Below are 115343 nucleotides of genomic sequence, written 5' to 3'. Positions count from 1 at the left end.
AAGCTCGTTAGATTCAGTTGCTTTAGAAGCCGAAACGCTCGGTAAAAAAGTCAATGAGGTCGCTTTGAAGCCCACTAAACGTGCTTTATTTGACTCGGTTCAAAATTTTGTTTCAACCTTGTTGCCTTATGCCACAGAAGCGGCAAAAAAACTGTCAGTTGATCCAAAGGTGCTGCTAGCACAGGCTGCGCTGGAAACTGGCTGGGGAAAATATGTTATGCATGATGAACAAGGCGTGCCAGGGCATAATCTCTTCGGAATTAAAGCTGGCAAACAATGGGAAGGTGAGGTGATTAATATTGATACTTTGGAAGTGACGCAGCAACAGTTTAAAAAAGTTAATGCCAGTTTCCGAAAATATGAAAATTTTGCCGAATCATTTCAAGATTATGTGAATTTTGTTACGCAAAGCCCGCGTTATCAAAAAGCATTGGAAGTAAGTGAAAATCCCGAACAATATTTAAATGCGCTGCAAAATTCAGGTTATGCAACGGATCCGCAATATGCGCAAAAAATTATGCGAATTTATCAAGGACAAACTGAACTGAATGTTGAGTCAATTGACAGTGAGTCAGAATAACAAAGGTAATTGATCATGAGTAATATATTTGATATCAGTGTGTCAGGGTTGCTAACCAATCAAGCGTCAATCGCAACAACTTCACACAATATAGCTAACGCCAACGTCGACGGTTATTCCCGTCAACGAGTTGATCAAACTGCGCGAATACCTCAATTTATTGGTGGCAATTATGTAGGGACTGGCGTAGAAGCTGGGGTAATCAAACGCATATTTATCCAGTCTCAGCAATTAGAGGTGCAGTCGGCAACGGCCAACTTTAATAATTATGAGAGCTATTTGACTCAAGCAAAAAGGGTTGATGGTTTGCTTGCTGATAGTGATAGCGGTATCAATAATGCGATTCAGAATTTTTTTACAGCGCTACAAGGCGTGGTCAATGATCCTGCTTCAATTCCGGCTCGACAAGTATTAAAAAGTGAATCTGAAATGATGGTTGCTCGGTTTGATTTGGTGCATGCACAATTAGAAACTCAAATTTCAGAAATCAATGGTAGTATTGATTCGATTGCCAAAGAAATTTCAACATTAGCCAGTTCGATAGCCAATTTAAATAATCAGATTGCCGGCTCTCCTGGAAATTTTCCACCAGATTTATTAGATCAGCGAGATCGTCAAATTGTTCGCTTAAGTGAACTGGTTGCGGTACAAACACTACAACAATCTGATGGTAGCGTAAATGTGTTTATTGGGACCGGGCAAGCATTAGTGGTGGGCAGTTTGGCTAACGAACTCACATCGGTAGTTGATCCGTTAGATCCCCGTAGTCGCAAATTAAATATTACTTCAGGATCATCAAGCATTGATATAACCCGAAATGTAAAAGGGGGAGAAATTGGTGGATTACTCGACACGGTTAATGAAATTATAGAACCCGCCTTTTATACCTTGGGCCGTGTTGCGATGGGGATTTCTAGTACCTTTAATGCACAACATCAACTGGGAATGGATCTGAATAATGAATTGGGGGGTAACTTTTTTACCGATATTAATGAATCAAGTTTAGAGCTTTCTCGCGTAATTAGTGGTAGAAATAATACTGGCAATGCGGCAGTCAGTTTAACCATTGATGATCCTTCGCTACTTCGTGATGCTAACTATCAACTTTATTTTTCTGGTGGTAATTATCAATTAATCGATCAAACTACTGAAACTACTTTAGCTACATTTGCCCCGCCAGCGGTATTACCAGATTCAGTTCAAATTGCGGCAGAAGGTTTTACGATTAATTTTTTATCAGGCGTGCCGAATAATGCCGATGCTTTCGAGTTGCAACCCGCCCGAAATTTTGCGCGTGATTTTGATGTATTAATTTCCAATGCGGAGCAAATTGCCGCCGCGTCGCCAATACGCGGTGAACAAGCAATTAGTAACATCGGCTCCGGTGCAATTAAATCAATTAATGTAACTGACACAACAACGGCTCAGTTTACGACAACGCCAGGAAATTTAGCTCCGCCCATTCGCATTGAATTTGATGCAACGCCGGGTGAATTTTCAGTTTATGATATGACAACGGGATCTCCGGTGTTAATTGCTGGTGGTTTAACGGGGTTTGTTGCAAATCAGGAAAATAATATGTTGGCACTAGCTGGCGCACCATTTAATACTTATGGCTATGAAATAACATTGGATGGGGCTCCGCAGCCTGGCGATACCTTTGATATTAATTACAATACTAATGGCAGTGGTAACAATGACAATATTACCCGACTGGGCGACTTACAGTTTGCCAATACATTAGATAACGGCAATGCCAATTTTCAACAGGCATTTGGGCGAATTGTCGCGAGCGTTGGGGTGAAAACTCAGTCAGCACAAATTAAGCGAGATGCCGCAGAAAGTTTATTGTTTCAGGCTAATGAGCGTAAAGAAAGTGTTTCGGGTGTTAACCTAGATGAAGAAGCGGCCGATCTGATTAAGTTTCAACAAGCTTATGAAGCTTCGGCACAAGTCATTAATGTTGCTAGAACTTTATTTCAAACGGTATTAGATTCAGTGCGCTGATGAGTGTGAAACATCGAAAAAATAATGCATTAAAGCACTGTCAGTCGCGTATCAAAGATAAAAGCTTTACTGATTAATACTTGGCAAGTTGAGTGCGTTTTTAGCGTGGTTAACTGAATTGATTTTAATGGTAAATAGTTTAGCGCAATGAGCAAAACGCAATAAGCAGAACGTAATGAGCAAAATGTAATGAGAATCTCAACTACCCAAATGACCAATGCTGGTGTCAGAGAAATGCTGTTGCGCCAGGCTGAGCTTCAATATACCCAATTACAGTTAGCGACGCAAAAACGGGTGCTGACACCGTCGGATGATCCGGTTGCTGCGACTTCGATTAGCTTTTTACAAACTGAAATTTCTCAACTGGAACAATTTAATGTCAATGGTGATGCGGCTAAAGCGAGTAACGAATTAGAGGAAAGCGTTTTAACGGGGACTACGGATATTTTATTTCGTATTCGTAGTTTAATGGTGAATATGGGGAATGGTACCTATGGCAAGGAGGAAATTGGCAGTATTGCTGTCGAAATTAATGAGCGCCTTGGGCAACTATTTGGTTTGGCTAATACACAAAATTCTAACGGAGACTATTTGTTTGCAGGCAGTAAAGTCAAGTCACAGCCTTTTGTGCGCGATGCCAATAACAATGTTATTTATAACGGGGATCAAAATCAGCGTGTGATTCGAGTCAGTAGTGGTGTTATAACGCCGGTTTCTGATCCCGGGTTTGATGTTTTTATGAATATCAAAAATGGTAACGGTAAATTTGTCACCGGTTCAAATGCAGCAAATACTGGAACAGGATTAATGAATACCGGCAGCTATCAGGCGCCACCCGCATTTTTAGCAGAGCCTTACACGATTACTTTTGGGGTGAATGCCAGTGGTGTCAAAACTTATACTGTCACTGGAGATACCTCAGGGAGCACCATTATTGCTGCAACACCCTGGCAAGAAGGCGATGCGATTAGTTTTAACGGTATTACCACCAGTATTTCTGGTCAACCAGAGGCTGGTGATACATTTAGTATAACGCCAAGTTCAGCCGAAGACTTATTTAGTACGATTCAATCGGTTATTGATGCAGCGGAAGCATTTGTCGATACGCCAGCAGCACGCGCGCATTTTGCCAACGTGATTAATTCTGCGCAGGAAACACTCGATCAGCAAATGGAAAATATTGATGTCGTGCGCGGTAAAATCGGGAGCCGACTAAATGCGATTGAATCTGAAAATAACAGTAACTTATCGTTGCTTGTTACCAGCAAGTCGGCGCTTTCCGATGTGCAGGATTTAGATGTGGTTGAAGCCTCGACACGATTTTCACAACAACTGGTTATTTTAGAAGCCGCCCAAGCTTCTTTTGTACGCGTACAAGGATTAAATCTGTTTAACTTTTTATAAGAATTATTTGATATTTTTTCTATTTTAAGTGCGCAATTATTAATCGATGGGGCTATACGAGGGGTTAAAAAAACAAATTCATTGCGGTATAGTGGATGTTATGATTAATTAACTTTGAGAATTGAATGCCTGTTTCTTACCGTCAGTTACAATCGTTTGATGCGCCTAAGTATCGTGAAATCCGTTTACAAAGCTTGCGAGAAAATCCCGACGTGTTCGAGGCCGATTACTATTTTGAATCGCAGCAACCACAACTGACCTTTGAAAAGCGTTTAATTGAGAAAGATACCGACTCATTTATTGTTGGCGCTTGGCTACATGATCAACTGATTGGCATTTGTACTTTTGTTAATAAAAATAATGAAGCAATTCATGGCGCGGGTACATTAATTCAAATGTTTGTGAAATCAGCATTTCGTCGCCAGGGAATTGGTTTGGCACTGGTCAATTATTTTGTCCAGCAAGTGATTGACGATGGACGCAATCAACAAATAATACTGGCTGTAAGCCCTGATAACTATTTAGCAAAACAACTATATCATAAGGCGGGTTTTCGCTTATTACGTCAACAAGCCGTACCTCGGCTCGATATTTTTTACCGAAAAATCGACGATAAACAATAGCTGATTATGGTGGGCTTTTTGATAAGTGTTGATTACCGCTGTTTAATTTAATTGGTTGCTGAAAATAACTTACGTGCACTGATAGCGCACGGGGCAAAGCCCATTGATGACCAAAATTGATGTGCCATTTGATTATTGGCGGTATAAGTACACTCGGCATATTCAATCCCTATTTCCTGAAAACAGGCAATGACCTGATTAACTAAATTGCGAGCATGTTGTTGGTGGCGATATGCGGGGTCGACCCATAGTAATTGAATGATACCTTTCAATTGGAGTTTGAGTAGACCGTTATCGTTAATGGTGCTTGATGCCAATATGAAGCCGACGGGTTTATCGATATTTTGTGCGACTAGAAACAGGGAGTTAGGGTTGGCAAATTCATTTTCCAGCCAGCGCTGAATATTTAATTGAAAATGTTCATGGAGCACCAGTTCGCCACTGTCTTCATGTTGCTGCAGAGCGATTGTCCATTGGGTAATTTGTTGTAAGTCAGTTAAGTTTGCTTGTCTGATTGAATGCATACATCAGCTAACATTTGATGATGAGGGATGATGGTTATTATAAGCTTTAATGGCGTTGTGTGCCTTATGTAAATTGATACTGGCTTTAATTGATCCCGATTTTTCTTTAATTATGGCTGCTCTGACTTTTTGATCCGTCTCATCGATGGACTTTTTTATTGATAACATATCATTAATGTTGTTTACACCAGCGTTATTGGTATCATTGGCCGATTGATTAAAAAAATTCTCTAGTACTTGTTGGCGAATAACCGTTTTTTCTGCCACATTGTCCCAGTTGGCATTTTCAACTTCACCCAATATTTGCTGATTCAGGGTGAATATTTGCTGGCAGAAGTGATTCATCAATAAGTTATCTCTTTATTTAATAGGTTGAGCTTTATTTATTTAACTCTTCAAGTGCTTGCTCTCGAATTCCATCCCAGGCTTCTTTGACTTGTTGCATAATTTTAAGCACGTCATTGAGCTTATTCTCATCATTTTCAATATTTGCCGCTACTAAAGTTACGGTGCAATAATCATAAAGTGCGTCGAGATTACTGGCAATTTCGCCACCTTTTTCATGATCGAGGCTGCCACGCAACCCTCCAATAATTGAGATTGCCCAACTGATATGTTGACCTTTTTCTGCGACTTTATTATTTTTCAGAAAAAATTTCGCCCGATTAATTTTTTCAATCGCACCGTCTATCAACATTTGAATCAAGCGGTGAGGGTCAGCATTTTCGACCCCGGTAGTTGCACTCATCGATGTATATGCTGATGCACCTGTTAGTCCCATTTTTCAACCTCATCTATATTATTTGAGAATTAACCATCATTCATGTAACGACGTTAATCGTGTTAATTACTCTTTTTTACCGGAAAATCCGGGTAAATTTGCAAACTGTTGTGCGATATAACTCTGTGTACTGTTCATTTGCGCCACGATTGCATCCATGGTGGCAAACTGCTTCGTTAGGCGCAGCTCTAGTTGTTCAATTCTGACGGCCAGACTGATTCGTTCTTCGGCAATTTTATCGATTTGCTCATTCAATGCTGCTTCGCGGGTGGTGATGATGCCATCAATCCCCGTATAATTGTCGATTAAATCTCTAAGTTGGGTAGCAAATCCGTCATCGCCAGCAAACAGTTCATCCAGCTTTTCAAAGTCACTGTTAACGACTGAATCGAGTGTATCGCTGTCAATTTCCAGTTGGCCACTTTGCGTTGTTGAAATACCAATCGATGATAAAGTATTAAATGAACTGGTGGCCGAATTGATCTTTGTAGACAGCAAGTTACGTATTTGAGAATCTGCCTGGCGCAGCGTGTAATCACCAACCAGCAATCCAGGTTGATCCGTATTGGCAGAACCTAATTGTTTGGTGACTTCAATAAAAGCATTAAATGCATCGACAAATCCAGTGATGAGAGATTTGGTCCCATCGGTATCCAGTTTGATATCCAGAGTTTCAGTTGTACCAACGGCATTGGCCTTGCTAACATCAATAGTGACGTCTTGAATGATATCGGTAAATTTGTTGGTTTTACTGGTTGCGGTTAAGCCGTCTATTTTAATCGATGCATCATCGGCGGGGCGTGTAGCGACTCCTGGTGCTAAATCGGCTAGTGCGGCATCACCAGTGTAACTGATAACCAAATCATTACCGGCACCAGTGGTTGATGAATTAAACGTTAATACACTGCCGGTATCGATACCGTCAGAAACATTATTCAGTAAGTTAACGGAGACTAAATTATCATTACCGGTCGCATCGTTAATTTTGTCACGAATGGCTTCCAAATCATCCGTCGCTGAAACGTCTACATCAAAGGTATTGACACCAACAGTAAAGGTCAATTTGCCACCTGTACCAAATGTGGTGGTTGCACCACCCGTAAAAATAGAGGTTTCATGCTTGCTGCCAACGGCCAGTTTTTCGACTTCTATGGCATATGAGCCGGGTGTAGCCGTTGATGAAGCGGTTGCTTGAAAATAGCTGCTATCGGAGATGGTAACTTTTCGCTGTGCATAATTAGAACTCAAACTTAAACTGAGTGCGGCTGATTTTAATTCATCTAAAGCAGAATTAAGCGAGCCCAGACCACTTAACGTCAGCGTGACATCAGTTTCCAGCCTATCAAGACTGTTCTTTTTGGGCGTTTCTTCGGCAGTGACCAAAGCATCAACGATGCTTCTCACATCGAGCCCCGATCCTAGTCCGCCAATGCTGATTAATCCCATGATGTTTACCTGCTGGTTAATCGTTAATGTCAGAAAGATGATAGTCTTTTTTTAAAACTGTCTTTCTAACGCTTGTGTCGTTAAAAATTACTTGAAACATAATTTTTACAAATGGGCAGCAGATTTAAGATATAGCTGTCCCTTTAGCTCAATTCGCGTGAGCTAAAAAAATCATGTTTGAACCAATTTTTAAAGCAACTTTTTATAGCAACTTCTAAAATAACGTCTTAAAGTAAAAGCAATTACTGCGCCAAAATAGCTGGTTTAAATTAGAGGAGGCAGACCTCCTCAATTTAAACCTTCTCCTGAAGTAAAATTCCGCTATTACCAAAATCTTCTTCATTGAGTTCCTTCAACCGTTTCGATAAGTTGATTAACTCTTCAGGCGGAAACTGTCTGATTAACTCATCGGTTTCTCGATCAATAACCCTAACAATGGTTACTCCCAGTTCATCATCAACTTTAAATTGCAAGCTTCGATCAATACTTTGAGTGAATTGTTGAAATTCCTCTATTTGTGATTGAACTGAATCTGTCAATTTTACTGTCTTTTCCTCTTTTGCTACTTTTTGATTATCCACGTTGAGCGGTGTTACATTATCACTGCGAGAAACTTCCTGTACTTCAACTTTGGATAATTCACTACTTTTAGAAGGCGCAATATTGCTCGATTGCGGCAAACCTCTGCCACTATCCACCTGAGGCGGTTGAAAGTTGCCTGACAAATTATAAATAGCCATAGCAATTTACCTTTTTAGAGCAAATGAGAAAGTCAGCCAAAGCCAACTTTCTCGCCAAACGTTAATCATTCGATAAACGCCTACCATTAACTTACTGTAGTAGTGACAGTACTGACTGACTTGAAGCGTTTGCCTGTGCCAATACTGATAACCCAGCTTGTTGCAGTACCTGATTTTTAGACAGGTTTGCTGTTTCAGACGCAAAGTCTGTATCACGGATACGTGAACGTGCAGCCGAAGTATTTTCGATAATGCTACCCAGGTTAGCGATTGTTGAACCTAGTCGGTTTTGGATCGCACCAAGATTAGCCCGCTGAGAATCGATTTTTTGAATCGCAGCATCAACGACTGCTAATGCTGATTGCGCACCAGAATACGTTGAAATATCGACACTTTGGATTGAGCTGAAGCTACTGGTTGAAGAAGCTGCAGCAAAAACCTCAGTACTGGCTGTTGCCGTGGTGATTTGACCTTTAGAACTTGATAAAGAAATTGTTCCAACGGTATTACCAATGATAGTACCACCTTCAGTCAGAGTATCTGTTCCAATGGTGATCGAATCATTACCGGCTGTTGCGTTGGCAAAAGCTGAAAGCGCGATATCTCGGCCGTCAGTTGTTGACAAAGTTAAACTGGAAAGATTGTTTGGATCAGAAAATGAAGCCGTAACTCCAGATGAAGATGATGAACCGTTGATAGCAGCAGCAATCGCGGTCAAATCATTCGCATTGGTAACAGTGGCGGCAATCGCACTACCGTTTAATGTGAAGCTGACATTTCCCGCGGCAGTCAATCCAGATAATGTGGTCGAGTTACTGGCGGTTGCAGTAATTCCAATTCCACTGGCTGCGGTATTGATTGCAGTGGCAATATCTGCCGCACTGGCATTGGCTGCATAACTGATATTGGCTACTGTACCACCTTCAAGTGTAGTTAATGACAAATCAGTTTCGGCCGCGATACCATTAGCAACGGTAGAAACAGTGGTTCCTAAAATTGAGCCACCAGCACTGGTTAACACGTTACTACCTAAAGCAGTTGCTTTGGCACTGGCAACGGTAACCGAAATGGTTTCATTGGCTTGTGCACCGACCTGAATATTTTTGGCTGAGAAAGTACCGTCTAGTAATTTGGTACTACCAAAACTGGTAGTATCAGCGATACGACCCAGCTCGGTTACCAGCGCAGTAACCTCAGATTGAAGTGCCGCACGCTCTGAAGTACCGTTAACATCTGATGCTGACTGGATAGACAGGTCACGAATACGTTGCAGAATGTTGGTCGATTCCTGCAATGCACCCTCAGCAGTTTGCGCTAAAGAGATACCATCATTTGCGTTTCGAATTGCCACGCCCAGACCATTAATCTGAGAAGTTAAGCTATTTGAAATCTGCAAACCCGCAGCATCATCACGTGCACTGTTGATACGTAAACCAGTAGACAGTCGTTGAAAAGTTGTTTGAAGTGCTTCGTTTGTTTTTGATAAAGATCGTTGTGCGCCAATAGACGACACATTAGTTTGAATAACATTACCCATGATAAATCTCCTAAACCTTTGATATTCAATAAATTTGAAATTACAAAGTGCTTAAAAAATAGATAGCTTTCGCCATCCGCGTCTTGTGTGAAAAGCAAGCCTGAGAAACCTGTTTTTCCAGGACAGATTAAGGTTTCAAAAGAGGTGAAGTCTGAGAAAAATCATCGCCTGAGAAACAATCATTTGTCCGACCGCATATTGCTGAGAACAATTTGCGTTCACAGATTGTATCGGCGCTGAAAATGGCGACTTTATTTTTTCGACAAAAAATTTCTGAAAAGTTTTATTCAAAAACTTAATGTATTGATTTTTAAGGCATAAACAAGGGGCTGTAAATTACAGACCCTTGTCAGATGCGCCTAAAGTTGTCGTACGGTAGGGGCTCTATTAGCGGTCATGGTTCTACCCTTGGAGTAGAGATAATACAGATTGACTGGAAGCATTGGCTTGCGACAGGATTGAGAGTCCTGCTTGTTGCAATACCTGGCTTTTTGATAACTCGGCAGTTTCCGCCGCATAGTCCGTGTCTCTGATCCGTGAACGGGCTGCTGAGGCGTTTTCGATAATACTACCCAGATTTGATATCGTGCTGGAGAAGCGATTTTGTACCGCACCCAAATCAGCTCGCTGAGAATCGATTTTCTGAAGTGAGGCATCCAATACCGCTAAGGCAGACTGCGCACCGGCATAAGTTGAAATATCAATACTCTCGACCGAACTAAAACTACTGGTCGAGGTAGCATTAGGGAAAGCCTCTGTACTGGCAGTGGCCGTAGTAATCTGGCCTTTAGAACTTTCCAGTGAAACAGTTCCCACTACATTACCAATAATCGTTCCCCCTTCAGTCAGGGTGTTGCCGCCAATGGTGATCGAGTCATTACCGGCGGTTGCATTGGCAAAGGCTGATAAGGCAATATCACGACCGTCAGTGGTTCTTAAGGTAAGAGTCGACAGGTTATTAGGGTTGGCAAAAGTGGCAGTGACACCGGTTGCCGTTGATGAGCCATTAATTGCCGCTGCAATTGCCGTTAAGTCATTGGCATTAGTGATGGTTGCCGCGATAGCACTCCCATTGAGTGTAAAGGTCACATCACCTGCCGCCGTTAAACCTGTCAGCGTTGTTGAGTTAGAAGCAGTTGCGGTAATACCGATTCCGTTAGCGGCGTTGTTAATTGCCGTCGCAATATCCGCAGCACTGGCATTAGCCGGATAACTGATATTAGATACTGTACCCCCTTCGGCGGTGGTTAAGGCTAAATCAGTCTCTGCGGCTACCCCGTTAGCAACAGTTGAAACCGTTGTGCCCAGGATTGAGCCTGAAGCAACTAGTATATTGCTGCCAAGCGCGGTTGCACGGGCATCCGAGATGCTCACCGAAATGGTTTCGTTGGCTTGGGCACCAACCTGAATATTTCGCGCACTGAAAGTGCCATCAAGTAATTGGGTGCTACCAAATCGAGTCGTTTCAGCGATTCGTCCTAATTCTTGAATTAATTGAGTCACTTCTGATTGTAAGGCTGCCCGTTCTCTGGGGCCATTAACATCAGAAGCCGACTGGATCGACAAATTACGGATACGTTGCAGAATGTTGGTTGATTCCTGCAAAGCCCCTTCAGCAACCTGAGCCAGAGAAATACCGTCATTGGCATTACGTGAGGCAACGGTTAAACCATTAATTTGCGAGGTTAAGCCATTAGAAATTTGCAATCCGGCTGCATCGTCTTTGGCACTGTTAATTCTAAGGCCAGAAGAAAGACGCTGAAAGGTTGTCGCCAGATTACCGTTAACATTAATTAAATTACGCTGGGCATTCAGTGAAGAAACATTTGTTGATAATACGTTTCCCATTTTATTAACTCCTAATCTATTGACTCAGAAACAACATGCGGTCAGAGGTAAAAATGCTGTTCGTGAGTAAAAAATTAAATAAAAAATAATTGGGAAAGAAGAACTGAGAATAATTCTTTCGGTAACCATCTACCTGAGAAATAGAGATTGGCTTTAGACGCTTACTGAGATAACCGGCTAAAGACGAGGCGGGTGAGAAATCCGCTTCAAACCTTGTATCGGCGTCAAAAAATCCGACTTTAATTAGCGTTGAAATTTTTTTAATATTTTTTTATGCCGGTGATCACCATGAAAGATTGGGTACTTATTGGAAATGCACCAACATTAACAAAAATAAGATAATTTGAGTTTGATTAAAAAAACTGGCACACGCATTGCTTAATGTAAATCAGCTAAAGACAATATTGATGAAGAAAGTTCATTACCCATGATAAATCTCCGCTTTATTGTTTTAGGCTGAGTTCTTCGGAACACTTTAGCTTTAGTCTGAGTCTTAAGTTGCTGAGAACAGCTTAAAATAAGGGCTTTAGCGCGAAGCATAAAAGCAAGTGGTTGCTGAGAACAGCCGCAAAGCGTTTATCTTCAGTCGTACGGTAAGGGGTCGCTAGACGACCCCTTTTCTTTGCCCGTAAAAAAGTCATGACAAAATAGCGGCAATTTCGCTCTCAAGAGGCAAAACCTTGCCTGCCAACTTGCCGAAAGGTCAATAAATAACCGCTTTTGACTTGATTTTGCTCAATTCGATACGATTTATCATTTCCTCGTCAAAAAATCACCGAAATTAATAAGAGCCGAAATTGGAAAGGCGTTATCCTGTAGCTAAAACGGCATTTCATTATTCATATAATCAATTAGAGTGTTGTAATTGCAATTGTATTAGTATTGGTAGCGTTTCTCTTAACGGCACTAATTGGCTCTCTGGAAAGCACTTGATATTCTGCTAGATATCCCGCTTAATGCAACACTTTCAGAATACTCAATATGCAATAAAGTATTATTAGTTGAATAAGATTTGAGAAAATAAGGTTTGAGACATCCAATGAATTTAAATCAAGTTACTTTGCCCGTTACCGACATGCAATGTGCCACCGAGTTTTACCGCCGCATGGGATTTTTACAGATTGTCGATACCCCGCATTACGCCCGCTTTGAATGCCCCGAAGGTGATGCCACTTTTTCATTATCGTTAACCGAACATGTCACACCGAACCAATCGGTCATCTACTTTGAAACCGAAAAATTAGATAGTTGGGTTGAACAACTTCAAGCAAAAGGATTTGAGTTTATTCAAGCACCGCAAGATCAATCGTACTTGTGGCGAGAAGCTGTGTTACTGGATCCGAGTGGTAATCGATTAAAATTATATTGGGCGGGGGATAATCGTAAAAATCCCCCCTGGCGAGTTGAACGGCGTGACTAAGTTTGACAATATGACGACAGGATCAATTGATTAGAAAAGTGAATGCTGATTCAATATGATATTCACTCAATCAACCAAAAATTATCTTACACTAAAGCAGTATTTGCCATTTTAAAAATAAAAAATACGGTGCTTAATTTCACAATAATGAATCAATCATTAAACGATTTAAAGCGCCCATCAGCAACTTTATTAATGTCGGTATAAAAAAGTAATAAAACTCAAAATATCAGCTTGATTTAAGTGAGGCGAATATGCTTTAGTCGAAACCGTTTTAAAATGATAACAAGGAATTTAGTGGTATCCATTGGTTGCTGGTTTAAATCAATTCATTTAAATCAGTTAATTAAACTAAAACGAATTCCCCAAACCTCGACTTCGATACGATTAACATATTCAATATTTATTCAACATCTATACTAAAATCATATAATCGAAAAGTCTTTAATCAATATTGGTTATTAAGATATATAGTTAATCAAACAGAGTTCTATATACTCAGACTGATTGATTGTTAAATGAACAATTCAAAATTCACAGAAATTGTATAAGTTTTGACACAAACAAATAAACACTGACAAAACTTTGACAAAAAGCGGTAATTTTACTAGAAATATAGCTAAGTAAACCGATTAGTTCTCTTTTTGATTAATTCATAAGCGATTGTTGTAATCTTCTGGACGAAATAATAATGATAGAAAGTAAGAAGTTGTTAATCATTGATGATGATAAGGAACGCTGCCACGACTTAAAAACCATATTTGATTTTGTTGGCGAATCCTGCCAAGAAGCAAATAGTGAAAACTGGCAAAGTCATTTTCAAAACTCAGAACTATTGATTGGCGTATTGTTGGGTGAACTGACCAGTTACTCTGAGGTTTCCAGCCTGATACGCGAAATTCATGCGCAAGATGAAACCATGCCCATTTTGATGCTCGATGATGTCCCCATGTCGGGCGGTATTTCTAGTCAATTATCGCGACAAATCGTTGGGCGTATTAGTTGGCCGCTAAAACACAACGAAGTACTCGAAGCCATTCATTCATGCCAGTACTGCCGCGATAATCAACATGCATTTACCGAAGATAATAAATCACTCGAACTTTTCCGCAGTATGGTGGGGCAGAGCGATGCTATGCAAAACATTCGTCACTTGATTGAACAAGTCGCTAAAACCGATGCCAGTGTATTGATTTTAGGTGAGTCTGGTACCGGTAAAGAAGTGGCTGCACGTAACCTGCATTATTTATCTGAGCGCTCTGAAAAACCATTTGTGCCGATAAATTGCGGTGCGATTCCGGCGGAGTTGTTAGAAAGCGAATTATTTGGTCACGAAAAAGGGGCTTTTACTGGTGCGCTTACGGCGCGACAAGGACGATTTGAACTGGCACAAGGCGGGACAATTTTTCTCGATGAAATTGGCGATATGCCATTACCGATGCAAGTTAAATTATTGCGCGTATTACAAGAGCGCACTTTCGAACGAGTTGGTAGTAACCAATCTATTCAGGCTGATGTACGCATTATTGCCGCAACTCACCGTGATTTGGAAAATGAAGTCAGTGAAAATCGATTTCGAGAAGATCTGTATTATCGGCTAAATGTTTTTCCTATAGAAATGCCCGCACTGCGCCAGCGTGTTGATGACTTGCCGCTATTAATCAATGAACTGGTTGCTCGCTTAGAAAACGATAAACGCGGATCAGTCCGTTTAAGTCCTAATGCGGTGCTGTCTTTGATGCAATGTCAGTGGCCGGGTAATGTACGTGAACTGGCCAATTTGATTGAACGTTTATGTATTCTTTATCCTTATGGCGTTGTGGATGTCAAAGACTTACCGAGCGAATATCAAAGAACGGAGGGGCTTGCCAGTTACCCAACACCAGAGCTGGCTGATCGCAGAGCGATGGTCACTGAAAAAGAAAAACTAAAAGTTCCGGTCGATCCACAAGCGCCATTGGCACATTTGCCTGAAAATGGTGTTAACTTAAAAGAGTTTGTTGCTAAACTTGAAATCTCCTATATTGAACAAGCACTTGCCGAAGAAGACTGGGTTGTTGCCCGCGCAGCAAAACGGTTAGGTATGCGACGAACAACACTGGTTGAAAAAATGCGAAAATATCATTTACAAAAAGCCAGTTAATTGACACCTCACTGTTAGTTTAATGAATTAATCTTTCTAACTCTTTGAAACATAATAAAAATTAAAATCGGCACGGTAATTGCTCTAAGTAAATTAAATTTCGTCATTAAGTAATTTTATTGACACCGTTTAAAACTTTGGAGCAATGATCAATGCCACAAGCCAACCAGACTTCAGCAGCCCAAAATTATTTTCCAGAAATACCAACTCAGGGCGAAGTAACATTGGAAAATGGTATTCAACTTGACTCGGTAATGTCCGAATTAAACCGCTTGTCAAAATCATTTGTTAATTCTTATCAAACACTGGAATCCCAGGTAAAAAAGCTGAACGGTCAATTAAAAAATGAAGCCGAAGAAAAACAATCTGCCATGCAAGAAAATCAACAGCTACTGGTAGAAAAGGCCGCCCTTTCTGATCGATTACAAAATCTTTTATCCATTATGCCTGCCGGTGTTGTTGTTATTGATAGTCAGGGAAAAGTTAAAGATTGCAATGCTGTTGCAACAGAAATATTAGGACGACCGCTGCTCGGTCAACTTTGGGTTGATATTATTCGTCGTGCATTTGACCCGCAAGATGATGATGGACATCAAATTTCTTTAAAGGACGGACGTAAAATCCATATTGAAACTAAAGCGCTCGATGCTGAACCCGGTCAAATTGTTGTCTTAACTGATTTGACAAAAACGCGTCAACTACAGGCCGAACTAAGTCAGCAACAAAAGCTTTCGAGCATGGGTAAAATGATTGCTTCGTTAGCTCATCAAATTCGAACACCTTTATCGGCAGCTATTTTATATGGTTCACACTTAACCGATGAAAAATTGGCGGCACAATTGAAGCATGAGTTTTCGCAAAGTTTAATGGAGCGCTTACATTATATGGAGCGTCAGATAACCGACATGTTGAACTTTGTAAAAGGTGAGCGCAAAACTAAATCCATTATTTCTGTTAAAAGCTTTTACCAAAAATTAATGGCCCATCAAGCCGAGTTTTTACTGCCGGTCACTTTTGTTAGTCATATTCCGCAAAATTCTGCCGCCGTCATTCATGGTGACCAAGATGCATTACTTGGCGCGGTTATGAACTTAATTGAGAATGCTGTTGATGCGTGCAAAAATATTAAACACCCTCAAATTAAAGTAAAAATACAAGTCGCTAAAACATTATTGATTGAAGTCAGTGACAATGGCTGTGGTATTGAAAAATCGGTGCAACAGAAAATTTTTGAACCCTTTTATACCAGTAAAAATAACGGAAACGGATTGGGACTTGCTATTGTTCATGGTGTGGTTATTGAGCATCAGGGAAATATTCAGGTTAATTCAAGTTCGGCACAAGGTACTTGTTTCAGAGTCAATATTCCTTTGTCGGTTACTGCTGAAAATTTAACAAGTCTTAATTCTATCAATCCTAGCCCTAACAATCAGGCTACCAGCAAGCAGGAGAAAATTTATGAGTTCTAGTGTTCTCGTTGTTGAAGATGATTCTGCGTTAAGAGAAGCATTGACATCCAGTTTAAAAATATCAGGCTACAATACTCTGTCGGCTGATTGTGCAGAGTCTGCCATGAACTTGCTGAGTGAAGATAACTTACCGGATATGGTTGTGACCGATATGCAAATGGGGCAAATGAGTGGGATTGATTTACTCAAAAATGTGCGCCGTAAAAGTGCGCAACTCCCCGTAATTTTAATGACGGCTTATGGTGATATCAGCGATGCCGTTGAAGCTATGCGGTTAGGTGCTTGTGATTATTTGCAAAAACCATTTGAAGCACACCGCTTAACCAGCCTGATTGAAAACTATTTACCTAAAAAATTGGCAGGCGATATTGTAGTTGAAGATCCTGCCAGCAAAAAACTTTACGATTATGCCCATAAAATTGCTCAGTCCGATGCTAATGTTTTATTGTCTGGGCCAAGTGGGGCAGGTAAAGAGGTGATGGCGCGATTTATTCATCAAAATTCAGCACGTAATGAACAACCTTTTGTCGCAATAAATTGTGCCGCTATTCCAGAAAATATGCTTGAAGCAACATTGTTTGGCTACGAAAAAGGGGCTTTTACCGGCGCACATCAATCTAATATGGGAAAATTTGAACAAGCTCAAAAAGGTACCTTGTTACTCGATGAAATTTCCGAAATGGATTTAGCGTTGCAGGCAAAAATTTTGCGTGTAATTCAAGAAAAAGAAGTTGAGCGATTAGGTGGAAAAAAGTCAATTAAACTCGATGTTAGAATTATTGCAACGACTAACCGCGATTTAAAACAAGAAGTTGCCGATAAAAACTTCCGTGAAGATTTATACTACCGATTAAACGTTTTTCCCATTCAATGTCTGGCGTTGAAAGATCGTCCTAAAGATATCATTCCGTTAGTCGAATCGCTACTTGCTAAAAATGAGTTTGTACACAGTCGTGGTGGACTGACCCTGGCCAATGATGCCAAAGCAAAACTGGTTGCTTATCCGTGGCCTGGTAATGTTCGTGAGCTGGATAATCTGGTGCAAAGAATTGCCGTGCTGGCAAGTGATAAACAAGTGACCGCCGATGAGATTCAATTTGAAAATGAGTGGCTGACAACTAGCCCTGATGATAAAGCAAACGATGGTCAACAAGCCAGTCGACTTGGTTCAGATATGCTCCACCATGAATTTCAACTAATCATTGAAGCGATGGAAAAATATCGCTGTAAGAAAAAAGATGTCGCAGAAGGATTAGGTATCAGTCCTCGTACCCTTCGCTACAAACTCGCCAAAATGCGTGAGTTAGGTTACGACATTCCCAGTAAAGGAGATCTGTCATGAAAACATCGATTGATCAAAGCTTAATTCAGGCGCAAATGCAGCGCTTGAGTCGTATGGCGAAAGCGGGTGGTGATGCGGCAATTACAAATCCTGCCGAAGTTAATCAAACGCCACAAAATAATTTTGGCAATGTACTGAGCAGTGCGATTAATAAAGTGAACCACTACCAGCAACAATCGGCTATGGCGGCAACTCAGGTTGAAGCTGGTGATGGCGGGGCTAGTCTGGTGAAAGCCGTGATTGCATCACAAAAAGCCAGTGTGGCTTTTCAGGCAACCTTACAAGTGAGAAATAAAGTGGTGTCGGCTTATCAAGATATTATGAACATGCCGATTTAAATGGATAACCGCGGTAAATTGTCAACAAAGTGAATTGTCAATGGCGTGAATTAAATTAACAGAATCGCTCTAAACGTTTACTCAAAAAGTGATTAAAAAAAGCATTCAGAGGTCAAAGTGGCAGAAGCAGCATCGACAGATTTGGTAGAAGTGGATTCCGGTTCTTCTCCGGGGATTTTACCCGGCATGACAAGTCTGGCACCACTAAAACAGGTGGGCATCCTGATTGCCATTGCCGCCAGTATCGCACTGGGTGTTTTTATTGCGTTGTGGTCTAACGAACCGCCAATGAGACCACTGGAAAATTTGCCACCTGAAGCCTCAATGGATGTGATTAATTACCTTGAGCAACAGCAGATTCCTTACCGCATTGATACTACTGGTAGAGTGCTGGTTCCACAGAGTCGCTACAAACGTATTCAAATAGAATTAGGCGCACAAGGTATTGCCGTAGGACAAAATGAAGAAGATCCTTATTTGAAAAAGGACTCAGGGTTTGGTGTGTCACAGCGAATGGAAAAAGCACGCTTACTGCGTAATCAAGAACTAAGGCTGACATCAACTCTACAACAATTTAACGGGGTGAAAGCCGTTAAAGTCCACTTGGCTATTCCTAAAGAATCGTCTTTTATTAAAAATAGAAAAAAGCCCAGTGCATCGGTGTTACTGAATTTATATTCACGCGGTGCATTGTCCGAAGAGCAAGTTGGGGCAATGGTTGATTTGGTTTCTAGCAGTATTCCCAACCTCGAACGTGAACGAGTGACGATTACCGATCAATTTGGGCGACTGTATCATTCGGGAAGCATGACGCATTCACAAAATGAATCAAATCGCGAACTTAAAATTATGCGTGAACGACAAGAAGATATTAAAAGTAGAGTCGAGGAAATTCTCACGCCTTTGGTTGGTATTGGTGCCTACACCGTTCAAGTCAATGTTGATATGGACTTCACTAAAAAAGAACAAACACTACAGTCATTCAATCCTGATTTACCTGCGGTGCGCAGTGAACGCACGATTGATGATTCACGCAACGGGGGCAATGCCGAAGGCGTTCCTGGAGCGTTAAGTAACCAGCCTCCAGGTGCGGCACAAATACCCGCACAGGCAAATAACAATCAAGGACAGCAGGCCGCAACCAGTAACACAAACAAGCGGTTGGAAGCTGAGCGAAACTATGAATTAGATACTACAATTAGTCATATCTTGCCGCAAGTCGGAATTATCAAACGTATCAGCGTATCGATTGGACTGGATCATATCAATGACCCAGCCAACGAAGGGCAAAAAATACCACGCTCTGCTGCCGAGCTGGCACAAATCAGTCGGCTGGTGCAAGCTGCTATTGGTTATAGTGTGCAACGAGGTGATTTAGTGAGTGTAGAATCGTTTCCCTTTATGACGGGTGAAACATTACCTGAGCCTTTGCCGCCAGCCTTTTATGAAACTGAATTATTTCAATCACTGCTTAAGCCGGTTATCGGTCTGATTCTTGGTCTGTTATTGATTTTTGGCGTACTTAAACCAACCTTGAAAAAGCTCTCCAGTGTGCCTGCTAAAGAGGTCAGCTTAAGTGACAACGATGAGCTTGATATGGGCGGGCTGGATGATGCTGGTTCTCTGGGTGGGCTGGCTGATGATCATGTCGTGCTGTCGGGTAATGATAATCTCGAATTACCTCCGCCTACTGTGGGTGAAGTGAAAAAGTTAGAACAGGCTAAAGGTGTGGTGAATAACAACCCTACACTGGTGGCGCAACTTGTGAAAAACTGGATTGACGATAATGGCTGATGAACCCAAAAAATCCAAATTAAGCGGCATTGATAAAGCGGCAATTTTGCTGTTGTCATTAGGTGAAAATACCGCGGCTGAGGTTCTCAAGCATATGGGACCTAAAGAAGTTCAGGTGCTGGGTATGCAAATGGCTTCGTTAAAAAATATTGGTAAGGGTGCGGTTGAAGAAGTCGTCGATGAGTTTTTAGAAAAGGTTGAAGAACAAACGGGTATTGGTATTGGTACCGAAGATTATATTCGTAGCACGTTAAAGTCAGCATTGGGTGAAGATAAAGCGGGAGCGTTAATTGACAGAATTTTGGCGGGGGCCAACACAAAAGGACTCGACACACTCAAGTGGATGGATGCTCGCTCGGTGGCTGATGTCATTCGATTCGAACACCCACAAATTCAATCGATAGTTTTATCTTACCTCGATCCTGATCAATCGGCAGAAGTACTTCAATTATTACCAGATAAAGTCAGAGTCGATTTAGCATTGCGCATTTCGGCATTAGAAGCCGTACAGCCCGATGCATTACAAGAACTGAATGACATTATGGAAAAACAATTTACCGGCAGTGGTTCCACCCAATCTCGTCAAATTGGCGGTGTGAAAACTGTAGCCGAAATTATGAACTTTATGGATGGCGCGAACGAAGCATTAATTATGGATTCCATTAAAGAAGTCGATGAAGATTTAGCCCAACAAATTGAAGACTTGATGTTTGTATTTGATAATCTGGTCGATGTCGATGATCGCGGTATCCAAGCATTACTTCGTGAAATTTCAACCGATACATTAATCATCGCATTGAAAGCCTGTGAAGATGATATTCGAGAAAAAATCTTTAAAAATATGTCGAAACGAGCAGCAGAATTAATGCGTGATGATTTAGAAGCTATGGGTCCGGTCAAACTCAGTGAAGTTGAAGCCGCACAAAAAGAAATACTAACAGTTGCACGTCGTATGGCTGACTCTGGAGAAATCGTACTCGGTGGTAGTGGCGAAGAAATGGTTTAGTCTGGCGACGTAAAGCTGAATTGATTATTGAGTAAATTCAAGCACAGTTATATGACTTAATATTCGTTTATATAAGTTCATATTAATAAATTCATATTAATAAATTCATATACATTTATATGCGTTCAAATAAGGTATAACAATGGTACTCAAAGGTAAATCCGAAGAGCCAATAAAACTGATCAAAAATGCGACTCAGTTTTCTGCCTGGAAAGCGCCAGAGCTTGATTTTGGTAATGCGCCCGGATTTAGACAGCCGGTTGAAGAAGAGGAGATAGAAGAAGAAATCAGTGAGGAAGAAGCCCTGCAAATAAAAGCGCAAGAATTACAAGCCATTCGTGATGCCGCCTATCAGGAAGGATTTAACCAAGGTAAAGATGAAGGTTTGCAAAATGGTCAGGCACTGATTCAGCAACAAAGTCAGTTATTGCAACAAGTCATTACCCAACTGGCCAATCCCGTTGAACAATGCGGCGAAAAAACACAGCAGCAACTGGTACAACTGGCATTTGCTATCGCACGACAAATTGTCCGGCGTGAATTACAACAAGATCCCGCTCAGCTTATTGCAATTATTCGAGAAGCACTGCGCTTATTACCCGTTGGTTCGCAAAACATTGTCATTGCCTTGCATCCTGAAGATGCCACAATTGTCAGTCAGGCGCTCAATATTGATGATCAAGATGAGTCGGCTAATTGGCAAATCAAAACGGATCCATCGGTCGAAAAAGGCAGCGCTCAGGTTACCACTGAAAATTCAAAAGTAGATGCCTCAATCGATAAACAAATTGCAGTTTTATTTAGTCGGGTTGCTGGCGGACAACGTGCCGGAGAAGCTGATGCTGAATGATGAAGTGTTTGCGCGATATCTTAGCCAAATCACTCCAAAAGTTAAACAACAATCTGGTATAGTGGTTGAAGGTCGGCTGACAAGAATGGTTGGTATGACTCTTGAAGCGGTGGGGTGTGCGGTAAATATTGGCGAGCGCTGTTTTATTGAAACCATTCACGGCAAACTAGAAGAGGCTGAAGTTGTCGGCTTTACCCTCGATAAAATATACCTCATGCCAATTGGCAGTATTCAGGGGTTGGGTCCTGGCGCACGAGTAATCCCAACCCATAAGGCAGCAGAAATTCCGGTGGGTGAAAACTTGCTTGGTAGAGTGCTTGATGGGCAAGGTAAACCGATTGATGGAAAAGGTCCAATACACTGTCATCAAACTCGCCCATTGGCATCGCAGCCAATTAATCCACTCAACCGTAAACCGGTAACTGAACCACTCGATGTGGGCGTTCGCTGCATCAATTCAGTGTTAACGGTTGGCCGTGGACAGCGCATGGGATTATTGGCCGGTAGTGGTGTGGGTAAAAGTGTTTTACTGGGAATGATGACTCGATTTACTGAAGCCGACATCATTGTCGTAGGATTAATTGGTGAACGGGGACGAGAGGTTAAAGAGTTTATTGAGCAGATCTTAGGTGAAACGGGGACTAAGCGTTCAGTCGTTGTTGCCGTCCCTGCCGATAACTCACCATTAATGCGTTTGCAAGGCGCAATGTCGGCAACCACTATTGCTGAGTATTTTCGAGATCAGGGAATGAATGTTTTATTGTTAATGGATTCGCTCACACGTTTTTGTCAGGCACAGCGTGAAGTCGCACTGGCTATTGGCGAGCCGCCTGCAACCAAAGGTTATCCGCCATCGGTTTTTGCCATGCTGCCGCAATTGGTTGAGCGCGCGGGTAACGGTGCACAAGGTGGTGGTTCAATTACCGCTTTTTATACCGTATTGGCAGAAGGTGATGATCAACAAGATCCTATTGTTGATGCAGCCAGAGCAATTCTTGATGGCCATTTGGTGCTGACTCGTGAACTGGCTGATTCGGGTCATTATCCGGCTATCGATATTGAAGGATCGGTGAGTCGGGTGATGAATCAGATCACAAAAGATGAGCATCAAACTGCCATTCGTCATTTAAAATATTTATATTCAACCTATCAGCAAAATAAAGATTTGATTACCGTGGGTGCCTATCAAATTGGTAGTGATCCGGTAATCGATGAAGCGATTGAAATGATGCCCATGATACGAGATTTTCTTTGTCAGAAAATAAATGAAAAAGTTGAAATGCAAGAGAGCATTGATTTGCTCCAGCAAATGATGCAATAAAAGACTATACTTTAGTCTAAGTAAAAGAATAGTGATTGTGAAAAAAGCCAGCAATCTGGTGAGTAAATAAGTTTTATTTAGAATTTTATAAATAAAATTGATTAAAAAAAATGCATTAAGAATAAATGATTATCTGAATAGATGCTCATTGATGCCAACAAGTTTAAATTAAAATAAATCTATTTATTTTAAGAAGCCAAATGACTAAACGCGGAGTTTAAATGGTACGTTCAAAGCGCTTAAAGCCAATACAGGAAATGGCTCAAAATAAGGAAAAAGCTGCCGCCAAAGAAATGGGTGAGTCATTACATAATCGTCAGCTGCAAGAACAAAAGCTTGAACAATTAAAAACATATCGACAAGAATACCTGTTTGAAATGGAACAACAAACCAAAATAGGTGTTAGTGGTTCGCGTCTGCAACAATATCATCAGTTTTTAGCCAAACTTGACTTGGCTATTAGCCAACAAAAAGAAACCATTGAGCGCTGCAATCAACAACTGGATGCCAGTAAAGGTCGGTGGACAAATCAGCGCAATAAAACTAAAACCATCACGCAAGTGATGCAAAAGTTACAGCATAAAGAAATGCAAAACCAGAACAAAAAAGAAGCCAATCGTATTGATGAAATGTCAACTCAGGCATTTATTCGACAACACGCCAAGTAACTCTTTCTTTTATCAAGCAATCTATATTAGCAAGATAGGCCGAAGGTATCGGTTTTAAAACTGATACCGAAACGGCAACTTTTTGAATCCATTCAGCCCTTTGCGATAGTATGCATTTTTAGTGATAAACATAATTTCTATCATTCATTTTATTCTTGTTTAAAATTTTTATTGGTCGAATAAATTACTAAAATTATTCAGATAAAGGGGTAAGTTCTTAAAAATCTGCTATACCTAATGAAAGGAACTAATGGTAAAAAGAATGGTATTTTAAAAAAATCCCTAAAAGGAGATATTTTTGAATAAGAAAGCTACTGTCAGTCTCGGTAACGCGCTCGACATTGCCCATGCGGCTAATTTAAAAGGCCGATTAGAAACAGCATTACACAAACAACTGCCCGTGGTATTAGTCGCCAGTAATATCGAGCGAGCAGATACCGCTGGGTTGCAATTAGTCTATGCTTTTATAGAGGCAGTTCAACACCAAGGCGGTAGTGTTACCTGGCAAAAGCCAACGGACGTGCTGATTCAAGCCAGTGAGATTTTGGGAATGAGTAAAGCGCTAAATTTAGCATATGAGTAAATTCGGAGATAGATGAATGACAAAAATACTGGCCGTAGATGATTCTGCATCTATGCGACAAATGGTCACTTTTACTTTAAAAAGTGCAGGGTTTGAAGTTGCTGAAGCAACTGATGGGGTAGAAGCCTTAAATGCCGCAAAGTCACAAAGTTTTGATGTTGTTATTTCAGATGTCAACATGCCAAATATGGATGGACTGACCCTTGTGAAAGAGTTGCGTAATATGGACAAATATAAGTTTACCCCAATTCTGATGCTTACAACGGAATCATCGGGTGATAAAAAACAAGCGGGGAGAGCTGCTGGTGCAACCGGCTGGATTGTAAAACCGTTTAATCCTGATCAACTGTTAGCTACAGTCAATAAAGTTTTAGGATGATTAAAGTGTTTACAGGCTTAATACATTAAGCTGACTGTTTTTCAGTTAGTTGAAATATTAGTCATAATGAACAAGCCGATACTGATTTGGCAAAAGTTTGGGTGCAATAAAAGGCGCTTTTGTAGGCTGAGTCAATAAATCAATTTTACTAAAAGGTCATGTTTTTAAGTTGAAATAATTGCTTTAAATAGTACCGCGCCATTTGAAGTAAGACGAAGTATTTCTGGTGTTGTTTGATTTTAAAGCTTATGTTTTTTAATCAATCAACAGGCAAAACAATCGGCATGTAAATAAAGCCATTGTGATGTCGCTTAGCTTTGAATCAGGTTAATTTAATGTTAGTGAAATAAAAAAATATTGGTTTTTTATCGGTTTTAGCGCAAGTGATCAAGTTTGCAAAAAAACTAACTTTACAAAGAGAAGTCCTTTAAGAATAAGGAAGGTTTAGAAAAGGAGGTTTTTCAAAAAAGGAAAATTTAACAAAGAAACATCGAAACAAGCCAATTTTAAATTAAACAGTCTTGAATTAGCAACACTCATCTTAAATTAAAAGGTATAACAATGGAAATCGATTTAAGTCAGTTTCACCAGGTGTTTTTTGAGGAAAGTCTCGAAGGTCTGGATACAATGGAAGAAAAACTGCTTAATCTTGAAGCTGATTCTGATTTGGAAATCATCAATACTATCTTTCGTGCTGCCCATTCCATAAAAGGTGGTAGTGCAACTTTCAACTTTAAAGAGGTCGCAGAATTTACCCATGTTATGGAAACTTTACTGGACGAAATGCGCTCGGCAGAGCGTGAGGTAACGCGCGAACTCATTGATTTATTATTGCGCTCAGTTGATTGTTTGCGAGGTATGTTAAACCGTATTCAGCAAAATGAAGCGGTCGGTGAATCACATACTGAACTGGTCAATCAATTTCATGAATTGTTAGGTGAAGATTCCGATTCAACAGCACCATCGACCAAACAAACATCTCAATCATCCGAACATTCAACTGCTGATAAACAACAAGTCACCATAGCCAATGATGAAAGTGAACTGCATCCAATCTGGCAAATTGATTTCAAGCCCAAACCCTATATTCTTGAAACAGGGAATGAACCATTACGTATGTTTCGTGAATTAAAATCATTAGGCCATTTGGAATCAACTGTTGTTCTCACAGATGTGCCCGAATTTAATACATTGAAAGCTGAGTCTTGTTATGTTGCTTGGCGCTTATTACTTGATGCTCACATTGAAGAAAATGACATACGTGAAGTCTTTGAATGGGTTGAAGATGACTGTGATTTAAGCATTACGCAAGTTGACTCGTCAGCCTTGAGTTCACATGAGGTTAAAACCGCAAAGTCAGAGCCGCCTAAAACGAGTTCGAGCAAAGCCAAAACAGAAAATGTAACGGCTAAAACGGTGCAGGCTTCCCCCGGTGCTATTCGACCTTCTAAAGCGGCAGGTTCAAAAAACATGGTGCACTTAAAGCGTGCCCAGCAAGCCGAAACAGCAGCGACTGCCAATAAACCCAATATTTCAACGTCCATTCGAGTTGGTACTGATAAAGTCGACAAGTTGATTGATTTGGTTGGTGAACTGGTCATTACTCAATCCATGTTAAGTGAGTTGGGTGAAAACTTTAATATGGGCAAACTGAACCAGCTAATTGCAGGGTTGGTTGAGCTTGAACAAAATACTCGAGAACTACAAGAAAGTGTCATGCGTATTCGCATGTTACCGATTGGATTTATTTTTAATCGACTACCAAGAATGGTCAGAGATTTATCTTCACAACTGGGTAAAAAAGTTAATCTGCAAATTAGCGGAGAATCTACCGAACTAGATAAAACTGTCATGGAGCAAATTGGCGACCCATTAACACATTTAGTGAGAAATGCATTAGACCACGGATTAGAAAACAGTGAAAAACGTTTACAGGCTGGTAAATCAGAAGAAGGTAATTTAAATATTACCGCATATCATCAAGGTGGCAATATCGTCATAGAAGTGGCCGATGATGGTGGTGGGATTGATCCCGATGTGATCTACCAAAAAGCAGTTGATAAAGGCCTTATTGTTGATGGCAGCGAATTGTCTCACGATCAGATTCTATCGCTGATTATGGAACCTGGGTTTTCAACGGCTGCGGTGGTGAGTGATGTTTCGGGGCGCGGTGTTGGTATGGATGTTGTAAAACGAAACATCAACAACTTGGGCGGGAGTGTCGAAATAGAATCTGAACTTGGCAGCGGTACAACATTTATTATTCGTTTGCCATTAACATTGGCCATTTTAGATGGACAACTCATCAAAGTTGCCAGCGAAGTTTATGTTTTACCGCTGGTTTCTATCATTGAGTCGGTGCCACTGGCAATGGCTGAAGTTTCTCGAATAGCAGGTGATATGCCGGTATACAAACTCGATGGTGACTATATTCCTGTTATTAATTTACGCAAAGAATTTGAAATAGAAGCTAGCGAAGAAGGAACTTCTGAAGGACTGCTTGCTATTGTTGAAGGAGAAAACAAAAAAATTGCACTGTTAATTGATGAGTTGCTAGGTCAACAGCAAGTGGTTATTAAAAGTCTTGAGTCACATTACAAAACAATTATTGGTGTGTCGGGAGCAACCATCCTGGGTGATGGTCGAGTGAGTCTGATCCTGGATATTGTTGGTATGGCTAAACGTGCTGCTGATCGCGCCAAAGTTTTACAAAAAAATGTTGCTTAATAAAAAATACGAATTGATAAAAAGTGAAATAATTAAAAGTGAATTGCCATGTCTGAAATGATGCAGGTTATCGAAAGTCAGGAAGTCGACCCGGCTAATGCCGAGGTTTTAGAGCATGAAACAGGCTCGCAGTATTTAAGCTTTATTGTTGGTGATGAAGTTTTTGCTGTTGATATTCTTAGTGTACAAGAGATTAGAGCTTGGGAACATCCAACTTATTTGCCTAATTCTCCGCGATATGTCAAAGGCGTATTAAATTTACGTGGGACGATTGTACCCGTTATTGATTTACGTGTCCGCTTTGATTTTAAACGTCATGAATATTCTGAAACTACGGTTATTATTATTTTGAAAAATTCCGCAGGTGGCCGAGATCGACTTATGGGATGTGTGGTTGATGGGGTGTCAGATGTATTTAATATTGATGAAGAAAAAATTCGCGAACTGCCGGGAAATACCAGCAATATCGATAATTATTTTACCGAAGGAGTTGCCACTGTTAATGATGTGGCCGTTACCTTACTCAACTTGCGTAATTTACTTTCGCTGGATTTAATTGAACATCCATTTACAGGTCGAGGATAATTTTAATGGAACAGACCGCAATTGATAGTGAAGCAAAAAACAGCCAAGAGACTGATGCTAAAAGCAGAAAATCTGATAAAGCCGCTGATAATCAGCAAGCAGTTAAAAAGCAGTATTTAACTTTTAAAATGGGTGATGATGAATTTGGTGTTGATATTTTGTCGGTACAGGAAATACATGGGTGGATAGAGCCTCGACCAATGCCTGACACACCGCCTTATATTAGAGGTGTTATCGACTGGCGTGAAACGGTTGTTCCCATTATTGATTTGCGTATTCGCTTTGCTTACGACAGCGTGACTTATGATAAGTCTACTGTTGTGATTATTTTAAAATCAGAATTACAAGGCGTTGATCATCCTTTCATTTTGGGTATTGTTGTTGATGCCGTTTCGGATGTGCACGATGTTGAGAAAAAATCGATGCGCGAAGCGCCTCGACTTGGCGGTAAAATTGACACCAAATATATTAAAGGTATTGCAAAAGTGCATGGCGAGATGATTATTTTACTAGAATTAAATAAGTTGTTTAAGCTGGAAGAGTTTGAGTAGTAAGGGTTGGTAAATTTTATAATAGATAAGTAGTAAAAATTTAAAACATTCCGTTCGATTACAATCTAAGCATTACATTAGAGTTCAATGGAGAGGTTTATGATCAATAAGTGGCTTGGTAATTTAAAATTAACTTATAAGTTTGGACTGGCATTTTGTATGCTAATCCTGCCGCTCATCCTCACGGTTTACTTATTAGCGAGTGATTCATTTCATGAAGTGGATATTTTAAAAAAGGAAATTAAAGGGGTTGACTCGTTAAAACCTCTACATACATTATCGCAAAAGATTGCTTTACATCGAGGAACTTCTGCTGGTGCAATTAGTGGCGATGAAAATATGCGTTCGCGCCTGAAAACAATCGAAGGTGAAGTTAAAAATGGATTTGTACAAGTTTATAACAATCTAAATGAAAGCTTTGGTGCTGAGCTTTCGGCTGAGGCAAAATCTCTTGAACAGCGATGGAATCAGTTGGTCAATGATAATTTACGATTGTCATTGGCAGAGTCGGTCAGACGTCATTCTGACATTATTCATGATGTTAATATACTGATTAAAAATATGGCGAATGATTCTAATCTGGTGTTAGATGAGCGATTAGATACTTACCATATGATTAGTGCGGTGGTTGATGAGACCCCTTCAATGGCTAACCAATTGGGGTTAATTCGAGCCGTTGGAACTAATGTATTAGTCAGTAACAGTATCGATAGTAAGCAGCGGTTAACGATTACACGCTTGATTGTTAGTGTTTTTTCATCTTATGAAAAGCTTAAACGCAACCGGGAGATTATTTTTGAAGCAAATCCCAGTTTAGCTGGCAGTTTATCTAATTCTTACAACGAACTTATAGAAGCGCTTGAAAAAGCAGATAGATTGGTTGAAGAAAAAATACTTCAACCAGAAATGTTAAGTTATTCTTCAATCGAATATTTTGATGAGATGACTGCAATTACTCAAAAAATATTTGCATTTAATGATGCGATATTACCGAACTTAAAAGCAGAAATAGAAAGTAGGGCTTCTGCTGAAGAAAATGCCACATTGGCGCAAATGTTTCTGGTTTTATTGATTGTTGCGCTAGGATTAGCGATGGCTATTATCATCGTGCGCCAGTCTATTAAAAAAGTTCATGTGGCGGTAGATGTTTTTGAAGAAATTGGTAAAGGCAAGTTAAATAATGAAATAGATGACACCGATAAAGATGAGTTCGGTCAATTGTTTACTGCATTAACTGATATGCAAACAGGACTGCGTAATAAAGAAGAAGAAATCGGCCGCCTGGTTTGTGCCATTGAGGGTATGACTACCAACATGATGATGGCTGACCCCGATGGCGTAATTAATTATCTGAATCCTTCAGTAGAAAAAATGCTACGCTCACGCGAGAAAGAAATTCAAAAGACCTTGCCTAACTTTGCGATTGATACACTAATTGGGACCAGCTTCGATGCCTTCCATAAAAATCCAGCCCATCAACGCAATATGCTAAAACCCGAGAATTTACCTTATAAAGCCAGTATTCAAGTGGGCAAATTATCCTTTGATTTAACTGCTGTGGCATTAAAAAATACCAAAGGTGAGTATTTAGGTACGGCCGTAGAGTGGCTGGATACCACCAGCGAACAAGAAAACAAACAGGAAATTGGCCGCTTGGTAAGCGCTATAGAAGGGATGACCACCAATTTGATGATGGCAGATCCCAATGGCGTGATTAACTACATTAACCCATCAATTAAAAAGATGTTGAGTTCGCGTGAAAAAGAAATTCAAAAAGTTTTACCTAATTTTTCGATTGACACCTTAATTGGTACGAGCTTCGATGCCTTTCATAAAAATCCAGCCCATCAACGCAATGTCTTAAAACCCGAGAATTTACCTTATAAAGCCAATATTCAAGTGGGTAACTTACATTTTGAGTTAACCGCGGTTGCGCTGCACAGTACCGATGGCGAATATTTGGGAACTGCGGTTGAATGGGTGGATACCACTAATCAGCAAGAAAGTAAACGCGAAATTGGTCGACTGGTTTCGGCAACTCAAGGTATGACGACTAATTTAATGATGGCTGATACTGATGGTGTAATCAACTACATGAATCCCGCGGTTAAAAGAATGCTTAAGCGCCGTGAAAAAGAACTACAAAAATCGTTACCGAATTTTGCGGTTGATAAAGTGATCGGCTCAAGCTTTGATGAGTTCCACAAAAATCCGGCGCATCAACGTAATGTATTAAAACCCGAAAACCTGCCCTATAAAGCTAGTATAAAAGTGGGGCCGTTAACTTTTGAACTAACAGCCGTTGCTTTAGCTGATAGCGATGGTAATTACTTGGGTACGGCGGTTGAATGGATTGATATGACCGATATTACCAGTGCACAAGAAATGATTGAGTCATTAATTAGTGAAGCGTCTCGCGGTAATTTGAGCAGTCGATTGGAAGCTGACAGTTATGAGGGCTTTATGCGCAATCTGGCGTTAGGTATTAACAGCATGCTCGATACCGTTGTTGAGCCAATTGAATCTTGTAAAGATGTTTTAGAGAGCATGGCTGCCGGAAATTTACAAGATAGTATGGATGGCACATACCACGGTTTGTTTAACCAATTACAAACTTCGATTAATACCAGTATTGATAATTTAAGAAATATGGTCGGTGAAATTATGGAAACTTCTAGCCATGTATCTACCTCTGCCAAAGAAATTTCGCAAGGCAATACCGATTTGAGTCAGCGTACCGAAGAGCAAGCATCAAGTCTAGAAGAAACCGCATCAAGTATGGAAGAGCTAACCGGCACGGTAAAAGAAAATGCCGAAGCGGCTAATAACGCTAATCAACTATCGATTGACACTATGAAGTTGGCAGAAAGTGGCGGTAAAGTGGTTACTGAAGCGATTGATGCAATGAAAGAAATTAACAGCGCTTCTAAAGAAATCTCTGACATTATTGTGGTTATTGATGAAATTGCTTTCCAGACGAATCTGTTAGCGCTTAATGCCGCAGTCGAAGCGGCCAGAGCGGGCGACCAGGGGCGTGGTTTTGCTGTGGTTGCTGCCGAAGTTCGTAACCTTGCTCAGCGCAGTGCGAGCGCTGCAAAAGATATTAAATCATTAATTAATAACAGCGTGAGTAAAGTCGAACAAGGTAGTCAGTTGGTAAATGACTCAGGTAAGAAACTCACCGATATTGTTGATTCGGTGCGCCGGGTAACTCAGTTGGTGAAAGAAATATCTAATGCCAGTGAAGAGCAGTCATCTGGTATTGAACAAATTAATCAAGCCATTGCACAAATGGATAATATGACCCAACAAAATTCTGCGTTGGTTGAAGAAGCGGCAGCATCGGCTGAATCTCTAAGTGAACAGGCTGGTAATTTAATGGAACTGATGAGCTTCTTTAAAACTGGTGAAGAAAGTGGGCGACGTAGTGAAGAAATTGTATCACCAGTCAAGCGAAAATTAGCTCATAAAGATGAGCCAATGGAAAAAACTGCTATGCAGACGGACCAGGAATGGGAGGAATTCTAATCATAAACTAGTCATGAGTGAATCATTCATTAATTGAGAATCAATTGTTAATCAGTCGGAGTTTGAGCGCTAATTAATCATATGAATATGTTGTTCGAAAGAAAAAGAGAATTCAATTTTACACCCGATAATTTTCAGCGGGTAGTTGAGTTGATAAACCATAAGTCAGGTATTTTTTTATCGGATAGAAAGTCGGATATGGTGTATTCTCGATTGGCGCGACAAATTCGACGATTAGGCTTGACCAATTTTGATGTGTATTTGGATTTAGTCGAACAAGATGCTGCAGAAAGTATGCACTTTATTAATGCTTTAACTACAAATCTGACACATTTTTTTCGAGAAAAACATCACTTTGATTATTTAGTTAAAATTTACTTTAAAGAGCTATTTGCCAAGGGTCAGCGTAGAATTCGCGTCTGGTCTGCTGGTTGTTCAACCGGCGAAGAACCTTATACGCTGGCGATGGTATGGCATGGTATGACGAACAAGCCCAGCAATGTAGATTTTAAAATTTTAGCCACGGATCTGGATACTAAAGTACTCGACGCTTGTCGTCAGGGAATTTATGCTGAAGATAAACTTGATTCAATCGAACAGCCTTATTTGAAGTGGTTTAAGCAGACTGAACGTTGTCGCAGTGACCAATGGGAAGTTAGTGAAAAATTGAAGCAGCTTATATTTTTTAAGCACCTAAATTTGATGGAAGAGTGGCCCATGAAAGGACCGCTGGATTTGATTATTTGTCGCAACGTTTTAATTTATTTTGATAAACCAACTCAAGTGAAACTGGTTGAACGATTCGGTGAACTTTTATCCAAAAATGGTTGTTTAATTTTGGGGCATTCTGAAAATTTAAGTGCCAATAAGTCGACTTTTCATTCGATTGGCAAGACCATATTCAGGAAGCAATAACGATGGCTGTTGGATATATTCGAGAAAATTTACCTTCCTGTTGGCAAGAATTTAATCATATCAATCGCTACTGGGATAAAACAACTGGTTTGCCCACAGCAAAAATTTTACCTGGCGAATACTATGTGACTTCACATAACGAAGTGATTACGACCGTTTTAGGTTCGTGTATTTCAGCTTGTGTGCGCGACAAAACTGTAAATATTGGTGGTATGAATCATTTTATGTTACCAATTTCAAACACCAACTCCGATGACTTTAAAAATGGTAGTGCTGAGCGATATGGTAACTTTGCAATGGAAAAAATGATTAACGACATTTTGCGAAATGGTGGGCGACGAGAAAATCTGGAAATAAAAGTTTTTGGTGGTGGCCGGGTAATGCATGGCATGACTGATGTTGGCAAACGTAATATACAATTTATTCAAGAGTACATTCAATTGGAAGGATTGAAGTTATTATCGGAAGATGTGGGTGGCATTTATCCGCGCAAAGTGATGTATATGCCCCGTTCGGGAAAAGTTTTAATTAAAAAACTATACAGCAAACATAATGCAACCATTGAGCAGCGTGATGAAACTTACTTTACGCAAATTACTAAAGATGATGTTAAGGGTGAGATCGAATTGTTTGACTAAAGAGCGTTTTCTGCTGAATATCATTAAACTTTGAATAAAGACCAGTCAGACTATCAATGTAAAGAGAGAGTATTTTGGAGCAGCAAATTAAATCGATAAAAGTATTAGTTGTTGATGATTCTGCTTTCATCAGAATGCTGTTGACACAAATTCTGGAGCAGGATCCGCTAATTAAGGTGGTGGCGACGGCTGTTGATCCGTTTGATGCACGCGAGAAAATTAAGAAGTATCAACCTGATGTGATAACCCTTGATGTAGAAATGCCCAAGATGGATGGTCTGACCTTTTTGAAAAATATTATGCGCTTAAGACCGATGCCTGTAATTATGGTTTCGACCTTAACACAAGCCGGGGCAGAAATTACTTTGCAAGCACTTAATCTAGGCGCATTTGATTTTGTTGGTAAACCATCAACTGATGTAAAAGATAGTATTCTAATGCTGGCTGATGAACTGATTGAAAAAGTGAAAGCCGCGGCAAAATGTAATACCGCCGCACTTGAATCATCAAAGCGCTCGCGTAAGCGTCTAATTCGAGATAATCAAAATGGCGAATGTGAATTGATTGCTATTGGTGCATCGACTGGCGGTACCGAAGCGATTCATTCAATCATTACTCAGTTGCCGGTTAATATGCCACCAATTGTCATTGTGCAGCATATTCCCGATGTTTTTTCGACATCATATGCTCGGCGGTTGGACAATGAATCGCATATGATAGTGACCGAAGTCAGACAGCCAACGCGCTTAATGCCAGGCAATGCCTACTTAGCGCCTGGTCATATGCACATGGAAGTTAAGCGTAAGCGTGACGATGAATTGTGGGCTGTGTTACAAGATTCTCCCAGAGTGAATCGACATAAACCTTCGGTTGAAGTTTTGTTTCACTCTCTGATTGATAGTGTTCGCCAAAATTGTGTTGCTGTTTTATTAACCGGAATGGGCAGTGATGGCTCTCAAGCGCTACTTGATGTTAGGAATATGGGCGCGTTGACGATTGCACAAAATGAAGAGTCGAGTGTGGTTTGGGGAATGCCTGGTAAGGCTGTCGAACTCGGTGCTGCCAGACAAATTCTTTCGCTAGATAAGATTCCCCATTTTCTGGTATCTCAAGTGTGAACAAAATTCATAAATGGAGAAAAAATATTAGTCAAAATCGCAAGATTGCACTATTCTTAAGGCTAGGATGTTGTTTAAATAAAGCCTTCAAGAACAAGGATTTATTAAATATTAGCCACAAAAGGGGTAAAGCATGTCAGTAGGTTCTAGCCTTTCGCCTGATGGAAAAGTACTTACTATAACTATCAATGGGCGTTTTGATTTTAGTGCGCATCAATCTTTTCGAGATTCATACGAAAAGTTGTCGCCAACGCCTTCTGAAATTGTTATTGATATGATGGAAACCACTTATCTCGACAGTTCAGCTTTAGGTATGCTTTTGCTGCTCAGAGATCATGCGGGTGGAGATTCATCAAAAATTACTTTGAAAAATTGTAACGATGATATTCGTAAAATATTAACGATTTCTAATTTCGAGCAACTATTCAAAATATAATTCCATTGAAGATTTTAATTGCAGATGATAATCAGGTTGAACGCCTCATACTCTCGCGTGTATTAATACAAGAAGGTCATGAGGTTATTCAGGCTGAAACCGGAAAACAGGCAATCGATCTGTTTTTTGAACATTCTCCATCATTGGTTTTTCTCGATGTATTAATGCCTGAACTTGATGGTTACGATGTTGCTTACAAAATAAAGAATAATCAGCAGAATTTATGGGTGCCAATTATTTTTCTTACCTCACTTACCGATGCTTATGATTTAGCCAAGTGTATTGAATGTGGTGGTGATGATTTTGTATCTAAACCTGTCGATCGTATTATTATTAAAGCTAAGGTTAATGCTTTTTCACGCATTTCTAACCTTTATGAAACGATTGATAATCAACGCAATCAGATTCAATATCACAATGACCATTTAATTCAGGAACAAGAAGCCGCAAAAAAAATATTCAATAATATTGCACATCGCGGTTGTCTGGCATCGGAAAATATTAATTATCATTTATCACCAATGTCAATCTTTAATGGTGATTTATTGCTCGCAGCAGAAACGCCGATGGGAGGAATGCGTTTGATGCTCGCAGACTTTACTGGTCATGGATTACCTGCTGCGATTGGTGCGATGCCAACCTCTGAAATATTTTATGGCATGACCAAAAAGGGATTTGCAATTCCTGATGTCATGACCGAAATGAATGCGCGTTTATATTCAGTCCTACCGCGTGGAATTTTTTGCTGTGTGATTATTGCAGATATTGATGCCATTGATGAGCGTATTACGATTTGGAATGCGGGGGCACCACAAGCGTATATTATTGACCAGTCAACCAGTGAGGTAGAGCAGGTCCAATCTCGACATCTACCCATTGGCGTACAAACGCCACAAAGGTTTAAAGTTGAACCTTTGGTTTCTCGTTTTTCTAAACAGCATAAACTATTGGCAATTACCGACGGTATCATTGAGTCAGTCAATCAAGAATCAGAAATGTATGGTGATGAGCGTATGCTCGAATACATTCAGGCACATATTAATGAAGATAATTTATGTCAGGGATTGATTGATCAAATTATTGAATTTACAGGAGATGCTGAACAAGGTGATGATTTAAGCCTGATTGAGGTGAAGTTTCCTCATCATCATGTGACACAAGTTAACACTACCGAAAATCAATCTCATGCGCAGACTGGTACACTCGACTCAAATATCAGCTTGTGCTTGCGAGGTAAATCTTTGGGTAAATTTGATCCTATTCCAATGTTGTTGCAAACCCTGCTCGAATGCCGAGAGCTTACGCCTCATCGCTCACGAATTTTTACCATTTTATCTGAGTTATATAATAACGCCGTCGAGCATGGGGTATTGGGACTTGATTCAAAAATTAAATCCGGTAGTGAAGGGTTTGCTAATTATTATCGTATGCGCACCGAGGGATTATTAAAACTCACTGAAGGATTTGTTGCGGTTGAAATTGATCATACGCCATTAAATAATGGTGGCAAAATTATTTTTGATTTTAAAGACAGCGGCATAGGATTCGATTGTGAAAAAGTGATTAAGGCCGGAGAGAAACACTATAGTGGACGCGGTATTCCGCTATTATTTAATTTGTGTGAATCACTTGAGTACTTTGATAAAGGTCGGCATGTACGCGCCGTTTATCGTTGGTATGCGGATGAGCCAGAGTCGACTTGAAATAAATTTTAATTTAAAAATTTATACGATAATGCCATCAACTAAAATAGTTATTTTTTCAATAATCCTATCACCGTAAACCTGCATAAATATTCGATGTAGCTATTATATACAGCTATTATATACCGTTATTATATGGGCTAATTATATATCGTTATTCTATACCGTCGTCAGATACAGCGATAAATTAAAATTATTATCTACAATTAACAGACAACATTAAACGTATCATTAAGTATAAAGTCGAGCATAAACTTGATATTTAGACGGATGAAAATATTGATTAACAAATCGATATATCAATCGATAAACAAAGGTGCTGTTTATGAGCCAATATCTTGACCAAAATATCATTGCTGAGTTGAAAGAAATTATGGCTGATGACTTACCAATGCTATTTGAAGCATATTTGGAAGACAGCAGCAGAAATTTGAATAGTCTGGCGCAGGCAATTGATACGCAAGATGCTGATCAAGTAAGACGTATTGCGCATAGTATTAAAGGGAGCAGCCGCAACGTTGGCGCTACAGATTTAGCCTTGCAGTGTGAACAATTAGAAAACGCCGCCAAAGATAAAATACTCGATAATAGTCAACAGGCTCTCCAAAATATTAACCAGATATTTCAACAAACCAGTGAAGAAATAAAGCAGACTTACTTAAATTAGTGTTAACCTGGAACCCGATTAGTTTGAGGCGGCTTTCTTTTTCTTTGTTTCTTATGGTCTTGTCTCATTTGGCATCAAACCTGCTAAGTTACCTATGAAGTTTATTTGACTGAATGTGAGATTGCCAAGATGCTCAATACCGGACCAGGTTCATTACAGCAATTGCTGTCACTGCAAAAAAGTGCGACCAACTCAGAAAACTCTAACCAAATCAAAGGGTTTGTTATTAGTCCTCAAGCTAGCACTATGCGTGCAAATCATTCGCCTCACTATTTATTTGGCCAACAGCTAGCGCAACTGATGCAGCCAACATCATCTAATGGCACAAATGAAGGCGGGAATAAGCCACTATTAGCCTCAGCCATTGCCCAATTTAACGGCAATAATTTTCCGCATTTAGATGCCGATAAAATTGACTTCAATGAGCAGATGGCCTTTAACTTACGTTTTCATCAGGAATCGTGTCAGACTTTAACTGCGCAAGCACAGGCATTGATACACCCACAAAATAGTGAAGATTTATATTTGTCTGATGAAAATACTGAAGGCGCTACAGATAAATTTGGTACGAATGGCATTATGTTTACCTCGGCTCAATATGGTCAGCAATTCAACTCCCTTGTCGCAGCGGGTAGCGATGATAAAAGTGCAACTATTCACGCTGCAACTGTCTTGGCAGAAAAGTCTGCTGTGCCTAAAAGTGGCGATAACGAGCTTGTGCAACAGTCCTTGGGTGACAATTCATTGCTGGGTAGTAGTTCATCTTTAGATAACAGTCTATCGGAAAAAATAGATGATAGTGCTATTGAGGCGTTGACGCTTAGTCATCGCACAAAAAATCCGAGTTTAAAGGGCTCTGGTCAATTGCTTGATAATGTAGCTGGCGAGCGGTCTTTGGGAAAAATACAAAATGACAAATTACAAATTGATAAAGCTATACAGGCAAATCAGTTGCTTCAAAATCAATCATTAAATGCTAAGAATGCGCAGAGTATAACGGATGATACGACCGTTTTATCTGCTACTCGAAATGTCGAGAAAAATATTGCTGCAATGCTGGTCGAGGGCAAAAATCCACAAGACCGTGTAAATAATTATTTACACCGAGGGATGGGAAATGTGCTGCAAGCAAGTGGAGAACAAAAGTTTACTGAGAAAAATCTGTTAAATAAAACTGACTTACTGGGGCGAGCACTTAACAATCAGTCTGGAGTTGATGGCGACACGGGTAAAGAGGGCATCGCAAAATTTAATGCAGGCTATACCGCTCGACTGATGACAATGAGTGAAGGAAAAAAATTATTCATGGAGAAAAGTGATTTTTTTATTCAGCAGGTAGCACAGCAGAGCAGCTTGCTAAGCGGACAGGCCTCACAAGCGCCAGCTAATATTTTGGCTGTGGCATCGGCTTTAACGCCGAGTGCCACTAGTCGTAGTCAAGAACGAGCGACTGAAGCGGGAGTATTGTTATCGCCAGTTGGTGCAACCTTAGCGACAGATAGTCAAACACCAGCGCCGATGCGGTTATCACCTGAGTCTTCTTTTACTCATCCGTTATTTGCACGACAAGATTTTTCACCGAACCTGGCGCTTAGAGTGCAATGGATGCTCAACCAGGGATTGTCGAGTGCAGAAATTATGATGGATCCGCCCGAAATGGGACCGTTAAGTGTGAAGATTCAACAAACTAATGGTGAAACGCATATCGTTTTTCAGGTGAATAATCCCGCCACTAAAGAACTGCTTGAAGAAAACATGCAAAAGTTAAAAAACATGTTAGCAGAGTCGGGTATTAATCTTGGGGATACGGAAGTTAATCAGCAGCAGCGTGATCTTTTTGCGCAGTCGAATGATACTGACAATACTGATAGCCAGTCGGGATCATTAAACTCACAAGGTGAGTCAACAGATGAGGATTTGTCACAACAGCGCTCATCTGTAGTTATAACGAGTGACCAATTGCTTGATGTGTATAGTTAACCTCAACTCTGGATAAGGAAAATCATCAGCCCCATTATTTTGGTGACTCTTGGCGTAGGTCCGTTCTCAAAAAAATGTCTTAAAGTGTTGGGCGTTTTTACTTTTTAATTGGCACAAAAAAAGCGCATTTGAATAGACGCTTTTTTTGTGCTAGTTAACCAAGTCGGTAAGCTAAAATTATTTTAGATTCACTAAAAATGTTTTTAACGCATCGAAATTGGCAGCCATTGAATGGGCTAAGTCAGTTTTTTCTGCACAGCTGGCTAATTCTGGCGGGAGCGGTAACTCGATATTTAAGATTTCTTCTACCGTCGATTTAAATTTTGCTGGATGAGCTGTTCCTAAAAAGATACCTGTTTCTTCCGGCTGTAGCGATTGATGTAACCCTTCATAGGCAATTGCTGCATGGGGCTCACTTAAGTAACCTTGTGCATAAAGCTGCTTAACAGTTTCTGCGGTTTGGGCTTCGTCAATAGCACCGCCAGTCAGTGCATCGCGCGCAAACTGTTCGGTATCCATTAAATATTCGATACGTGGCCAATTGTTAGGTTTGCTTACATCCATTGCATTTGACATGGTTGCAATAGTGGCTTTAGGTAGCCAGTCGCCGGTTTGCAAATATCGAGGTACGGTGTCGTTTAAATTGGTTGAAGCAATAAAGCGTTTAATAGGTAATCCGAGCAATTTGGCAATAATTCCAGCACATAGGTTGCCAAAGTTTCCGCTGGGAACTGCGACTACCAGTTCATTGCGCTGTGCTTTTGGCAGCTGTGCTACGGCATCAAAGTAATAGCAGACTTGAGCTAGCAGGCGACTGATATTGATCGAGTTAGCGGAGTTAAGCCCGACCTGTTGTACCAGTTCTTGATGATCGAAACTTTGTTTGACCAATTGCTGGCAATCATCGAAACTGCCATCGATTGCAATGGTATGAATGTTGTCACCAAGAGTAGTGAACATTTTTTGTTGGAGTTCTGATATTTTTCCCTTAGGAAATAAGATAACTACCTGAATATTCGTCAGACCATGAAAGGCGTGTGCAACGGCTGCGCCCGTATCTCCAGAGGTTGCAGTTAAAATTGTGATAGGTTTATCATCGGCAAAATTTTGCAAACAATTAGCCATAAAATTTGCACCGAAATCTTTAAAGGCGAGCGTGGGACCGTGAAAAAGCTCGAGGCAATATTCTTTGTCATTGACCGCTTGTAATTTGGCTGGAAAACTAAACGTTGTGCGAATAATTTCGGCTAAATCCTGATCGTTGATACTTTCCTTAACAAAAGGTTTTAAAATTGCAAAATTACGCTCATGAACTGGTGCATCCAGCAGTTGGGTAATGTTGTTCAAGGCTTCAATTTTTTTTGGAAAGAAAAGTCCTTGATTTCTACCCAGTCCGGTTTTTACGGCGGTTTCAAAACTGACAACCTGTGACTCATCTTTCAAATTATAAAATTTCACTATCCCGCTCTCTTTTCGTCGTTAGTGGATTGATTGATTCGTTTAAATTAAATTTTTCGCGCACCTTGATGATCAACCTGACAAATGTGTACAAAGCCTTCTGGTGTTTGTAGGTAATTGTCGTTTAACCATTGTTGGAATGCCTCGGCTTTTTGTCGATCGTCGGTTACCGCAAACAGTGTCGGTCCTGACCCCGAAATACCAACTGCTAATGCGCCAGAGGCTAATAAGTGTGCCTTGGTATCAGCGAAGTTAGGTAGCAGTTGGGCGCGATAAGGTTCGGCTACAATGTCGGTTAAATAACGGAAAGCCTGTTGTTTGTTTTGACGATGGCTGGCATCGATAAAGCCTGCCAAATTTTGTCCAAAAGTTATTAGCGTCGCACGTGAATAATTTTGTGGCAGAATTTCACGCGCGGCTTTAGTACTGACTTCAACATCGGGATAAGCAATCACCCAGTAACAATCATCAAAGGTCGGGATTGGTTGGGTAACTTGTTGTTCATCGTTAAGCATTAATTGCAATCCACCCAGATAGCAAGGCGCAACATTGTCATAATGCACACTGCCACTAATTTCGCCTTCTAACTCTCCCATCATGAGCAGCAATTCGTGCTCACTAAACGGCGTGTTATAAAAGGTATTTAATGCGGCGAATGCAGCAACAACTGAACAGGCGCTTGAGCCAAGCCCACTGCTGACCGGAATATTTTTATGTAGGGTGATTTTGATTGCTTGAGCGTCGACTTGTTTTTGTGACAAGGCTTTTTCAAACGCCTGATAGCAACGCCACACAATATTTTTTTCGGCACCTGCGGGTAATCGCGAAGCATGGGTTCCTGCGAGCACAAACTCACTTGATAAAGCGTTTTCGGTGTTGTTGGATTGCTGTTTGACGGATGACTGGTCGAATGCTTCAACGGTGACAATATCGCCAACCAGTGAGCCATCAACCGGGGTGAGTGCTAACCCTAAAGTATCAAACCCGACACTGACATTGCCGACGGATATTGGCGCAAAAACTGACACTGACATAATATTTTCCTAAACGACACAAACTTAAATTGTGCTGCCGTTAATTCGGCAGCCTGTATGAGTAAATTGATGATTTAAAAATTAATGTTCTTGCTCCCAAGCAAGCGTTCTTAAAATATCACCAAATAATCCTGCTGCGGTAACTGCAGCACCTGCGCCATAACCTCGAATAACAACCGGTCTAGGTTGGTAATAATGCGTATTGATTGCCAGCGCATTTTCACCATCGGTTACACTGTAAAGCGGGTGAGAGGCATCGACCGCCTGAATTTTAACATGGCATTGACCATCTTTAATTTGCGCAATGTAACGCAGCACTTGTTGATTGTTCTCGGCAGCATCAATTTGTGGCTGAAAGGTTGCATCAAAGGCTGGTAGTTTTTCCATAAATTCAGCAGCATCAGTAATTTCAGCTAATGCTTGAGGAACCACCGGCTCCAGATTGATATCTTCCAGCTCCAGTTTTAATCCGGCTTCGCGGGCAATGACCAAAACTTTTCTGGCTACGTCAAGACCACTTAAATCTTCGGCCGGGTTGGGTTCGGTAAAACCTAGCTCTTTGGCCTTAAGTGTCGCCTGAGATAGTGACAACCCTTTGTGTAATTCACCAAAAATAAATGACAGAGAACCTGATAATATGCCTTCAAACTGGATTAACTCATCACCAGCTCTGAGTAATCCTTGTAAGTTGTCGATGACCGGTAGACCCGCACCAACATTCGTTTCATAAAGAAAGCGACGATGTTTTTTCTCAGCCATTGCGCGAATTTTCGCATAGTAATCATAGTTTTCGGTATTGGCTTTTTTATTTGCAGTAACAACATGATAGCCATTCGCCAGAAAATCAACGTATTGCATGGCAATAACATTACTGCTGGTACAGTCAACGATTACCGGATTGGTCAAGTGAGCTTCGGAAACAAATTGATTTAATCTTTCTAATGAAAGAGATTCACTCGAATTTTGTAAATCTTGTTGCCAGTTATTTGAAATATTAATGCCGGATTTATTCAATAATAATTGACGACTATTAGCAATTGCGACCAGTTTTAAAATAATATTTTTATCACTTAACCACTGTTGTTGCTTTTGTATTTGGGCGATTAATTCTTTACCCACTGTTCCACAGCCAATCACAATAGCGTCGATGGTTGGCTTTTTCAAAAATAAATTTTGATGACACACTTTGACTGCATCATCGGTGCGTTCATCACGAATTACCGCGGAAATACTGCGTTCAGATGAATCTTGCGCGATTGCAATAATGTTAACTCTCGCTTGCGATAGTGCTCTGAAAAACTTAGCGGCAATGCCTTTTTGTTGTTGCATATGATCGCCAACTAAAGTAACAACGGCCAGCTCTTTTTTAACCGAAATAGGTTCAAGTAATTCGCTTTTTAATTCTAACTCAAAGGCTTCATTTAAACATTCGCGAGCGGCTTCTGCTTCATTGCCTGGTACGCAAAAACTAATCGAATATTCTGCCGAAGACTGGCTAATCATAATGACCGATATATTGGCAAGACTGATTGCTGAAAATACACGACTTGCCATGCCTACCATACCTTTCATGCCTGGGCCAGAAACATTAATCATGGCAACATCGGATAAATTGGATATCGCTTTTACAACTTCACCGCTGCCTGATTCATCTGAAATCAGCGTGCCGGGCTCTTGTGGTTGATGTGTATTTTTAATTAAGCAGGGAATTTGGTGCAGTGATAATGGCGAAATCGTTTTAGGATGTAAAACTTTTGCGCCAAAATAAGAAAGTTCCATAGCTTCATGATAAGACATTTTATCGATGAGTTGAGCGTGGGTAACCAGTCTGGGGTCAGCATTGTAAACACCGTTGACGTCTGTCCAGATAACGCAAGCATCAGCTTTAATACAAACTGCCAAAATAGCTGCCGAATAATCTGAACCGTTGCGGCCCAATGTGGCTAAATCTCCTGATGATTTCACCCCAAAAAAACCGGGCATCAAGCTGACTTTTCCAGGAGCAGGGTAGTTTTCTGCAAATCGAGATTTAGAAATTTCCAGGTTTGCAATTGGCTCAACGGATTTATCATCGATGGTTAAAAAGTTTTCGGGCTCAATGGTTGCTACCTGATGGTTAAAAGCTGTTAAAAAGCCTTTTAACAATAGCACACTGAATTTTTCGCCGGTACTAAGTATTTGTGCCTGAGTCGCCTCTGGACAACGACCTAACAGTCCTGCACCTTCAATCAGATTTTGTAATTGAGCGATGAGTGCTTGATAGGCTTCGTTAATCGCAGGAAGCTGGATATTGGGGTAGTCGCTTTGGGTTTGATCCAAAATACCCTGAAAGTGTTGCTGGATTTGCTGATTAATCGTGGCGGTTTGTAAGTTGTCGGCTGAAGGTGTTTCTAAACTTTCAATCAGGGCTACCAGGCGATTGGTGATCCCTTGAGGCGCTGACACTACGGTAGCAATCGAGTCTTGTTGAGTGTACTGATTGATGATACCAGCGACCTGGTTAAAGCAGTTGGCATCTGCCAGTGAAGAACCACCAAATTTTAATACTTGCATTTTTTCTCTCAGCTAAAAAAAAGCCCGTGAGTCTTGTTAGAGTCACGGGCTTTTGCGGATTATTTCTTATTTACATCAGCCTATGACCATGCGACTAATAATTGTCGTGGTACCGGTAATGGTGCCAATAATAATCATGGTGCAAATTACTTGTGTCATTAGGCTTTGTATCGTGTGTTAAAATTAATCTGGTTAAATGATTTTAAAATTTACGCTGGTTAGTCCAGTGTAAATAAAACAACCATGTAACAAAAAATGTTTCCCGATGAATGATTTATTCATTCTATTCAATAATCTTGACAGTTAAATGACGACTGTCATCAGCGGTAAAATTATATCATTCAACATCACCAATCGGGTTATGATTAAATCAAATAATGATAAATTTGATTACCTTGATTGATTTTGTTGATTGCTCAACATTAAGCAGTAATAACTATGAATAAAAACGAGTTTTTTCAATGAGAGCACTTAACCGCTACTCGCGCTTAAATTAATTTAATTAGCTTGTATTTACCAGTGCAAATCAATATTAAAAATCTCAAACGCAGGTCTGGCTTATTCACCAGACTCGGCTGAGGTTACCGAAGTTCGTAAGGATAACCAAATAGCTTGTAGTTATATATTCTGACGATTCTAGATAATATTAAATTGCTTTAAGGGTAAATCACGATATCGTTGCCCGCTTGCAGCAAATATGGCATTGCATAACGCGGGTGAGAATGGCGGTACGCCGGGTTCTCCAATACCGGTTGGCAGAGCGTCACTTTTCACAATATAAGTATGTATTTCAGGTATGTCTGACATTCTGGCAATCGGATAATCGTGAAAATTACTCTGCTCAATTACGCCCTGTTTAGCGGTAATTTCACCATAAAGCGCTAAACTGCTGGCAAATATGGCTGCGCCTTCCATTTGCGAGCGAATACGATCAGGATTAAGGGCTTTACCAATATCGACTGCGCTATGAATCGCTTCAATTTTGAGCTTGCCGTTTTTCATGGAAACTTCAACAATTGTTGCAACATAGCTTAAAAAACTGCGATGTGCGGCAATCCCCATTCCCTGTCCTTTGGGTAATTTTTTACCCCAACCGGCTTTATCGGCAACTAATCGAATTACACCTTTGAGGCGAGAAGTATCTGCGGGATATTGATTAATTGGTTCGCCATAGTTGCCGTATTGGTAGTTATCTTTAGCAAAGTCGACCATTTGGTCGGGGCCAATTAATGATAATAAAAATTCTTTCGGATCTTGGCCTGCGGCATGTGCTAGTTCATCGGCGAACGAACAGGCTGCAAATGCATTATTAATATTGGTCACTGAACGTAACCATCCAATGCGCATAAAGGTTTCTGTATCACCTAAATCGATTTTGATATTCGGAATGTTATATAAAATATCGCCTTGTCCTAAATCGGCACTGCCAGCGGTTTTTGCATTTGGATCAAAGGTTGAACCAATTGGATGGTTGACCATACTATGATGCCAGCCTGTGACTTGGTTGTTTTTATTTAATGTGCCAGTGAGTTTTTGCAAACTGGGTGAATGATAGTATCCGTGTTTAATTTCATCTTCCCGTGTCCAAATGACTTTAACGGTTAAGCCCGTATTTTTGGCCAGATAAGCCGCTTCAGCAACAAAGTCAGGTTTCGATTTTCGTCCAAATCCACCACCTAGCAAGGTGACATTCACCTTAATGGTATCAGCCTTGTCTTGTGGTATACCTAAGGTGCGCATAATGTTGCCTTGTGCTGACTGCGGGGCCTGAGTACAAGCCCATACTTCAAGACCTTGTTCGGTGACTTTTGCGGTTGCCGACGGTGGTTCCATCGTCGCGTGGGCAAGTCCCGCCACTTTATATTGCGCAGTGATAGTCTTTGCCGCATCTTTCTCTGCCTGCGCAAAATCACCACGGTTTCTGACAACTTGGGTTGGTGATTTAAGCGATTGTTCAAACTGCGTGAAGTGTTGTTGGGTATCGTATTTGGCATTGGCCGCGGCTTTGCCTGTGTATTCCCATTGTATATTGAGTTTTTCTCGGCCTTGCAGAGCCGCCCAGGTGTTATCGGCAATGACTGCGACACCGCCGAGCATATTAAAAGCTGCTGGCGGATTAGGGTCGGGGAGCTTAACGACTCGAATAACGCCTTTGACACTTAGCGCTGCTTTTTCATCAAAAGATTTTACGCGGCCAAATACCACTGGTGGACGGGCGATAACGGCAATTTTCATATCGGGTAATTGAACATCTACGCCGTACACCGTATTTCCGGTAACGATTTTCATGCCATCGAGTAAATCCATATTTTCTTTGCCAATATACTTTTGTTCGGCTTCGGTTTTTAGCTTTAATTGGCTTCGATCGGGAACGGGTAAACCGGCTGCAATTTCTACCAGATCGGCAAAATCCAGTATTTGTGGTGTGCCCTTTAAACGCGCTTTATGGTGGCTGATTTTGACCGCAGCAGGTGAAACTTGCCAGATTTTAGCGGCCGCTTGTTGCAGCATGGTTTTTGCAATTGCGCCGGCTTCCTTTAATTTTTGATAGTTTTTACGTACGCTGCGTGAGCCATCTGTGTTTTGACTACCATATTTTTTATCGGCAAGGGCTTGATCGACAGTCACTCGTTCCCAGTCAGCTTCCATTTCATCAGCAACTAATAAAGGTAGTGTGCTACGTACCCCTTGACCCATTTCTGAACGATGACAAATGATGGTGACTTGTCCATCACGGGCAATAGAAACAAATACATCGGGTGAAAAAACAGCCCCTTCTGCGGTTTGATTGATCGCGGCAGCAGCAAGGTTCGCTGAAAATTGAACGCCCAATACCAGCGCACCGCCACTAATGCCAAGTTTTTTTAAAAAGTCACGACGACTGACATTTTCGATAATTGCGTGATTGGTTTTCATTTTATTTGACCTCGCGCGCCAGTTTAGCTGCCTGATGAATGGCGGCTTTTATTCTTGGATAAGTGCCACAACGACATAAGTTGCCAGACATAGCGTTAACAATTTCTTCATCGGATGGATTGGGGTTTTGTTGTAATAATGCTGCAGCCGACATGATTTGTCCTGATTGACAATAACCACACTGTGGGACTTTTATATTGAGCCAGGCTTGTTGTAACGGATGATCGCCGTTGGCAGATAATCCTTCGATAGTTGTGATGTTTTTACCTGCAACGGCGGAAACAGGCGTGGTACATGAGCGAATAGCATTGCCATCCAAATGCACGGTACAAGCACCGCATAGTCCTTGGCCGCAGCCGTACTTGCTACCGGTGAGTTGAATGATATCGCGTATCACCCACAGCAGCGGCATTTGGGGATCGACGTCAAGCTGTTTTGCTTCGCCATTGATGGTGAACTTAATCATGTTGCTGACCCTCTTTGGTATTTTTTAATAAATTTTTTGATGTCTGGCAATATCAGTTTGCTAAATTCTGTTTTTATATTTCTGGCTTTATGTTATTGCTGGATAATGCTGTTGTTCATAAATTTTTAGTTGTTTAAAATCTTCGGCTAAGTCGATGTCAAATGCTGCATTTTCAATAGGTACTGCGATGACATCTTGCGGATTTTTCTTTAATAAAAACCTTGCGCCCGTTTGTGTTAGTGCTGCTAGCTGCGAAAAATATTGAACTGGAAAAATAACCGGAGCTCCTTGTATCAGTTCACTTGATTTATGTTCATAATATTCACTGGCAATAATTTTATGTGGATTATTTTGCCAAGTGGTTATTAAGTGTTGTAAATCTGATTGAGTCAATCGCCATTGATCGCACAGAAGAATCATTGCGCCCTTAATGGATCCTGTGTTTACGGTTTGTTGTTCTTTTAGTAAAGACTTTTGTGAGGATTGAGCCAATTGTGTTAGCGCAACGACCTGTTCAATCCCACAGGCAATTGAAGTTCCCATGCCTTGCTGCCAATGAGTATTAAAAACCGGCATAATATTTTCTTGAGAGATCAGTGGTTGCATTTTGTTGGCTTCATATCCCAATATGACGAATACTCGCGCAGAGCATGACAACGCCAGCTGACAACTGCGTTCTAACAAGGTTTTTCCGGCAAAGTTAATCAGTTGTTTGGGATGTCCCAAGCGGGAAGAATTGCCTGCCGCAATCAGAATAATCGCCAGAGATTGATTCATAAGGTTATGACCTTGCTGGATGCCAAACTTAATGGCTGATTTGCTGAGCGTTGACTTAAAACCGATTGAATTTCAGCAACAATTGCCAGCGCAATACTTTCGGGCGAGGTTGCACCAATGGGTAAGCCAACCGGGCCATAAATACGTTGTTGCTGCTGATGTATATTCGTAGCGCAGGCTTTAAGAAGTTTATCTCGGCGCTGCGCCGGTCCTAATAAACCAATATAAGGTATTGGCGTATTTAATAAACGGTGCAAATAAGCTTTATCTTGTTCGTAGTGATGACTCATAATGACTACTGAATCAACCGTGGTTAAATCATAGTTTTTCCATTGACTGCGTTTAACCAGGTTAACCTGATGGGCTGCCGGAAAATTTTGTGGTTGTGCATAACTGGGGCGATGATCAATCACGCTGACTTTCCAACCCAGTTGCTTGGCAATTGCAGTGACAGGCGTGACATCTGGTGTGGCACCACAAATTAATAAATGATGTGGTGGCGTTAATGGAATTTGTAATAGTTGTTGATTGTTTTGACGTAAAAGTTGTGGTTGAACATTCGCTTTATGCGAGTTGCTAAATGTGATAGTGAAAATATTGTCTGACTTTAAATTGATAGCGTTTTGATAATCACTTGGCTCTTCCTTGTCACTTATGTTTTTTTTACCTTCTTGCAGTGTAGGGTTGGGTATGAGAAATGAACCGCTCGTTTTTATTTGCATTTGGTAGGCTTCGCCATCAGCAACCTTTTGTAGAATGTGAAAAAAATGATAATGATCATGTTGCGCAGGTAAAAATTTTAGCAATAAGTTGAGCGCGCCTTCGCAGCCTAGTCCCATTCCCCAAACCAAATCATCTTCGCTACGCAAATCATAGACAAGTTGTTGATCGACTTGCTGGCTAAATACTTGTTGACAATGGTAGTGTAAGTCAGCTTCAAGGCATCCACCGGTTAGCAATCCCCAATAATTATAGTTGCTATCGATAATCATCATGGCACCGGCTTTCTGATACGTTGAGCCTTGGGTGTCGGTAATTACCGCCAGAATATAATCTTGTTGGTTATTAAAACTGCTGAGTGCTTGAAATAAATTTTTCAATGATTAATCCTTATGCGCTTGAGTCTGCTCATTGGTGATTGACTCTATCATTGTTTGCCAGGGGAGCAGTGCGCAATTGATGCGACTGGGATACTGGCGAACCCCGCCTAAACATAACAAACTGGTATCGGTGAGCAAATTGTTCAATTCTGACTCGTTTGGTGCATTAAGTGCTGTTTTTAGGCGTTCGGTCATGGCTTGTAAATGCTTCAGCGACTTGTTAGCTGCAAATTCACACAGCAAAGAGGCGGATGCGACACAAATTGTACAGGCATCGGCGGTAAAGCCAATTTGGCTGATATGATAATGGTCAGCTTGATTATTTGCGACTACTGCTAATGCGTCTGGTTTATTGTTGGGTATTTTAAGTTGGGGGGAGGCACATTCAAGTTCTTCAAATTCAAGTGCTTCTAGTTTAATTTCTTCAAGTTTAAGCAGTAAGGTGATTTCATCGCCACAGGTCGGGTTATATCCATCAAACTGGTGGGTAGGCTGAAATGTTGGTGATAGACCTACTGGCGCATTTGCGTGTTGTTTGATTTGTTGCTGGTAGAGTTGATTGAGTGCCATAAGTTTAATTATTATTTATAACTATTCAATGTTTAGTTAATAAAAGCCTAACTTTCAAATGAATATGCTGTTAACAAAACATATTGATTATTTATCAATGTCGTTTAGACCATTTTACAGTGTATTGAAATTTTTTATTTTCCACAGCCCACTCTCGATAAAGCGATTGATATCTAAGTTTAAAGATGCCGAGTAAACACTTTTTTACTGGCCAGACAAAAAATTAACTTCAAGTGAACAGTCAATAGATTCATTTAACGACAATGTTCTATTGTTGTCATTGGTTTATTTGCGATAAATGTTACCAATTATGAATCAATTTTAGATTTTAAGATGAGAAAATCAATAAATTGTCTTGTCATTATTACGATTTATATAAAGCGTATAGTGAATAATTATTGAGATAATAGACAATGATTATTCAATGAAATGATCTTTTATGTGACATAAAGCAATTGATTTCACGCAATAAAAAGACAAATAGGTGAGAATATCCTATAACAGTAGTTTAATTATCTCACACTATCGGTTAGACTACTGAAAATGACATTGGTTATTTGTTATTAAGAAATAATAAGTAAAATACATTACTTAATATTATTTTCTTTCATTTATACATTATATATTTTTGTGCATGATATTTTTTGTCTATGATATATCTTAATGTAACTTAAAAACGATTTGAATAGGATTCAATATTAATCACTTGGTTTAAGTTTGAAGGGCATCGACCCGAGTGAAAATATTTGCATGATGTACTGTTCGATTTCAGCATTGATAATGTTCAAAGATTTAAAGCAATTACTAACTTTAAATATTAATCAATTTCTAATATTAATCATTAATTAATACAGCTTAAAAATTAGTTAATCCATCAAAATAATTAGATTTAATACTGCTATTCGCAGTTGAAATACATTTTTAATTCATTGTATTGATTTCTGCGTGCTGCTTAATCAGTGGTTACAATGTCTGATAGCAATGATTAGTCATATTACTTTAAATAGATAAAGTGGGAGTAACATGTTTAAACGACACAGAATACAATTTCCTAAATCCGGGGTAGAAGGACTTAATCAAGATGAGGCTTATTTTTATTTGCATGAAAATGAAGTTCCTCAAAAATTACGCTTTCATGATTATGATAAAATTTATGAAGTTCAAGGATTGTATGAACAGTTATTTTATGATCGTTTAAAATGTGTTTCGCCAGCTAAAGTGGCAGATATTCTGGCATCATCGGTTTTACAGTCCAGAGAACAATTTTCCGAGTTGAGAGTGCTTGATTTTGGGGCTGGCAACGGAATGATGGGAGAAGAATTAAAAAAGCATGGTGTTTCGCGCTTAGTAGGCGTGGATATTATTCCTGAAGCCTTTAATGCAACTATTCGTGATCGTCCTGAAGTTTATGATGCTTATTACGTGGCCGACTTTACCCAGTTATATGATGAACAAAAAGAAGAAATTGCTTCGTGGCAGTGTGACTGCATGGTCACTGTCGCTGCATTAGGCTTTGGTGATATTCCAACGAAAGCATTTATTGAAGCTTTTAATATGATTAAAAATCAAGGGTGGATTGCATTTAATATTAAAGAAACCTTTTTCGATAATTCTGATGAATCAGGTTTTTCTAAAATGATACGGGAACTAATATTTTCTGAATATTTAGAAGTTTATCATATTGAACGTTATAAACACCGTCTTTCTGTTGATGGAGAGCCATTATATTATTTCGCGATAGTAGGGCGAAAAAATGTGAATGTCCCCGATAGTTTTCTAACAAAGTTTGAAGGATAAATTATCGAGCAAATGATAGAGTTAATTTGAATATCGATTTTTTAACCTGCTTGATATAATTAACAGAAGATAATTGCGCATTCAGTTATTTTTATCTTTTCTACAAAAGATATTCCGCATTCGTAGTATTGACCTTTAATTCTGGTCAATACTATGCTCAACCTTTATCAATTTACCGCTAGTCAATGAGTTGAAATATTCAGCGCTGATATGCTTGAATGGTATTCTCTGTTCGAACTGCTCATTGGTTAAGCGACTTTCAATAAAAGAGTTATCTATGCAGTTAGTGCTGTTAATAATGGTAGCTATAGTGATGCTTAATGGTTGTTTGATTTCTGATAATCGACATTTTAATACTGCCGATGTACAAATGCAGCCTACATTTTCAATAGTTAATTATGCGATTAATGAGAATATTTCGCTTAATATTTATCTTCCTTCCAGCCTGACTGCTGAGACAAACAGAACAACAGATAAACATTACCCTGTATTATATGTTATGGATGGACAGCACTATATGTTTCATGCCATTGGTTATCAGCATGCATTAACCCAGGGAATCAGCAAGGTTAATATTAGCCCTGAGTTTATTGTGGTGGGAATTAATACTCGGCAGCTTGCTATTAAAGATCGTCGTAGCGAATATTTATTTTCAAATGCCGCCGCAATGACTGATTTGTTGACTCAACAAATCATTCCTTATGTTGAGCAAAACTTTCCGGTTAATTTGCGCAGACTTTATTTTGGCTGGCAATTTGCGGCAGGCTTTGGCATGCATCTGTTTACTGTTAATCCCAATCTTTTTGATGCTTATTTTTTAGCAAGTGCCAATACGCTTACGCCTGATATTCTTGAAAATACAAGACAAACGTTTGAAAAACTTAATCATTCAAATCACGCCTTTTATTTATCATTAGGAAAAATGGAAACCCATGCCATTACCAGTCATCAAAAACTGGTTGCCTTATTTGAGCATTTTGCTGACAAGGGCGTTAAGTGGAAGTATCAATATTTTGACCGGTTTTCACCACGTTATGATCATCATACAACGCCGCTGGAAAGTTTGACTCATGGACTTGAATGGTTTTTTTCTGACCACCCTGATTTAACCTTTTATTCTTTGGCCGATGTGCGGCAATTTGGTGGAGTTGAAGCGGTGATTGCTTACTATCGAAAACGGGCTGAGCGATATCAAGTGTCGCCTCAACTAAGCGAGCAGACTTTATTTAGTTTATTCCGCCATGCGGCTCAAGAAAACGACTGGATAGAATTTCAATATTTTGAAAAGCGAGTGGGGGAATATCAAGTCAATGCATGGTTTGAACTCTTTGGTGAGTTTTTTATACAAAATAAAATTTATCATCGAGCGGAGAAAGTTTATATCACTGCGTTAGAAAATGAGCCAGACAATATTGAATATTGGTCAGCATTGGCGAAAGTCTATGAATTGCAACAAAGCTTTACTAAAGCCAAGGCGGCTTATCGACAGGCACTTTATATTACTCAGCTTCAAATTGCTCAAGCGCAAAGCAATCAAGATCAAGATGCAGATGTACAGTTTTTTCTAGATAAAATTGAAAAGCTTAAAGTCAAGCACTGAGAGCAATCTGATCATTGTATTAATTGATGAAGGTGTAAAATTTAAATCAAGTCAAAGCAGACTCAATCATCATCACCTAATAAGATATCTGGTTAATGAGAAATTACCCATTGATGTCTGCCGTTAGCTTTAGCCTGATAAAGGTTTTTATCTGCTTGCTTAAGAATATCTTCCAGAGATGAAAAGGCCTTTGTGTTGACAATGCCCATTGAAAAAGTGATAGGTTTTTCCATTTGAATTTGTTTTTGTATTATTTTATTTAATACATTCGTAATGCGTTCAAATATCGGTTGAATGCTGTCTTCGTTTAGATCGACTAATGTCAGTAACCATTCTTCACCGCCCAGACGACCCACACGATCGCCAACATTGATTGAATGACTTGCTGCCTGATAAAATGCCTTGAGAACTTTATCACCAACATCATGTCCATAAATATCATTGATCTTTTTAAAATAATCCAGGTCAATAATTGCAACAAAAATATTGTTAACCCTATCGGGATGTTTTAACAGCATTTTGGTAAAAGCCAGTATGCTACGCCGATTGGGAGCTTTAGTCAGTTCATCTGTCATGGCCAATCGCCTGAACCGTTTTTTAATTTGTATTTGCTTAAATAACATATAACCAATGCAAATAATTGAGACAATTGATAAAATACTTAGTACCAGCCAGATATTTTTTTGTTGGCGTTCATTATCTAAAATAATACCTTGCATTACATTTTTTTGAGCAAGTAACTTGTTTTGAGCTTCTTTTGATTGCAGATCGAACTGAACCTTAAGTAAATTTAACGTATTGAGCTGGTTTTGCAGAAACTGCTTTTCTTTAACAGCCATAAACTGTTGTGTTGTTAATAGCGCTTCTTCAAATTTTCCCTTTGCTTGTGCCAATTGAGCGGTGACCTCTAATAACTTAAGTTCTTCATTAAGTTCTGGAGATTCTTTAAATATTGTTTGCGCTTTTTCTAAATGAACGCTTGCTTGCTCAATATTTTTATGATGAATTAATGCTGAAGACAGTACCAGTTGAGTCAATCCCACCATTCTGGAATCTCGATTTTTCTCAAATATTTTGAGTGCATTTTCTGCATATTTAATGGCGGATAAATAGTCCTGTTTGAATATATGAATATCGGCTATTTCGACTTCTGCATAAGCGATACCTAATTCATCTTGAAGTTGTTTCGAGAGTGCTAATGCATCGAGCAAATACTGATGTTTTTTTTCATACTGCTTGAGTTTTCCGTAAGCTAAAGCAATATTGTAATAAGTAATTGAAAGATGAAACGGTTGGTTTTTTTTATCGATATATGCCAATGACTCAAGATAATATTCAATGCTTTTATGGTGCTCTCCAGTTAAATCATAAACGGCCGCAATAGCTAAAAGTGTGGATGAGATTAAAGATGAATTGGTATCATTTTTAAGCATGTTGTAAGCATTTAAGAAACTGAGAAATGCGGGTTCTAGCTTTTTCTGACTGAGTAATATGTGACCTTTGGTTAAATAATCTTGTCCGATTGCTCGAGCATAATTTAGCAAAAGATGAATGGCTAGTGCTTGCTCAATATCGATTAACGCTTGATCATATTGATGAGCATTTTTAAGTATAGTCGCCTTAAGGGAAAGCAGTGCCGCTTTATAAATAACATGTTCAAGTTCAGTTGCTTTTTGTAAGGCCGCTTGAATACGCTGAATTGCCTGATTGGAATGATCTTGATTCACGAGAATTGATATGTAAACCATTTCGACAAACATTGCTTTATTCTTATCTGTGAGCGTTGTTCGTGCTTTTTCTTCATTAAATTCAACTAAGGACTGTTTCGGATCGGCGGTAGATTTTTGAACAATGCTTTCCCATTTTAGATAGAATGCTTCAGGCACACCATATAACGTAGCTTTTTCTACCGATGCAGACGCGACATTAACGTAGCAAATACAAAAAATATAAAGCAGTAGTTGTCGCATGAAATATTTAGGATTGAGTTAAAGGTTAAAATATTTTTAGGTTAAGGAATTTTCAATTCCCTATAATCCTAGCTTAATCATAGCCTATTTTTAACTCACTGAGAGATAAATTAATATTGAGAATAGACTTTCATTTTGCAAAGCATGGCAAATTCACCCTGAAAAGTAAATTGAGAAAATCAGACTTGGTTAAAGAAAGTGGCGACTGGTTACTATTTTCAAAATTAGATTTTCGTGATATCGATTGATTGGTTATGAAGTACTCTCTGTAAAAGTAGCAAAGGTGATAAGTGTTGATAAGTGAGTTGAAATGAAGATAAATGGTTTAATTCGTAAGAATTAACAAAATGAATATTGCGTATGTCACTCAATAGTGATTGACTGACATACGCCGGTTGGAATTATCAGCTTTGTAACTAATTAACGCCGTGCATCATTCGTTTTAAGAATGGACTTAAGAAAAAGTAAACAATTGCTGCCCCAAAACCCAGTTCAGCAGAGAGGATGAACAAGTCTTGGTATTTGCTTAATGCTTCAGCAACATTACTTACCGTTCCACCATGAGTGTTTATGGCCGATAATTTACTCAGTTCTGCTGCGAGAATTTCAGCATAGGAAGTTCCTAAAAACCAGGCGCCCATCATGACGCCCATTACTCGTTTAACCGATAATTGAGTCACTGCTGATAAACATATGGGTGACAGGCAGAGTTCACCCAGTTCGAGAACGAAATAGGCGAGTACTAAATACCAGATACTGACTAATCCTTGTTCATTCGGATTTTGTGTTGCCCACACAAGAACTAAAAATGACAGGCCAGCAAAACATAAGCCAAAAACCATTTTTAAAGGTTTACTTGGATTCATATTAATGCGAGATAAAGTCGGCCAAAGCCAGGCATAAAAAGGTGTCAGTACCAGAATGAAAAATGCACCCATAAAGGTTAACTGACCTGCGCCCCATTCAAAGCCAAACATATGGCGGTCCATAACTCGATCAGAAAATGCAACCCAGCTACTATAGGTTTGTTCATACAAGCCAAAAAATAACAATCCTGCAAGAATAAACAGTAGTAAGACAGTCATTTGCTGGCGTTCGATACGATCACACTGGGTAAATAAAAACCAGAAAATACCGCCAAATAAAACAAGCGCAATGGAATGTAGCACCCAGATTACCGGACTGACGGACGGGAGTAGACTGATGAGTGAAACAACAACTGAGTGTGTTTGCACGAGTCCCCAAATAATGAATAATCCTCCGCAGGCACCCAGATATATCCAGTGTTCGATAGAGAGCCCTGCTTTTTTCGCACGTAATTTCTTTTCACAAGGTGGCTCGCCATGACCTTGCAGGTGTTTTTGTCCAAATATGAATACCAGCAATCCGCCGACCATACCAACTCCTGCCAGACCAAACCCCCAGCCCCAACCATAAGTTTCACCAAGATAGGCACATATCAGTGGCGCTAATGTCGCACCTAGATTGATACCGGCATAAAAAATGGTAAATCCAGAATCTCTGCGTGGATCATTATCGGGATAAAGTTTGCCAACAATGGTAGAAATACTTGGCTTTAAAAAGCCGACCCCCATAATGATTAGTGCCAGTGAAAAATAGAAAATTTGCAATGCAAATTCGTCACGTTCGGCCACACCGTTAACCATAGTCGCTTGATGGCCTTCAAATGCCATACCTATATGACCTAGAACCAGTAAAACTGCACCAAATATTACAGCCTTACGCATGCCAAGATAACGATCCGCGAGTAATCCACCAATAACCGGAATGGCATAGACTAGCGCACCGTATGCGCCGAGCAGGTTGTAGCCGTGTTCATCAGTAAATAAGTGATATTTGATAAGATACAGGAGTAGCAGTGCTTTCATCCCGTAGAAGGAAAATCTTTCCCACATTTCGGTGAAAAAGCAAACAAATAGGCCCTTTGGATGACCCATGAACTCATCGGATGAAGAGAGCGTGTTATCCGGTCGATTTGGTGCGGTGACCGTTTGGTTCATACTATTTTTCTCCTGATTTTCTTTTTATAATGATAGCTCAAGCCACTTTATATTGCTGATTAATTGAGATATTTTGGTTAAGGCTAAATATTATCTGACAGGCTGCTATACTGCCTGATAAAATGCTATTTAAGCCGATTTAATATAAGCAAGTTCAATTTAAGCAAAATCTAAACAAGCAATTTCAAAACAAGCAAGGTCTGACTTCAGATTTGGCGATATCCAAAATTCAGCGGATTAGCATTCACGCTCAATTGCAAAATGCGAACAAGTGCCCGATCAGTTTTTGGATAGTAACGTTTATAGTTATGGAATGGAACAGCAACTGATTCAAGCATACCAATTAGCGCAATATGTTGTGCGAATTGGACATATAGCCTATCACTTTAAGGTTAATCAAAATAGTGAAGTTTTAGCAAAGTTACTCAAGCTTTACCAAACCCAACACGCTATTTTTATTACGGCTTTTAATCCGGCAAGTCAGCAACTGCCGCTGGATATTAATTTACAGCAACACCAGCTTTTAAAAGCGAAACTACAGCAACAGTTGTGGTCATTTTTGCCTGGATATGGCGGGTGTGAAAATAATTTATGGCCAAAAGAACTGAGTTGGTTGGTTTTTGGTGTCGAAAGACAACAGGCATATCAACTGGCTTATAGTTTTAAACAAAATGCATTTTTGTGGATTACTCAAGATCAACCGGTTAAGTTGCTGGTTTATAACCAATCATCAGTTAAATAATTTTTTTTAAAATGTGATTAACTTAAAAATGGCGTTGGTTGACAAAACGAGTTAGTTAGGTGGCGTAATAAAGGTACACAAAAAAATGAGTTGAGCGACTTCCTGTGTTGCCCAACTCATCAATTATCAGGACTGGAAACCCTTCTAATTTAAACATAGTCTTTTTTTGTGAAGATTAAAAATTATTCTATTACTTAAGTACAAATTTTATGCAATCAATAGGTTTAAATGGTCGATATGTTTATTTAATCAATATTTCTGCCACAAGCTGATTACTTAACGTTATTCATTTAATATTCACTAGTGACACCTATCATTACAGTCAAATAAGTGCTTTACTGTCGACGCTCATCATTTCTAATCGATTCTAATCGATAGTTCTGAGTTAAAATCAAATTCAATCGAGATTCATGCCTTAATTTAATTCTGATTTTGTAATGTCTGAGTTTTACTTGCATGATTATTTGATTGCCCATTACTATTTGATGTCACTGATTTTTTGCCAGTTTGCCGTATCAGTAAAGTTCCGACTACAGCCGAGAGTAATGATCCAATGAGTACGCCGATTTTTACCTGTGTCTGATAGGCTAATCCCTGATCTTCAAAGGCTAATGAGCCAATAAATAAACTCATGGTGAAACCAATACCACATAGTAAACTGACACCGTAAAGCTGCGTCCAAGTAACGGATTGCGGCAGCTGACAAAGTTTGAGTTTTACCGCCAGCCAGCAGGCTGAAAATATACCAATTTGCTTACCAATAAATAAGCCACCAATAATGCCCAGTGATATTGGAGTAATTAGTTTTGTGTCGCCAGTACTAACCAGTGTGACACCTGCGTTGGCAAAGGCAAATAATGGAAGAACAAAAAAGCCAATCCAGGGGTGGAGTTTATGTTCCATGTGATGCGACATGGATTGTGATTCATCTTTGCGCATGGGAATAAACCAGGCAACCGCAAAACCGGCTAATGTTGCATGTACACCTGACTTTAATACTGCAGCCCAAACGATAAAGGCGACTATAATATATGGTATCTGACTGGTGACTTTGCTGCGATTAAGAATAAACATGACCACTAAACCCACAGCAGCAACTATCAATGATAAGGTTGACAAATCTTGAGAGTAAAACAACGCGATAATAATCACTGCGCCAATATCATCAATGATTGCAACTGACAGTAAGAAGAGTTTGAGACTGGCAGGTAAGTGTTTTCCGAATAAAATAAATATGCCTAGTGCAAAAGCAATATCAGTTGCTGACGGAATTGCCCAGCCATTAATTGCGATTGGGTCATCGTAGTTGAGCGCGGTGTAAATTAGTGCGGGAAATACAATACCTGCAATGGCCGCAACAAAAGGAAGGACAATTTGCTCTTTATCTGACAGTTGACCATAAAAAATTTCCCGCTTGATTTCTAACCCGACTACAAAAAAGAACAACGCCATTAAACCATCGTTAATCCATAATACTAAAGGTTTGGCGATTTCAAAATTACCAATTTTAATGGCGACGGGAATTTCTAAAAAATAGTAATAAGCCGAAATCATCGACGTGTTGGCTAACACTAGTGCCAATAAAGCAGACAACACCAGAATGATTCCGGAACTTGCATCATTATTAATAAATTGTTTCCAACGAAGCGTTAAACTCATATAGGAATATTAGGTCCTGTTATTAATGGTGAAGTTATTTATACGCGAAATCTTTAATCTGATAAAGTCGTATTAATCTTAGATTATATTCGAAAAAAGTTGATAAGAGGATTTTCTGACTATAAGATGAGTGCTGGCAAAGGCTTTTACCAAGTGCTTTGATTACTCTTTCGTTACAAAATACATATCTTGCGTGAGTAGCGAGTTCCTTTTGTCAAAGTCTATGGTTTTTTTGAAAGCGTATTGTTTTTTTCAATGCTTATAATTGAATAGTGTAATAACTTGTTGCCTAGGCTGTATACAGCCAATGTTTTTGTTTATTAATGATTGAATAAAAGCATTGAGAAAAAACGGTACATAAACCAATGTATTGGCTTATCAACTTAACAAAAATGGATAAATCAATGTCAAAGCTTAATTATCACCATTTATTGTATTTTTATACTATCGCCAAAACAGGCAGTATTGCCCGTGCTTCAGATATTTTACATATCACGCCGCAAACGCTAAGTGCGCAACTGACCCGTTTGGAAGAGCGACTTGGCACTTTGCTGTTTGAGAGAAAAGGTAAACGGTTAGTTTTAAATGATATTGGTCATGTCACTTACAGTTATGCTGATGAAATCTTTAACCTAGGTGATGAGCTGGTGAATACGTTAAATAACCATTCGCTGGACTTTACTTATCGATTCTCTATTGGCGTCACTGATGTTGTGGCAAAAGTGCTTTCGTTTAATTTTTTGAAAGAAATTTATACGATGGAACAAACTATCAAGTTAATCTGTAAAGAAACCCGGTTGGAAATTTTATTAGCAGATTTGGCGACAAATAAATTGGATGCCATTTTTAGCGATACCCCGCTGCCTGCGGGAGCACCATTAAAAGCTTATAACCACCTGCTGGGGCGTTGTGGTGTTACCTTTTTTGCAGATAAAAAGCTGGCTCGAAAATTAAAAACTTCTTTTCCTGAATCGCTAAATGGTCAGGCCTTTTTTATTGCTGGAGAAGGAACCAATCAAAAAATGAGTTTGCTTTCATGGTTTAAAGAAATGAATATTAACCCGGTTATTATTGGTGAGTTTGATGATTCTGCGTTGGCCAAATACTTTGCCCAAGCGGGCTATGGCGTGTTTTGTGCGCCATCGATTATTACTGCTCACTTACTTAAACAATATAATGTGGCCGTTATTGGAGAGACTCGAGAAATTACCGAAAGTTTTTATTTGATTTCGCCCGAACGAAAAGTCAAACATCCTGCGGTTCAGCATTTGCTGGAGCGAGGTAAGGCGCTATTTTAATTTGATGAAGTGTCATTCACTTATCGTTGTGCCTTTAAAATGCTTTTGGTTAAACGGCAAGGTGCTTAACAAGGTCGTTATTATTTATTTTCGTCGTCAAACCCAGGGTGCTTGATAAACTCGTTTGGTGTCATGAGCAAAACTTTCTATATTGATATAGCCATCTGAAATAATACTCGCATTAGAAAGATCTATAAAATCAAAGGTGTTTATTTTTATCAGTAAATTATGTGTGCCACCATTAAATACAATGGTGTTTAGCTGCACCAGCTCTTTAGCAACGTAAACATCCATACCATATAAACGACCAAAAGGAGGCATCGCTCCCGGTTCACATTCTGGAAACTTCCCAGCAAATTCAGCTTCGGGAATAATGGCAAGGTTCGTGCGGTTTAACATTCTGGCAAGGCGATTGAGCATTAGTCGATGATTAGCTGGAATAACAACCATAAATAGTGAAAAGTCATTGCCAAGTACGGTCACTTTACCCAGATTGCTGCCTTTAATATGTACCGACTTAGCCGTTTCTTGAGAGGTAAAAGTGGTAGAGTGTGGAATGATTGAATAGTCAACCAGTAATGAATCTAAATACTCCAGTGGTGATATTGATTGCATGGCTTTCCCCTTGATGATTGAGGTCAATTTTTAGCGCACAGTCTATTGAGCATACTGGAAAATAAGTGAGAATTCTCGCTAAGTTGCTATTTAAAGGGTTTAAATAACAACTTGATTTGATAAGCTTTAGGGTTAGCCAGTTTAGTTATTATTTACTGTTGATTATTGTTTTATGTTAATAAACAAAGAGTATTAGATTTAATTTACATTTTCTCCTGACATTTTTAAAGCATGATTTGCTGTAAATGGAAGCACTGCTGAGGTGTTATCGACAGATGCTTTGGTTTCTTGCCAAAGTCTTTTGCTTAAGTTTTTTAGTGACTCTTTTTCTGAATTGACTAACCATTTCGCCACTTCTAAGGCGACGTTTGGGTAATTCACAGGTTGATGTATAGGTTGCTGTAGCCATTTTTCTAATTCCTGATTGGAAAATTGATTAATTAGGGTTGCACGCTGCATTTGCTTTAGTGCGAGTGCATTTGATAATTGTTCCATTTGTCGAGCTAATGGAATTAATAGCAGTTTTTGTCCAATTTGTAATGCTTCACTACAAAGTGCAAAGCCTGCGGCGGTAATAACTCCCGCACATTGAGTTTGTAATTTTTGAAAGTTTTTTCGAGAAAAGTGATACAACTTAATATGTTCGTATCCGGTATCGGTATTTTCACCATGAAAAATATGGAACTGATAATTTTTAAAAGGAGCGAACCAGTCAATTAATTTTTCTGCTGCGCAAAATGGGTAATACACTTGAATATGATGCTCGCTTAATCGTGTTTTCTCGGTATATGGGGCAATTATTGGTGGTAGTACATTATCATCGAAATGGTCCCAGTGTAAGCCGATCCCTGTGGTGGTTGGTGCAAAGTATTTTAGTATGGTTTCTGCTAACAGATTAGAACCTGCTCGTGGAATATTGGCAGAAAATGAGTTTTGATGAGACAGTCCAATTACCTTACGGCCTTGACGCTTGGCCGACCAGGCAGTGATAGGTTCGAAGTCATTAATAATAAGATCATAGCGATGAGTATCAAAATGGTAAACATCGCGAATAAACTGAGCAATATTATTTTTAAAAGCAGTTTTAAAATAGTTAAGGCTTCCATTGTCAATCGCTAGTGTTAATCCTGGAAATAATTGATAGTCTTCAAATATTTCCATATCAAACATGTCTTTTTTATCTCGCCCCGAAAATACCCAATCCACTTCAATATTTAATTGCTGAAATGCCTCGGCCATCATTCTGGCTCGAGTGGTGTGTCCATTTCCGGTTGCCTGTACGCCGTATAATATTTTCATAGGTCAAGTTTAACTGAGAGATTGGTTAATCAATTAAAAATACAAAATTATTAAATCAAATAGTAAATTTCGCCTGCCAGTAAAGCAGATAGAATACCTAAAGACATGCCCGCTAAAATATCACCAGGAAAGTGTACTCCTAGCAGTACTCGCGATAAACCAATACTCAGCGCCCAACAAATTGCCAAGATACCAAACACCGGAAAATAAATAATTAACTGGGTTGCCATAACAAAAGCGGCTGCCGTATGACCTGATGGAAAACTAAACTGATCAGAAGGCTTAATTCTCGCCTTAAAAGTACTAAAAAATGCTTGTGGGCGATTTCTTTTAAATTTATGTTTTAATAAAAAATACAGTTGTAATTCGATTGCATAAGCGACGATTGAGGAATAGATAAAATCCTGATTATTTTCTGCGTCATGGAGCAATGCACCCGCAGCAATCATCAAATAAAACCAGCCATCGCCAGTGAATGAAATAAATTTGGAGAGTGGCAAATGTTGACTGTGGCAAACTTTCTGTTGCACCCATAAAAATGCATTATTATCGAGCTGCTGAAATTGTGCTTTTAACATGCCCATAAGTTACTCACTGCCAAATTATTGAGACTTCATGCAAATCAATCATAATTACTCACTATCAATAGAATTATCGTTAATCAGTGTGACTAAAAAATGACCTTTTGATGACCCACGAGTGACAACTGTAAGCTGAATCTATTAATTGTCGAGAATGAATATTGATACCTTTAAGACTGATCTTTAGATATGACAAGCGCATGATATTCCATTGAATTTTGTGAAAATGAGACGCTCTTGGCAAGCGTCAAAACCGTTTCTTGTTGTTTACTTTAACCTGTACCTGGTTTGTGATAAGTCGCAATTTACATAAATTTATTTTGGCTTATTGGGCTGTTTTGTAGATAATAGCCGACCTTTGTTAAAAATATTTATTTACAGGTTGATAGCTTCGTATGTGGTTTCGAAATTTACACCTTTATCGTTTATCAAAATCTTTTGAATTAAGCGCTGATGAATTAGCAGAAAAATTAGACGATAAGCGTTTTCAACCTTGTGGTCGACAGGCGGAAGAAAGTGTTGGCTGGATTTCACCCATTCATCGTGAGCGTGACTATTTAATTCATGCCGGTGGCGGTGCTGTGTTGATTTGTATGCGGCGTGAACAAAAGGTCATACCAGCAAGTGCAGTGAAAGAAGCGGTGGAAGAAAAAGTTAAAGCGGTCGGTGAATCTATGGGACGTAAGGTTTATTCGAAAGAAAAGCAATCTATCAAAGAAGATATTATCAGCCAGATGTTGCCTAAAGCATTTGTAAGATCAACACATATCTGGGCTTACATTGATATAAAACGAAATTATTTAGTTTTAAATGCCGGGAGTGCTTCGGTAGCGGATAAGTTTTTTGAATTGCTGGTTGAAACGATTGGTTCATTTGGAGCAATTAAATTAGTCAGCGAAGAAAATCCAGCACTTATTCTCAATCATTGGCTCGAAGAAGGATTACCTGATGGTTGGGAATTGACGGGAGATTATGAATTAAAAGATCCGCAAGATGAACGGGTTGCCAAATTTAAAGATAACGAATCAGAAAATGGGGTGTTGGGAGATTTATTAGCGGATGGCTATTGGGTAAATAAATTAGGTATACGTTACAAAGGCTTATTAAAAGCCGTTATTCAACCTGATTTACAAATTAAAAATATTAAATTTATGGATGAGTTATTGGCAGAAAATGATCATGTTGATGGTGAAGATGAAATGGTTAAGTTTGATGCTGATTTTGTTTTAATGACACAAACTTTAGGTGAGTTTATCGGCGAAATTATTCATTTATTTAAAGTTTCCGATAGTTAATCGATATGTTTTTATTCAATACTTTTATGATTTGTTTATTACTATTTTCTTGCCAATTGATTCGCAAAATTAAAAACTAAACCTTATTTTGTTGATTTTTTATTGATACAAAATGGTGAATACTTAAAATTGTTTTGCTGGTTGGCTAAAGCCATTAACATTATCATTGATTGTTGATTGAGATTCGATCATAATCTCTTAAAATAATAAAAATTTAGATTAGTACTTTAGGGGGCATTTACAATGAACGCGGATAGATACGGTTCTTTGATAAAGTTCCTTGAAAAACAGTCACAGACTTATCCAGCCTGGTATAAGTTTAAAGTGCTCGCACTCTCGATGGTTGGGTTTTTATTTATTCTTTCGATGCTGGTGCTGGTAATTGGATTGGGCATCGGTATTTTTGCATTCGCACTGTTCACTAAAAATATTGTCGTTTTAAAATTGCTTGCCAAGTTTTTTTGGTTGCCGCTGGTTATAGCGTTTTATATTTTTAAAGCGCTGTTGGTCAAAATAGAAAAGCCTCAAGGGGTTGAATTAACAGCCAGTGAATTGCCCGAATTATTTTCTACAATTGACGAAATAAAAGATCGTCTCGGTACGCAAAAGATACATCATGTCATTTTAAATGACGAAATGAATGCCGCTGTCGTCACTATTCCAAAGTTGGGTTTGCTTGGATGGCGTATTAATTATTTGGTAATCGGTTTGCCATTAATGCAACTTTTGTCACCAGAAGAATTTAATTCGGTGCTCGCTCACGAACTTGGACATATTTCAAACCGCCACACAAGATTTAGCAATTGGGTCTATCGTGTGCGTATGACCTGGTTTCAACTTTTGGTTTCACTAGAGAAAAAACGCTCCTTTGTGACAAATATTTTTATTCGCTTTTTTAATTGGTATGCGCCTTTTTTCGATAATTATACTTTTGTGTTGGCACGTCAAAATGAGTATGAAGCCGATTCAGATGCCGCAAGAGTGACCTGTGGTAACGTTGCGGCTAGTGCGCTTATTCGAGTACATGCTTTTGGTCAGTTGGTCGAACAGGATTTTTGGCAATCTGTTTGGGATAAAGCCAAAGTAACTGCGATTCCTCCTGAGGATGTGTATTTTGATTTAAACAAAACAATTAATCAGGTAAAACAAGATGATGTTGAGCAAATGGTGGCCAAGGCGCTTGAGATAAAAACTGATACTCAAGATACCCATCCCTGTTTGTCTGATCGACTGAGTGCTTTACAATCTAAAAAGCAATTAATCTTAAAACAACAAAGCGCTAGTGAAGTTTATTTATCTTCACAATATTCTAAACTTGTTAATATTTTTAATCAGCAATGGCGTGAACTTGCTAAAGAGCATTGGCAGGAAATGTATGATTATTACCAGCAAGCCCGCAATAATTTGTTAAAGTTTGAGCATAAAGTTAATTCAAATGAAATTGAAGTTGATGAGATTGTTAAATATGCGCAAGCGGTAGAGGCGCTTCACTCTGCTGAAAACGCGATTGTTTATTATCGGCAGGCTTTGAAAATTGATCGAGATCATCCGACAGCAAATTATGGATTAGGATTTATTTTGCTCAATCAAAATGATGATAGTGGAGAAAAGTACTTAAGAAAAGCGATGCTTGTTAACCTATCGATGAAAGCAGAGCTCGCAGAAACATTGTATAACTATTTTCATTACCATCAAAATGTGGCAAAAGCCACTGAGTATGAAGCTTTATATGCAGAAGTTTGCCAGCAACAACAAGCAATGGAAAATAAGCTTGGCGAAGTTAATCGAAAGTCAGTGTTAATTGAACTTAAACTGGATAAAAAACTCAAACGAAAAATTACTCAGCAGTTGGGGGAGATATCAAATATTGGTAAAGTATGGTGTGCAGAAAAAATTACGCCTGATTATCCAGACACCCCTTGTATTGTGTTGGTGATTAAATTGAAAGGGTTTTGGATTAACGAACAAGATAAAATGTCAGAAGTGTTAAATAAAATACAGCTCCCTTGTTTTGCTTATGTGGCGACGACCGGGTTACATCGCTGGTTGAATCGAAAAATTAAGCAAGTACCAAATTCGCTATTATTTGATAGCCGATCAAGTTATCTTCCTTAGATTTTATTGAAGTTTGCTATTATTTGAACGTAGAAATAAAAAATTCTACTAAAAAAATTCTTATAAATTTCATTTTGAAATTGACGGTTCTTAAATATTTTAAGATCATCTATAATTCGTTTGGTCTCTTAATCATTGATATAAAACTATTTGAGATATTCCATGAACGAGGAACGAAGATTACACCAACGCTATCGCAAACGTGAGTGTATTACTGTCGATCTACTAGATGATGAAAAATTTAATGTCCCCATCGTACTTGATTGTCACTCACAAGATATTTCACCAACAGGATTAAAAGTATACGCTGATTATGCCTTGCCGCTGAATAAAGATATTGAACTGGTGATTAATATTCATGTAACGCGCCAAGAGTATGTGTTAGTAGGGCGAGGGCGCTGGCTCGAAACCTGGCAGGATAAAAATGAAAGACAAAAATATCTGGTCGGTATCGAATTGTCGGATAATCCTGAATCCGACATTCGAAAGTGGCAAAATTATTTTGATTTATTGTTTTGGTCAAATTAAAAACATAAAAAATTTCGGGTTAGTTATAAACTTTAATTGAGTTAGTTTGTAGGGCAAACCAGCTGAATATCCATTCAGTTTAATTTGCCGAGATATGTGGTTTTCACCTGAATTAATTTTGATGCACCGAAATATGTCCGTTCACATTTTCTAAATTCACTGCCATTGATGCATCGCCAGTCGTGCCTCGCATTTTTTCACCAATATAGCGATTCTTGATAATTTCTATATCGAAGTCATTGTCTAAAGAGCCACTAACAGTGCTCGCTTTAAGTAACATACCAGATGTTTTCGGTAAATATAAATCAATATCACCATTGACTGAATTTAATTGTATGGATTGGATTTTACTGGTATCCGCAACATAAATTTTTATATTGCCGTTTACCATTTTTACTTGCGTTGTATTGCCGAGGTCATTAGCAATCAGATTACCGTTAACCATATCTGCAAATAGTTTGCCTTTAACGCCTTTTATGGCCAGATTCCCATTCACCAGCTCAATATCAGCCAGATTGACATTTTGGGGAACTTTTAGCTGATAGTTGACTTCGACATAACCAGAATGATGATGTTGATTTTTCTGATATTGGGTTTTAATTTTTAGTGTATTCGTGTCGGCTTGAATATCGATATTGACTCGCTCTTTATGTGAATCATCTGAGGCGTTGATATGTGCATCCAGTGAAACTTGATCACATTGGCATGTAGTAATTTCAACATCGCCGTTGATATTTTCTAAATAAATTGAGCCTGTTGACTTGAGCGCAATGGTTTTGCTAATAGTTTCGGTCACTTTGGCTTGCGCATTTATTGCGATTATGCCAAATATCGAACTAACAAAAAGTATACCTAAAGTTGAAAGTCGAGACTGAATGGTGCTGGTTGGTTGATTAGTCCGCATAGTTGCTCCTCGTATTGGCTGATAAAGTTGAAGGTTAATTAATATCTTTAGCTAACTTGACGAGAGGCATAGGGAATTCGTTTAAAGCGCAAATGTAACAAATTATGAGTTTGCTTAAAGCAATTGCGTGACGTTGCGAGAAAGATTGGAGTGCAAATTAGAATTGACCTATTCTCGGCTTGGTTAACTGGGAATAGGCTGATTTTGTGTATTGATTTAAGCCTCGGTCAGATGTTGAATAACCCATTGCTGTAATTGAGGCAGTGGAAATGCACCGGATGTTCGGGCTAACTCTTCTCCATCACGATAAAGTGCCAATGTTGGAATTGAGCGAATATTAAAGTCCATTGCCGTTTGTTGATTATCTTGCGTATCAACTTTGAGTAAACGTAACTGATTACCAACAATTTTTGCCATTTCTTTAAATGTCGGCGCAAATGATAAACAGGGTCCACACCAGGGGGCCCAAAAATCAATCAGAACCGGAATACCTGAATTTTCAATGTGCCGAATCAGATTGGTGCTATTAACATTAATTGGTTCTCCACTGAATAAGTGACTTTTGCATTGGGCACAGATAGGTGTATCGTCCAGCCTTTCAGCGGGAAACTGATTGATGGTATGGCATTCGCCGCATACCAGACGAATTTTTTGCGTATTCAAGAGCGCTCGTCCTGTGTTGTTAAGTAAATAATGTTGTTAAGTAAATAATAAAGTAAATGATGTTTTGTTAGCTTCAGAGCATTATCCGACTAGTATTCTGCTTGTTGTAACATAATTAATGTACAGTGGGTAACCACTTGAATACCTGCAGCAGAGAGTTTTTCTATTGCTAAAGTTGATTCGGTTCCTGGATTAAATATGACCCGCTTGGGAGCCAGTTGAATAATGGCATTGATTTGTTCGTTAACCAGATTTGGATTAATATAGAGCGTTACTGTGTCGACTTTTCCCGTTATATCACTGAGTTGCGCTAAGCTACTGATACCGTCTACCGTAATTGGGCGTCTGGCAATTAAAATAACTGGGTGGCCATGGGCGATTAATTGTTTACAGGCTTTATAAGCATAGCGAGAAGGATCATCACTTGCGCCCAGAATAGCTGTCGTCTTAGACGAATTATTAGTGTCTTGCATTGATGATGCCTCTTAAGATAAGTCGAAAACTGACGTATATAATACTGAAATTATCGTTAATATGTCGAATATGGAAGTTTTATTGACACAATATAATTCCATTATAAAACTTGAATTATCATGGGTAAAACCCAAGTGCGGTTAAGATTGTTTTAATCCGCAGGTGTTGGGCAACGATTATAATAGCGTTAATAGTAAAAAGCATTGATAGTTCAGTCGATATCTTTAGGCTTTGTTGGTTTAAATTGATATTTACTGGATTCTCAATTCGTTGTTAAATTAATAATTTGTTCAGGAAAAGACTAAATGGCTGGATCGAGCTTACTTGCACTTTTAGATGACATCGCTACCGTGTTAGATGATGTTGCTGTTTTAACCAAGGTGGCGGCAAAGAAAACTGCTGGCGTGTTAGGCGATGATTTGGCTTTAAATGCAGAACAAGTCAGTGGCATTCGTGCTGAACGTGAAATTCCCGTGGTTTGGGCTGTTGCCAAAGGCTCTTTTAAAAACAAATTAATTTTGGTTCCAGCGGCGTTGCTTATTAGTGCCTTTATTCCCTGGCTAATTTTGCCTTTACTGATGGTGGGGGGCTTGTACTTATGTTTTGAAGGGATTGAAAAAATTACCCATAGCTTATTTCATTCAAAGGAAGAAAAGGATAAGCAGCATCAAGAAATAGTCAATGCATTACGTAATCCAAAAGTTGATTTGGTTGCTTTTGAAAAAAATAAAATTAAAGGTGCGATTCGTACTGATTTCATTCTATCGGCTGAAATTATTGTTATTGCGCTGGGTACGGTTAAAGATGCGGAGTTTGTCACGCAGGTTTCGGTGGTTTCAGGAATTGCAATTTTAATTACTGTTGTTGTTTATGGATTAGTTGCAGGAATTGTTAAGTTAGATGATGCTGGTTTTTACTTGATTAAACGACAAGGTGAACATTTAGGGGCTCGACTAAAACGGGCTGTCGGACGTGGATTACTTGTATTTGCCCCATTTTTAATGAAAATGTTGTCTATTGTTGGAACGGCTGCAATGTTTTTAGTCGGTGGCGGTATTATTATTCATGGTATTCCATTGATTGAGTCAATTGGTCATCACCTCGAAACCTGGATGCAGTCGATTACAACAGTTGGAGCAATGCTGGGCCTTTTGGCGCCCGTTTTATATAGTGGCGTAATTGGCATTATGGCTGGAATAGTTGTATTTGCCATTGTTGGTGTCGGTCAAAAATTGTTTACCAAAAAAACGTTAACTGAATAGCTTGATTGGTGAGAGAAAGACTGTTTGAGAACAACACTATTTAAGAGCATTTTGGTCTGTTCGATAATATAAGAAGACAATTATATGAGTTATAACATGGCGCACATTTGATGCGCCCAGTTAACTGAGTTTTCGTGAGCAGAAAACAGTTCAATTAATTGTTCTTCGGGCAAGTGATGAGTTGCTAACCAATCTGATTTTTCTGCGGCTATTACCAATTTCAATACTTCTCCTTTTGTACCTTTTTCCTCGAGTAGTGCCTCATTAATTTCAGTTGCCAGATCCAGCTTTTGAATGAGCCAGGCTTTATCGGCAAGCAGCACTGCATCGATACCTGAAAATAACCCTACCGTAAAAAAACTTTCAGGTTTTTCATAATTTTGGCTGATTGCAAAGAGTTCACAACTTCGTGCGCGCTGCAGCAATATCTGAAATAGTGCCGATGACTGAGTCGATGAATTAGATAATGCCATCGCCATTGCCCACTTTTTAACTTGCTCTAGTCCCAAAAAAATGACAGCTTCTTTAAGGCTACTGACTTTTCTTGGTAGGCGACATAAAGGGCTATTAATGATTTTGAGTATTTGGTAACTTAGTTTGGTATCGCGTGATATCGAATGACACAGGCTATCAATATTGAGTTGTGGTTCTTGTAGCTTGGCGACAATTTGCAAGGCGATTTCTGAGGAGTTGCTGATCTTTTTGCCGTAGACTGGTTGAGGGCGTTCGAGATAAAAGCCCTGGTATAATTCAAAGCCAATATTCCGGCAGTATTCATATTGCGCATGTTCTTCGACTTTTTCGGCTAAAAACAGTGGTCTTTTAGGGGTTTGCGCAAGCACGTTGTGTTCGAGATCTTGCATACTGTCTTTGAGCGTGACCTCTGAAATATGCTGCAAATCAATCTTAATGTAGTTGGCGAGTGGCACGAGTGGGTCGTATTCGTGTCTGAAACTATAGTCATCCAATGCAAATTCATAGCCTTTTGATTTTAGCTCAATGACTCGGTTGACTAATCGATCATCAACAATGGTATTTTCCAATATTTCAATCACTACACGAGATGGTTCTAATGGGAAGAAATAATCGGAAAGAATTAACTGGCGGGTGAGATTAATAAATATTTTTACATAAGGCGCATCTTCGTTGTTTAAAATACCACCACAATAGTTGATAAGAAGTTCACTGGTTGCTTTGTTGCCATCCTCAAAAACTGCAAAATTCGGATTGATACCACGATATAAAAGTTCGTAGCCATAAAGCTTATTATTTCCATCAAAAATAGGTTGGCGCGCAAAGAGTAAGTCATTTTCCACCGGATTCATCATTTTTTACTACTTATATCAACGGCTTTAAGGCAATGTCGGTGTCCATACTTTATTGGTTTTACCTTGTAGATAAGGTTTGAATAAGAGTTGAACAACTGATTCGAACTATTCATTAGACATAGTCTTAGTGTAGTTGAGATTAGTACAATGTCCAGCGGCCGTTATTCCAATTTTTGTTGATGGGTTTTATAATCCAGATCCAGTGAATCGATGAAAACTTTATAGAATTTAAGGGGATATTATGCAACGCCTACAACTAACAAAGGGTAAATCGTGGACGATAAGTGCGCTTTTTATCAGTGCATTGATAGTGTTAATGAGTGGCTGTACTCAGGAAAACTCAACGCTGGTTGCCGTTAAACAATTTATTCAACAGCAAAAAATTGATCAGTCTGCTGCGGATTGGCGTACCAAATTACCAAAACCCCCCCAATTTAAATTTGAACAGGGGCAAACATTCTATTGGGATCTGCAAACTAACAAAGGTTTGTTGTCGATTAAACTGATGCCATCGATTGCGCCGATGCATGTATCGAGTACCATGTATTTGACCCAGTTAGGCTATTATGATGGACTGGTTTTTCACCGAGTGATTAACGGATTTATGGCGCAGGGGGGCGATCCTTTAGGTAATGGTACAGGCGGACCCGGCTATCAATATGGTGGTGAATTTAGTCCAGAAGCCAAACATAATAAAGCTGGCATGTTAAGTATGGCAAATCGGGGTCCTAACACCGATGGCTCTCAATTTTTTATTACTTTTAAGGCGACTCCATATCTAGACGGTCGGCATACGATTTTTGGTGAGTTGGTTAATGGTATGGATACATTGAAAGTTATTGAAGGACTCGGTTCATATAGTGGACAAACCAAAGAAGAAGTTAAGATTGTTACAGCGAAAATTCGAATTGTCGAGTCTTAGATAGTTCGGTTCGTTAGACAGGATTAAACAAATAGATAAATTGATACGCTGCTTAAAATGAGCAGCGTATCAATTGAGGTCAGGTCCGATCCAGGTCAGGTCTAAGCTAGATCAAATCTCATGTAAGGCACATTCTTAATGTTGGTTATTTCAGGGATTCATCATGTTATCGCGTGCGGCTTTAAACTCGGTCCCTTCACGCCAGTTAGGCCATTGTTTGGTTTGTGCAAGTAGATACCCTGTTTCATAGTAAAGCTGCAGATCTGCGATAACGCCATCCCATCCCCAGCTTTCTTGATATTCGTCGCATTCCTGGTGATAGCATTGACCGACCATTTTGCCGACTGACTCAGCAATTTTTGCCTGAGCATCATTAAGTGGTTGACTTCCACCTCCTGCACTTAAGCCCGGAACCCCTTTTTTGGCCAAACTAAAATGATCTGACCGATAATAGTAGCCACGTTCAGGTGTCGGTTCAGGGGATAATACCCGATTTTGTCTTTGTGCTGCTTGACTCAAGTAATCTTCCAGTTCCGATTTACCAAATCCAACAACTCTGACATCTTTTTTTAACCCGGTAATATTTAAACTGTCCATATTAATCAAGCCAACAATCTGATTGAGTGGCATTGTTGGATGGTTGGCAAAATAGCGAGAACCCAAGCGTCCTTGTTCTTCTGCGGTAACAGCAATAAAGGTGACTGAGCGATCTAATGGTTGTTTGAGCGAACGAAAAGCTTTAGCTATCGCAATTATTCCGGCCGTTCCACTGGCATTATCATGAGCACCATTAAAAATGCGAGTTTCACCATTAACGGTTGTTGTACCTAAATGATCCCAGTGTGCCATATAGATAATATGTTCATTGGGGCGTTTTTTACCGGGCAGGGTGGCGATAATATTGTTAGAAGACGATGACTCGATTTCGTTGTTAAGTTTAATTGAGGCGTTTAAATTTAATGGAACCGCTTTAAAGTCTTTGTTTTTAGCTTGTTGTTTGAGTGTTTCAAAATTGAGCTTGGCTTGTTGAAATAATGCTTTGGCTTGTTCAATGGTGATCCACATTTCAACATCGAGTACTGGCTCATTGACCTCACTAGCCGGTAAATGGTATTGCGCACCGGACCAGCTACTTTCAATGACATTCCAGCCATAACTGGCAGGTTGGGTTTCGTGTATGATTATGGCGCCGGCGGCACCTTGACGGGCGGCTTCTTCATATTTATAAATCCAGCGCCCATAATAAGTCATTGTGTTTCCATTAAATAACTCTGGGTCTTGTGTCGCGTAGCCAGGATCGTTTACCAATACAACAACGGTTTTTCCCTTAACGTCGATACCTGCATAGTCATTCCAACCGTATTCTGGCGCATTAACGCCATAACCGACAAAAATTAACTCTGATTGGTTTAAAGACACTTGTGATTGAGTTTTACGGCTGTTAGCAACAAATTCAGTTAAATAGTTGAGTGTTTTATTACCCAGTTTTAATTGTGAGGTAGGTGTACTTACAATCGAGGTGAGTGGCACCTTTTGTAAAAAACTTTTGCCGTTGCCTGGGGATAGTCCCATTTTGGTGAATTCATTTACCAATAATTCGGTCGTTAATTTATCACCTTGAGTTGCTGGTGCGCGCCCTCCAAATTCATCTGAGGCCAGCAGTTTGATATGGCTTTTAATTTCTGTCAGATTAAAGTGATGATAACCTTTTTCAAAATCATCTGTTTTTTGGTTATCAGATAAAACAGCACTGGAATAACCGAGAAAAAATACTAAAATCGTTTTGCATAAAAAACCTATTTTGGATAAAAAGTTTTTTGTATATAAAAGACGAGTTTTGGATAGCAAAAAAACTAATAAAAAAGATCGGAATAAATACATGCGCTCAGCAACTCCAAAATGAATAAAAAATGAGAAAACAGTAACTACACTAATAATTGAATATAATTGAATATAATTGAATATAATTGAATATAATTGAATATAGTCCTATTCAAGTTACTGATTTGAAATGCTATGTTGAGTATAGCGCAACTTAAGTTGATTGATCTGTTGACTGAATTGATTACTTTATTGAGTCAGCAAATTGGAATGCAATTGTTACGCTATATCATTGAATGGTTTATTTTTTTAGTGGTTTAATAAACTTTAGCGTCATTCTGTCGCTTTCACCTATCTCGAGGTATTTTTCTTTATCTTTTCCGTTTAAGCTTGGTGGTAAAGTCCAAACTCCGTTTGCATAATCTTTGGTGTCTTTAACGTTAGCATTGATTTCTGATTGATCAACAAGTTTAAAACCAACCTTTTCTGCCAGTGTAATAACTTCAGATTGATTTAGATAACCCATTTTACCGCTGGTATCTGGGGTTGCTTTACCGGCTCTATGTTGCACTAAACCAAAAGTTCCACCTGGCTTTAACGCTTTAAAGATCGCTTTATAGACAGCTTCGGAATAACCTCGTTGATGCCAGTTGTGAGTATTTCTAAATGATAAAATCAAATCGGCTGACTCTGGTTTTGCAAAGTCCAATTGCTCAGGTGGTTGCATAATACCATGTTGCACCTTGCCATAAACTTCTGGCTTATCTGAAAGTTTTTTATGAAACCGAGTTGCACTGCGTCGGTAATACTCGGATTCAGAATTTACATCATAACCTGCGGCTATGTATTTACCGTTATCTTTTAAATAAGGCGCCAGTATTTCTGTATACCAGCCGCCTCCAGGAGATATTTCTACCACTGTCATTGTATCTTTTATACCAAAAAAACTAAGTGTTTCAATTGGATGACGATATTTATCACGTTCAGTGTATGTGGGGGTGCGGTGTTTTCCAGCAACGACGTCGACAAGCTTTTTATCGACGGTTGCCGCTTGTCCAAAACTAAAGTTAAACATCACTAAAATGAAAAGTGAGAGTTTAATGACGGTATTTATTTTATTTTGCATTTGTCAGATCCTTATTAGTGTTTTTCAAAGAAATCAATCTCAGGTGTAAGTAAGCTGTATTTTTTTTAATTTTTGACTAAATTATACCTTACGGAGTACATCTTGATCTTGCAGTAGCATCTCAGCGAATGTACCATGCAATAACATATTGTTGAAGTATGAAATAAGAAAATATAATGACACACCTCGATAAAATAGATCGCAAGATTTTACGAATTTTGCAAAAGAATGCACGGATCACCAATAAAGAACTGGCGTCTCAACTTGGGCTTTCTCCTCCGCCGACATTAGAGCGGGTGAAAAAGCTAGAAAACTCCGGCTACATTGTTGGTTATACTGCGATACTGGAGCCCAAAAAGATCGATTTGGGCACGTTGATGATGGTTTCTGTAAGATTGCATCATCATTCTAAGGATACACTGGACGAAGTTTATCGTACTGTTGATGAACTCGATGAGATTTTAGAATGTTACCATGTGACTGGTGAAGATGACTTTATGCTCAAGGTTGTGTGTAAAGATATCTACGAATATGAAACTTTTGTTCGTGAAAAGCTGGTACGCTTGAATAGCATGGGTAAAATTAAATCATCAGTTGTTTTATCAACGTTGAAAAAGGCAACCGAATATCCTATTCGTGAACCATCTGACAAAAATGCTGGTTAACCACTTAGCACTATTTTTTCAGGCTTAAAGCGCAAATTTATTTGCGCTTTTTTTATCTTTTCGCAATGATTTGTACTAGATCCGCAGTTATTATCAAATAGATTTTCAAATTTCAATTGAATGTTTAATCGATAAAGCTTGATTTGAGACCGATTAAGTTTGCTGAACGAGCGCTTGCCAGCTAGATGAAAACAATTGGTTGTCGACGGGGGGATTTTTACCGCAATCATTATTAATGACGCTTGAGTCTATCCCATTATTAAACCAAACAGCGTGTAATTTAGCGTATAACTCTGTGCAATCGCGGCCAAGAATAATGAATTGTGTGTAACGATTATGGGTTAAGCAGGTTATTGGGGCAATACGTGAGTTCGATTGTATATTCGTGTGTAAACAGTGCTCGATCAAAGATTTTTCAGGAAGTTCGGTAACACCAATCAAACTCAACATCGTGTAATTTGAGTGAATTTTAATATTTTTGTTCGCAACAACCTGAATCAATTGTTCTAATTCGGGTTGTGGTTTATCAGTATTGAGATAAATAAAAATCAAATGTAGATTAAATGGATCATCATCTGCAGCATCAACTTCAAGTAATAAATTAAAGCCTATTTGGCAGAGTCTGAAAACTAATTCGTTGTAAGCAGATCGAACAGGTTGGGGTAAGACTAACCAAACAACATTTTCTTCTTTTGCAATTGATAGCAATTGATTTTTATTAAAGTCAAATTGTTGTAAATGAAATTTGTTTTTAGTGATGATTGATGTGCCACCTAAATGAGGAGCATGTGTGCATCTTACCTCGATATCGATATGATTTTGTTTGGCGGGTTGAATGGCTCGTGGATGCAAAACTTTTGCACCACACTTGGCCATTATTTCTGCTTGTTCATAGGTTAAACAATTGATTCGTCTTGCTGCTGATAATTCTTGAGGATTTGCAGTAAAAACACCTGGTACATCTGTCCAGATTTCTATCGCTTTTGCTTGAACAATGGCCGCCAGATAACTGGCAGAGGTGTCTGAACCTTCTCTGCCCAAAAGTACAGTATCATTTTGTTGATCACTGGCGATGAATCCTTGCGTGATCACAACATCAGGCAGTCTTGCCAATTGCTGTTGCCATAGGGCTGAGGCTTCATAAGTGCAATCGGCATTTGTATAGTGTTGCCAGGCATTACTTTGTTGTGTCGATTTTAAAATCGCTCTAGCATCTTGCCAGCAAGTATTGCCTAATTGCTTGGCTAAATATTTTTCACCAATGGTGCTAGACAATAGTTCGCCTGTTGCCACAATCATCGCATGATTTTTTGCAGAAATGGTTTGTTCGTTGGCTATTATTTCACAGGTATTGCTCAGTTGTATAAACCACTCATCGAGACAACTCGTATCAACACCAAGTTGCGCAGCATAACCGATGTGGAGTTCTTTTAAATGAGTGATCGCTGTTTGATGAACATTCGCCTTAGCTTGGTGTAGTAGCGCTTCGAGTAGATTAGAAACATTTTTGAAAGCTGAAAAAACGACAAGTGGTCGAAACCCTTGAGCTAAATGATGACTAATGATTTGCGATATTTTTTCCCAATGCTCGGGCACGCTGACACTGCTGCCACCAAATTTAATGACCTTCCACGCTACAGACATGATAAATTTTTATTACTGATTGGCTCTTAAGTACACTGTAGCATNACCAAATTTAATGACCTTCCACGCTACAGACATGATAAATTTTTATTACTGATTGGCTCTTAAGTACACTGTAGCATTATTTTCTGTCATCACTCAATTGAACGCCGAATTATTGTACGCTATAGCGATACGGTTAGGTCGACTGATTAATCGATAGCTTTACAAAAGAAATCAATTGACGCTTTTAATGAGATTGAGATTTAAACTAAGAGAGTTGGCTGATTAAAATGTAGTCAAAATACTTGATTGTAATTTTAATTGCCTTATAATGCTGCTTCGAATTTTTGCCCTGAATTTACGCTTCAGCTAGCAAGAGGAAAAATATGTCTGAATCTACGCAAAATCAATTTGTGGTATGTGCGCTATATAAATTTGTGTCATTACCTAATTTCCAATCTGTTCAACAACCTCTGTTAAAGTTTATGCAGGAACATCAAATTAGAGGTACTCTGTTACTCGCCAAAGAGGGAATTAATGGCACTGTAGCTGCGTTACCGGCTGCGATTGATGCGCTACTGCAGTGGCTTGAACAACAACCAGGACTGGCTGATATTGTCAATAAGCAATCACTTAGTCATGAACTACCTTTTAAACGTGCCAAGGTTAAACTTAAGAAAGAAATTGTCACTATGGGGGTTGAAAATATCGATCCTAACCGCGTTGTTGGTACTTATGTTGAACCTGAAAACTGGAATGAACTGATTAATGATCCTGAAGTTTTATTGATTGATACGCGTAATGATTATGAAGTTGCGGTGGGCACATTCAAAAATGCGGTTAATCCAAATACCAAAACTTTTCGCGAGTTTCCCGATTATGTCAAGCAGCACCTGGATCCAGCCGTTCACAAGAAAGTTGCTATGTTTTGTACTGGAGGGATTCGTTGTGAAAAGTCGACGGCACTATTAAAGCAAGAAGGGTTTGAGGAAGTGTACCATTTAAGAGGCGGCATCTTAAAATATTTGGAAGATGTGCCACAAGCGGAATCGACTTGGGAAGGTGAGTGTTTTGTTTTTGATGATCGCGTGACGGTTGATCACCAATTACGTCCAGGTAGTTACCAACAATGCAATGCGTGCCGATTACCGATCACTGAGCAAGATATGCAAAGTGAATTCTATATGGCTGGGGTCAGTTGCCCGCATTGTTTTGAACAAACGACGCCAGAGCAAAAAGCGCGATTTGAGGAGCGTGAAAAACAAATTCAATTGGCTAAAGCGCGTGGGGAAACACACATTGGCGATTATGCCGCTATTGCGTTGGAAAAAAAGCGTGAACAAAAGAAGCAACGTAAAGCAGAAAAAATTGCACAAAGTCGAGCAGCACAATCGGCAAGTCGCTAATCAATTGAAATTGATGTATTTAAAAAAAATAAAGGGAGCATGCTCCCTTTATTTTTGAATTAACGATTTACTACTAATTAAAAACGAAGTGTTGCTTTAGTAAAGACAAATCGACCACGAGGATCATGTACGGCTTGAACATAACCATATAGGTCATTGTTCAGGTCGCCCGCAGCAAAAGGTACTTCTTCATCAAGCAGGTTTGATGCGCCAAAGCTTAAGTTCAGTGAGTCGTTAACATCCCACGAAGTTTGTAAATCCAAGGTTAGCCATGAATCAACTGTGCGTGCATTTGGATTTGCAAAATCAAAAGTACCATCTTCATCGAAGTCAGGTTGATCTTCGAATTCACCAATATAGCTTAAGGTTGCGGTTGTCTTCCAGTCACCTAGTTTCCATTCAGTGGTTGAGCTCCAACGAATTTCTGGGTATCCATATTTACCGGTATATTCCAGGTCATCTTTTTCAAAGTTAGATAAGTAAGCCAGGTCAAATCCAATTTTTAATTGACCCATATCGGCCAGATCCATTTTATAATTGGCGGTGATATCAAACCCTGTAGCTTCTTGTGAAGCAATGTTCACGTATGTGCTACTAACTTGTAAGAGCTCGTTGGTTTGAGGGTTTCTGACACACAAGCCTGGAACCATTGCTGATGGATTACAGAATAATAAAGTGGCTTCACCAACGCTGGCTTCATCGATTTTTTTATCTTGTGTGATATCCCAATAATCGAATGAAAGGTTAAAGTCATCAGTTACATCCCAAACGATACCGAGGTTATATGATTCCGACTCTTCTGGTTCTAGATTTGGATTACCACCAAGGTTAACGGTTAAGTCTGTTGCTGCACCTGCGTTGGCAACACAAGCTGGAACCTGTGAACAGTATGGATCAACAAAGAAACGAGATTCTTGTGACGGGCCTAAACCAATTTGTGCTAAAGAAGGCGCTCTAAATCCGGTACCCCATGATGCTCTAACAGCCAAGTCGTCGTTTACATTCCAGTGAATACCGACTTTAGGATTAGTTGAAGTGCCTGCGAATTCATAGTCATCGTAACGACCTGCTAATTGCATTTCGATATTATCCGCCAAAGGAATAGCAAACTCAGTGTAAACTGACCAGTGATTACGCTTGGCTTGTGCAGAAACGGATTCTGTACCGAAAATTAAGCCACGTTGGAATTGATCGTCTGGTTGATCAATCACGCTCTCGTCACGGTATTCAAAACCGGCTGCCATAGCAACGCTGTTACCTGATTCCAGTTCAAATAAATCACCGGTAATCGAGCCTTCAAAAGCGCTTAAGCGAGATTCACCGCGACGGATAAGACTGGTCGTTATAGCATCAATAACTTCGGGAGAGTTGACGGTTCCACCAAATGGGTTGTATCGTCCAGCATCAATTTCACGTTGCAAGAAGTCTGTTCGCACCCAACCTTGAGTGCGGTCACCCGTTTGCAACGAAAGGCTACGTGCTTTAGTGAAAGAGACATCCCACTCATAGTCACCAACAAACCCCGTTAATCCACTTACGAAACGTAGGCTATCGCTTTGAATATCCCAAACACGATTGCCTGCATCTACTGTACGATGGCGATCGATTGCCAAATTAACACCAAATGGATTATTAGGATGAGAAGCTGGTACTGTTAAGCCTGCATCGGCATCAAGTGGCGTCGGTGCACCACCAGCTTGAGAGGTGTTGCGCTGTGCTGAAATTTCAAAATATAAATCCAGGTTTGGCTTTATTTCGCTGTTGTATAAGAACATGGCGCCTGCACGTTCCATATCGGGAATTAAAAAGCCATAGGGGCCGTAGTCGAATACACAGGTTTGTCCTGCGGCTCTTTCTGGTGGACAATTGGGATCGATTGTTGGGTCGGTGTCACCTTCAAGTACATATCGTCCAGGAAATCCGCGAGAAGAGCGTAGATCATATCCACCATTAGCCGATTGATCTGCTGAACCTAAACGGCCACGATCAGAGTTTCTTAATTCGCTGGTAGAAAAATAATCAAGGATTAAAGTACCGTTAGATTGTGAATTACCAAAGCCGAAAATTGCATTTAAGGAGCGTTCGTCAGAGCTTGATTTGGTGGTTGAACCATAACCTACGGTGACTTCTGAGCCAACGAAATCTTTTCGTAGTACAATGTTAACTACCCCAGAAACCGCATCTGAACCATAAATAGCAGATGCACCATCTTTTAAAATGTCAACGCGTTCAATTGCTGAAAGCGGGATACTGTTCAAATCAACAAAGTTGTTCACGATACCTTCAGCAAACGCGCTGATATTTGCACGGCGACCATTAATTAATACCAGTGTCGCGTCGGCACCAAAGCCGCGTAAACTGATCGCTGCGCCGCCATTGCCTGTTGAGTCTTGGCTGTTACCTCGAGTAGAGAATGAACCCGCACCTGAAGACGGTAATCTTTCAAATAGTTGTTGCAGAGTTGTTTGACCTGAACCAACAATAGCCTCACGGTCAATGACCTGAACTGGTGCTGGACCTTCAATGTTACTGCGCTTGATATGTGAACCAACGATTGTAACTTTTTGCTCTTCCTGATTTTCACCATCTTCCGCTGCATTAGTTGTCAAAGGTAATAAACTGGCAGTTAAAGTACCTGCCAGAGCAAGGTTTAAAATATTTAGTTTAAATTTTGTTTTCATCGTTTTAACGCCCTATATCCTTAGGTTGTATGATTTAGTATTGTTAGGCTTACAATTGGACAACAGCTTGATTTAGCAATTAATCATAAGCGCTTAATTTGATAAGCGATGCAACAGATAAATCAATTGATGACAAATATTTATCAACTAAAACCGGCAAGCATGTGGTTTAACATTTTAAATGCTAACGACAAATCCCACGTGTTTCATTGATTTATCCGAGCGCAACGTATAAAAATAGTTGATGTTAAATATTAATTCTTGAAAAACATACTAAATAAAGGAATGCGCAATTAAATTCACAGTAAATAGATCAATGTGAAAAAGGTTAGTTAAACGATAACTGCCACATTGAGACATTTATTACCTGGTAGATTGCTATTATTCTTATCAGTAGTTGTTTATGTGATTAATACTTATTCACTATTCTTTTATTGTTTAAAACTGATCGCTTACTGCTGTATACGAATTGCCAAGCGACTATACTAAATTCAGTCTGTTAAAGTGTGAACTGGTTCATAGAAGGTGAAAAAAAAACTAAAAAGTGTTTCTTTTATCGAATTAAATATTTTTTTATCTCTTAAAGAGGTTTTTTCCCTTAGAAAGTTCGCAAATTAGAGATAAGGCATTCAATAAATATTTTTATTTTGGATAAAGAATGAATTTAAAAAACATATTTTTTTAGCATAACACCATTGGGCTGTACATTGTTTCATCATCGACAAGTTTTTAAATCAATTAATTAATGGGCCAACCAAAAAGGTTATGAATGAATTATTTAATTCGACAGTTAAATCGTGAAAAGATTTTTGACAAAATTGAACCGGACTTAAAACCTGTTTTAGAATACTTATCTATACAGGTTGAGCCAATTAAAGAGTATGATTTACTAAGGTTTATTGATAAAAATTTACCCGACTTTTTTGTGTCATTGGGCAATGCAACCGGACTGTATCGTAAACATTTTTACTTATTTAATCGTTTGTATTCATTAAAATCTCAACTGAGTCATGATGGTTATCACTTACAAATTTCTGCCTTGCTAATTCAAATTAGTAAAGCTGGTTGCTCAACAACTGATTTGGCTGAGCCAGACTTTTTACAGGCTTATTATCTCAATCCACAGAATTTATATTTGTCGGATGAACAAATCGTTAAATTACAAAGTCAGTTTTGGGAAAAGTATTTGGCATTTAATCAACAGTCGGAAGCTTTGCAAACGTTAGGATTAGATAAGGTTGCTTCATTGACACCAGAGAAACTGAAAAAGCGTTATAACGAATTAGCGCAAATTCATCATCCCGATAAAGGCGGTGATAGTAAAACATTTATTCAAATTAAAACCGCTTTTAAACAATTAAAATTAATTGTGCATTAACTCAAAGAGATAAACAATATGCATCTATCGAGCTTTTATTTATCTGCTATAACCAGTGTGTCTAAAAAACCGCCAGCGCTGTGCACTCCACATTGGAGTTGATTAGCCGGTTTAGAGCGCAGCAAATAACCGCCATAATGGTGGTCATTCCCAACCGTAAAAATACCTAACTCCGATATCACTGAATGAGTCGACTGTATTGTATTGGCTGTTAATAAATGAATTTCTTCTTGACGAATCACTGAGTTGATTTTTTGCATCAATAGATATTTTTCATGCTGCAAGTCTAAAGTGGGCAGAGGTGTGCTTATATCGTACACGCTATTGCCACCTTCATGCTGACTTTTCAGGATCCAACATCTTTCTTTTAGTGCTTCTACTATCTGTTGCTGATGGCTGATAATTTGATAATTATTGGCTAAAGTTTGCTTGACGTTTTCACTTTCTTGTTGTGACAATTCAAAGTTGATTTTTATTTCTTGTATAGAAAGCTGGCTCAGCTTCATTTGTATCCATTTTGATGTGGCCACTTGATGATTGATTGTTGGAATACTACAGATTTGATGTTGTTCTATCCATTGTCTGAATGACATTAACTCATCGATCGAGTGAGCTGAACTTGAATGAACAGCGTCATCAGTAAAAATATAATCCTTATAATTATAACCGGTTCGATAATATATACAGTCAATAGTTTCACCCGATGATAAATATAGTCGATTATTTTTTGACTTTATTTGTTGTTTCAATTGAATCAATGTCAAACGCTTAACAATCGCACCCATCAGGCTAATCTGATTGATTAAATAATTCTGGTCGTAAATATTATCTTCATCTGCCGCGATTAAAAAAACGATGACAGGTTGATTAAGTAAGGCGTTTTTCTTAGCCGCATTAAAAATAGTTGCTGCTTGCTGATAAATTGCTGGATTCGGCGCAAACTTATTAAAGCGCATTGAAGATTGGCTCTCAAGCAAGTTACTGAGAACTTCACTAAATGGTCCCATACCAGCAGCTATCGAGTTGCTTTCAACAAGTTTCCAATGACCATCTTGATCATAAAGTAAATCCTGCCGACTGAGATTAACGGGTATAGCTTTAATCGGTTTTCTCCTATTATTCACTTGTGAGTGTAAATAATGTTTAAAATGACTTAACAGATTTTTAGGTAATTGATGAGGGGCCAAAGATTGTGTTGTGTCCGTTACCTTGTAATCTTGCAACATGGAAAGCATTAACTCAGGCATTTGACTCAATTTGTAAAAAATACGGCTGAGTAATTTGGCACTCACTAGTGCATCATTGAACTGTTGTTGGGTAATTTGCCATGGTGTGAGACTGATTTTACAAGGCGTAAATTGATCATATGATGAGTGCACCCCAAGTAAAAACTGTTGTTGATGATGAATTAATTGCGGTAGATTGAAGCCTTGTTCATGCCAAGTTGTATCACCTGGTGCGGGTGTAATTTGAAAAGATTTGCCATCCTGGCCGTCGATTAGTTGGTTATTGAGGTTTGGTTTCATTGCGAGTGTTAAACCTTTGATTTATTCATCGTTATTTCTTCGTTTGCCTTTTCTTCGTTTACTTTCACATGAAATACCAGTTGTTGATTTTGCTGGTTTCAATTTTTAGTATTTGTCTGAGCAAGCCGCTCGCTTAATTTATATAATGATAAAGTTAAACAAAAAGTATTGTTGCTGTTAAAGTACTATATTTCCAGAATAGTCGAAATATTATATTTCTAGTATTATCGAATTGTCAATCCTGTTTCGATTATTAACGGGGACTATTTGAGCGGTTGTCGGTTGTCTATGTTGTGCCGACTGATCAGTACAACTGAGTTAATGCGACAGGTTAATACTACTGGGTTAATATAATTGGGTTAATATAACTGGGTTAATGTAAGTGGAGTTTCTTTGATGTCAAATGCAGCTAATGAGTCTGATCTTTCTTTGGAAATCGTTGCGGGGCGTATCGCTGAGTTAGGACATCCAACTCGATTGGCCATTTTTAAATATTTAGTATCTTTTGGACTGGAAGGGACGACCGTTGGAAAAATTCAGCAGGAATTAAATATTCCAGCTTCCACTTTGTCTCATCATATAGCAAAATTAGTTAAAGTGGGTTTGGTTAAGCAGGTTCGAGAAAGTCGGGAGTTGCATTGCTTCCCACAGTTTGAAGTTTTACAAGAAGTGATTGGTTTTTTAATGGAAGAATGTTGCTCGAATAACGCTTGTCGTTAAGTTAACAGTCGAGAAATAATTGTTCATTTTTTACGTTAAATCTACACACTAATTTGTTTGATTTGTCCATAAATTTCAATAATCTGGCCATATTGATTAGAAATATTTGGATGTTTGAGGTTATTTATTCTTTCGAGTGAGATTTTACTTGCTATTTGGCCAAAATCGCGTATAAAGCTCTCTCCAAAAAATTGTTGGCTGTTCATTGTTTGGACGATTTATGACACATTTAAAGTTGTTAATAATGCGTCTGAAATCGTAACCTTGGGGCAGTCCGGCTGATAGGTCTGGTTTAATTTGAACACGTTTCGTTCGCCAGAAAACTTTTAATCCTTTGTTTATGGGAGATACTGAAGTGTCTGAAGGCTTCGACTATAACTCTGAGATTGATCCTACAGTCGCAACAGAAACTCGTTGGCCTGAGTATGTTAATGTCAACGAGAACGATGAGCGAAACGATCATTTCATACGCCGTGATGGCAAAGTATTTGCTGGTACACATATAATTATCGATCTTTGGGGGGCCTCAAAGTTAGATGATTTGCAGGTCATGGAAAAGGCATTTAGAGATTCTGTTAAGGAATGCGGGGCAACTTTGTTGCATATTCATATGCACCATTTTACCCCAAATGGTGGAATTTCTGGCGTTGCTGTACTAGCTGAATCGCATATAAGCGTGCATACCTGGCCTGAGGCTGATTATGCGGCGTTTGATGTCTTTATGTGTGGTGATGCCGAGCCACATAAAGCGACGGAAATATTGCGCCAGGCATTTTTGCCTTCGCGTATTGATGTGCGTGAGATCCTCCGCGGTGAGAATATCAGCGAATAAGATGTTATTATTCGTGCTATTTAAATTGAGGGGGCTTATTCATGGCTAAAAGATTTCTTGAAACACTTTACCGTAGTTATGGTCAGAGTTTTTTGATCGATGAAGTGTTATTTGAAAATCGTACCGATCACCAGCATTTGATTATATTCGAAAATTCTCAATTTGGGCGTATCATGGCGCTGGATGGTGTCGTGCAAACGACTCAAAAAGATGAATTTGTCTATCATGAAATGCTGACACATGTTCCGTTATTTGCCCATGGTCACGCCAAGCGTGTTTTAATTATTGGTGGTGGAGACGGTGGAATATTGCGTGAGGTATTACGCCACCCGCAGATAGAACATGTGACAATGGTTGAAATTGATTCAGCTGTTATCGACATGTGTGTTAAGTATTTTCCTGACCACTCTGCAGGAGCCTTCGAGGATCCTCGTGTTAATCTTGTAATTGCCGATGGCGTTGACTTTGTAGTGAACAATCAGGAAAAATTTGATGTTATTATTTCTGATAGTACTGATCCGGAAGGCCCTGGTGAAGTACTGTTTACATCACGTTTTTATCTAGGTTGTAAAAATGCATTAACTGATGGTGGTGTGTTGGCAACACAAAATGGTGTTTGCTATATGCAACCGGATGAGCTGTTGACGACTTACAATCGATTTGAGAATATTTTTGCTGATCGCTGGTTTTTTGCGGCAGCAGTACCAACTTATGTTGGTGGGGTAATGACTCTGGCTTGGGGAACAGATAACTCTGAACTACGCCATTTACCTCAAGATATTATCGCCCAGCGTTATCAAGAAGCTGGCTTTACTACTCGGTATTATAATCCAGCAATACATGTAGCCGCATTTGCGCTGCCGCAGTATGTTGTTAATACTTTAAATCCAGCCGCTTAATTTAATAACGCGGCTGAGAAAGATCAAAATTGTTAACTGACTTTTTAAGTTGGTATCTATTCGGTACACCAAATTCTGATTATTTTATTTGGGAGGGGCGTCGTTGATTAAACGTATCCATGAATATCTTAATGAGCCTGACGCCTGGAATATTGAACAAGCGCGTCAATACTATAATCTTGCTTATTGGAGCAATCAATATTTTGATCTGAATGAACAGGGTATGTTGGTCGTGCGTCCCGATCCTGAACAACCAGAGAAAACATTTGAACTAAATCAAGTCTGCCAGGCTATGCGTGAAAAAGGCTTTCAAATGCCGGTGCTTTTACGTTTTCCTGACATTTTGCGTCACCAGGTTAAGGTGCTTTGTCAGGCCTTTAATCGTGCAATCAGTCAGTTCGAATATCAAGGCGATTACACGGTTTGTTATCCGGTGAAAGTTAATCAACAACGCAATGTTATTGAAGGCTTGATTAATACCAATCAGATACTGGAAAAACCACAAGTGGGGCTTGAAGCCGGAAGTAAGCCAGAATTAATGGCCGTACTGGCATTTTCAGAAAGTACTAATTCAACGATAGTGTGCAATGGGTATAAAGATCGTGAGTATCTGCGCGCAGCACTTATTGCATCACAACTTGGTCATAAAGTTTTTATCGTAATCGAAAAAATGTCTGAGCTTGAGTTGTTACTCAAAGAAGCAGAGCAAATGCAAGTTAAACCACGCATTGGTGTGCGAGTAAAACTGGCAACTAAAGGCGAAAGCAAATGGCAGGATTCAGGAGGTGAGCATTCTAAATTTGGTTTATCTGCCAGTCAGGTGCTTGCTTTAGTACAGCGCTTAACAGATGTTGGGCAACTGGATATTTTTCAATTATTGCATTTTCATTTGGGATCACAATTAACTGCAATACGTGATATTCAAAACGGGTTGCATGAATGCGCGCGTTTTTATGCCGAGTTGCGCAAGATGGGCGTACCAGTTAACACCGTTGATGTTGGCGGTGGGTTGGGCATTGACTATGAAGGGACACAAAGTCAGAGCCACTGTTCAGTAAACTATACTTTTGCTGAATATGCGAATAATGTGGTCAATGCGTTTTTTGAAATGGCTGAAGAAAATCAGATTCCACATCCTTCGATTATTACTGAGTCTGGGCGAGCTCTTACTGCACATCATGCTGTGTTGGTGGCTAATGTTATCGATGTAGAAAAGCCGATGCGGCAGACCATAACAACACTAGAACCTGATGAAGATTGTCATCCAATTATTCAAAGCTTATGGCAAAATCTGGTCGATGCACAAGAAGCAGATGATAATCATCAACTGATCGAAAACTATCATAGTGCTGACTATTTATTGAAACAGGCTCAGGAAGTGTTTAACCACGGCATCATCAGTATTACCGAAAGAGCACAAGCCGAAGTTTTACAGCGACAAATTTTATTTACTGTTAAAGATCGGTTAAATCCAGAAATACAAACGCACGAAGAAATTCTTGATAAGCTGCAACGGCGACTGGCGAGTCAGTACTTTGTCAATTTTTCAGTGTTTCAATCATTACCAGATGCCTGGGCAATTGAGCAGGTCTTTCCAATTATGCCATTGCAAAACTTGGATACCGTACCAGGTGAAGCGGTAATTTTACAAGATATTACTTGTGACAGTGATGGACGAATTAAGCAATATGTAAACGCTCAAGGAGTAACGCCGACAATTGATTTACCCTCCTATCAAATTGGCGATGATTATTTGTTAGGTTTGTTTTTAGTCGGCGCTTATCAAGAAATTTTGGGCGATATGCATAATTTATTTGGGGACACCCATACGGTTGACTTAGCTTTAAATGAGCAAGGAGAACTTGTGCGCGTTGCCAGTCAACAGGGGATTAGTGTTGAAGAGTTATTAGAATATGTCGACATTGATTCCAAAACCTTGTTGGAATCATATCGAAGACAACTCAAGCAAACAGAGCTGCCACAGCATTTACAGCGTCAATATCTTGCAGAGCTGCGTCAAGGTATTTATGGCTACTGTTACTTAGAAGACTAATCTGTATAAAGAGACTTTCACATGTCATGCATGACAATCAATGAGACAACTGCCATTCAAGCAAACCAGACTGGCGGTGTGCACTGGCCTGCTGAATGGGAACCACACACTTGTAGCTGGATGATGTTTCCGTGCCGGACCGCAATTTGGTCGCATGGACTGGAAACCGCACACAAAGTGTTTTCCCAGGTAGCCAATCAAATCAGTGAATATGAACCGGTTAAAATGCTCATTTTACCTGAGCACTTAGCTAAGGCTAAAAAATATTTAAGTAGTGCAATTGAGTTAATCAATTGTTCACTGGATGATAGCTGGGCACGCGATACATCTCCTATTTGGGTGACCCAAAACAATCAGCTTATTGCGAAAGACTTTTTGTTTAATGGGTGGGGCGAACAGTTTGTACCACATGACAAAGATCGAAAAATTGCACAATTTATTGCGCAATACGAAAAAGTCACCTGTCAGAGTGTAGACATGGTGCTCGAAGGTGGGGCTGTACATTCAAATGGAAATGGTCTGTTGCTGACTACCAAAGAATGCTTGTTGCACCCTAATCGAAATCCAACACTAAGCCAGCAAGATATTGAACAACAACTTAAATTGGAATTAGGTGTTGAGCAGATTATTTGGTTAGAACGAGGAATTGTTGGTGATGTTGATACCAATGGACATGTTGATAATATTGCCTGTTTTGTTAATCCATCAACAATATTAACTCAAAAAACACTGGTGCTAGGCGAAAATACCGAAATTTATCATCTAAATAAACAAGTGATTAATGAGCATGGCCTTAGCTTGGTTGAAATTCCTGAGCCTGAAGCCAAATATCAGTCGGGAGAGCGAATTCCACTATCTTATATTAATTTTTATATTATCAATAACGCTGTCATTATGCCTGCTTTTGGTTGTAAACAGGATGATTCTGCTTATCAGATGATGGTGGATTTATTTCCCGAACGAAAAATCCATATGATTGACGCAAATGAAATTCTGGTAGGTGGCGGTGGTATTCATTGCATTACCATGCAGCAACCTGTCGCACCGGGTAATTGTTAAAAATTTATCAATTTTAAAAAGGTTATTCTCATGAGAATGGTTAGTGTTGCTGCTACACAGTTTAAAGCCAGTAAATTGCGTGATGAAAATATTGCGACAGCCGAGTCTTTAGTTGAACGAGCTGCCGAGCAAGGTGCTAATGTTGTTTTGTTGCAAGAGCTTTTTGCCGGTGAATATTGGTGTAAAGATCAATTAGCCAGTTATTTTAGCTGGGCTGAAGAATTTGAAACTTCTCCATTATTAAAGCATTTTGCTCAAGTTGCAAAAAAATTTGAAGTGGTATTGCCTTTGAGTTATTTTGAGAAAAGCCAAAATAATTATTTTAATTCTCTGGCTATGATAGATGCCGATGGAACGATTCTGGATAATTATCGAAAGGCCCACATTCCCGATGGACCTGGCTATCAGGAAAAATATTATTTTTCTCCCGGTGATACTGGATTTAAAGTTTGGCAAACCCGTTACGGTTGCATGGGAGCGGCAATTTGTTGGGATCAATGGTTTCCAGAAGCTGCAAGAATTTTAGCGTTAAAAGGTGCTGAAGTAATCTTTTATCCAACTGCAATTGGTAGCGAACCACAAGCGCCTGACTGGGATTCATGCGAACATTGGCAAACCGTTATGTGTGGTCATGGCGCAGCTAATATGGTGCCGATTGTTGCTTCTAATCGGATAGGATGTGAAGTCGGTCAAACTTGTGAAATTAATTTTTATGGAAGTTCATTTATTTGTGATCAATTTGGTAAGATACTCACTCGACTGGACCGAAATGAAAGTGGTGTTATTTGTCAGCAGTTTGATTTAGATTTGATTGCAGAGCAACGTGTAAGTTGGGGACTTTTTCGAGACAGAAGACCTGAGCACTACCAGCGTATTTTGAAATTGTAACAGATTTTGCTAATTTAATATTTTTTTAAATAATGACGAACACATTGACTTAATGTTAAGTTGACACCATTAATAACAGCCAACGTTTTTAAACTTGGCTGTTTACTGAAAATTAGAAAAACGGTTAATAAATTTTAATACAAATTAAAATTCAAATTTTTATAAATATAAATCATATAAAAATATTATAAATCAGACATTTGCTTAATTTATAATTTCCAACTCTTATTGAAGCAGTTTTGGTTTTATCCAGTCAATCATTTAAAAAGAATGAAACATTAGAGGTTGCAACAAAAACGCAAGTGGTAAGAATGAAGAGCGTTATTGTGCAATTTAAATCAGTATATTCAGGGTAATCGCTCAATTACATTTTTGATTGTGAGGGACAACAAAAAATATTGATCATGTTGTTGAAAAGTTAAAGTAGGGATTTGCTAAGTAACAATAATAGCAAAATGCATTATTGTCGTACCTGAATCAAGACGACAAATTATTATAAAATGAATAAACCTAATTTAACCAAAAATACAGAAAAACGTTTACTTTCACTCATCGATACAACAGAGTTAGTCGCGCTAAAAAACGAAGGAACTGTCAGCGCAGATTACTATACTCAACTGGCCGATCTTTATCGTGCTTATAAAGCCTACCACAAAGAAATTGCTATATTACAACGCTTTGCCCGTCTTGATAGTCACGCTGTCGAAGATTTAGTGGCAATTTATGAAAGAATTGACAAGGTTAATCGACTGATTAAGCAAAACCTTAATCGACGCAAAAATACTTATCCAGCCGGATCTGGTAAACCAGAATTAGCGCTGGTCAAAAATGACGAGCAAGATGAACATATTCATATTGGTACGCTGCAAACGGTAAAACCAAGAATTGATCCCAGGAAAATCCCTTTTTTCCAGCAATCTCGCAAAGTGTTAACGGTTAATGTTGCCTATACAGGACGTACTGAACAAGATGAAATTATTCAAGTAGGCTTGGTGCTGGTAGAGTTTTCTTCGCGTGCAAAAAATGGAAAAATTATTGATAGCTATTGGGGGCTTCGCAATGTAGCGCAAGAGCTACCATTTGAACTGGTTAATCAATATAGACTTCGGATGCGCTCTAAAGCGTTAAAGCCATTTGATAGTGCGCGAATTAAAGCGCTTTTTCAACAAGCTGACTTTGTCGTCAGTCATAATCAGGCTGATATAGAGCGGACATTACTTTGTTTAATGATACCCGAAATTGCTAAAGCAACCTGGTACTCAACACAAAAAGATATTCCGTGGGTTGCATTCGGATTTGAATCCAATCAGTTGTCACAGATTGCAAAATATTATAAAGAAAAAATACCACAAACCTGTATTGACAGGGCTATTATTTTAGCGAGGATATTGCAACATACCGTACCACATACTACGCAGACTTATGTTGAAAGACTTTATAATATGGCGCCTATGAAACCATTTGAATGGACACGTTCTTTGATTAAGCAAAAGAAAAAATGGCGTCGCAAGAAAAACGTGAAGATACATTTAATGATTTATTGCAGTGTAATATTGCTGTTTATTGTTGGCATTGCCTATTATTTTCGGCCCAATATCCAGCAATGGATGAATTATTGATTAAGCATTTTTTTGGTTTTATTTGTCGCTTTGGCTTTAAGTGGATTATCTGGCCAGGGGTGTTTAGGATATTTTCCTTTCATTTCTTTTTTAACTTGTTGGTAGCTATTTTGCCAAAAGCTTGCCAAGTCTTCAGTTATTTGTAAGGGTCTTTGTGCTGGTGATAATAGATGTATGATTAGTGAAATTTGCCCATCTGCAATATTGGGTGAGTGATGTTCGCCAAACATTTCTTGTAACTTGACCGCTAAAACGGGTTTTTCACCTTGCGTATAATCAATTTTTGCTTGAGTGCCGCTTGCCAATGTAATTCTTTCTGGTAGTAGTCTATCTAGCGATTGTTGTTTTTCCCAGGTTAGTTGTGCTTTTAACGCATTGAATAGCAGCGTTGGTGTAATATCTGATAACTGTTTGATGTTAATTAAGTAAGGCATTAACCAGTCATCTAATGTTGCTATTAATCCGGGTTCAGTAAAGTCGAATGATTTTTCTGTCGGTATTGCATCGGTTAATATTTTATCTGTTGATATATTGTCAGAATCAAAGTTGTTCTGTTGTAATTTGAAAAACAAATTGGCTCTGGCACACCATTGTGAAAGCGACTCATCCCAGGGTAGTATTGAAATACCGTTGTTTCGAATACCTTCTAGCAGCGCTGTTTGCCGCTGGTGTTGATTGGTATTTGAAAGTGGTTTGACTGATAATTGAATTGCGCCAAAATAGCATTGTTGTTCGCACACGACTTGTTTCTTTGCTTGATCCCAAATAACGGTTTCTTGTGTTTTAAATAAATGGCTAAACTGTTTTTCAAGGACTGGTAAAGGGATTTCAATTGCCTGAAATATTTTGGCTGGCTGGCTACTGCCGCCTAATCGAGTAATGACAATAAATGTTGCATTAAAATGTTCACTCGAGCTAATTTGTGCGCCGGTGCCATTAACCAGCTGATAGCCATTCCCTCTTTTCTTGGCAATTCTATCGGTAAAGGCGTAAGCTAATATACTTGATGCTTGTGATAATTGTTGGGTTGCTCGTACAAGACAGAGCGATTTTCCTTGTGCTGTTTGTGCCTGCTTTTTTACTGTTTGATAGAGGTTACGAGCATGTTTTAAAATAGTTATCGCTTGTCCTTTGGGGGAGTGTAGCTTTTCGATAACATCTATCAGTAAATTGGCAAAGTTAATTGCTTCTTTTCGCGTGTTATCTTCAAGTAATGCGGCAATAATACAAGCGATATCGAGACACTCATTTGCTAAGCTGCAACTCAATAAGTGAGCAATTCTGGGATGAACGCCGAAGGTTAGAAGTTGAATACCATAAGCGGTTATTTTGTCGCTGTTATCTAGTGCATTAAACTGCCTTAAGATTGACTGAGCCTGATTTATATTCGCCTCACCAGGTTTATCTAGCAATGCTAGCTGGTGTAAGTCGGTTACACCCCAATGCGATAACTCTAAAACTGGCAACATTAAATCGGTGCGTAATATTTCCGGTATACTTTGGGCACGTAATGTTTCATGTTGATGCCACAGTCGAAAGCAAATTCCTGCTTTGAGGCGTCCTGCTCGACCACTGCGTTGATTGGCCGATGCTTGTGATATTTTTTGAGTTACTAAGCGGTCAAACCCCGTATTGGGATCAAATACACTTTGCCGGACCAGACCACTATCAATCACACAATCAACTTGCTCAATAGTCAAACTTGATTCAGCCAGGTTTGTTGTTAAAATAATTTTGCGATAATTGGCATTTGGAAGTATAGCTATTTGTTGTTCGTTAAATGGTAAGCTGCCATATAAGGGAGTAACACGAATATTAGTTTGGTTAGCCGCTTGCTGAGCTAACTGCGTTTCAACTTGCTTTATTTCTGCGACACCCGGTAAAAAGACTAACAGGTTTTCACTGCTACGCAAGGTTGTTGACTGGGTTAATTTAATATCGTTGTTAATAATCTGAATGATTGTGTGACACAAATGACTTTGCCAGCTGGTTTGTGATGGAGGAGGGTGATGAATAATTTCAACCGGAAAAATCTTCCCTTCACTTTGAACGCAGGGGGCATTGTTAAGTAGTTTTGCAATGGATTGTGTATCAATAGTGGCTGACATAATGATTAACTTTAAGTCATCCCTTAGCGCTTGCTGAACATCGATGGCAAAGGCAAGCCCTAAATCTGAATGAATACTGCGCTCATGAAATTCATCAAAAATAATTAACCCAACACTGGGTAACTCTGCATCGGTTTGCAGCATTCGAGTTAATATACCCTCGGTAATAACTTCAATACGTGTATTGTTTGATACTTTTGATTCGTGCCGAATACGGTAGCCAACAGTATCGCCTACATTTTGGTTCAAAAGCTTTGCCATGTAATATGCGGCATTTTTTGCTGCCAGTCTTCGTGGCTCGAGTAGTAAAATTTTTTGTTTTTCTGGTATGCAATCTAACAAAGCTAAGGGGACTAATGTTGTTTTACCTGCCCCGGGTTGTGCCTGCAAAATTAAGCTAGAATGCTGTTGAAGTAATTGTTTAATTTGTGCTAATTGAGAAACAATTGGCAGTTTTATGGATTGAAAATTTATCACCTGATGAATCGCTTTTTAATTAAAAAGTGTCAATTGAGTCGTGAGTTAGTAATAATAATCAGTAATGTAAATAATATAAGTTTTGTTCTTCGCCATTGTAACATAATCAATTAATTATCATCTTATAGTTTAGAGTGTGTAGACTGGTATTGTGATGGGCTGGCGTTGTGAATCAGCGGACGAATTGCTATCTTTTATTGGATTATAAATGGTTGTTTAAAATCAAAGGAAATATTGGTTTTAACGATAAAAAGTTATAAAAATAAATTTTTGCGTTAATTTGTGAGATAAGCACATCGTTAACAGGGCCGAGCTTATGGCATATTTGAACAATTGTTAAACGATTAGCTTGCAATTCAGCAAAATTAGAGTGAATAATTATCAATCGGTATATTTAAACGATAAGAATTCATGTCAAAAAAACACTATTGGTTGGTAATTTTATGAATTTCAGCGCGTGTTTAAGCTTGAAACTTGTACAGGTTGTGAATATGTCTACTGGTATAAATTACTTGACGCTAACAAATAATCTAAAAATAAATGAGAGTTAGCAAATGGATACACTAAAAAAGTTAATGGAAACCTCAAAGGGTTGTTGAAGGTGCTCGCTTTGAAATCCATTTTACATAAAATAACTCGGTTGGCTTCGTCTATCGATGTAGAAATCTGGATTACTTTTTGTATCACGCTTATTTTATTTTTAGTTTTTGTTGAAGTTGATGCATTTGAAAAGCTGGTTCATCTTTCCGTGCAATATGAACACCTTGAAGTTGATGAGTTTTTGACTTTTTTAATGCTATCTTCCATTGCTTTTATGATATTAACATTTCGTAATTTACGGCGAATCAAGCGAGAAAATGAAAGTCGAAAAATTGCTGAACATAAAGCCCATCAATTAGCTTTTTATGATTCATTAACCGGGTTGCCAAATCGAGCTTTATGTATTGAGCGATTGCAACATTTGATACTACAAGCCAAAAGAAATAATGTATTACTTGGTGTTTTATTTATCGATTTGGATCATTTTAAAACAATAAATGACAGCTTTGGGCATCATGCTGGTGATTTAGTATTGCAACAAGTTGCAGCACGATTTAAAAGCACCTTGCGTCAAGGTGATACCTTAGCGAGAATATCGGGTGATGAATTTATTGTGGTTTTGCAGGAAATGGAAAATCCTCGGTTCGCCAGCACTGTTGCTCAAAAGCTACTGGCAATTTTAGAACAAGGATTTGATATTGAAACTGTCGAAGTATCAATAGGTTGCAGCATTGGTATTGCAACTTATCCGTTAGATGGTAACGAGGCTGACGAATTAATTAAACATGCCGATACAGCAATGTATCATGCCAAACGCTCTGGCAGAAATATTTTTCGTTTTTTTGCTGCCGATATGAACCTGATTGCTAAACGAAAAATTTTAATTATTTCTCGTTTACGACAAGCACTCGAAAGAGATGCTTTTTATCTGTTATATCAACCTCAAATAGATTTGCAAAGTGGTAAAGTTGTCGCTGTTGAAGCCTTAATTCGATGGCAGGATGAAGAGCTTGGAAATATTTCTCCCACAGAGTTTATTCCCTTGGCCGAAGAAAATGGACTTATCATTTTAATTGGTGAATGGGTATTACGAGAAGCTTGTACTCAATTAAAAATATGGCAGACACACTACGCTGAACCGATTAAGGTTTCGGTCAATATGTCCGCAATGCAATTAAAGCAAGAAAACTTTGCAGAAAAAGTAGAATATATTTTGCGGAAAACAGGGCTGGCGGCGCGGTTTCTTGAGCTTGAGTTAACTGAAACGGCTATTATGAATGATCCCAACCATGCAATTAAAACACTCACTCAACTTAAAGCATTAGGGGTGACGCTGGCGCTGGATGATTTTGGAACGGGTTACTCTTCATTAAATTGTCTACAAAAGCTCAGTCTTGATAAGTTAAAAATTGATAAGTCATTTCTCGATAATATTCACCAAAAAGCAGAAGATGTAACGATTGTGAGGGCAACGGTTATTTTAGCGCAATCCTTATCGATTGAAGTGACCGCAGAAGGCGTTGAAAGCTTGCCTCAGTTAGAGATCTTACGCCAGTTTCCCTGCCAATATGTACAGGGTTTTTATTTTTCAAAACCTATCTTGCCAGGAGAAGTACTTAAATTACTTCAAAGTGAGCATCGTTTTACTTAACAAATGCGATATTTTATCACTATTGACTGTCATTATTGTTGGTTATTCTCTGGAGAATCTTCTAATAAATAATGTAATAACTATTTATTAACAAGTTCTTGAAAATAAAGCTATTTAGATACTCTCGGGTTAATGAAACAACAGGTTGTTAATGCTTTTAACCTCTATTAAAGCTTATTTTAAACTGAACTGATTATTAAACCATTTAAAAATCAAATACTTATTTTGCTATTTTTTATTTGTAAAGTGTTTGTGACCGTTTTTTGACAAAATTAGCGAAGTCGGTCACATATTAACCGAACAAGTGATTAAATATATCTTAAAGAGATAATTTAAGCTTTCAACCTAATTTTGTTACTGGCATAATCCTGCAAAAAATAAGGGTATGGTCGTTAAAACTTTTAACAGCAGACTTTTATTGGTGGGCTTATGAAAAAATTTGATAAAAAATCATTATTGTTATTTGTTGCATTGGGTTTGCTACTGTCATTATCGGTTGCGATTATATATTTGTCGCTGACAACCCAACCCGAACCGGTAGAAAGTCTTGGAACCATTCGATTAGTTGTTTTTTGTTTGTTATTACCTATCTTAATTAAATATTTTTTACAGCTGATAATTGCACCTTTTTATTCTATTTTTGAGGCGCTTGGTCGTCTTAAATACCCACCAATTGAACCGCTGGTTACGGTATTAATTCCTGCCTGGAATGAGCAAGTTGGTATTATAAAAACCTTAAATTCAGTTTTAGATGCCTATTATAATAATTTAGAAGTCATTGTTATTAATGATGGTTCTACTGATAAGACTCATGATTTAGTGACCCAATTTTTAAGTGATTATCAGCATATCCAATTTTGTAAACCTAAAATTAAATACTTGAGACTACCAAATGGTGGAAAGGCCCGAGCCCTAAATCAGGGGCTGAAGTTTGCTAGTGGTGAGATTATTATAACTGTAGATGCCGACAGCGTAATGGATAAAGATACTGTGACTAATTTAGTCAAACGATTTAACGATCCCAAAGTTGGCGCAGTGGCTGGTAATGTAGTGATTGGTAATAAGAAAAAGCCCTTAGCGATTATTCAACAGCTGGAATATTTATATGGATTCTTTTTTAAGCGAGCCGATTCGGTTTTTAATTCTGTTTACATTATTGGTGGTGCTGCAGCCGCTTATCGTAAGTCAGTGCTAAAAGCGGTTGGCGGTTTTGATCATCAGATTATTACTGAAGATATTGAAATGTCGACCCGAATTTTAGCGAAAGGATATAAAACCCGTTATGCTGCAGATGCGGTTGTGTATACTGAAGGCCCCGCTGATTGGACCGGACTATGTAACCAAAGACTCCGTTGGAAATATGGGCGGATATTGACTTTTTTAAAACACCGCCGATTGTTTTTCAGTAACAATAAAAAGCATCAGCCTTACTTAACATTTTTAATTTTACCTTTGGCTGTTTATGCAGAATTTACTTTGTTACTGGAAGGACCATTACTGTTATTGTTTTATGGTTATACCGTTTTTGCCAGTGACTACTTCCCACTCGCTTTTGTCATTGTGCTGATGAGTTTAATCATTGGGATGCAGATCTTATTTGATTCAAAGCGGCGCTTTCATGCAAACTTGCTTATGCTGGCTCCGGTTGCCTGGATTATTTTTTATATAATCGATATCGTTGAGTTTCAAGCACTATGGCGATCTCTCAAGCGACTTATTCGTCGCGAATCACTACAATGGCAACGATGGGTTCGTGCAGGCGTTATGAATTAATCTGTTCTCTTTTGACAGGGATAGATTCAACGGTTGTTATACTGCAGAATCTCATTTAAAATTTTAGCTTTCTACTATAAAGCAAAAATAATTCATGTCGGATAATAACATTCCTGCAACCTGGATGCGTGGTGGAACCAGCAAAGGCGTCTTTTTTCTCAAATCAGATCTTCCAGAGGATCCGGATGAGCGTGATAGTATTTTACTGAAAGTAATGGGTAGTCCCGATCCTTATGGTAAACAAATTGATGGACTGGGGGGCGCGACATCAAGCACCAGTAAGATAGTCATTATTAGTCCTGCGACTAAATCGGATTGTGATGTAAACTTTTATTTTGGTGCGGTTTCAATAAATAAACCACTCATTGACTATTCCGGCACCTGCGGTAATTTGGCTTCCGCTGTCGGTATTTTTGCTATCGAACAAGGTCTGGTTAAACCAGAAAAAGATGGTTTAATACCGATTAGTGTCTGGCAGGAAAATCAGCAACAACGTTATGTGGTACATACTTGGGTTAAAGATGGTAAGCCGCTTTATCAAGGTGACTATACAATTGCTGGCGTAAATGGCAGTGCTTCTCCGGTTACGATAGAGTTTTTGCTACCAGGGTTAGGCGCCGCACATGATGTGTTGCCAACCTTTAATCCGCTTGATGTTTTAAAAGTTCCAGGTTTTGGAAAGATAGAAGCATCTTTGATTGCCGCCGGTAATCCAACCATTTTTGTGCGGGCTGCCGATTTAGATATTTCACTATGTGACATTGAGAAGCAACTCAACGCTGACAGTCAACTAGCCGAACTATTAGAGAGTATTCGTTGTATCGGTGCGGTGGCAATGAACGCTGCTCCTTCGCCTGAATATGCTCGCGAAAAACAACCTGCAACCCCCAAAATTGCCTTAATTGGCGAAGCAACTGATTTTATTTCTAGTCATGGTAAAGTTATTTCTGCCAGTGATCAGGACTTGTCAGCCCGAATTTTGTCGATGGGCGCGGTGCATCATGCATTTACCGGCACTGGTACCATTGCCGCAGGTGTGGCAGCGGCAATTCCTGATACCATAATCGCCCAGCACTTGGGAGGGGTTTTAGCTAAATCACAAAGTTTAAAGCTTGGACATCCTGGCGGGGTTATTGAAGTGAGTGCTCATGTAGTGCAAGACAATGGCTGCTGGATTGCAAAATCTGCCAGCCTAACGCGAACTGCTCGCACCTTAATGAAAGGACAAGTCTTTTATTAATTGGGTATTTTGTGAAAATGCGACTTTGCTAAAGCGATTAACAACAACGGTTTGATCGATTTGGCGTAAGTAATTTTGGTAGCAGTCTGGTAACCCATTTAGTAATACATTAATTGAAATCCAAATAAAGCCTGGCTGTTATATTGCAACTATTCGAAAACAGCTATCATCAAATGGCTCTTATCAACTAAGTTGGTTATCAGACTTGTGAATACCTGAATTCGCTGGCGTATAAGTTTTATCGCTTTTGAAGCGTATTCTGAATCATATACTGCAAAATGACTTAATACCTGGGTGACTGAAAGCGGACAGAAAGGTAAAACCTTTCATCAAGTTTGATAGACTCAATGATACACGTATAAATAGCATGGATAAGTTTTTACGATCTATTCACAAAATAAATTGATTAATGTGGTATGATGCGCGCCAGAATAAAACCAATGCCATATCACCTACCGTATATGGCCTGTATTAGTCCTTCTAGTCAAAATTATATTCATTTTATCTGGTAAAGAAAAACTGACTGAATGTTTCATTTGTGCATACATCTTCCAAATATTCACTAATTTGGTACCACCGTTGTTGCATAAAATAACAAACAGTTGGCTTTTTATATTTATTGTCGAGATAGTTAATATAAATTTATCGGTTTTTATACTGACTGACTATTTTTGAGAAGGAGGATAGAGAACTTACAGAAGATTTTAAGTCATTGAGAGTATAAACATGCTTATTGATAAAGAATTTGGTATTAAAAATATTTAATAACTCGATGATATAAGATAGTAAAGTGTATGTGGCTAAGCTGCTATCAGTACAAATGAACGATTTATTTGACAGGATTAATCTGTTGAATGAACTGTCAGGGGGTAAAGATAGCATCAGATATGCCAGGATTTTAAAAAAATATGTAAAAATGACCGCTTTAACACGATTCGGACTAGCTTTTTATGGGTACTTTTTAGTATGATGCGGCGCGAATTTGTGTGGTACAGGAGAAAGAATTGAATCAATCCGATATTGAATTACAACTTAAGGTTTGGAAAGAATTAGCAATTAATAAACAAGTGCTAATGCAAACCGCAGCAACTGCTTTAGGGCTAAAAGCAGAATGTAGCTCAGAAGAGCTTGAAAGTGCGCTTAAAGCGACTATCGAAAAAGCCAAAAAACTTGAATCTGCGCTTACCGCAGCTAATGAAAAATCAAGTGCCGAAATTACTGAACTTAAAGATCAATTAAAGCGAACCGAAGCTCAGCGTGAAGAAGAGCGTGCGGCTAAAGAATCTTTTGAGACTGAATTAAAAGCGAGTGAAGATCGCGTTGTTGCAGGTCGTCAGGCTAATGCTGATGAGCTGAAAAAAATTAAAGTTCAGTTGGCAGACAAGCAAAAAGAGCTGAAACAGATTACTAAAACACTTGCCGACACGCCTGAAAACGTCGTCAAGAAAATGAAAGCGCTGAAAAAAGAAAAAATGGATGAGGCTAATGATCGCAAGCGTGCCGAAGAAAATAGCCGTAATTTGAAGAAGGAAAAACAGCGTGTTGAGCAAGACCTGAAAGAAAGTCAGGCTTTGGTTGAGCGAGCAGGTGAATTAGTTAGCGGATACCGTGAACTGCATAAAATTGCCAATGAGCAATTTACTCAGTTAGCCGAGAAGGTTGAAGATAAGGATGCATTAACTGCATTACCTGAAGTTGATGAAGCCATTCTTGAAGCGATTGAGAACGCAAATTCTGACGAGCAGAATAAAGGCAAGTCCAAGAAATAAGTCACTGAATTTAAAAAGCCAATGAAGGATTCTCCGCTTCATTGGCTTTTTTGTTTGCCTGCAGTTTGGCAATTTGATTGGGTTTTTTCTATTTCTATACGATGTAAATATTAATCTTGCCTGTTTGAAATTGTGGGCAGTTTAGATTTTTCGTTTATCCAGTGATTCTACCTGATCTAGCGTGTGTAATAATCCTGTTTTCTCAGATTGTGCCTGAGTAACAAAACGCACGCGTTGTAGCAATCTATTATCGGTACCTCGAGCTTCCAGTAAATCGCCATATCTCTTCAACGCGGCAATTTTTCTAAGTTTCATGCCGTGTTTATTGGCAATGGCTATTGCATTTGTCAAATATCTGCCAGCATTATCAAACTGCTTTTGTTTTAGCATCAACTCACCTTTTGAGGTATAACAATCAACCTGCAGTTTATAAATCCCCATTTTTTCTGCATACTGCTGTGCTTTATTAAGCAGGCCCATGGCGGTGCCGGTATTTTCGTCGGCAGCATTGATTAAGCGTGCTTTAGAGACAAATGCATGGTGCAATATATCTTGTTGATCGGCACTGGTTGCTGTACTAATAGATTGGTTAATAAGTGACTGTGCTTTTTCTAATTGGTTTAAACTACGATATAAATCTGCAAGATGACGACGAAATATAGCTAAAGTTCGCATGTGATTTGGTTGATCGGCAAAGTAGTCGATTGCTGCTTTATAGTATTTTTGTGCGGTATTTTTACGTCCATTTAAATGATAACAAAGCCCTAAATAACCTTTGGCCCAATAAAGTGTTTGATTGGGCCGAGCCCGATTCTTGTCACTGAGCTGATTATGCATTGATAATAATACATCCAGTGCATCTTCCAGTTTACCGGCTTCAAGTCGGGCCACGGCGCGATTTAAAATAATACGCCGATAAGTTGAGGCCGCCGATTGGCTTTCGTCTTCTGATAAACATACCCATTGATCATCATTGATCTGTTCAAGTGCACTGTCAAAAAAGGTAATGGCTTCATAAAGTCTTCCCTGTAAAAAGTTGACCAGTCCTCTTTCGTTGTATAACCAGGCAATTTCTGTTCGATAGAAAGGTTTTTGAATTTTAAATTGTTTAATAAATTTTCTGATATTCTCGAATTTTTTCGCCTGCTCGTTTTTTAATTTTAAATCTTTAACGATTTCGTCAATATCATGCTGGCCAGAATTGAATATTTTGTCGATTGCATCGTCAAAATGGTCATTCGCGACTGCTGCATTAAGTAAACCACGAATCCAGCTACGATAATTATCAAATGGTTTGCGGGTTTCGCCACCCAAGTCCAACTCGTCACTTTCTTCGTGAAACAGGCGAGATATTACGCCGATAGAAAAAGAACCCGAAACCAGATTAAAACCTGCCCGCAGTTTATGGGTAGCAATATGCAGCGTGTCATATTCTAAAATCTTTTTTATGCTGTCTTTGGCTGCTTGTGTTAATTGTTCTTTTTCCTGCTTGTCTAACTCTTTACCTTTTTGCCTCTGTTGCTTTTTATTGAGTTTTATCCATCGATAGACAGGATTAAAATAGTTAAAAGAAAACTCGATAATATTTTGCAAAACACGTCCGACTTCTCGGTAATCAAGCGCAGAGGGGCTGGGTAAATTAACTGGTTGTGAAATATAAAGTGAGACGTCGAAAAAAGAATGCTCGCCATGATCAAAAGCGGCATAGCGCATTCGTTTTGCCAGGTGTTCTCTTATTGTCGAATGCAGTGTGTAACGTTTATATTTAAATGGTGCTTTAACTTCTATCGGCTGAAACTTGAATGTTGATGGTTCATTTGAAATTTCTGTATTTCTGATTTCACCAACACCGTCATCATGAATGGGAATAATTAATCGCTTTTCTTCTAAGGTGATGAGGACCTTGCGATACAAATAGTCAGACAGTATTGCCGGAGTAATTAGTGATTGCTTTTCCTCAAACTGGGGGTATTCTCTTAAATAGAGTTTGCTCAAACTATTGCGGATTGCTGGAAAATCAGCAAGAACCGCGCGTTGAATGGGCAGTGAAAATAGCACTAGTCGCCTTAATACCAGTGCGGTCAGATTAGCCCATTCGGAACCAAATTGTTGTCGATCATTTTCGTAGTAATAACGTAAAATGGTATCTAGCGCCCCATTTTGTCGATCACGATTGATTAAAAAGTTGAGTTTTTCAAAGATACTCTGATAACTTTTCGTTCCATTTTGATTAATGACGTTGCTGATGAATTGGCACAATAGTTGTCCGATAAATATTTGCTGACTTGCTAACTGTCGAATAAATTGATAGTACCTCATGATTTCGTTTACTTTTTTTCTTTGTGTATCATCTAAAATAGTTTCGTTGACGATATCTTCCATTGTCAATACGGGATCATTAAGTTGATACCAATGTAATAGTGGTGCCGTTTGTGGATTCAGTAATTCGCCAGATATATTTTTTTCAGTACGCTGTTCTGAATGATATCCAGAGTCAATGTTGTCTAAATCATATTGACTCAAATATCGAATTGGACATTCTTGTTGACCAGAAATTAATACAATATCAAAGGGAGGTGTTCGTTTAAATAAATTTTCTGTTACGTGAACTTTACCCGAATCAGTTAAAATTCTAAAAAATGCGCGATGTAATGCATTATAACCATTACCTGAGTGATTGGTGATTCGATCGAGTCCGCTTAAACAAATGAATAGTCGATCAGTGGATTGATTAGCATGATTACTATATTGGGCAATATAGCGTTTAAGGAGTTCTAGTCGACTAATATTATTGAATTGACCGCCTAAGAGACTACTTTGAAGTTCATGGCTAAATGGATCTTGTTCGGCCAATCGACTCTTACCATTTTGACCTAATACTTCTGCTAATCGTCCTGCAATAAATCGTATAAATGATGAAATGACCGAGTTAAATTCGGTGGAATAATGAGTATCAACAAAAAATGCAGCCCGATAATGTTGATGTTGAAAATGGCCATTTATTGAGGGTAAAAAATGACTGTGAGACTTTTGCAGTTCCTTGATTAAACTACCTTTGCCGATTCCCTTTCGACCACAAATTCGAATAATGCGTCGACCTGAATCACTTAAATTATCAATTAATGGGCAAGGTTCTTTCTCTAATTTAGCTTTTTCGATAATTACTTTTAACTTTTTTAACGTTGGGTTATTTAATGCTGTCTTGCCATCAAATTTTTTTTCATCTTTTTCATCATGTTTTTTTTTCGGACTGTAAATGCGTTGTCTGATCCAAAGTACATAGTTATTTTCCCCCCAATTACGTAATAAACCGTATTTATCCTTTGGTTTTTGCTTCCAGTCGTTAAACCATTTTTGCTGAGTCGTTTCCCTTTTTTCTATGTTTTTAATAAAAGCTTTTGATTGCTCTAACATTATTTGTCGATTAACAACCATTAAACTTAGCAATTCCTTAACTCTGTGCTTACTTCGTTTTCGTTTTATTACTTCTATGATTGCATTTTGTTTTTTGGATAGTTCGCTTTTTGCTATTTCATTCGGATAAAACAATGTTTTTACACCAAACTGTATTTTTAAACGAGTTGATGTTTTTTCATTTTTGGCATTTTCATCTAATATTTTTTTGTTTTCGCTACCATCGAAAGTGTCATAACTTAGCTCGGCAATAATACCATCCTGGTGATCCATGAAGCGTTTACCTTCTGATATGAATTGGCGCATTGGGCGAAATAAGTCGGCTTCATTCATGCCAATACCCAAAAATAAAACATCATTACCAGCAAATAGAGTTCGCATTCCTTCATCGAATGTCTGGCGAATTTGATTATTTTTTACATAACGCTGTTGATAGTCATATTCAGTAATGATTAAATCTTCTTCACAATCTACTCGACCATGCAAATGGAATACATAGGCATCATGATGACTGGCTAATGCTGCAAAATCGATTAAATCACTGGCACTTTGATTATTCGGGGTTACCGAATAGAAGCGATCACCATAGCCATCAAGTGCAGAATGGTTTCGTTCAATTGCGGATTCGTCAGTATGCTCTGGATCCACAAACCAAGGCTCCGTGTGAAAACTACGTTCTTCCTTAAAATAGTGTTCGAATTCTAAGTCATAATTGAGCGTCAATATTCGCCGAATACCTAATGTTTCGATAATATATTTGATAGGATGCGGCCAGTTTTGATCTTTCTTTCGGATCGCTGAAAACTGTGCTTCCTCAATAAACTGCTTAATATACCAAGGAATTTTTTCCCCTTTGCTTTTGATTAGTAGACAAAACAGTAATGGAAAAGATTTATTATTATCTTTAGCAATTGAGGACTTAAGTAGTTCCCATATTTTGATATGAATTGTCGTTAAGTACCCCTTTGTTTTTAAATGACTATTGAGCTTCTCAAATAGTTTACGCTCAAAAAAAGTTTTAATTTTATCAATGCTGTTTTTGTTTGTTTTACTATTTAATTGGCTAAGAAAATAATCTGCCGCTTCATCAATATGTTGTATTTGATAGTCTGATGATAAAACGCTCTTAAAAAACTCATGTAAATCTTTACGCCATTTTTGATAAAGTGAATTCTCTCCATCGCCTTGCAGTAGTTTTAAACGATATTCAAATTGCAGAAGATAAGAAGCTTGCATAATTTGTTGCGTTTGCTGTTTAACAAAACGAGGTTTATCCAGGGCTGCTGCCAGTTCGGAACACAGTTCTAATAACGCAGTATCAACGGAAAAGTCTCTATCAATAGTTGGGGAGATTGAATATTCACTATCCGTTTTAGACGTTTCATTGGGAAGCTCTTGTCCACAGGCTTGTGCCAGACTGCGGTAAAGATCATCGATATGGGATTTATTGATAAATGAATTTTTATTTTTCGGTGTGTTGCGATACAAATCGTCCACAGCCATAACAATTAATCGACAAAATTCACCCCAGGTTAAGCGCCCATATGCGGTGGTAACTCCCGAACCAATAAAGCCAACAACCCGTTTTAAATTTAATGCGCGATAGAGTTCCTGTTCACCCCAGTATTGAATGCGTTCGCTGGTGGTACAGAGTTTTTTATAAGGTTTTTTATGTGTCCACATCATTATCTCCTTATGAGTAGCTAAAGATTGAGCAATCCTTCTCGATTGTATGGGGCTGATTTTTTGCTGTAAAGTCTGCTAATGGGGTAAAATGAGATATTAATACAGATTATTGACGGCGAGATCTTTCATACCAGCTTTGCCAACCAATAGGAAAAATGATTAATAAAATACCAACTATGGTCCACATATCGATTGCTTCGTCAAATAAGAGCCAACCAAACAGCGCAGCAAAAATCAATCCTGAATATTCAGCAACAACTATGGCGCCTGCCTCGGCTTTTTGGTAAGCAATAATACAACAGGCTTGATAGACACCTAAAAATAAGCAACTGATTAATGCCAACAATAAAATATCTTGGGTAATGGGTTGCCAATAAAATATAGCAATACAGCCTGTGATTGGAATCGTGAAGATATTACTCCAAACCAGTGTACTTAGCGTGCTGGTGTCAGGGGGTAACCAGCGTACAGATAGGTTATAACCGGCTACCGCAAGCGCTGTAACGGTAGCGACTAAACCAATTAAATTAAAATGTTCAGGTTTGAGCGCAATTATAACGCCGGCAAAACCCGCCAGTGTCACCATGATGCGGTGTTTGGGCATGGCTTCTTTTAGCAAGAGATTGGCTAATAGTAACGTAAATAAAGGAGCAGAGTAGAAGAAAACATTTGCGGTGGCTAATGGAAGATAGAGTACGGCAATGACTGCTGTAGGTGCGCCAATGTTCGTTAACAGCGCGCGAGTAAAGTAAACTTTGGGAGCAACTGCTTGGCGTCTTTCTGTTGGTAATTTAAGCCAGAATGGCAGTAGTAAAAGTAACATGATTCCTTGGCGTAAAAGAACATACTGAAAAATGCTACCGCTACTGGCAAAGACTTTTACGGCAATATCAACAAAGGTGGCAAACAGATTGCCTAGTATTAATACTAAAAATGCCAGAATGATGTAGTTGTGGGTTAGTTTCATTGAAATTAACGGCTCTGATCAATTAATGACTAGTCTGTTGAGAGAGTATCTATTAAGAGAATATCTATTAAGAGAATATCTATTAAGGGAATATCATTAACTGGCTATTTTAACCTTGTAAGCTTAGCTTTCTTTATTGAAAAACACTCAAATGATCAGTGAAAATATGGTGAGTGGTTTATCTGTCATGTCAACTCGGCTTTATTGTTTTTTGCTGGTCGCTCCATGCCGATATGCGGGATACCATCTTCTAAATATTCATCCGTAACAATGCTATATCCATGTTGCTGATAAAATTTTGCCAAATGAGACTGTGCGGAAATATGGCAAATATGTTCTGGCCATTTTTCATCAAGAAACTGAGTGGCGCGACTTAACAGTTGGTGGCCTAACTGTTGTCCGCGAAAATCGGGATGGATAACGACTCGGCCAAGCGCACTCATATTCGGATAACTAGTATCGACGGCCAGCAAGCGTAGGTAAGCCATTACAAGTTGATTCGATGTGGCAAATAAATGGTAAGTTTCAGGTAAAATATCTAGTCCGTCTAAATCTGGATACACACAGTCTTGTTCAACCACAAAAATATCTGAACGCAGTTTATAAATATAATAAAGTTCTAATGTGGTTAACTCGGTAAATTTTTTTAATTGCCACGGCATAGGATTATTGTTCTCCACCATATTCATTAATACTCTCAGATAAACTAGCCGTTAGTAAGTGTGCGCTATTCTACTTAATCTATAGAAGAAATAGAATACTGGCGGTTTTAATTAAAAATTAAACACTAGAGCCTGTTATCTTGGAGGTAAATCTGAGGGTAAAGACCTGAAAGACTAGCCGCCAATTTCGACCGGACGGTTTAAACGCACCATCCGGTCTCATCGACTGAAATCTAATATTAAATTTTAATATTAGATTTTGCAGCCGGTTTCATCACATGAATTTTCGGCTGTCTGAATAGGAGGTTCTCCTGCTTTATCCATTGCCCAGGCTAAGGCTTTGGTTAAATGATCTAACGGGGCAAAGCCTGATACCAGGCTATAGCCTTGATTATCTTTGACATAAAGGATGGCTGGGAAACCTCTCACGCCCATTTGACTTGCCATAGCATATTCATCTTGGGTTGCTTGCTGACTGGCATTATCTGCGTAAGCTTGTAAAAAATCATCTTTGACAATGCCAAATTCTGTGGCAATTGTTGCGAGCACTTGCTCGTCAGTAGGATCTTGACCTTCAACAAAGGTAGCAACTTGTAGTTGGTGCATATATTCACGCATGGTTTGTTCGTTACTAAGTGATTTAACAATAACCGTTGCGCGTGCACTGGGTTGAGTATCATATTTAAACCCAGGAGTGGCTAATAGATTCCAGAATGCTTCGCTGAAAGTTTGTCCGGTTAATTCGGTCACTTTGACTGAGGCATTTTTCAAATAGTCTCTAAATGCTGGATCGGCAATTCGAGCGCGTTCAGCAGGAAATAACCCGCCATTAATGGTTATCTTCTCCATGTTTTCGGGTAGCGTGGCATAAAATTGTGTTAGGGTTGGGGCGATTCCGTAGCACCAAAGACATAGCGGATCAGTAACATAAATGAGTTGTGACTGTGACATTTTCCTTCCAGTATTTAATGAGTTTATCTTGAACGATCTTCGGTACTATTTTAGCGAATAGTTTGGGCAATAGACTAATTCTGAGAGGATCTTTTAACTATTTGAAAATAAGGCAGAGTTTCGCTATTCGATATTCATGCTAAAACAAAATTAAATGCAATAAAGCGGATTTAAAACATAAAATATATAGAATTTTTGTGTATTTGTTGGATTTATTAATTGGTAGGCAAGCTGGCAATTTGCTAGACAGTCTTGCAATGGCCAAGTTTTAATAAAGTGGACTTTTACTGCTTGAATTTTGTACATGTAATGACATTTTGTTAAATCATAATAGAAACATTCTCTTTGCAAAAAGCGGATGATATTGCTACTCCTTTGGTGGCGAGTCGCTTAAGGGAGCCCGCTTTCACGATTTATCGCAAACCGCATAACGACCAGATCGATAGCGGTTTTTAGATAAAGGGACGTTAACGAGTGTTAATTTGCGTTAGTCGGCTTTGCCTGATACTTCAATTGACCACCAACCCAGGTTTGCAATACTCGTGTTTGCCAGATTTGGTCGGCCGATACTTTCAAAATATTTTGGTCAATAAGGATAAAGTCAGCCCATTTGCCTGCTTCAAGTGAACCGAGTGTGTTTTCCTGATGGGCTGCGTAGGCGGCATTGAGAGTAAAACTTTTAATTGCTTGATAGCGAGTCATTTTATCATAAGGTAGCCAGCCGCCTTCGGGTTGATTGCTGTGATCTTTACGGGTTATTGCGGCATGAAGACCGTGAAATGGGTTGGCCAGTTCTACCGGAAAATCTGAGCCTGCGGCAATGATTGTTCCTTGCTGTATAAATTTTTGCCAAGCATACGCGCCTTTTAATCGTGCAATACCGAGGCGATCGCCAGCCATGTTCTTATCGCTAGTGGCATGAACTGGTTGCATAGAAGCGATAATATCCAACGTTTTAAAGCGAGGAATATCTTTCAGTGACACCACTTGAGCGTGTTCAATTCGGTTGCGAAGCGCTTTTCCACCTACTTGCTTAAATGCTGTTTCGAAGGTATCCAAAACAAGACGATTCCCCCGGTCGCCAATAGCATGAATATTAACTTGAAATCCTTTACTGAGGATTAAGTTCACCAAATTCTGTAACTCGTCTGGTTGAGTTACTAGCAAACCTTTATTGTCCTTATCATCCGAATATGGGGCAAGTAAGGCTGCACCCCGACTCCCCAGCGCACCATCAGCGTATAGTTTAACACTGCGGATTGATAGAAAATCGTTATCATCTTTAATGATACCTTGATTTAGCCATTGCTTCAGGTGACGGTCTGCACCGCTTAACATACCATAAATTCGAATAGGTAATTGGTGCTTGTGACTGCGCTCTTGATAACTGTCAATATCCGCTTGATTAATACCAGCATCGTGTACGCTTACAATACCGAGAGATAATAAGTGGGCAAATGCTTTATCAAATGCATATTCACGCTCAATTTTAGATGGCGCAGGTATTTTATTGACCACCAGTCCAATTGCATTATCGATGAGTACGCCGGTCGGTTTTCCATTTTTATCACGAACAATTTTTCCGCCTTCTGGATCAGGAGTTTGATGGTTGATTCCCGCTAATTTTAAAGCTTGACTATTGGCCCATGCCGCATGTCCATCAACTCGAGTCAGTAAAATGGGGCGTTTAATGCCGGTTTTGTCCAGACTTCGCTTGTTGGGAAATTGTCTTTCAGACCAAAGTACCTGATTCCAGCCGCGCCCTAAAATCCAGGCTGATTTAGTATTGTGTCGAGCAAATTCAACAACGCGTTCTACCGCTTGTTGTTCTGATTGTGTGCCGCGTAAATTGGCACGCGACATTTCCTGGCCTAAACCCGCAATGTGTCCGTGGGCATCAATTAGCCCTGGTAGCAAGGTTTTACCTTGGCCATCAATCTGCTGGCATGAGGAGGGGATAGTGGGCAATGTGTCGCTCCGGCCAATTACTTTACCCGATTCAAACGCTAACCAGTTGAATTGTTCTAACGATGGTTTATTGGCAACTGGTGTATATCCTTTAATATTATTTATGACCAGACATTGGCTGATTGCACTGGTTGTAAATGATAAAAGTAAAATGAACGTGGTAATTTTTGTAATTTTTCGTTTCATTGTTATACCTCTGCCTGATAGCGTATCCATAAGTTTTAGCCTGCGATATGTGACTAAGTCTAAAATGATTTGTTGTACGGGGTAAAGGTCCAATTGATACTATCGTTTGATTTTTCTGGTTTTTTATCGCTAGTTCGATACTGGACAGGTGTTTTAATTGAATGGGTTGCTGGAATCCGAGTTTTTCCTGTGACTATGCTTGTACGCTAGCCTTCTTTTGTGGAATGACTAGGCTAATTTGTTTGGCCTTGTTCAACATTGAATGAGGGGCTGGTCAGTAAATGAAAAAGATATGATAAGATGACTTTGAAAATTACTGAATTTAATTCTCAGATGTAAGTTAATTGACAAGCATCATTATTTAAAATTGCAACCAGAATAACCAGACTAAATTGCCACAAGAGGCTTCACAGCAAAAGTTAGTTGAAGCCGAAAAAAGGCAGTGGCCAGCAAATATAAGTCAGTATTCAAGAGAGAGCTGTATGACGATTTCACAAGATGATTTAGCATTTGACCGACAACATATCTGGCACCCATATACCAATTTAACTCAACCTGGGCCCGTATTTGGCGTCAGTTCAGCAGAAGGTGTTTATATTCATTTAGCAGATGGCCGTCGATTAGTTGATGGGATGGCGTCTTGGTGGTCGGTAATACATGGGTATAACCACCCTTATTTAAATGCAGCCATTCAATCGCAAGTGACGCAAATGTCGCATGTGATGTTTGGTGGTTTGACTCATCAACCTGCGATTGATTTGTCAAAACAGCTCCTTGATATGACCGATGAAGCGCTCGATGCGGTATTTTTAGCAGACTCTGGATCTGTTGCCGTAGAAGTTGCATTAAAAATGGCACTCCAATATTGGGTGGCTAAGGGAATTTCACACAAAAAGCAATTTATCGCATTTCGTCATGCATATCATGGCGACACTTTTGGAGCGATGTCTGTGTGCGATCCGGTCAATGGTATGCATAGTATGTTCAGTGGTTTTTTACCGCAACATCACTTTGTTGATGCGCCTCCTGCCGGGGATGATGATAACTGGCAAGCCTCACATATTGAACCTCTGCGCCAAACACTTGAACAGAATCATCAAAATACTGCGGCGGTAATTATTGAGCCTCTGGTACAAGGTGCTGGGGGGATGCGGTTTTATGCGGCCGAATACTTACGCCAATTGCATCAGCTTTGCCAACAATTTGATGTTTTACTGATATTTGATGAAATTGCAACTGGGTTTGGCCGGACGGGAGAAATGTTTGCTTATCAATCAGCAATGGTTGTGCCTGATATATTATGTGTGGGTAAAGCAATCACCGGTGGGTATATGTCACTCGCAGCAACATTAACCACCAGAAAAATAGCGGATATTATCGGTTCTTTTGAGGGTGGTAATTTAATGCATGGCCCAACATTTATGGCTAACCCTTTGTCATGTCGAGTCGCTGTGGCCAGTCTTGAATTGCTACTTCGTTCTAACTGGCAACAAAAAGTGAAATCTATTGCTGAGCAATTGACCGCTGAATTGGCTGAATGTCGGCAATATCAAGGCGTTGTTGATGTGCGGGTAAAAGGCGCTATCGGAGTCGTTGAATTAATAAAGCCGGTTAATATGCATAAAATTCAGCCACAATTTGTTGATTTAGGGGTTTGGATCAGACCATTCGGCCGATTAGTGTATATAATGCCTCCTTACATCATTGAACCACCACAATTGACTCTTTTATGTGATGCAATTAAAACCGTTACTAAACAATTATAATATTATTTTGTATAACTGTTTGATTTTAAAATAGTATTATTGAAAGCTCAAAAATCAAAAATGGTATCATTGATGTATTTGAAAAGATATCTGATAATGAACGTTGTTTTTGAGATTTGAATTTAATGTAAATATCATCTTGTTTTCAGAAACATCTTTTGGTGGTGAGACAGGTTCGGTATGACCTGAATGTTTGAGTGACTCATGCAAAACGATAAAAATAGTGCAGAAAATATGTCGTCTGTTGCCCAGTTAAATAAAACTGAGCAAGCTGCGATGATGCCTAAC

Annotated in this window: 88 protein-coding genes (2 of these 88 cut by a window edge); 52 read left to right on the top strand and 36 right to left on the bottom strand. The window is 39.0% G+C overall.

What is annotated here, in order from left to right; translation table 11 throughout:
- The 4 genes from flgJ to ABVT42_RS11635 all read left to right on the top strand — a co-directional run.
- Positions 1-580: the 3' portion of a flagellar assembly peptidoglycan hydrolase FlgJ gene (gene flgJ / locus ABVT42_RS11650; protein ID WP_353895612.1), read on the top strand. 578 nt of this gene lie to the left of the window's left edge; 580 of the gene's 1158 nt are visible here — the last part of the coding sequence; its start codon lies beyond the left edge, outside the window; its stop codon occupies positions 578-580.
- A 15-nt stretch (positions 581-595) separates the two neighbouring features.
- Positions 596-2587: a flagellar hook-associated protein FlgK gene (gene flgK, locus ABVT42_RS11645; protein WP_353895613.1), complete on the top strand. Its 1992-nt coding sequence runs from the start codon at positions 596-598 to the stop codon at positions 2585-2587.
- A gap of 189 nt (positions 2588-2776) precedes the next feature.
- Positions 2777-3991: a flagellar hook-associated protein FlgL gene (gene flgL, locus ABVT42_RS11640; protein ID WP_353895614.1), complete on the top strand. Its 1215-nt coding sequence runs from the start codon at positions 2777-2779 to the stop codon at positions 3989-3991.
- Between the two features lie 125 nt (positions 3992-4116).
- Entirely contained in the window at positions 4117-4614 is a 498-nt protein-coding gene (locus ABVT42_RS11635; RefSeq protein WP_353895615.1) for a GNAT family N-acetyltransferase, read from the top strand.
- 47 nt (positions 4615-4661) lie between these two features.
- Here ABVT42_RS11635 and ABVT42_RS11630 read toward each other — a convergent pair whose 3' ends face one another.
- The 7 genes from ABVT42_RS11630 to ABVT42_RS11600 all read right to left on the bottom strand — a co-directional run bounded on the left by ABVT42_RS11630 (position 4662) and on the right by ABVT42_RS11600 (position 11490).
- A complete protein-coding gene (locus tag ABVT42_RS11630; RefSeq protein WP_353895616.1) occupies positions 4662-5138 on the bottom strand; it encodes a GNAT family N-acetyltransferase in 477 nt (158 codons plus the stop codon).
- A gap of 3 nt (positions 5139-5141) precedes the next feature.
- Positions 5142-5483, bottom strand: coding sequence for a hypothetical protein (locus ABVT42_RS11625; RefSeq protein ID WP_353895617.1), 342 nt, complete (start codon positions 5481-5483; stop codon positions 5142-5144).
- A 34-nt stretch (positions 5484-5517) separates the two neighbouring features.
- On the bottom strand, positions 5518-5919 hold the full coding sequence (fliS, locus tag ABVT42_RS11620) for a flagellar export chaperone FliS (protein ID WP_353895618.1): 402 nt from the start codon (positions 5917-5919) through the stop codon (positions 5518-5520).
- A 66-nt stretch (positions 5920-5985) separates the two neighbouring features.
- Entirely contained in the window at positions 5986-7365 is a 1380-nt protein-coding gene (gene fliD, locus ABVT42_RS11615) for a flagellar filament capping protein FliD (protein WP_353895619.1), read from the bottom strand.
- A gap of 293 nt (positions 7366-7658) precedes the next feature.
- Positions 7659-8105, bottom strand: a complete 447-nt coding sequence (locus ABVT42_RS11610) for a flagellar protein FlaG (RefSeq protein ID WP_353895620.1) — start codon at positions 8103-8105, stop codon at positions 7659-7661.
- Between the two features lie 91 nt (positions 8106-8196).
- The gene (locus ABVT42_RS11605) at positions 8197-9642 is read right to left on the bottom strand and encodes a flagellin N-terminal helical domain-containing protein (protein ID WP_353895621.1); all 1446 of its coding nucleotides are present in this window, start codon (positions 9640-9642) and stop codon (positions 8197-8199) included.
- 402 nt (positions 9643-10044) lie between these two features.
- A complete protein-coding gene (locus ABVT42_RS11600; RefSeq protein WP_353895622.1) occupies positions 10045-11490 on the bottom strand; it encodes a flagellin N-terminal helical domain-containing protein in 1446 nt (481 codons plus the stop codon).
- Between the two features lie 1039 nt (positions 11491-12529).
- On the opposite strand from ABVT42_RS11600, the gene ABVT42_RS11595 reads away from it, so the two are divergent.
- The 23 genes from ABVT42_RS11595 to ABVT42_RS11485 all read left to right on the top strand — a co-directional run bounded on the left by ABVT42_RS11595 (position 12530) and on the right by ABVT42_RS11485 (position 39651).
- Entirely contained in the window at positions 12530-12910 is a 381-nt protein-coding gene (locus ABVT42_RS11595) for a VOC family protein (protein WP_353895623.1), read from the top strand.
- Positions 12911-13601: 691 nt separating this feature from the next.
- Complete coding sequence (locus tag ABVT42_RS11590) at positions 13602-15053, top strand: sigma-54 dependent transcriptional regulator (protein ID WP_353895624.1); 1452 nt, start codon at positions 13602-13604, stop codon at positions 15051-15053.
- 152 nt (positions 15054-15205) lie between these two features.
- Positions 15206-16522: a sensor histidine kinase gene (locus ABVT42_RS11585; RefSeq protein ID WP_353895625.1), complete on the top strand. Its 1317-nt coding sequence runs from the start codon at positions 15206-15208 to the stop codon at positions 16520-16522.
- Complete coding sequence (locus ABVT42_RS11580) at positions 16512-17864, top strand: sigma-54-dependent transcriptional regulator (RefSeq protein WP_353895626.1); 1353 nt, start codon at positions 16512-16514, stop codon at positions 17862-17864. The genes ABVT42_RS11585 and ABVT42_RS11580 overlap by 11 nt, the downstream gene beginning before the upstream one ends.
- Positions 17861-18202: a flagellar hook-basal body complex protein FliE gene (gene fliE, locus ABVT42_RS11575; RefSeq protein WP_353895627.1), complete on the top strand. Its 342-nt coding sequence runs from the start codon at positions 17861-17863 to the stop codon at positions 18200-18202. The genes ABVT42_RS11580 and fliE overlap by 4 nt, the downstream gene beginning before the upstream one ends.
- Positions 18203-18319: 117 nt before the next feature.
- Positions 18320-19996, top strand: coding sequence for a flagellar basal-body MS-ring/collar protein FliF (gene fliF / locus ABVT42_RS11570; RefSeq protein WP_353895628.1), 1677 nt, complete (start codon positions 18320-18322; stop codon positions 19994-19996).
- Positions 19989-21002 carry a flagellar motor switch protein FliG gene (fliG, locus tag ABVT42_RS11565; protein WP_353895629.1) on the top strand — a complete coding sequence of 338 codons (1014 nt, stop codon included), beginning with the start codon at positions 19989-19991 and terminating at the stop codon, positions 21000-21002. Before fliF ends, fliG begins: the two co-directional genes overlap by 8 nt.
- 142 nt (positions 21003-21144) lie before the next feature.
- Positions 21145-21852 (top strand): FliH/SctL family protein, encoded by a 708-nt coding sequence (locus ABVT42_RS11560; RefSeq protein ID WP_353895630.1) that lies wholly within the window; start codon positions 21145-21147, stop codon positions 21850-21852.
- Positions 21842-23173: a flagellar protein export ATPase FliI gene (gene fliI, locus ABVT42_RS11555; RefSeq protein WP_353895631.1), complete on the top strand. Its 1332-nt coding sequence runs from the start codon at positions 21842-21844 to the stop codon at positions 23171-23173. The genes ABVT42_RS11560 and fliI overlap by 11 nt, the downstream gene beginning before the upstream one ends.
- Before the next feature lie 221 nt (positions 23174-23394).
- Positions 23395-23841 carry a flagellar export protein FliJ gene (gene fliJ / locus ABVT42_RS11550; protein WP_353895632.1) on the top strand — a complete coding sequence of 149 codons (447 nt, stop codon included), beginning with the start codon at positions 23395-23397 and terminating at the stop codon, positions 23839-23841.
- 298 nt (positions 23842-24139) lie between these two features.
- Complete coding sequence (locus tag ABVT42_RS11545) at positions 24140-24424, top strand: STAS domain-containing protein (protein WP_353895633.1); 285 nt, start codon at positions 24140-24142, stop codon at positions 24422-24424.
- Positions 24425-24440: 16 nt separating this feature from the next.
- A complete protein-coding gene (locus ABVT42_RS11540; protein ID WP_353895634.1) occupies positions 24441-24803 on the top strand; it encodes a response regulator in 363 nt (120 codons plus the stop codon).
- A 561-nt stretch (positions 24804-25364) separates the two neighbouring features.
- Positions 25365-27530 carry a chemotaxis protein CheA gene (locus ABVT42_RS11535; RefSeq protein ID WP_353895635.1) on the top strand — a complete coding sequence of 722 codons (2166 nt, stop codon included), beginning with the start codon at positions 25365-25367 and terminating at the stop codon, positions 27528-27530.
- Between the two features lie 48 nt (positions 27531-27578).
- Positions 27579-28115 (top strand): chemotaxis protein CheW, encoded by a 537-nt coding sequence (locus tag ABVT42_RS11530; protein ID WP_353895636.1) that lies wholly within the window; start codon positions 27579-27581, stop codon positions 28113-28115.
- 5 nt (positions 28116-28120) lie between these two features.
- Entirely contained in the window at positions 28121-28666 is a 546-nt protein-coding gene (locus ABVT42_RS11525) for a chemotaxis protein CheW (protein ID WP_353895637.1), read from the top strand.
- Positions 28667-28765: 99 nt separating this feature from the next.
- Positions 28766-32194, top strand: a complete 3429-nt coding sequence (locus ABVT42_RS11520; RefSeq protein WP_353895638.1) for a methyl-accepting chemotaxis protein — start codon at positions 28766-28768, stop codon at positions 32192-32194.
- 81 nt (positions 32195-32275) lie between these two features.
- A complete protein-coding gene (locus ABVT42_RS11515) occupies positions 32276-33109 on the top strand; it encodes a CheR family methyltransferase (protein ID WP_353895639.1) in 834 nt (277 codons plus the stop codon).
- Between the two features lie 2 nt (positions 33110-33111).
- Positions 33112-33747: a chemoreceptor glutamine deamidase CheD gene (cheD, locus tag ABVT42_RS11510; RefSeq protein ID WP_353895640.1), complete on the top strand. Its 636-nt coding sequence runs from the start codon at positions 33112-33114 to the stop codon at positions 33745-33747.
- A 74-nt stretch (positions 33748-33821) separates the two neighbouring features.
- The gene (locus ABVT42_RS11505) at positions 33822-34865 is read left to right on the top strand and encodes a protein-glutamate methylesterase/protein-glutamine glutaminase (protein WP_353895641.1); all 1044 of its coding nucleotides are present in this window, start codon (positions 33822-33824) and stop codon (positions 34863-34865) included.
- 133 nt (positions 34866-34998) lie between these two features.
- Positions 34999-35301, top strand: coding sequence for an STAS domain-containing protein (locus ABVT42_RS11500; RefSeq protein ID WP_353895642.1), 303 nt, complete (start codon positions 34999-35001; stop codon positions 35299-35301).
- Positions 35302-35306: 5 nt separating this feature from the next.
- Positions 35307-37004, top strand: coding sequence for an ATP-binding SpoIIE family protein phosphatase (locus ABVT42_RS11495; protein WP_353895643.1), 1698 nt, complete (start codon positions 35307-35309; stop codon positions 37002-37004).
- Between the two features lie 325 nt (positions 37005-37329).
- On the top strand, positions 37330-37671 hold the full coding sequence (locus ABVT42_RS11490; RefSeq protein WP_353895644.1) for an Hpt domain-containing protein: 342 nt from the start codon (positions 37330-37332) through the stop codon (positions 37669-37671).
- A gap of 105 nt (positions 37672-37776) precedes the next feature.
- Entirely contained in the window at positions 37777-39651 is a 1875-nt protein-coding gene (locus ABVT42_RS11485; protein ID WP_353895645.1) for a flagellar hook-length control protein FliK, read from the top strand.
- A gap of 177 nt (positions 39652-39828) precedes the next feature.
- Here ABVT42_RS11485 and thrC read toward each other — a convergent pair whose 3' ends face one another.
- The 8 genes from thrC to ABVT42_RS11445 form a co-directional block, all read right to left on the bottom strand.
- Positions 39829-41109: a threonine synthase gene (gene thrC / locus ABVT42_RS11480; RefSeq protein ID WP_353895646.1), complete on the bottom strand. Its 1281-nt coding sequence runs from the start codon at positions 41107-41109 to the stop codon at positions 39829-39831.
- A gap of 47 nt (positions 41110-41156) precedes the next feature.
- Positions 41157-42143: a homoserine kinase gene (thrB, locus tag ABVT42_RS11475; protein WP_353895647.1), complete on the bottom strand. Its 987-nt coding sequence runs from the start codon at positions 42141-42143 to the stop codon at positions 41157-41159.
- An 81-nt stretch (positions 42144-42224) separates the two neighbouring features.
- Complete coding sequence (gene thrA, locus ABVT42_RS11470; protein WP_353895648.1) at positions 42225-44696, bottom strand: bifunctional aspartate kinase/homoserine dehydrogenase I; 2472 nt, start codon at positions 44694-44696, stop codon at positions 42225-42227.
- A gap of 636 nt (positions 44697-45332) precedes the next feature.
- On the bottom strand, positions 45333-47612 hold the full coding sequence (locus tag ABVT42_RS11465; RefSeq protein WP_353895649.1) for a xanthine dehydrogenase family protein molybdopterin-binding subunit: 2280 nt from the start codon (positions 47610-47612) through the stop codon (positions 45333-45335).
- A 1-nt stretch (position 47613) separates the two neighbouring features.
- Entirely contained in the window at positions 47614-48078 is a 465-nt protein-coding gene (locus ABVT42_RS11460) for a (2Fe-2S)-binding protein (RefSeq protein ID WP_353895650.1), read from the bottom strand.
- A gap of 87 nt (positions 48079-48165) precedes the next feature.
- The gene (locus ABVT42_RS11455) at positions 48166-48855 is read right to left on the bottom strand and encodes a nucleotidyltransferase family protein (protein ID WP_353895651.1); all 690 of its coding nucleotides are present in this window, start codon (positions 48853-48855) and stop codon (positions 48166-48168) included.
- Complete coding sequence (locus tag ABVT42_RS11450; RefSeq protein ID WP_353895652.1) at positions 48852-49955, bottom strand: XdhC family protein; 1104 nt, start codon at positions 49953-49955, stop codon at positions 48852-48854. Before ABVT42_RS11450 ends, ABVT42_RS11455 begins: the two co-directional genes overlap by 4 nt.
- A gap of 3 nt (positions 49956-49958) precedes the next feature.
- Entirely contained in the window at positions 49959-50525 is a 567-nt protein-coding gene (locus ABVT42_RS11445) for an iron-sulfur cluster assembly scaffold protein (protein WP_353895653.1), read from the bottom strand.
- 1023 nt (positions 50526-51548) lie between these two features.
- Between ABVT42_RS11445 and ABVT42_RS11440 the strand changes: the two genes are divergently transcribed.
- Together ABVT42_RS11440 and ABVT42_RS11435 are read left to right on the top strand one after the other, a co-directional pair.
- Entirely contained in the window at positions 51549-52322 is a 774-nt protein-coding gene (locus ABVT42_RS11440; RefSeq protein WP_353895654.1) for a class I SAM-dependent DNA methyltransferase, read from the top strand.
- 277 nt (positions 52323-52599) lie between these two features.
- Positions 52600-53922 carry an alpha/beta hydrolase-fold protein gene (locus tag ABVT42_RS11435; protein ID WP_353895655.1) on the top strand — a complete coding sequence of 441 codons (1323 nt, stop codon included), beginning with the start codon at positions 52600-52602 and terminating at the stop codon, positions 53920-53922.
- Positions 53923-54014: 92 nt separating this feature from the next.
- Here ABVT42_RS11435 and ABVT42_RS11430 read toward each other — a convergent pair whose 3' ends face one another.
- Both ABVT42_RS11430 and ABVT42_RS11425 read right to left on the bottom strand, forming a co-directional pair.
- Positions 54015-55892, bottom strand: coding sequence for a diguanylate cyclase (locus ABVT42_RS11430; RefSeq protein WP_353895656.1), 1878 nt, complete (start codon positions 55890-55892; stop codon positions 54015-54017).
- Positions 55893-56308: 416 nt separating this feature from the next.
- Complete coding sequence (locus tag ABVT42_RS11425; RefSeq protein ID WP_353895657.1) at positions 56309-57913, bottom strand: peptide MFS transporter; 1605 nt, start codon at positions 57911-57913, stop codon at positions 56309-56311.
- A 313-nt stretch (positions 57914-58226) separates the two neighbouring features.
- On the opposite strand from ABVT42_RS11425, the gene ABVT42_RS11420 reads away from it, so the two are divergent.
- On the top strand, positions 58227-58655 hold the full coding sequence (locus tag ABVT42_RS11420) for a DUF3293 domain-containing protein (protein ID WP_367023803.1): 429 nt from the start codon (positions 58227-58229) through the stop codon (positions 58653-58655).
- Between the two features lie 420 nt (positions 58656-59075).
- Here ABVT42_RS11420 and nhaA read toward each other — a convergent pair whose 3' ends face one another.
- Positions 59076-60314 (bottom strand): Na+/H+ antiporter NhaA, encoded by a 1239-nt coding sequence (nhaA, locus tag ABVT42_RS11415; RefSeq protein WP_367023801.1) that lies wholly within the window; start codon positions 60312-60314, stop codon positions 59076-59078.
- Between the two features lie 404 nt (positions 60315-60718).
- Between nhaA and nhaR the strand changes: the two genes are divergently transcribed.
- A complete protein-coding gene (gene nhaR / locus ABVT42_RS11410; protein WP_353895660.1) occupies positions 60719-61612 on the top strand; it encodes a transcriptional activator NhaR in 894 nt (297 codons plus the stop codon).
- Positions 61613-61708: 96 nt separating this feature from the next.
- On the opposite strand, the gene ABVT42_RS11405 is transcribed toward nhaR, so the two are convergent.
- The 3 genes from ABVT42_RS11405 to ABVT42_RS11395 all read right to left on the bottom strand — a co-directional run bounded on the left by ABVT42_RS11405 (position 61709) and on the right by ABVT42_RS11395 (position 64110).
- A complete protein-coding gene (locus ABVT42_RS11405; RefSeq protein ID WP_353895661.1) occupies positions 61709-62227 on the bottom strand; it encodes an aminoacyl-tRNA deacylase in 519 nt (172 codons plus the stop codon).
- Between the two features lie 198 nt (positions 62228-62425).
- Positions 62426-63526 carry an MJ1255/VC2487 family glycosyltransferase gene (locus tag ABVT42_RS11400; protein ID WP_353895662.1) on the bottom strand — a complete coding sequence of 367 codons (1101 nt, stop codon included), beginning with the start codon at positions 63524-63526 and terminating at the stop codon, positions 62426-62428.
- 50 nt (positions 63527-63576) lie between these two features.
- Positions 63577-64110 (bottom strand): phosphatase PAP2 family protein, encoded by a 534-nt coding sequence (locus ABVT42_RS11395; protein ID WP_353895663.1) that lies wholly within the window; start codon positions 64108-64110, stop codon positions 63577-63579.
- Positions 64111-64502: 392 nt separating this feature from the next.
- Between ABVT42_RS11395 and ABVT42_RS11390 the strand changes: the two genes are divergently transcribed.
- The 3 genes from ABVT42_RS11390 (at position 64503) to ABVT42_RS11380 (ending at position 68045) form a co-directional block, all read left to right on the top strand.
- Entirely contained in the window at positions 64503-65402 is a 900-nt protein-coding gene (locus ABVT42_RS11390) for a recombination-associated protein RdgC (RefSeq protein ID WP_353895664.1), read from the top strand.
- Positions 65403-65645: 243 nt separating this feature from the next.
- Positions 65646-67517 (top strand): M48 family metalloprotease, encoded by a 1872-nt coding sequence (locus ABVT42_RS11385; RefSeq protein ID WP_353895665.1) that lies wholly within the window; start codon positions 65646-65648, stop codon positions 67515-67517.
- 162 nt (positions 67518-67679) lie between these two features.
- The gene (locus ABVT42_RS11380; protein WP_353895666.1) at positions 67680-68045 is read left to right on the top strand and encodes a PilZ domain-containing protein; all 366 of its coding nucleotides are present in this window, start codon (positions 67680-67682) and stop codon (positions 68043-68045) included.
- 112 nt (positions 68046-68157) lie between these two features.
- Here ABVT42_RS11380 and ABVT42_RS11375 read toward each other — a convergent pair whose 3' ends face one another.
- From ABVT42_RS11375 to ABVT42_RS11365, 3 genes are all read right to left on the bottom strand, one after another.
- The gene (locus tag ABVT42_RS11375) at positions 68158-68949 is read right to left on the bottom strand and encodes a DUF4097 family beta strand repeat-containing protein (RefSeq protein ID WP_353895667.1); all 792 of its coding nucleotides are present in this window, start codon (positions 68947-68949) and stop codon (positions 68158-68160) included.
- 216 nt (positions 68950-69165) lie between these two features.
- Positions 69166-69612 carry a thioredoxin TrxC gene (gene trxC / locus ABVT42_RS11370; RefSeq protein ID WP_353895668.1) on the bottom strand — a complete coding sequence of 149 codons (447 nt, stop codon included), beginning with the start codon at positions 69610-69612 and terminating at the stop codon, positions 69166-69168.
- An 89-nt stretch (positions 69613-69701) separates the two neighbouring features.
- Positions 69702-70085: a CoA-binding protein gene (locus tag ABVT42_RS11365; protein WP_353895669.1), complete on the bottom strand. Its 384-nt coding sequence runs from the start codon at positions 70083-70085 to the stop codon at positions 69702-69704.
- Between the two features lie 306 nt (positions 70086-70391).
- Here ABVT42_RS11365 and ABVT42_RS11360 point away from each other — a divergent pair, with 306 nt between their 5' ends.
- On the top strand, positions 70392-71348 hold the full coding sequence (locus tag ABVT42_RS11360; RefSeq protein WP_353895670.1) for a DUF808 domain-containing protein: 957 nt from the start codon (positions 70392-70394) through the stop codon (positions 71346-71348).
- A gap of 89 nt (positions 71349-71437) precedes the next feature.
- On the opposite strand, the gene ABVT42_RS11355 is transcribed toward ABVT42_RS11360, so the two are convergent.
- The gene (locus ABVT42_RS11355) at positions 71438-72676 is read right to left on the bottom strand and encodes an EAL and HDOD domain-containing protein (protein WP_353895671.1); all 1239 of its coding nucleotides are present in this window, start codon (positions 72674-72676) and stop codon (positions 71438-71440) included.
- 241 nt (positions 72677-72917) lie between these two features.
- Between ABVT42_RS11355 and ABVT42_RS11350 the strand changes: the two genes are divergently transcribed.
- Positions 72918-73598 (top strand): peptidylprolyl isomerase, encoded by a 681-nt coding sequence (locus ABVT42_RS11350; protein WP_353895672.1) that lies wholly within the window; start codon positions 72918-72920, stop codon positions 73596-73598.
- A 150-nt stretch (positions 73599-73748) separates the two neighbouring features.
- On the opposite strand, the gene ABVT42_RS11345 is transcribed toward ABVT42_RS11350, so the two are convergent.
- Both ABVT42_RS11345 and ABVT42_RS11340 read right to left on the bottom strand, forming a co-directional pair.
- Entirely contained in the window at positions 73749-75479 is a 1731-nt protein-coding gene (locus ABVT42_RS11345) for a M28 family metallopeptidase (RefSeq protein WP_353895673.1), read from the bottom strand.
- 241 nt (positions 75480-75720) lie between these two features.
- Positions 75721-76545, bottom strand: a complete 825-nt coding sequence (locus ABVT42_RS11340; RefSeq protein WP_353895674.1) for a class I SAM-dependent methyltransferase — start codon at positions 76543-76545, stop codon at positions 75721-75723.
- A 176-nt stretch (positions 76546-76721) separates the two neighbouring features.
- On the opposite strand from ABVT42_RS11340, the gene ABVT42_RS11335 reads away from it, so the two are divergent.
- On the top strand, positions 76722-77210 hold the full coding sequence (locus ABVT42_RS11335; RefSeq protein ID WP_353895675.1) for an Lrp/AsnC family transcriptional regulator: 489 nt from the start codon (positions 76722-76724) through the stop codon (positions 77208-77210).
- A gap of 153 nt (positions 77211-77363) precedes the next feature.
- Here ABVT42_RS11335 and ABVT42_RS11330 read toward each other — a convergent pair whose 3' ends face one another.
- Positions 77364-78854 (bottom strand): aspartate kinase, encoded by a 1491-nt coding sequence (locus ABVT42_RS11330; RefSeq protein WP_353895676.1) that lies wholly within the window; start codon positions 78852-78854, stop codon positions 77364-77366.
- A 368-nt stretch (positions 78855-79222) separates the two neighbouring features.
- On the opposite strand from ABVT42_RS11330, the gene trhO reads away from it, so the two are divergent.
- Positions 79223-80242 carry an oxygen-dependent tRNA uridine(34) hydroxylase TrhO gene (trhO, locus tag ABVT42_RS11325; RefSeq protein WP_353895677.1) on the top strand — a complete coding sequence of 340 codons (1020 nt, stop codon included), beginning with the start codon at positions 79223-79225 and terminating at the stop codon, positions 80240-80242.
- A 77-nt stretch (positions 80243-80319) separates the two neighbouring features.
- Here the strand turns inward: trhO and ABVT42_RS11320 are convergent, their stop codons facing one another.
- Positions 80320-82923 (bottom strand): TonB-dependent receptor, encoded by a 2604-nt coding sequence (locus ABVT42_RS11320; protein WP_353895678.1) that lies wholly within the window; start codon positions 82921-82923, stop codon positions 80320-80322.
- A gap of 769 nt (positions 82924-83692) precedes the next feature.
- Between ABVT42_RS11320 and ABVT42_RS11315 the strand changes: the two genes are divergently transcribed.
- Entirely contained in the window at positions 83693-84301 is a 609-nt protein-coding gene (locus tag ABVT42_RS11315) for a DNA-J related domain-containing protein (RefSeq protein ID WP_353895679.1), read from the top strand.
- Between the two features lie 35 nt (positions 84302-84336).
- Here ABVT42_RS11315 and ABVT42_RS11310 read toward each other — a convergent pair whose 3' ends face one another.
- On the bottom strand, positions 84337-85827 hold the full coding sequence (locus ABVT42_RS11310; protein ID WP_353895680.1) for a hypothetical protein: 1491 nt from the start codon (positions 85825-85827) through the stop codon (positions 84337-84339).
- A 396-nt stretch (positions 85828-86223) separates the two neighbouring features.
- Here ABVT42_RS11310 and ABVT42_RS11305 point away from each other — a divergent pair, with 396 nt between their 5' ends.
- The 7 genes from ABVT42_RS11305 (at position 86224) to ABVT42_RS11275 (ending at position 93897) form a co-directional block, all read left to right on the top strand.
- The gene (locus ABVT42_RS11305) at positions 86224-86547 is read left to right on the top strand and encodes an ArsR/SmtB family transcription factor (protein ID WP_353895681.1); all 324 of its coding nucleotides are present in this window, start codon (positions 86224-86226) and stop codon (positions 86545-86547) included.
- A 355-nt stretch (positions 86548-86902) separates the two neighbouring features.
- The gene (gene speD / locus ABVT42_RS11300; RefSeq protein ID WP_353895682.1) at positions 86903-87379 is read left to right on the top strand and encodes an adenosylmethionine decarboxylase; all 477 of its coding nucleotides are present in this window, start codon (positions 86903-86905) and stop codon (positions 87377-87379) included.
- A gap of 41 nt (positions 87380-87420) precedes the next feature.
- On the top strand, positions 87421-88278 hold the full coding sequence (gene speE / locus ABVT42_RS11295) for a polyamine aminopropyltransferase (RefSeq protein WP_353895683.1): 858 nt from the start codon (positions 87421-87423) through the stop codon (positions 88276-88278).
- A 103-nt stretch (positions 88279-88381) separates the two neighbouring features.
- Positions 88382-90331 carry a biosynthetic arginine decarboxylase gene (speA, locus tag ABVT42_RS11290; RefSeq protein ID WP_353895684.1) on the top strand — a complete coding sequence of 650 codons (1950 nt, stop codon included), beginning with the start codon at positions 88382-88384 and terminating at the stop codon, positions 90329-90331.
- Positions 90332-90352: 21 nt separating this feature from the next.
- Entirely contained in the window at positions 90353-91390 is a 1038-nt protein-coding gene (locus ABVT42_RS11285; protein WP_353895685.1) for an agmatine deiminase family protein, read from the top strand.
- A gap of 30 nt (positions 91391-91420) precedes the next feature.
- On the top strand, positions 91421-92278 hold the full coding sequence (aguB, locus tag ABVT42_RS11280) for an N-carbamoylputrescine amidase (protein WP_353895686.1): 858 nt from the start codon (positions 91421-91423) through the stop codon (positions 92276-92278).
- Between the two features lie 500 nt (positions 92279-92778).
- Positions 92779-93897, top strand: coding sequence for a hypothetical protein (locus ABVT42_RS11275; protein WP_353895687.1), 1119 nt, complete (start codon positions 92779-92781; stop codon positions 93895-93897).
- Here ABVT42_RS11275 and hrpB read toward each other — a convergent pair.
- Positions 93891-96482, bottom strand: coding sequence for an ATP-dependent helicase HrpB (gene hrpB, locus ABVT42_RS11270; RefSeq protein WP_353895688.1), 2592 nt, complete (start codon positions 96480-96482; stop codon positions 93891-93893). The genes ABVT42_RS11275 and hrpB overlap by 7 nt on opposite strands.
- A 610-nt stretch (positions 96483-97092) precedes the next feature.
- On the opposite strand from hrpB, the gene ABVT42_RS11265 reads away from it, so the two are divergent.
- The 4 genes from ABVT42_RS11265 to ABVT42_RS11250 all read left to right on the top strand — a co-directional run bounded on the left by ABVT42_RS11265 (position 97093) and on the right by ABVT42_RS11250 (position 103455).
- The gene (locus ABVT42_RS11265; protein WP_353895689.1) at positions 97093-98673 is read left to right on the top strand and encodes a putative bifunctional diguanylate cyclase/phosphodiesterase; all 1581 of its coding nucleotides are present in this window, start codon (positions 97093-97095) and stop codon (positions 98671-98673) included.
- A gap of 429 nt (positions 98674-99102) precedes the next feature.
- Entirely contained in the window at positions 99103-100446 is a 1344-nt protein-coding gene (locus tag ABVT42_RS11260; RefSeq protein WP_353895690.1) for a glycosyltransferase family 2 protein, read from the top strand.
- A 94-nt stretch (positions 100447-100540) separates the two neighbouring features.
- The gene (locus tag ABVT42_RS11255; protein ID WP_353895691.1) at positions 100541-101686 is read left to right on the top strand and encodes a 2-methylaconitate cis-trans isomerase PrpF family protein; all 1146 of its coding nucleotides are present in this window, start codon (positions 100541-100543) and stop codon (positions 101684-101686) included.
- A 1004-nt stretch (positions 101687-102690) separates the two neighbouring features.
- Positions 102691-103455: a coiled-coil domain-containing protein gene (locus tag ABVT42_RS11250; protein ID WP_353895692.1), complete on the top strand. Its 765-nt coding sequence runs from the start codon at positions 102691-102693 to the stop codon at positions 103453-103455.
- 141 nt (positions 103456-103596) lie between these two features.
- Here the strand turns inward: ABVT42_RS11250 and ABVT42_RS11245 are convergent, their stop codons facing one another.
- The 5 genes from ABVT42_RS11245 to ABVT42_RS11225 all read right to left on the bottom strand — a co-directional run bounded on the left by ABVT42_RS11245 (position 103597) and on the right by ABVT42_RS11225 (position 113289).
- A complete protein-coding gene (locus ABVT42_RS11245; RefSeq protein ID WP_353895693.1) occupies positions 103597-108552 on the bottom strand; it encodes an SIR2 family protein in 4956 nt (1651 codons plus the stop codon).
- Between the two features lie 109 nt (positions 108553-108661).
- On the bottom strand, positions 108662-109522 hold the full coding sequence (locus ABVT42_RS11240) for a DMT family transporter (protein ID WP_353895694.1): 861 nt from the start codon (positions 109520-109522) through the stop codon (positions 108662-108664).
- A gap of 185 nt (positions 109523-109707) precedes the next feature.
- Positions 109708-110211 (bottom strand): GNAT family N-acetyltransferase, encoded by a 504-nt coding sequence (locus ABVT42_RS11235; RefSeq protein ID WP_353895695.1) that lies wholly within the window; start codon positions 110209-110211, stop codon positions 109708-109710.
- Positions 110212-110436: 225 nt separating this feature from the next.
- Positions 110437-111135 (bottom strand): DsbA family protein, encoded by a 699-nt coding sequence (locus ABVT42_RS11230; RefSeq protein ID WP_353895696.1) that lies wholly within the window; start codon positions 111133-111135, stop codon positions 110437-110439.
- A gap of 477 nt (positions 111136-111612) precedes the next feature.
- The gene (locus ABVT42_RS11225) at positions 111613-113289 is read right to left on the bottom strand and encodes an amidohydrolase (RefSeq protein WP_353895697.1); all 1677 of its coding nucleotides are present in this window, start codon (positions 113287-113289) and stop codon (positions 111613-111615) included.
- A gap of 482 nt (positions 113290-113771) precedes the next feature.
- Between ABVT42_RS11225 and bioA the strand changes: the two genes are divergently transcribed.
- Together bioA and ABVT42_RS11215 are read left to right on the top strand one after the other, a co-directional pair.
- A complete protein-coding gene (gene bioA, locus ABVT42_RS11220) occupies positions 113772-115055 on the top strand; it encodes an adenosylmethionine--8-amino-7-oxononanoate transaminase (RefSeq protein ID WP_353895698.1) in 1284 nt (427 codons plus the stop codon).
- Positions 115056-115259: 204 nt separating this feature from the next.
- Positions 115260-115343, top strand: partial view of a serine/threonine protein kinase gene (locus ABVT42_RS11215; RefSeq protein WP_353895699.1) — the 5' end (the start) only. 1818 nt of this gene lie beyond the right edge of the window; 84 of the gene's 1902 nt are visible here — the first part of the coding sequence; its start codon is at positions 115260-115262; its stop codon lies off the right edge, out of view.

The organism is Aliikangiella maris (assembly GCF_040719265.1).
In the GTDB taxonomy this organism is placed as follows: Bacteria; Pseudomonadota; Gammaproteobacteria; order Enterobacterales; family Kangiellaceae; genus Aliikangiella; species Aliikangiella maris.
This window is presented reverse-complemented; position numbering and strand designations above follow the sequence as displayed.

Excerpts from the sequence above, each read along its gene's own strand:
- flgK (WP_353895613.1), top strand. The coding sequence starts at position 596 with ATGAGTAATATATTTGATATCAGTGTGTCAGGGTTGCTAACCAATCAA.
- flgL (WP_353895614.1), top strand. The coding sequence starts at position 2,777 with ATGAGAATCTCAACTACCCAAATGACCAATGCTGGTGTCAGAGAAATG.
- ABVT42_RS11635 (WP_353895615.1), top strand. The coding sequence starts at position 4,117 with ATGCCTGTTTCTTACCGTCAGTTACAATCGTTTGATGCGCCTAAGTAT.
- ABVT42_RS11630 (WP_353895616.1), bottom strand. The coding sequence starts at position 5,138 with ATGCATTCAATCAGACAAGCAAACTTAACTGACTTACAACAAATTACC.
- ABVT42_RS11625 (WP_353895617.1), bottom strand. The coding sequence starts at position 5,483 with ATGAATCACTTCTGCCAGCAAATATTCACCCTGAATCAGCAAATATTG.
- fliS (WP_353895618.1), bottom strand. The coding sequence starts at position 5,919 with ATGGGACTAACAGGTGCATCAGCATATACATCGATGAGTGCAACTACC.
- fliD (WP_353895619.1), bottom strand. The coding sequence starts at position 7,365 with ATGGGATTAATCAGCATTGGCGGACTAGGATCGGGGCTCGATGTGAGA.
- ABVT42_RS11610 (WP_353895620.1), bottom strand. The coding sequence starts at position 8,105 with ATGGCTATTTATAATTTGTCAGGCAACTTTCAACCGCCTCAGGTGGAT.
- ABVT42_RS11605 (WP_353895621.1), bottom strand. The coding sequence starts at position 9,642 with ATGGGTAATGTTATTCAAACTAATGTGTCGTCTATTGGCGCACAACGA.
- ABVT42_RS11600 (WP_353895622.1), bottom strand. The coding sequence starts at position 11,490 with ATGGGAAACGTATTATCAACAAATGTTTCTTCACTGAATGCCCAGCGT.
- ABVT42_RS11595 (WP_353895623.1), top strand. The coding sequence starts at position 12,530 with ATGAATTTAAATCAAGTTACTTTGCCCGTTACCGACATGCAATGTGCC.
- ABVT42_RS11590 (WP_353895624.1), top strand. The coding sequence starts at position 13,602 with ATGATAGAAAGTAAGAAGTTGTTAATCATTGATGATGATAAGGAACGC.
- ABVT42_RS11585 (WP_353895625.1), top strand. The coding sequence starts at position 15,206 with ATGCCACAAGCCAACCAGACTTCAGCAGCCCAAAATTATTTTCCAGAA.
- ABVT42_RS11580 (WP_353895626.1), top strand. The coding sequence starts at position 16,512 with ATGAGTTCTAGTGTTCTCGTTGTTGAAGATGATTCTGCGTTAAGAGAA.
- fliE (WP_353895627.1), top strand. The coding sequence starts at position 17,861 with ATGAAAACATCGATTGATCAAAGCTTAATTCAGGCGCAAATGCAGCGC.
- fliG (WP_353895629.1), top strand. The coding sequence starts at position 19,989 with ATGGCTGATGAACCCAAAAAATCCAAATTAAGCGGCATTGATAAAGCG.
- ABVT42_RS11560 (WP_353895630.1), top strand. The coding sequence starts at position 21,145 with ATGGTACTCAAAGGTAAATCCGAAGAGCCAATAAAACTGATCAAAAAT.
- fliI (WP_353895631.1), top strand. The coding sequence starts at position 21,842 with ATGCTGAATGATGAAGTGTTTGCGCGATATCTTAGCCAAATCACTCCA.
- fliJ (WP_353895632.1), top strand. The coding sequence starts at position 23,395 with ATGGTACGTTCAAAGCGCTTAAAGCCAATACAGGAAATGGCTCAAAAT.
- ABVT42_RS11540 (WP_353895634.1), top strand. The coding sequence starts at position 24,441 with ATGACAAAAATACTGGCCGTAGATGATTCTGCATCTATGCGACAAATG.
- ABVT42_RS11535 (WP_353895635.1), top strand. The coding sequence starts at position 25,365 with ATGGAAATCGATTTAAGTCAGTTTCACCAGGTGTTTTTTGAGGAAAGT.
- ABVT42_RS11530 (WP_353895636.1), top strand. The coding sequence starts at position 27,579 with ATGTCTGAAATGATGCAGGTTATCGAAAGTCAGGAAGTCGACCCGGCT.
- ABVT42_RS11525 (WP_353895637.1), top strand. The coding sequence starts at position 28,121 with ATGGAACAGACCGCAATTGATAGTGAAGCAAAAAACAGCCAAGAGACT.
- ABVT42_RS11520 (WP_353895638.1), top strand. The coding sequence starts at position 28,766 with ATGATCAATAAGTGGCTTGGTAATTTAAAATTAACTTATAAGTTTGGA.
- ABVT42_RS11515 (WP_353895639.1), top strand. The coding sequence starts at position 32,276 with ATGAATATGTTGTTCGAAAGAAAAAGAGAATTCAATTTTACACCCGAT.
- cheD (WP_353895640.1), top strand. The coding sequence starts at position 33,112 with ATGGCTGTTGGATATATTCGAGAAAATTTACCTTCCTGTTGGCAAGAA.
- ABVT42_RS11500 (WP_353895642.1), top strand. The coding sequence starts at position 34,999 with ATGTCAGTAGGTTCTAGCCTTTCGCCTGATGGAAAAGTACTTACTATA.
- ABVT42_RS11490 (WP_353895644.1), top strand. The coding sequence starts at position 37,330 with ATGAGCCAATATCTTGACCAAAATATCATTGCTGAGTTGAAAGAAATT.
- thrB (WP_353895647.1), bottom strand. The coding sequence starts at position 42,143 with ATGTCAGTGTCAGTTTTTGCGCCAATATCCGTCGGCAATGTCAGTGTC.
- thrA (WP_353895648.1), bottom strand. The coding sequence starts at position 44,696 with ATGCAAGTATTAAAATTTGGTGGTTCTTCACTGGCAGATGCCAACTGC.
- ABVT42_RS11465 (WP_353895649.1), bottom strand. The coding sequence starts at position 47,612 with ATGAAAACCAATCACGCAATTATCGAAAATGTCAGTCGTCGTGACTTT.
- ABVT42_RS11460 (WP_353895650.1), bottom strand. The coding sequence starts at position 48,078 with ATGATTAAGTTCACCATCAATGGCGAAGCAAAACAGCTTGACGTCGAT.
- ABVT42_RS11455 (WP_353895651.1), bottom strand. The coding sequence starts at position 48,855 with ATGAATCAATCTCTGGCGATTATTCTGATTGCGGCAGGCAATTCTTCC.
- ABVT42_RS11445 (WP_353895653.1), bottom strand. The coding sequence starts at position 50,525 with ATGGCACTCAATCAACTCTACCAGCAACAAATCAAACAACACGCAAAT.
- ABVT42_RS11440 (WP_353895654.1), top strand. The coding sequence starts at position 51,549 with ATGTTTAAACGACACAGAATACAATTTCCTAAATCCGGGGTAGAAGGA.
- ABVT42_RS11435 (WP_353895655.1), top strand. The coding sequence starts at position 52,600 with ATGCAGTTAGTGCTGTTAATAATGGTAGCTATAGTGATGCTTAATGGT.
- ABVT42_RS11430 (WP_353895656.1), bottom strand. The coding sequence starts at position 55,892 with ATGCGACAACTACTGCTTTATATTTTTTGTATTTGCTACGTTAATGTC.
- ABVT42_RS11425 (WP_353895657.1), bottom strand. The coding sequence starts at position 57,913 with ATGAACCAAACGGTCACCGCACCAAATCGACCGGATAACACGCTCTCT.
- ABVT42_RS11420 (WP_367023803.1), top strand. The coding sequence starts at position 58,227 with ATGGAACAGCAACTGATTCAAGCATACCAATTAGCGCAATATGTTGTG.
- nhaA (WP_367023801.1), bottom strand. The coding sequence starts at position 60,314 with ATGAGTTTAACGCTTCGTTGGAAACAATTTATTAATAATGATGCAAGT.
- nhaR (WP_353895660.1), top strand. The coding sequence starts at position 60,719 with ATGTCAAAGCTTAATTATCACCATTTATTGTATTTTTATACTATCGCC.
- ABVT42_RS11405 (WP_353895661.1), bottom strand. The coding sequence starts at position 62,227 with ATGCAATCAATATCACCACTGGAGTATTTAGATTCATTACTGGTTGAC.
- ABVT42_RS11400 (WP_353895662.1), bottom strand. The coding sequence starts at position 63,526 with ATGAAAATATTATACGGCGTACAGGCAACCGGAAATGGACACACCACT.
- ABVT42_RS11395 (WP_353895663.1), bottom strand. The coding sequence starts at position 64,110 with ATGGGCATGTTAAAAGCACAATTTCAGCAGCTCGATAATAATGCATTT.
- ABVT42_RS11390 (WP_353895664.1), top strand. The coding sequence starts at position 64,503 with ATGTGGTTTCGAAATTTACACCTTTATCGTTTATCAAAATCTTTTGAA.
- ABVT42_RS11385 (WP_353895665.1), top strand. The coding sequence starts at position 65,646 with ATGAACGCGGATAGATACGGTTCTTTGATAAAGTTCCTTGAAAAACAG.
- ABVT42_RS11380 (WP_353895666.1), top strand. The coding sequence starts at position 67,680 with ATGAACGAGGAACGAAGATTACACCAACGCTATCGCAAACGTGAGTGT.
- ABVT42_RS11375 (WP_353895667.1), bottom strand. The coding sequence starts at position 68,949 with ATGCGGACTAATCAACCAACCAGCACCATTCAGTCTCGACTTTCAACT.
- ABVT42_RS11365 (WP_353895669.1), bottom strand. The coding sequence starts at position 70,085 with ATGCAAGACACTAATAATTCGTCTAAGACGACAGCTATTCTGGGCGCA.
- ABVT42_RS11360 (WP_353895670.1), top strand. The coding sequence starts at position 70,392 with ATGGCTGGATCGAGCTTACTTGCACTTTTAGATGACATCGCTACCGTG.
- ABVT42_RS11355 (WP_353895671.1), bottom strand. The coding sequence starts at position 72,676 with ATGATGAATCCGGTGGAAAATGACTTACTCTTTGCGCGCCAACCTATT.
- ABVT42_RS11350 (WP_353895672.1), top strand. The coding sequence starts at position 72,918 with ATGCAACGCCTACAACTAACAAAGGGTAAATCGTGGACGATAAGTGCG.
- ABVT42_RS11345 (WP_353895673.1), bottom strand. The coding sequence starts at position 75,479 with ATGTATTTATTCCGATCTTTTTTATTAGTTTTTTTGCTATCCAAAACT.
- ABVT42_RS11340 (WP_353895674.1), bottom strand. The coding sequence starts at position 76,545 with ATGCAAAATAAAATAAATACCGTCATTAAACTCTCACTTTTCATTTTA.
- ABVT42_RS11335 (WP_353895675.1), top strand. The coding sequence starts at position 76,722 with ATGACACACCTCGATAAAATAGATCGCAAGATTTTACGAATTTTGCAA.
- ABVT42_RS11330 (WP_353895676.1), bottom strand. The coding sequence starts at position 78,854 with ATGTCTGTAGCGTGGAAGGTCATTAAATTTGGTGGCAGCAGTGTCAGC.
- trhO (WP_353895677.1), top strand. The coding sequence starts at position 79,223 with ATGTCTGAATCTACGCAAAATCAATTTGTGGTATGTGCGCTATATAAA.
- ABVT42_RS11320 (WP_353895678.1), bottom strand. The coding sequence starts at position 82,923 with ATGAAAACAAAATTTAAACTAAATATTTTAAACCTTGCTCTGGCAGGT.
- ABVT42_RS11315 (WP_353895679.1), top strand. The coding sequence starts at position 83,693 with ATGAATTATTTAATTCGACAGTTAAATCGTGAAAAGATTTTTGACAAA.
- ABVT42_RS11310 (WP_353895680.1), bottom strand. The coding sequence starts at position 85,827 with ATGAAACCAAACCTCAATAACCAACTAATCGACGGCCAGGATGGCAAA.
- ABVT42_RS11305 (WP_353895681.1), top strand. The coding sequence starts at position 86,224 with ATGTCAAATGCAGCTAATGAGTCTGATCTTTCTTTGGAAATCGTTGCG.
- speE (WP_353895683.1), top strand. The coding sequence starts at position 87,421 with ATGGCTAAAAGATTTCTTGAAACACTTTACCGTAGTTATGGTCAGAGT.
- ABVT42_RS11285 (WP_353895685.1), top strand. The coding sequence starts at position 90,353 with ATGTCATGCATGACAATCAATGAGACAACTGCCATTCAAGCAAACCAG.
- aguB (WP_353895686.1), top strand. The coding sequence starts at position 91,421 with ATGAGAATGGTTAGTGTTGCTGCTACACAGTTTAAAGCCAGTAAATTG.
- ABVT42_RS11275 (WP_353895687.1), top strand. The coding sequence starts at position 92,779 with ATGAATAAACCTAATTTAACCAAAAATACAGAAAAACGTTTACTTTCA.
- ABVT42_RS11260 (WP_353895690.1), top strand. The coding sequence starts at position 99,103 with ATGAAAAAATTTGATAAAAAATCATTATTGTTATTTGTTGCATTGGGT.
- ABVT42_RS11255 (WP_353895691.1), top strand. The coding sequence starts at position 100,541 with ATGTCGGATAATAACATTCCTGCAACCTGGATGCGTGGTGGAACCAGC.
- ABVT42_RS11245 (WP_353895693.1), bottom strand. The coding sequence starts at position 108,552 with ATGTGGACACATAAAAAACCTTATAAAAAACTCTGTACCACCAGCGAA.
- ABVT42_RS11240 (WP_353895694.1), bottom strand. The coding sequence starts at position 109,522 with ATGAAACTAACCCACAACTACATCATTCTGGCATTTTTAGTATTAATA.
- ABVT42_RS11235 (WP_353895695.1), bottom strand. The coding sequence starts at position 110,211 with ATGAATATGGTGGAGAACAATAATCCTATGCCGTGGCAATTAAAAAAA.
- ABVT42_RS11230 (WP_353895696.1), bottom strand. The coding sequence starts at position 111,135 with ATGTCACAGTCACAACTCATTTATGTTACTGATCCGCTATGTCTTTGG.
- ABVT42_RS11225 (WP_353895697.1), bottom strand. The coding sequence starts at position 113,289 with ATGAAACGAAAAATTACAAAAATTACCACGTTCATTTTACTTTTATCA.
- bioA (WP_353895698.1), top strand. The coding sequence starts at position 113,772 with ATGACGATTTCACAAGATGATTTAGCATTTGACCGACAACATATCTGG.